Here is a 112,197-nt window from a genome sequence, read left to right on the forward strand (position 1 = left end):
CGCTGTCGATCGACAAACCCGGTGGCGCCACCTTCGTGCGCGTGCTCGCACGCGCCTACGCCGAGCACAACGAGCGCCTGCGCAAGTTCCTGTCCGACAACTACGGCCAGGCACTCAAGGCCTTCGCGGCCGCCCTCGGCGCCTGCCTGCCGCATCTGGACAAGGAAGAACTGTACTGGCGCATCGACATCATCGCCGGTGCGCTGACCTACGCGATGGCCGACTTCGGCGTCATCAAGCGCCGCGCGAGCATGAGCGAGCAGACCTACCGCGAGCGCGCCGCCGAGCACCTGATCCGCTTTGCCGCGGCCGGCCTGCGCGCCGAGTGAACACCCACGCACCCCGTTTCCGCCCGACCCGGGACGCGTCCGCGTCCCGTCCGACCGCTGTCCCTCCCCGAGGTACCACATGACCCATCCGCTTCGCATCCGCAAGGCTGCCGTGCTCGGTGCCGGCGTCATGGGCGCGCAGATCGCCGCGCACCTGACCAACGCCAACGTCGAAACCGTGCTGTTCGACCTGCCTGCCAAGGAAGGTCCCAAGAGCGGCATCGCCCTCAAGGCCATCGCCAACCTCGCCAAGCTGTCGCCGGCTCCGCTGGCCGACGGCACGCGCGCGGCGGCGATCATCCCGGCCAACTACGACGAGCATCTCGACCTGCTCGGCGAGTGCGACCTGATCATCGAGGCGATCGCCGAACGCCTCGACTGGAAGCTCGACCTCTACACGAAGATCGCGCCGCATGTCTCTGATTCTGCTTTCGTCGCGAGCAACACTTCGGGCCTGTCGATCAATGCGCTCGCCGAGGCGCTGCCGGCCGCGCTGCGCCCGCGCTTCAGCGGCATCCACTTCTTCAATCCGCCGCGTTACATGCACCTCGTCGAGCTGATCCCGGCGAAGGACACCGACGCCTCGCTGCTGGCCGGCCTCGAGGCCTTCCTGACCACGACGCTCGGCAAGGGCGTCGTCTACGCCAAGGACACGCCGAACTTCATCGGCAACCGCATCGGCGTGTTCTCGATCCTCGCCACGATGCACCACACCGAGCAGTACAAGCTCGGTTTCGACGCGGTCGACGCGATCACGGGTCCGGCGATCGGGCGTCCCAAGAGCGCGACCTACCGCACCTCGGACGTGGTCGGCCTCGACACGATGGCGCACGTCATCAAGACGATGCACGACACGCTGCCCGACGACCCCTGGCATCGCTACTTCCAGGCGCCGGCGTGGCTCAAGGCGCTCATCGACAAGGGCGCGCTCGGCCAGAAGACCGGTGCGGGCTTCTTCCGCAAGGTCGGCAAGGACATCCACGTCGTCGATCTCGCGAAACAGGACTACCGCCCCGCCACCGAAGGCGCGAGCGACGAGGTCGCGAAGATCCTCGCGATCAAGGCGCCGGCCGAGAAGTTCGCCGCACTGCGCGCCTCGCAGGATCCGCAGGCGCAGTTCCTGTGGGCGATGTTCCGCGACCTGTTCCACTACACGGCCTACCACCTGGCCGACATCGCCGACACCGCGCGCCATGTCGATTTCGCGATCCGCTGGGGCTACGGCTGGAAGCTCGGCCCGTTCGAGACCTGGCAGGCCGCGGGCTGGAAGCAGATCGCGCAGTGGATCGCCGAGGACATCGCGGCCGGCAAGGCCATGAGCGATGCGCCGCTGCCGGCTTGGGTCACCGACGGCCGCGACGGCGTGCACGGCAAGGACGGTTCGTTCTCGCCCGCGACGGGCAGCGACGTGCCGCGCTCGACGGCGCCGGTCTACGCACGCCAGTACTTCCCGGATCCGCTGCTCGGCGAGCGCTTCGACACCGGCACGACCGCGTGGGAGAACGACGGCGTGCGCCTGTGGTCGCGCGGCGGCGACATCGGCATCCTGTCGTTCAAGACCAAGATGAACACGGTCAATGATGCGGTCCTCGACGGCGTGCAGCGCGCGATCGAGGAAGCCGAGAAGACCTTCAAGGGCGTCGTGATCTGGCAGGCCGGCGAGCCGTTCTCGGCCGGCGCCGACCTCAAGGGCGCGCTCGGCCTGCTGCAGGCCGGCAAGGTCGACGCGTTCGACGCGATGGTGTCGAACTTCCAGGCCACGAGCATGCGCATCAAGTACGCGCTCGTGCCGGTCGTCGCCGCGGTGCGCGGCATGGCCTTCGGTGGCGGCTGCGAGTTCCAGATGCACGCGGCCCGCACGGTCGCCGCGCTCGAGAGCTACATCGGCCTCGTCGAGGCCGGCGTCGGCCTGCTGCCCGCGGGCGGCGGCCTCAAGGAGCTCGCGCTGCGTGCCTCGCGCAATCCGACCGGTGACGCCTTCGACGGCATCAAGAAGATGTTCGAGACGATCGCGATGGCCAAGGTTTCGGGCAGTGCGCTCGAGGCCAAGCAGCTCGGCCTGCTGCGCCCCGACGACATCGTCGTGTTCAACGCCTACGAGCTGCTGCACGTCGCGATCGGCACGGCCGCACAGCTCGCCGATGCAGGCTGGCGTCCGCCGCTGCCGGCGCGCGACATCACGGTCGCCGGCGACGTCGGCACGGCCACGCTCAAGATGATGCTCGTCAACATGCTCGAGGGCCGCTTCATCTCGCCGCACGATTTCGAGATCGCGAGCCGCATCGCCGACACCTTGTCGGGTGGCCAGGTGGAACGTGGCTCACAGGTCGACGAGCGCTGGCTGCTGGATCTGGAGCGCAAGCACTTCGTCGAGCTCGCGCAGATGGCCAAGACGCAGGACCGCATCGCGCACACGCTCACGACCGGCAAGCCGCTGAGGAACTGACGATGCGCACGACGCCGGACGCCCCTCACCTCCCCCGTTCCTTCTTCCTGACGCGCCGCGTGCCTGCCAGCATGCGCGCCGGAGATCTCGCATGACCAAGCAGCTCCAGGACGCCTACATCGTCTCCGCCGTGCGCACGCCGGTCGGCAAGGCGCCGCGTGGCGTGTTCCGCAATACACGCCCCGACGACCTTCTCGCGCACGTCGTGCGTGCGGCCGTCGCCGGTTCGCCCGGACTCGACCTCTCGCGCATCGAGGACGCCGTGATCGGCTGTGCAATGCCCGAGGCCGAGCAGGGCATGAATGTCGCGCGCATCGGCGTGCTGCTCGCCGGCCTGCCCAACACGGTCGCCGCGCAGACGATCAACCGCTTCTGCTCGTCGGGTGTGCAGGCGATCGCGCTCGCCGCCGACCGCATCCGCACCGGCGATGCCGACCTCATACTCGCCGGTGGCACCGAGAGCATGAGCATGGTGCCGATGATGGGCCATCGCATCGCGATGAACCCGGCCGCGTTCCGCGACGAGAACATCGCGATCGCCTACGGCATGGGCATCACGGCCGAGAACGTCGCCAGCGAGTGGAAGGTCAGCCGCGAGGACCAGGACGCGTTCGCGCTCGCCTCGCACCGGAAGGCGCTCGCCGCGCAGGCGGCCGGCGAGTTCAAGGACGAGATCGTCCCGTTCACGCTCGACGACCGCTACCCCGACCTGGCCAAGCGCACGATCAAGTCCGACACGCGCACGATCGACGCCGACGAAGGCCCGCGTGCCGACACCACGGCCGAAGGCCTGGCCAAGCTGCGCACGGTGTTCACGGCCGGCGGCAGCGTGACGGCCGGCAACGCCTCGCAGATGTCCGACGGTGCCGGCGCGCTGCTGCTCGCGAGCGAGAAGGCGATCAGGGAGTTCAACCTCACGCCGATCGCGCGCTACGTGTCGTTCGCGGTCGCCGGCGTGCGCCCCGAGGTCATGGGCATCGGCCCGATCGCGGCGATCCCGAAGGCACTGTCACTGGCCGGCCTGACCAAGGACCAGCTCGACTGGATCGAGCTCAACGAGGCGTTCGCCGCGCAGGCGCTCGCGGTGATCCGCGACGTCGACCTCGACGCGTCGAAGATCAACCCGCTCGGCGGTGCGATCGCGCTCGGCCACCCGCTCGGCGCGACCGGTGCGATCCGTGCCGCCACGCTGATCCACGGCCTGCGTCGCCGCAAGCAGAAGTACGGCATGGTGACGATGTGCATCGGCACCGGCATGGGCGCAGCGGGCATCTTCGAAGCGCTCTGATCCCTCCCGCCATCCTGGCCCGATGCCTGCGAGGGCATCGGGCCAGCGGCGATGGCCCGGCCGGCGTTACGCGAGCCGCGTGCCGTTCGGCACCGGGCGTTCGAGCGCGGCGAGCACGATGCCGTCGTCGGTCGGGAAACCGGTCAGCAGGAACTGCGAGCGGAACGGGCCGATCTGCTTCTCGGGGAAGTTGATCACGCCGATGACCTGCCTGCCGACGAGATCCTCGGGCGTGTAGAGGTGCGCGACCTGCGCGCTCGTCTTCTTCTCGCCGTACGGGCCGAAGTCGACCCAGACCTTGTGCGCGGGCTTGCGCGCCTCGGGGAACACCTCGGCACGCACGACCGTGCCCGCGACGAGAAGCACCTTCTCGAAGTCGCCCCACGTGATCGTGTCGACGGGAGCGCCACTCTCCGTGTTCATCGCCTGCCCTCCACCGACACAGCGCGCTCGAGGCCGACCTGGACCCAGCCCAGGTTGACACCGATGCGCGACGACGTCGGATCGGCCCAGGCGTAGACCACGACCGCACCGCTCGCATCCTCGACCACCGACAGCTTGAGCATGTCGGTGCCGCTCTCGCGGTAGGTCAGGCGCTCGAGCAGCAACGAATAGCCCGACGGCTTGCCGTCACGCCACGCCAGCGCGACGCGACCGCCCTCGTTGTCGAGGCGCAGGTCGCGCGACATGTGCCAGTCCGTGTTGTCGGCGGTCGCCTGGCGACCCGCACCGTTGACGGCGGCCCAGCCCGTGAACGCGACCACGCGTCGCGCCTCGCTGCGCGCCTCGGCGCCACGCGCCTGGTCGGCGTACAGGCGCGTGCGCAACCAGTCGCCATCGCGCTCGATCGACAAGGGCAGAAGTGCGGCTTCGGCGCCGAGGCCGGCCGCGATCGAGGCACATGCGGTCGCATCGGCATCGATGCGCAGCTTGCCGGGCTGCACGTTGCCGCGCAGTGCGCAAGCGTCGAGTGGCGTCCACTGCGCGGGATCGAAGGCCTTGCCGAGCGGTGCTCCGGCGCCTCGGTACGGGATCACGGTCACCGCGTCGCCTGCCATGTCCACGCGCAGCACGAGCGTCGACACCAGCGTGCCGGAACCCTCGAAGCGTGTCGTCCAGCCGTACCAGCCCGCGCGCGACAGCGGCACGACCTCGATGCGCACGCGCGGCGACGCCGCGGCACCGGCCTGCCAGACCTGTTCGTGGTTGTCGTACGTACCCGCGAGATCGGCAGAGCCGCCGGTCGCGGCCGTGGCGGGAACCGACGAGCGCCCCGGCATGCTCCCGCAGGCGACGAGCATGGCGGCGGAGGCGAAGAGAGCGCAGGTTCGCGGAAGCGTGGTGTCCATCACGCAAGGATAGACCGGCGCAGGGATTGGGCGATATACGGCACGGCCGCCGCACCGTGCGCCGCTATGCTGCGCGCTTCGCCACGGGGACATCGCATGGCCGACGAGATCCTGCGCGCCGACGCGCGCCTGCGCCGCACGACGATCATCGTGCTCGCCTGCGCGGCGATCCTGCTCGCCGCATCGCTCGTGGCGTTCCACCGCTGGTTCGCCGCGGCGAGCGCCACGGATGCGATCCCCATGCTGATCCTGCGTGTGCGTACCCTGACCGGCATCACGCTGACCGCCGTCGCGGTCTGTCTCGCCGCGCTCGCCTGGCACGCGGCGCGCAGCGCACGCCGCACGCGCACGACCGGACGTTGGCCACCCCTCGGTGCGCGCGTCGTACGCGACACACCCATCCTCGTCGGTGGCGACGCCGCACGCCGCGCGCGCCTGCTCGACGTCACGGCGATTCTGCTCGCGCTTCTTGCGGCAGGCGTCGCCGCACTCGGCATGCAGCTGCTCGCGCTGCTCGGCTGACGGCCTGCTACAAGGGCTGCACGCGGAACGTACGCGCCTTGATGCGCCCTGCACGCAGGCGCTTGAGCGCGGTCGCGGCGAGATCGGTGCGGATCGCCACGTAGGAGCGCGTCGGGAATACGGCGATCTTGCCGACCGCCTTGCCGTCGACGCCGGCATCGCCGGTCAACGCGCCGAGGATGTCGCCGGGGCGCAGCTTGTCCTGTCGGCCACCGTCGATGCGCAGCGTCGCCATCGAGGCGACGAGCGGACCGCCGGTCGACACCGGCAGCGGCGTCCAGCGCACCCGCGTGCCGGTGCGCGACTCGATCGCAGCCATGCGCGGCATCTCGGCCGGCGCGACGAGACTGACCGCGACGCCCTGGCGACCTGCCCGTCCGGTACGGCCGATGCGGTGCACGTGCACGTCGGGATCGGTCGAAACCTCCCAGTTGACCACGAGAGGCAGGTCGTCGATGTCGAGGCCGCGCGCGGCGACATCTGTCGCAACGAGCACGCTGCAGCTGCGGTTGGCGAAGCGCACGAGCGTCTCGTCGCGATCGCGCTGGTCGAGGTCGCCGTGCAACGCGAGCGCGGAGAAGCCCTTCGCGACGAGCCCGTCGGCGAGATCCTGCACGTCGCGGCGGGTGTTGCAGAACACGAGCGCCGACTCCGGACGTTCGGCGCCGAGCACGCGCTCGAGCGCGTCGAAGCGCCGGCGTGCGTCGACCTCGTGGAAACGCTGCTCGACATCGGCGGAGGTCTCGCCTTCGTCGAGCGTGACGCTCGCCGGATCGCGCTGCAGGCGCGCGCTGACGGTACGGATCGACTCCGGGATCGTCGCCGAGAACAGCAGCGTCTGGCGTTCGCGCGGCATCGTCACGACGAGCCCCTCGATCGCCTCGAGAAAGCCCATGTCGAGCATGCGGTCGGCCTCGTCGAGAACGAGGCAGCGCACGCCGTCGAGCGCGAGCGCGCCATGATCCACGAGTTCCTGCACGCGACCCGGCGTGCCGACGACGACGTGCGGCGGATGCGCGAGCGAGGCCAGGTGCGGACGCAGCGGGATGCCGCCGCAGAACGTCGACAGCTTGAGGTTGAGCAGGAATGCACCGAGACGGCGGATCTCGCGCGACACCTGGTCGGCGAGTTCGCGGGTCGGACACAGCACGAGGGCCTGCGGCGCCACCACGGAGAGATCCAGGCGGGCCAGCAGCGCGAGCGCGAACGCCGCGGTCTTGCCGCTGCCGGTGCGGGCCTGGGCGACGACATCGCGACCTTCGAGCATCGGCGGCAAGGCCTGGGCCTGCACGGGGGTCATCGTCGCGTAGTCGGCCGCGGCGACGGCGCGCAACAGGTCGGGAGGAAGCGGGAGCGAACTGAAATCGGTCATCCCGCATGATCGCATGCGGGGACGGCCGAGCGCTCGCCGCGCGCGAGCTGGCGCCCCGTCGGCCTCCCCCCGACGGCCGGCGAACCCGCGACCGTCCGCGTAAACGATTGCAACGTCCGGAAGCGTGTCGCAGGCGGTTTCCGCGCAGGCCCCGGCCATCCTCTTTGCGCTAGCATGACCCCCGGTTCCGGGGGAGCACCGTGGCAGCCACGAGGCGTCGCGATTCGTTTTCGATCCTGCGCGAGACGATGCGGTGGCGCGTCGCGCTCGTGCTCGGCGTGCTCATCACCGTGCTCATGGTCGCGCTCGGCACGCTCAACACGAGCCTCGGCTACACGGACACGGCCTGGCTCGCAGGCGGCATCTTCATCGCCTCGGGTGCCTGTGTCGTCGGCCTTCTGACGCTGCCGCGCCAGCTCGGCGCAACGATCTTCTTCAGCGTGATCGGTGTCGTGCTCGTCGTCGTCATCCCGTTCGGCGCGCTGCACGACAAGCCGATGCAGCACTGGGCCTACATCTTCCCGCCCCTGCTCGTATTCCTGCTCGGCAGCGGGCGGGCTCTGACGGGCATGGTCCTGTACGGGCTTTACACCTGCGCGTTCCTCGTCCAGCAGGTGGCCGCGATCGACGTCGTGCGCTTCGCGAGCGGCTACGGCCTGCTCGTGTGCTTCATCTACACCTACGCGCTGCTGCAGGAGCGCGCTGGCGCGCTGCTGCGCTTCCACTCCGACCACGATGCACTGACCAACTGCCTCAACCGGCGCACCTTCAACGAGGCCATCGACCAGCTCGCCGACAATGCCGGCCCCGCCAGCCGCTGCACGTTCCTGCTCATCGACATCGACCACTTCAAGGCGATCAACGACGAGCACGGCCATCTGGTCGGCGACCGCATCATCACCGAGACGGCTGCGGAGCTGGGCCGGATCCTCGATCCCGGCGTGGCGCTGTTCCGCTACGGCGGCGAGGAGTTCGCGGTGATCCTCTACGACAGCGGCGTGCAGCAGGGCCTCGTGCTCGCCGAGCGCCTGCGCGCCGCCGTCGCGACCGCGGATTTCCGCGACGTCATGGTCAGCGTGAGCATCGGCGTGGCGGAGTGGAACGCCTCGGCTGGCCGCATCGAAGGCGCGGTCGGCGCGGCCGACCGGGCGCTCTACGACGCCAAGCGGCAAGGCCGCAATCGCGTCGTCGCGCACGCACCGGCCTCGTCCGCGTCGCGCTGAGTCAGTAGGGTCGTTCGCCGAGATAGTTGCCGCGCGGTGCGTACTGGCAGACGTAAATCGTCCATGTGCCGCCCCACGGTCCACCGCTGGTACAGACCTGCATGGCGCAGCCGACCGACGTCGTCGATCGCCACACGATCTGCGTGTAGTGGCCGCAGGTCTCGCCGCTCGCGCAGCTGTTGCTCGCGTAGTCGTAGTCCGACGCTTCGGCCACCCACGCCAGCGCAGCCTCGCCCGGCAGACGCACGTCGCCGGTACGCGCGTAGAGGTTCTCACCGACGCCGGGGGTGCTGCTGTGCGACCACAGGCAGCGGTCGGCGGACGCCTGCGCGGTCGCGGCGACGCCGGCGTCCCAGCGCAGCGGCTCCAGTGCAGGATCGGCCGGCGGGGACACGAGTTCGCGTGCATCGTTGTGGATCGCGAGCACCTCGGACCACGTGTCGCCCGCACCGGCAGGCTCGAAGCCGTCGGCGAACACCGCATCGCCTTGCTGCGCGGACGCCGCGTCGGGCGCCATCACGGCCGCGAGCGCGAGCGCGCCGGCCATCCATCTCGTCGTGCGCGTCGGCAAGCACGCTTCCTCTCGTCGGAGCCACCCGGGGTGGCGGGGCGGCGATGCTCGCAGCGGTTTCGTTCACGAAACGTTCGCACGGCGTTGCCACTCCGTCACGCGGCACCTCGCCGCTGGCGACGTGGTGCGCCTGCGCGGACAATGCGCATTTTTCGGGGAATCCGCCTTGAGTCGACCGAGCCTGCTGCGCGATGCCTCGCCGTCCGCGATCGTCGCCGGTTTCGTCACCGTCCTCGTCGGCTTCGCGAGCTCCGCGGTGATCGTGTTCCAGGCCGCGCGCTCGCTCGGCGCCGACGACGCGACGATCGCCTCGTGGATGTGGGCGCTGGGCCTTGGCATGGGCGTCACCTGCATCGGACTGTCCCTGCGCCATCGCATGCCGGTGGTGACCGCGTGGTCGACGCCCGGCGCGGCGATGCTGATCGGCACGGCCACGGCGGTCCCGCTGGCCGAAGCGACGGGGGCGTTCCTCGCCTGCGCGATCCTCATGGCGGCCTGCGGCTTCTCGGGCGTGTTCGAGCGCGCGATGCGACGCATCCCGATCGCGCTGGCCTCGGGCATGCTCGCCGGCGTGCTGCTGCGCTTCGGGCTCGACCTGTTCGGCGCGATGCAGGCGCGCCCGGGACTCGCCCTCGCGATGTTCGCGACCTGGCTGGCGATGCGGCGGCTGTCGCCGCGCTACGCGGTGATCGCGACGCTCGCGGTCGGCGTCGCCATCACGGCGCTCGACGGCACGCTGCATGTCGAGGTCGTTCACCTCGAGCTCGCAAGCCCCGTGTTCACGCTGCCGGCGTTCTCGTGGCAAGCCATGATCGGCATCGCGCTGCCGCTGTTCGTCGTGACGATGGCCTCGCAGAACGTGCCCGGCGTCGCGGTGATCCGCGCCTCGGGCTACGCCGTGCCGGTGTCGCCGACGATCGGCTGGATCGGCGTCACCAATGCGGTGCTCGCACCGTTCGGCGCCTACGCACTCAACCTGGCCGCGATCACCGCGGCGATCTGCATGGGCCGCGAAGCTCACGAGGACCCGACGCGCCGCTACGTCGCCGCGGTCGCGGCCGGCGCGTTCTACATCGTCGTCGGCCTGTTCGGAGCGACCGTGGCCGCGCTGTTCGCGGCATTCCCGAAGGAACTCGTCATGGCCATCGCCGGCATCGCCCTGCTCGGCACGATCGGCAACAGCCTTGCCGCGGCCCTGCACGAGGAAAGCGCGCGCGAGGCCGCGCTCGTGACCTTCCTCGTGACCGCTTCGGGCCTCGTGCTGTGGGGCGTCGGCTCGGCCTTCTGGGGCCTCGTCGCGGGCGCGATCACGCTGCTCGCACTGCGCCCGCGCGCGTCAGGTGTCTGAGACCGTCGCTTATTGCGGCAGCGTGGCGTTGTGGTAGACGTCCTGGACGTCGTCGAGCTCGTCGAGCCACTCGAGCAGGTCGGCCATCGTCTCGGCGGCGTCGCCGGTCACCGCGACGCGGTTCTCGGGACGCATCACCACATCGGCCGAGACCGGCTCGATGCCTGCGTCGACCAGCGCCTTCTTGACCGCTTCGAACTGGTCAGGCGCGCACAGCACGGTGCTCTGCCCGGCCTCGGCCTGCACGTCGTCGGCGCCGGCGTCGAGCGCGAGCTCGAGCACGCGGTCCTCGGCACCTTCGGCCGAGGTGTCGACGACGATCTCGCCGACGCGCGCGAACTGGAACGCGACCGAGCCGCTGGTGCCGAGGTTGCCGCCGTGCTTGCCGAGCGCGTGGCGCACGTCGGCCACGGTGCGCACGGGATTGTCGGTCATCGTGTCGATGATCAGCGCGACGCCCGACGGGCCGTAACCCTCGTAGCGCAGCTCCTGCATGTTGTCGGCGCCGTCGGCACCCGAGCCGCGCTTGACCGCACGCTCGATCGTGTCCTTGGACATGTTCGAGGACAGCGCCTTGTCGATCGCGATGCGCAGGCGCGCGTTCGCGGACGGATCGGCGCCCTGGCGCGCGGCGACCGTGATCTCGCGGATCAGCTTGGTGAAGATCTTGCCGCGACGCGCGTCCTCGGCATTCTTGCGGCCTTCGATGCTCGGGCCTCTGCCCATGGGGATACCTGCTCGGTGTCGGTGGCGGAGCGGGCGGCACGCGCGGGCGCGCGGCCACCGGCCGGAAACGGGGCGCAAGGGTAGCCAGTCGCGGCGCGCTTCTCCAGTGCGCGCGACCGAGTCAGTCGAGGCGGACCGCGATCGGGCAATGATCCGACGGGTGCTCGGCCTCGGGCACGCCGTAGGCGAATTCCTCGAACGAACCGGCCTGCATGCGCGCCGCCGCCTGCGGATCGAGCACGATGTGGTCGATGTAGTCGGGGAAGCGCTGCTTGCAGGTGGCGCCGCGGCCACCCGCGGCATCGGTCAGCGCGCGGCCGGCCGGCATGGCCTCTCCGAGCTGCTTCCAGACCGGGTCGCCGGCCAGCGCGAGGCGACGGTTCCAGTCGCCGAGGATCGCGAAAGCGGTGCCTTCGGCCGCGCGCGCCTCGATCCAGTGCTGCAGCACGGGCACCTGGTCGAACAGCACCTCGCAGGCCTCGCCGCTGTCGCCGCGCGCACAGCCGCTCTTGAGATGCACGCCGAGCAGGCGCACCGGCTCGCCGCGCGCGATCGTCACGTCGACGCCCCAGCGCAGGTCCGGGTTGCCGACGCCGAGCGCCTCGAGGTCGGGATTGCGCGCGAACGCGATGCCCTTGCGGATCGCGAGGCCGACGCTCTGGCGGCGGATCGTCAGGCCGCCGGCATCGCCGCCGCGGCGGCACGGGCCATGACGGCCGCTGTCGGGACGTGTGGACATGACGACGACATAGCGGTCCGGCGTGAACACGCGCTCGGCCGCAGCCTGCGACTCGACCTCCTGGAACACCACGACATCGGCATCGAGCGTCGCGGTATAGGCGCGCAACGCGGCGTAGTCGGGCTCGGTGCGCGGCTTGCAGCCGGTACCGTCGGTCTCGGCGAGGTGCTCCATGTTCCAGCTCGCGATCTTGAGCGGGGCCGCAGCAGAGGATGCAGGAGGCGCGTCGCGACGCGGGGTGGTGCCGCAGGCGGCGAGGAGCAGGACGAGGCCGGCCAGCAGGCCGGCGTAGGACTTCTTCACGACAAGGTTTCCGATGAGACGGTGCGCGCGCCTGTGTAGCCGCCCCGGCGCGGAATGTCCACCCTCGGGCACGCCCGGCTTGCGCGTCGCGTACCATCTCGCCCCCTGCCAAGCCCCTGTCGCCGATGCCCACCGCACGCATGCCGCTGCTCGACACCGCACCGATTCCGGGTGGCGGCGAATTGCGACTGTTCCGTGACGGCGCGCACTTCACGATCAAGATCGCGGGTCACGGCGGCGACCTCATGTCCACGCGCATGCACGGCTCGGAGGATGCACTCGCCCACATCGGCTGCGCACCGATCGCGTCGCGCGCGGGCTCCCGCGTGCTCGTCGGCGGGCTCGGCATGGGCTTCACGCTCGCGGCCGCGCTGGGCGATCTGCGCGACGACGCCGAGGTGACGGTCGCTGAACTCGTTCCCGGCGTCGTGATGTGGAACCGCGGCGAGCTCGGCGAGCACGCCGGCCGGCCGCTGGACGATCCGCGCACGCGCGTCGTCGAAGGCGATGTCGGGCGCCTCATCCGTTCGTCCACGCGCGTATGGGACGCGATCCTGCTCGACGTCGACAACGGCCCCGAGGGACTCACGCGCCGCGACAACGACGCGATCTACTCGGCAGCAGGGCTCGCCGCCGCGCATGCCGCGCTGCGCGAGGGCGGCGTGCTCGCCGTGTGGTCGGCGCATGCCGATCCCGCGTTCACGACGCGCCTGCGCCAGGCCGGCTTCGCGGTCGACGAGGTTCCCGTGCGCGCGCATGCGGGGCGTGGCTCGCGTCACCGCGTGTGGGTCGCGACACGTGCCAGGGCCGCGACCGGCGCGACAGCTCCGCCACGTCGCCGCTGAGCGCGCGCCGAGGACGCACGTTCCGCGCGGCCTCGACCTTCACGTCAACCGAAGCCGCGCCCGAGCGTTGCCTGACGACATCCCGCCAAGGAGTCGCGCCGATGCCCCGTGTGCCGCTGTGGATCCTGCTCGTTCTCGCCACGCCGTCCGCGCACGCAGTCGAATGCCGATTCGACGACGCCCATGCGCGCTTCGCCGCGCTCGTCGCGAGCGAAGGCCTGCCCGGCGGCGGCATGCTCGTCGGCACGACACAAGGTGTGCTCGCCGAGCGCTATCTAGGCAGCTATACGCCACAGACCGTGATCGCGCTCGCGTCGGCGAGCAAGCTCGCGAGCGCGGTGCGCATCGCGCAGGTGATCGAACGCGGTGAGGCGGGCCTCGACACGCCCGTGTCGACCTACCTCCCCGCCTTCACGGGCGAGAAAGGCACGATGACGCTGCGCCGCATGTTCAGCCACACGGCCGGCTACGGCGGTGACGAAAGCGCGCCCGTGCTCGGCGACGACACGATCACGCTCGCCGAAGCCGTGCAACGCATCGCCTGCTGCCGGCCGTTCGAGAGCGGCTACACGATGGGCGGCCAGTTCGCCTACGGCGGCATCTCGATGCACGTCGCCGGGCGCGTCGCCGAAGTGGTCGGCGGCGGCGACTGGGAGCAGCGCTGGCGCAGCGAGGTCGGTGCACCGCTCGGCATCACGACGATCGACTGGCAAGGCCTCGGTCCGACCGCGAACTACCGCATCTCGGGCAGTGCGCAAAGCAGCCTGCCCGACTACGGGCGCCTGCTGCACATGCTCGCCAACCGCGGCCGCGGCGACGGCGTGCGTGTGCTGAAGCCTGCCAGCGTGCGGCTCATCGTCGAGGACCAGGTCGGCGACCGGCCGATCGCCTACGCGCCCAACAACGCGGTGGCGCCGATCCGCTACGGTCTCGGCAACTGGATCGCGCCGGGACCGCAAGGCGAGCCGACGTTCTCGCACAGCCTCGGCGCGTTCGGCTTCTTCCCGTGGTTCGACACCTCGCGCGGCCTCTACGGCGCGTTCATGATCCGCAGCGGCGCCGGCATCAACGACCAGGCCTTCCCGGTCTATCTGCAGATGGTCGCCGACATCACGGCGCGCGTCGATGCGGGTGGCTGCACGCCGATCACGCCGAGCGACGAGATCTTCGTCGAGACCGTCGACGCAGGCTGACGGCACGTGGCGGATGGCATGATGCCGGCCCGATCTTGCCGAGCCGAACCATGCCGCCGCGACCGTTCCTGCAACTCGACGTGTTCACCGACCGCGCCGGCGCCGGCAATGCGCTCGCGGTCGTGCTCGACGGCGACGGCTTCGACACGGCCACGATGCAGCGCTTCGCGGCATGGACCAACCTGTCCGAAACGACGTTCCTGCTGCCGTCGACCGATGCAGGTGCGGACTACCGCGTGCGCATCTTCACGCCGCGCCAGGAACTGCCGTTTGCCGGCCATCCCAGCGTCGGCAGCGCATTCGCGGCGCTCGACGCCGGCCTCGTCGTGCCTCGTGACGGCCGCCTCGTGCAGCAGTGCGCCGCCGGCCTGCTGCCCGTGCGCATCGACGGTGAAGGCGCCTCGCGTCGCGTCCACGTGCGCGCACCGCGCGCGAGCTGGCGCGATGCCGACGCGGCCGAGCGCGAAGGCCTGCGCATCGCGCTCGCCGGAGCGGACGTCGGCACGCCGCGCCTCGTCGACAACGGCCCGCTGTGGTGGTGCGTCGCGATGCGCGACGAAGCCGCGGTGCGCGGACTCGTACCCGATCTCGCCGCGATGGCCGCCTTCACGCTCGGCAACGCGGCGGTCGGCGTCGCCGTGTACGCCGCGACCGGCGGCGATCCGGCGGTGGTCGTACGTGCGTTCTGCCCGGCCGACGGCATTCCGGAGGATCCCGTCACCGGCAGCGCGAACGCGGCGATCGGCGCGCTGCTCACGGCCGATGGCGTGCTTGCGGACCTCGGCACCCCCTATCGCGCGAGCCAGGGCCGCGAAGTCGGCCGTGACGGTGTGGTCGAGGTCGGCATCGACGCCGATGGCGAGGTCTGGATCGGCGGCCGCTGCGTGGTCGCGATCCGCGGCACGCTGGACTGGTGATGCACGCCCGGCCGCGCCATGCGGCGCGACCGGGAGACCGCATCAGCCTCGGCGTGTCGACGCGTGTCGACGCAGCGTGAAGGCTCCTCCCGCCATCAGCAGCGTGACGAGCGCGAGCATCGCCCAGCGCGCATCGAGCGGCAGCGGCACGGCGTCGCCATCCGGACCGCCCGGTCCGCCGATGACGGCGCTCGTCACGGCGAGGCCTCGCAGCGCAGGATTGCCGCCGACCGCACCGACCGGCGTGGCCGCACCCGAGATCAGGTCGATGACGTGGAACGTCGTCGTGCCTCCGCTGGCGAGCGCCGCGTACGCGGTGTTCGTCGCCCCGTCGCTGAGGATGTCGAACCCGCCCGGCGCATCGAACGCGGCACCGAGGGCACCGATCGGCACGAGCGTGCCTGCATTGGGCGGGTTCTGCAGGACCAGCGCGTCGCTGCCGGCATCGAGCACGTACAGGCCCGTGCTCGTCGCACCGGGTGCACTGAAGGTGTAGGCCGCCCCGGCGACCTGCGGTGCCGCCGGATTGATCGAACCGTCGACGATCGCTTCGCCCGTGGCGACGTTCACGCGCAGGTTCTGCCCCGTGTTGCTCACCACACGCAGGCGGTCCACGGTGGGATTGAAATCGATCGCGAACACGCCGCCATTCGGCGCGACCGACAGCTGCGCGCCCGGCGTGGCCACGCCCGTGGCGGGATCGACCACGTAGAGGCGCCCGGACGACGCCAGCGCGTAGAGCTCGCCGGTGGCAGGACGGAAATCGATGTCGAGCAGCGAATCGCCACCCGCCAGACCCGTGACCGGAAGCACCGATCCCGCGCTCGCGGGGGATGCGGTCGGGAAACGTACGAGGCCGTTGGCCGCGTCGAGGCCGACCGCGGTACCCGACAGCGCGGGCGCGCCGGCGACCGGCGACGGGCTCGACGTCAGTCCCACGATCACCGGATTGCCGGCGAGATTGCCGACCACGGTCGCCGCGCCGTTCGCGAGATCGATCGTGTACAGCGCGGTCGTGCCGGCGACGCGCAGCACGGCGTACGCCGTGTTGCCGCCACCCACCGACAGCACGTCCAGGCCGGTACCGTCCTCGATCGTCACGCCGAGCGGACCGACCACACTGACCGTACCGTCGTTCGGCGGCGCCTGCAGCAGCAGCTGATTGCCGGCGCGATCGATGTCGTACAGCGCAGTGGTCGTCGCGCCCGCGACACTGTTCGTGTAGCCGACCGCCACCACCTGCGGGCCGGCAGGGTTGATCGATCCGTCCAGTGTCGTCGCGCCGGTGCCCACGTCGATGCGAAGGCTCTGGCCGTTGTCGCTGACCACGCGCAGACGGTCGGCGACCGGATTGAAGTCGACGCCGAACCGGATGCCGCTCGGCGCCTGCGTCAGTACCGCGACCTGGGTCGCCTGCGCGGTCGAGGGATCGATCGTGTAGAGGTTGCCCGACGAGGCCAGGCCGTACAGCACGCCCGTGGCCGGGCGGATGTCGATGCCGACGAGGTCGTCGCCGGCGGCGAGGCCTGCAATCGGCTGCGCCGACGGCGCCGATGCCGGCAACGTGGCCGAGAACCGCACCAGCACGTTGGCATCGGTGAGGCCGAGCAGCTCCTGGGCGAACGCATCGCCGCCGAACAGGAACGCGACGAGCAAGGCGCAACGGCTGCGCAGCGAAACGAGCGTGGAAACGGGTGTCGTGACGACACGGTGGATCGGCATGGCGCACTCCCTGGTGAGGACGGGCGATGACCCGCGCCCCGCGCGGGTCATCAGGGAGGCGTACGCGCCGTGCCGCGATGCGGATGCACCCCGCCCTGCGCGATCGGCAGGAACGTGACGCGCATCACACCGGGACGCGCGGGCGGTTCAGATTGCGCGGAAGACCGGGGTGGTCAAGGTGCCGATGCGGATGCGGTTCCGCGGGACTTCAACGCCTCGATGCGCGCGTCCTTGGCCGCCCACAGCGCATTGACCCAGGCCTGGAAGCGTTCGCGGAACGCCTCGTCGTTCTCGTAGTCCGCGCCGACGAACTCGGCCGGGACCGGCTGCACGTCGACGTGCACGACGACCTCGCGCACGCGACCGGCCATGAGATCGACCACGCTGGGCTGACCGTTCGGATAGACGATCGTCACGTCGACGATCGCCTCGAGCATGTCGCCCATCGCGCCGAGCACGAGACCGATGCCGCCCGCCCGTGGACGCAACAGGTGAACGTACGGCGACGCCTGCTGGTCGTGCTTGGCCGGCGTGAAGCGCGTGCCCTCGACGAAGTTCATGACCGAGACGGGTAGCTGGCGGTACTTCGCACAGGCGCGCCGCGTCGCCTCGGTGTCCTTGCCTCGCAGCTCCGGGCGCTTCTCGAGCAGCGCGCGCGAGTAGCGTTTCATGAACGGGAAATCGAGCGCCCACCACGCGAGGCCGAGGATCGGCACCCACACGAGCTCGCTCTTGAGGAAGAAGCGCAACAGCGGGATGCGGCGGTTGAACGCCTTCTGCAGTACCGGGATGTCGACCCAGCTCTGATGGTTGCAGAGCACGAGGTACCAACCGTCGTGACGCAGCCCTTCACCGCCTTCGACGCGGATGCGCGTGCCGCCGAGGCTCGCGATCAGCGCACTGTTGACAGCGATCCAGCTCTCGCCGATCGCCGCGATCGCGAGCGACAGCGTGCGCCGCACGCCGGCAATCGGCAGCAGCAGCTTGACGATCGCGAGCGCGAACAGCGGGATGCAGTGCGCGACCGTGTTGAGCACGATCAGCGTGAACGCGAGCGCGACGCGCGGGATCAGGAGCAGCTGCGGCATGGACGTCCGGATGACCTAGGGTCGCCCACAGTAGCAGCGAACCTCAGCCGCCTGCACGCGCGCGCAGGCGATCCGCCCCGAGCACGATCAGGCCGACGACCAGGAATACCCCGGCCACGGCCAGTGCATTGACGAACGCCCGGTTCGCGCCGAGCACGCCGACGTCGATGAACGGGTACGGATACGCACCGAGCCAGGCCCCGCGTGCGAGGACCAGAGCGAGGTAGGCGGCCGGCCAGGCCAGCCACCAAGCCACGTGTGCGAGGCGCAGTCCGCCGCGCGGTCGCGAGCACGCCCACCATGCGAGATACGCCAGCGGCACGACCGCGTGCAGCAAGGTGTCGGCGACATGCTGCCAGCCCGTCGGCTGCCACAGCGCGGCGAGCACCGTCACGTAGATGAGCCCGGTCACGCCGATGTAGACCGCGACCGCACCGCGCACGCCCTCGCCGAGGAGCCGCGCGGGCCGGTCGGCGACCGCGGCCGTCGTCACGACGGCGACCATGAGGTTGCTCAGGATCGTGAAGTAGCTCAGGAACTCGAGCGTGGCGAGCGCGACACCGGACGTCTCGCGCTTCGCGGCGACGAGCAGGCCGTATTGCAGGCCGAGCGCGAACGCGGCCGTCGCCGCGACGAGCGCGGCCGCAACACGCCGCAGGTGATCACCACGAGCACTCATGGCCGCTCCAGAGGCTGGGAAGCATACGCGGCGCGCACGAGCTCGAGCGCAGCCTCGTCACGCGCCAGGACGACGCCGTCGATCGCGGCGATCGCACAGGCCGGTGTCGACGAATTGCAGACGAACGCGGTCCGGAAGCCTTTCGCGTCGTCTAGCGTGATCTCGCGCGACACCACCTCGATGCCTCGCGCACGCAGTCCGCGCGTGATCACCTGCTGGGTGATGCCGTGCAGGGCCGGCGCGTTCGGCCAGACCACGCGCGCGCCGTCCCGGAAGCCGACGTTCCAGATCGAGGCCTCGGAAACCGCCCCGGCGCGCGTCGTGAACAGCACGTCGTCGGCACCGGCCAGGCGCGCTTCGCGCACGCGGTGGAACAGGTCGAACGTGCCGACGTGCTTGATATGCGGCGCGGCGCGCTCGTGCGCGACGGCACGCAGGCGCAGCGGCGCCTCGTGCGGCCCGCGAGGATCCGAGGCCGCGACGAGCACATCGGGCGCAGACGTGCGCTCGGGACGGGTTCGGTCGAACGCGCGCGAGAACACGGTCACGCGCAGGGACATGTCGGCGTCGCCGGCGATCGCCTGGCGCAGCAGCAGGCGCACCGTGTCGGGTTCGAGCGGCATGCCGAACAGTTCGCGCGTCGCTGCGTCGAGCCGCGCAAGATGCAGGTCGAGCCCGCGCACGCCGCCGTCGCGCACCTGCATCGAGGTGAAATGGCCGTAGTTGACCTGCGCGAGCCGCGCGAGCGCCGCCGCGTCGGCGACCTCGCCATTGAGTTCGATGCGGTCGATCGTCATCGGCACATGCTCCCCGTCGGCGCGCAGCATGCCAGAACACCCGAGATCCCGGATCAGGTTGAAGACCGGGGTCAGTTTCATTTTTTCTGTTGCACAAGATCCGGTATGGGGTCAGGTTCATTTTTCCCGAAGTGCCGTTCCGCTCGAACGGACATGTACGAAGAAAACGAACCTGACCCCACGCCAAGGAACGGTGCGTCGGGAAAAATGAACCTGACCCCAGCTCCGGCCCGCGGCTCTGCCGGCAAAATGAACCTGACCCCATGCCGTGCGACACTCGCGACATGAGCGAACTCGCGATCCAGGACTGGCCCCTGCCGTACGAGGCGCGCCTCGACGCGCGTGCACGCGCCACCGTCGATCTCGTCGTCATGCACTGCACGGAGCTGCCCGACCTCGCGATCGCCCGCGAGTACGGCGAGCGCGTGCGTTACGAGGTGTCGCAGACCGGCAACAGCGGGCACTACTACGTCGACCGTGACGGCAGCACGTTCCGCTTCGTCGCCGACACGCGCGTCGCCCACCACACGGCCGGCTTCAATCCGCGTTCGATCGGCATCGAGATGGTCAACCTCGGGCGCTATCCGGACTGGACCGACTCGCGCCGCCAGGCGTTCACCGAGCCTTACACCGCCGCCCAGATCGACGCCCTGCTCGCGCTGCTCGCACGTCTGCGCGCCGACCACCCGAACCTGCGCTGGATCGCCGGCCACGACGAGCTCGATCGGCGCACCGAGCCGGCCAGCGACGATCCGGCGATCCATCTGCCGCGCCGCGTCGATCCGGGTCCGCTGTTCCCGTGGCCGCGCGTGCTGGCCGAAAGCGGCCTCAGGAAGCTCGTGCCCGACAGCGGAGACTGATCTCCGCAACGGCCCGGACCGCGCCGGATCGCCCGCCTCCCGCACGAGCGCGCACGACACAGCCGCTATACTGGCCCGCCCATTCGTGCGCAGGCTCCATGGCCGTTCCCGTCGTCCGCGAACTCATCACGCTGCTGCAGCTCGAGCGGCTCGAGGACAACCTGTTCCGCGGCCAGAGCCGCGACATCGGCACGCGCTACGTGTTCGGCGGCCAGGTGCTCGGCCAGGCCTTGTCGGCCGCCCAGCAGACCGTCGACGGCGACCGCTCGGCGCACTCGCTGCACGCCTACTTCCTGCGGGCGGGCGACGTCGAGGCGCCGATCATCTATTCGGTCGAGCGCACGCGCGATGGCGGCAGCTTCTCGGCACGCCGCGTCGTCGCGGTCCAGCACGGCCAGACGATCTTCGCGATGACGGCGTCGTTCCACGTCGCCCAGCCAGGCGCCGAGCACCAGTTCCCGATGCCGCTCGTGCCGAAGCCCGAAGACCTGCCGGTCGTCGACCTGATCCCGCCCGACGACCTCGCGCGCGTGCCGGCCCAGACCAGGCGCTGGCTCAGCAACGCCGGCCCGTTCGAGTTCCGCCACGTGCACCCGCGCAACGAGGCCAACCCGACGCGCCAGCCGCCGTACCAGAACGTGTGGTTCCGCCTCGTCGACGAGGTCCCCGAGGGCGACGTGCTGCACCGCTCGCTGCTCGCCTACGCCTCGGATTTCCACCTGATCGGCACGACCACGTTCCCGCACGCGATCTCCTATCTGCAGCCGAACGTGCGCATGGCCAGCCTCGACCATGCGCTGTGGTTCCACCGGCCTTTCCGCGTCGACGAATGGCTGCTGTACAGCTGCGACAGCCCGAGCGCGCAGGACTCGCGCGGTCTCGCCCGCGGCATGATCTACACGCGCGACGGCACGCTCGTCGCCTCGACGGCGCAGGAAGGCATGATCCGCGTCACGCCCGAAGCCTGAGGACCCCACGATGCGCCAGATCTACACCTCGCCCCGCCAGGAGAACGTCAAGCGCGTGGTCGCGCTGCTCGGCGAGGCCGGCATCGAGACCTCGATCCAGAACCGAAATTCGTGGCAGGGCGGCGCCTGGAAGCGGTTCAGCTATTCCGAGCGAAAGGACGGCGAAGCCTGGCCACAGGTCTGGGTCACCCACGCCAACGATCAGGCGCGCGCCCGCGAGGTCCTTCGCGAAGCGGGTCTGGAACCTGCGACACGGTTCGCCGACGAGCTGGCGGCCGCGCGCACGCTCGACACCGTGCGCCGGCACCGGGCCAGCTCGACGCGCCTGCGCATGGTCCTGCTCGGCCTGATCGCGGGCGTGGTCGTGCTGATCGGGATTTCATATCTGTCGTCCTGATCGCAGTTGCGGGGGGCCGTGCCCTGATTAGAATCCGCCCATGCGCTCCGACGTCGTCCGCCTCTTCCAGACCCTGCCGCACCCCTGCGGCTACTTCGCCGACCGCACCGCACAGAACCTCGTCATCGATCCGAGCGTGCCGCAATTGCCGGCGCTGTACGAGCACGGCCTGCAGCGCGGTTACCGCCGCGCCGGCGGCCACGTCTACGTGCCGCATTGCATGGGCTGCCGCGCCTGCGTGGCCTGCCGCATCCCGGTGGCCACCTTCGAACCCGACCGCAGCCAGCGCCGCTGCCTGCGCCGCAATGCGGACGTCGAGGTGTCGGTCTGCGAAGCCGGCATCAACGACGAACGCTACGCGCTTTACGGGCGCTACCTGCAGGAGCGCCATCGCGACGGCGGCATGGACGACGTCCATCCCGAGGATTTCCCGCGCTTCCTGTTCACGACCTGGAGCCCGACGCGCTTCGTCGAGTTCCGCGTCGAGGGGCGCCTCGTCGGCGTCGCCGTCACCGACGTCTGCGCGAGCGGTCTGTCGGCCGTCTACACGTTCTTCGATCCCGCCGAGCACGCCCGCGGGCTCGGTACGTTCGCGATCCTGAGCCAGATCCGCCTTGCCGCCGAATGGGGCATCGAGCACGTCTACCTCGGCTTCTGGATCCGCAACCACCCGAAGATGGACTACAAGGCGCGTTTCCGCCCGCTCGAAGTGCTGCACCTCGGCAACTGGCGCAACATCGAATCGCTCGACATGGACTGAGCGCGCGCGCTCAGTCCACCGTCGCGCGCAGCTTGGAAGCCGCCCGCACGGCCTTGGCACGCGCTTCCTCGATGCTGTCGCCGCGCGCCAGCGTGACCGCGAGGCGGCGCTGGCCGCGCACTTCGGGCTTGCCGAACAGGCGCAGCGCGGTGTCGGGCTCGGCGAGGGCCTCGGCGACGCCGTCGAACACGATGCGGTCACCGTCACCCTCGACGAGCACGGCGCACGAGGCCGACGGGCCGAGCGCGCGCAGCGACGGGATCGGCAGGCCGAGGATCGCGCGCGCATGCAGCGCGAACTCGGACAGGTCCTGCGAGACCAGCGTGACCAGGCCCGTGTCGTGCGGACGCGGGCTCACCTCCGAGAACACCACCGCATCGCCCTTGACGAAGAACTCGACGCCAAACAGGCCGTAGCCGCCGAGCGCGGCCGTGACGGCCTGGGCCTGACGCTCGGCCTCGGCGAGCGCCGCGGCCGGCATCGCCTGCGGCTGCCACGATTCACGATAGTCGCCGGCGTCCTGGCGGTGGCCGATCGGCGCGCAGAACGTCGTGCCGCCGGCATGGCGCACCGTCAGCAGCGTGATCTCGTAGTCGAAGTCGACGAAGCCCTCGACGATGCAGCGGCCCTTGCCGGCACGGCCGCCCGACTGCGCGTAGTCCCACGCGGCATCGAGCTGCGAGGCCTCGCGCACGATGCTCTGGCCCTTGCCCGACGAACTCATGACCGGCTTGATCACGAAAGGGAAGCCGAGTGCCGCGACCGCCTCGGCATAGGCCTCTCGCGTGTCGACGAAGCGGTACGGCGAGGTCGGCAAGCCGAGTTCCTCGGCGGCGAGGCGGCGGATGCCCTCGCGGTTCATCGTGAGCCACGCCGCGCGCGCGGTCGGCACCACGTGCAGGCCCTCGCGCTCGAGCTCGACCAGCGTCGGCGTGTGGATCGCTTCGATCTCGGGCACGACGAGGTCGGGCTTCTCGAGCTCGACGAGACGGCGGATCTCCGCGCCATCGAGCATGTCGACGACATGGCTGCGGTGCGCGACCTGCATGGCCGGCGCATTCGCGTAGCGATCCACGGCGATGACCTCGACGGCGAAGCGCTGCAACTCGAGCGCGACCTCCTTGCCGAGCTCGCCCGAGCCGAGCAGCAGGGCGCGGATCGCGGTATCGGTATGCGGGGTGCCGAACGGTTTCATGCGCGGGTTCCGTGGACGGGGGCGCGAGTGTAGTACAGCGCGCCACGGCGGGCCGCGCACGCGACGCGCACGGCTGGCACAATCGGGATTCGCCCCCATGACACCGTCCATGTCACGCCTTCTCCTCGTCCTGCTCCTGCTCGCCCCGCTCGGGGTCCACGCCGCTCCGGCGGAAGACCAGTGGTTCACCGTGCTGCTCGACGGCCGCAAGATCGGCCGGTTCCACAACCTGCGCGAGGTGCGTGACGACCGCGTCGTCACAACCCAGCAGCTCGATCTCGAGCTCGATCGCGCCGGCACCCGGGTCGCGATGAGCAGCACCGAGACCAGCGAGGAGACGCTCGCCGGCGAGCCGATCGCGTTCACGAACGCCTCGCACCTGACCGGCAACGAAGCACGCATCGAGGGACGCGTGGCGAACGGCCGCGTGAGCGTGCGCATCCGCAACGCAGACGAATGGCAGGAGCGCGAGATGGCCTGGCCTGACGGCGCACTGCTTCCGGAGGGCCTGCGTCTGGCCGGCCTCGACACGCCGCTCACCAAGGGCGCGAGCGACCGGCAGCTGTCGTTCATGTCGTCGAGCCTGTCGGCGATCGCGATCACGAGGACGATCGGCGCGACCGAGACGGTCTCGCTCGCTTCGGGTCGCACGCGCCTGCATCGCGTCGAGCAGGCCTTCGAGTTCCCGGGGACGGGGATCGTCAGCACCGCGTGGATCGATGACGAGCGCCGCATCCGCAAGCTGTCCACGCCGATGCTCGGCGTCGAACTCGTCATGCTCGAGTGCGACGAGGCCTGCGCGAACGCGCCGAACCAGTCCTCCGACGTGTTCGAACGCACGCTCGTCCACGTGCCGCGCACGCTCGGCCGCGAGGAACTCGGACGTGGCCTGCGCTACATGCTCAAGCCCCGCGACCGCGGCGCGCCGCTCTCACTCGGTGACACCGCCGAGCAGACCGTGAAGCGGAAAGGCTCGCAGCTCGTCGTCGACGTGCACCGCGATGCGCGCGCAGGGTTCGGCAAGCCTCCGGAGGCGGCCGACCGCGCTGCCAACGACTGGCTGCAGAGCGATGCGCCCGAAGTCGTCGCGCTCGCGCGCAAGGCTACCGACGGTGTCGAGGGCGATGCCGCGCGCATGCTCGCGCTCGAGTCGTTCGTGAGGGGCTACATCACCGACAAGAGCCTCGGCGTCGGCTACGCCTCCGCGCTCGAGGTCGTGCGCGACCCGCGCGGCGACTGCACCGAGCACGCCGTGCTGCTCGCCGCCTTGGGTCGTTCGGTCGGCATCGCCACGCGTGTCGTCGACGGCCTCGCCTACACGCCCGGGTTCGCGGGACAGAAGAACGTGTTCGTGCCGCACGCCTGGGTGCAGGCCTGGACCGGCGACCGCTGGCGCAGCTACGACGCGGCCCTCGCCGGATTCGATGCCGGCCACATCGCGTTCTCGGCCGGCGACGGCGATCCGTGGCGCTTCTATCAGGCGCTCGACATGCTCGGCCGCATCGAGATCCGGCACGTCGAGGCGCTGCCCGCGGACGCGTCGCACTGAGCATGCAGCGCGCCGCAAGCCTCGTGATGACGGGTGCGCTGTGCGCCCTCGCCTTCGCACTTGCGATGCCGTCGTCGCACGCCGATTCGGCACCATCCGTACCTGAGGCCGGGACGACGGGACCGACACCCGACACGCCACAACTGGTCGGATTCGTGACCGATCCCTCGCTCGACGAGATCAGCGGACTCGCGGTTTCGCGACGTGATCCCGGGCGCTTCTGGGTGCACAACGACTGCCCACGCCCCGCCGCCCTGCGTGCCCTCGACGCGCACGGTCGTGCACTGGGCACGCTGGTCGTCGACGGCGTGCGCGCGGTCGACTGGGAGGACGTGGCCTCGTACGTGATCGACGGCGAGCCGTGGCTGCTGATCGGCGACATCGGCGACAACGGCGGCGTGCGCAAGGACGTCGAGATCATCGCCTTGCGTGAACCTCCGGTACCCGCAGCCGGCACGACGATCCACGCGCGCCCGGACTGGCGCCTGCGCTTCCGCTATCCCGACGCCCCGCACGATGCCGAAGCGTTCTCCGTCGACGTCGCCGCACGCGAGATCCTCGTCATCACCAAGCGCACGCCCGTGCCGCAGGTCTATGCCCTGCCGCTCGGACCCGGCGACGGCCGCGTGCAGGTCGCGCGACACGTCGTCGACATCACCGCGATTCCACGCCCGACCGCACAGGAGCGCCAGGCCCGTTATCCGGCCGCCCGGTACGGCGGCTGGCCGACCGGCATGGACATCGATGCCGCCGGCACGCGCGCGATCGTGCTGACCTACCGCGACGCATGGCTGTTCACGCGCACGAAAGGACAGGACTGGGCGAAGGCCTTCGCCTCGACGCCACGGCGCATCGTCCTGCCGCCGATCGCGCAGGCCGAAGCGATCGGCTTCGACGCCGACGCCACGACGTTCTACGTCAGCGGCGAACACGTGCCCGCGCCCTGGCTGCGCTTCGCGGTGCCGCGCCCCTGAGCACCGGCGCTGCGGGCAGCGCGTCCGTCACTCCCGCTTCGCCTGCGACCCTGTCGATCATCGCCCACGGCGGAATCCGCTGCGCGGGTTCCGCTTTGCCGAAGCGTCGATGCGCTTGCGCATGCATGCCGACGCATCACGGGCGGAAGCGATCGAGCATGGACCCGGGGCGATGGTCGGCGTCTGGGCGGCGCGCCGCGCCATCTTGCAAATAGATATCAATTTGATATCTTTCTTCCAGGCCGGACGGTTCCGGCCTGCGCCCCGAGCGCGCCGAACGGAGACCCTCGCCATGAATGAACGCACCGCCTTCTCGCTTCCCGGCATCCCCACGTTCCTCGCGCTGCTCGGCGGCACGGGCGCGACCGTGGCCTGGCTCGTGTCGGTCATCCGCGGCGCGCCCGGCGGCGATCCGGCACCCGGCCAGGTGATTCCGATCGTGCTGCTGCTCGCGCTGCTCGTCTTCCTGTTCAAGGGCCTGTTCGCTGTGCAACCGAACGTCGGCCGCGTCATGCAGCTGTTCGGCCGCTACGCGGGTACCGTGCGCGCGCAGGGCCTGCGCTGGACCAACCCGCTCTACACGCACAAGCCCGTGTCGCTGCGCGTGCGCAACTTCGAATCGGGCAAGCTCAAGGTCAACGACAGCGACGGCAACCCGATCGAGATCGGCGCGATCGTCGTCTGGCAGGTCGTCGACACGGCCGAAGCGGTGTTCATGGTCGACGACTACGAGAACTTCGTGCACATCCAGGCCGAATCCGCGCTGCGCCAGATGGCGACGAGCTACCCGTACGACGCGCACGACGACGGCAACATCGCGCTGCGCAGCCACGGCAAGGAGGTCAACGCACACCTGCGCGACGAGATCCAGGAACGCCTCGCCAAGGCCGGCGTGGAGGTCGTCGAGGCACGCATCAGCCATCTTGCCTATGCGCAGGAGATCGCCCAGGCGATGCTGCAGCGCCAGCAGGCCAGTGCGATCGTCGCCGCACGCACGCGCATCGTCGAAGGCGCCGTCGGCATGGTCGAGCTCGCGCTCGAGCAGCTCAACCAGCGTGGCGTGGTCGAGCTCGACAACGAGCGCCGCGCGGTGATGGTGAGCAACCTGCTCGTCGTGCTGTGCGGCGACCGTGCGACGCAACCGGTCGTCAACGCCGGCTCCTTGTACTGAGAACGAACGCGCGCCCGTGAGCGACAAGAAAGCCTACCCGCTGCGCATCAGCGCCGCCGTCATCGAGGCCATGCAACGCTGGTCCGACGACGAGCTTCGCTCGCTCAACGCGCAGATCGAGTACGTGCTGCGCGATGCGCTGCGTCGCAACGGGCGCCTCAAGCCGGCTCCGCCCGCGGAGCCGGTCGACGACGAAAGCTGACCCTGGAGACCGATCGTGTCCGACGCTTCGCGACGCTGGGATTACCGTACCGTGCGCATCAAGCCGAGCCTGCTCGGCACCTTCGACACCGAGGCGCTCGACGCGGCGCTGCAGCGCGAAGGCCGCGACGGCTGGGAGCTCGTCAACGCCCTGCAGACCGGCCCGCTGCAGCCGATCCTGCTGTTCTTCAAGCGCCCGCGCTGAGGGTGGCCCGATGAAGCGCGTCGTCCTCGTCATCGTGCTCGTCACCGCTGCGATCGGTGCGGGCGGCTGGTTCCTCATGCGTGCGCTGACACCGGCGCCGGCCAGCACCGCACCGCTCGATCCCGCGCAGGCTGCACGCGCCGAAGCCTTCCTCGACCTGCTCGACGCGGATCGCTTCGACGACGCACTCGCGATGACGACGCCGAAGATGCAGGAAGGCCTCGCCGGCAAGCTCGCGGAACTCTGGCAGTCATTACCGAAACAGCTCGGTGCGCGTGCATCGCGCAGCCCGGTGCGTGGCGAGATCGCCGGCGGGCAGCCGTTCGTGACCTCGACGCTCGCGTTCGCGATGCTCGCCCTCGATGCGCGCATGGTCTTCGAGGGCGAGACGATCGCGGGCTTCTGGCTCGTGCCCGCACAGGCGCCGGCGAAGGACTCCGTCGTCGAGACATCGACAGCGTGGCAGGAACGCGAGCTCGCCGTCGGCGAAGGCGCGACCGCCCTGCCCGCCACGCTGACGCTGCCGCGCGGTGCAGGCCCGTTCGCCGGCGTCGTGCTCGTGCACGGATCCGGTCCGCAGGATCGCGACGAGACGCTCGGCCCCAACGCGCCGTTCCGCGACCTCGCCCATGGCCTCGCCGAACGCGGCATCGCGGTGCTGCGCTACGAGAAGCGCACCAAGGCGCATCCCGAGGCCTACGTCGGCAAGGCCTTCACGCTCGACGACGAGACCGTCGACGACGCGCTCGCCGCCGTCACCACCCTGCGCGCTCAGGCCGGCATCGACGCACGCCGCGTGTTCGTCGCCGGGCACAGCCTCGGCGCGCTCGCCGCGCCACGCATCGGCCAGCGCGACGGCAACCTCGCAGGCCTCGTGCTGCTCGCCGCGCCGACGCTGCCGCTCGAGGACACGGTCGTGCGCCAGATGCGCCATATCGCGACGCTCGATGTGACGCCCGCCGGTGATATCGACGCCTCGCTCGCCGAGATCGAGCGCCAGCGCGACGCGGTCAAGTCGCTCGACGCGAGCACGCCGGCCGACACGCCGCTCATGCTCGGGCTGCCGGCCGCGTACTGGCGCGATCTCGCCGGCTACGATCCGGTCGCCGTCGCGCGCACGCTCGCGCAGCCGATGCTCGTGCTGCAGGGCGGCCGCGACTACCAGGTCACGCCGGCCGACGACTACGTGCGCTGGCGCGAAGCCTTCGCCGACGACGCACGCGTGACGCTCGTCGACTACCCGCTTCTCGGCCACACGTTCATGCCGGCAGGCGACCCGCCCGGCCCGCACGACTACCACGCCAAGGCGAACGTCGACGCGAAGGTGATCGCCGACATCGCCGGCTGGATCACTGCGCACTGACCGCGACGCATCGCACCGCGCGTCACGCCGCATGGGTGGCGCGCGCGATCGGCTAAGCTGCGCCGATGGCCGACACCGCCCCTACGCCTCCAGCCCGCTGCGACACCGACCGAAGGCGCGCGATCGTCGCCGAGGCGTTTGCGCTCGGCGTGCCCCGCGACTACGGCCGCGAGCGCGGCCTGCCGATCGTGCGCGAACCGCGCGACCTCGCCTCGATCGGCCGCGACATCCACGACCGCGAGCAGTGGCTCGCGCCGCGCGCGGCCGGCGCGTGGCGACGCATGCACGCCGCTGCCGCCGCGGACGGCATCGTGCTCGAGATCGTCTCGGCGTTCCGCTCCGCCGAGTACCAACTCGGCATCGTGCGCAGGAAACTCGAACGCGGCCAGGCCATGGACGCCATCCTGCGCGTCAGCGCCGCACCGGGCTACAGCGAGCATCACTCCGGACGCGCCCTCGACATCACGACGCCGGGCTTCGACGCCCTGGAGGAAGTATTCGAGCACTCGCCCGCGTTCGCGTGGCTCGTGCGACATGCCGCCCGCTTCGGCTACGCGCTGTCGTATCCGCGCGGGAATGCGCACGGGATTGCTTACGAGCCTTGGCATTGGTGCTGGCGGGATCGCTGAGTTCGTACGCAGCCACGTGTGGACGATCAGCGCACTCACGATGCCGGAATCGCTATTTCCCAGGCCAATAGTTCTGATCAGAGCAGTCCATGAAAATCGCCTTTGACCTGCTGCGTGCACTCATCGGCATCATTGCCGGCGTCGCCGTGATGGGAGCAGTGCCCATCTACAGTGAGCCTTTCCTTGGGTGTCAGGTTCGCGGCTTCGCCACACTGATGAAAGGCTGCAGCGTGTGGCCCGATTTCATTGCGGGATTGGCAACCGTTCTGGTGGTTACCGTGATCGGCCCGGCACGATTCCGACCTCAACTGCGGGGGTTGGTGCTCGTGGCCACGGTAGTGGTGCTTGGCGGACTCGCAGCCATCAAGTCGGGAATGCATCCGAACCTCTCTCGGCCTGCCGAGATGGTCTTCTACTGGGAAGGTGCCGGATTGGCCCTTTTTCTCGGCGGGCTGACGGGGAGCGGAATCGCCCTCTATCTCTCGCATCTGTTGAAAGCGAGAGAAAGGCGGGCTGCGACGTCGAATCAAGCCACCCACGATCGAGCACCACCAAGTCACACCTGAATCGCCAAAGGTTCGCTGGACCGCACGTCGCAGCAGCGACGGGCATGGTTACGAGCGGCAATCGATACCCGGAAGAATTCGAAACCCAAGTTGGCAAGCAGGCCATCGAGTTTCGGCCGGCACATGCCATGCCGCGTACACGACCGTGATCCCGCCCTGCGCGTCCCTCGGCTCGGACACCAGCCCCGAAACGAGGACCCGCGGCTCGTTCGCCGCGGGTCCTCCGGTTACCTTCAACGCGGCTGGAAGTTCACCACCGTGACGCCTTGCGCCAATGCCGCAGCCGCGGGCACGGGCAGCGGCTTGTACTGGTTGGTGAGCCAGCGGCCGAGCTGGCTCGCGTAGTGCGGGCTGCCGAGCACACCGCTCTGGCCGCCCGGCAGGATCTGCTGGGCGCTGATCACGGGCGTCATCTCGCCGATGAAGCGGCGTGCCGGGCCGGAGCCGAACATGAAGCTGTTGACGCCGGTGCCGCGCACGTCGTGGCTCGAGGCATCGACTGCTTCGAAACCGCCCGGGCGCGCGATGCCCGGCAGGCCGTCACCAAGGTTCGTGAAGCCGTACGGGTTCGCGCCCGGCAGGTTGAACGGCCCGCCGAGCGGATGATCGAACACGATGCGGTGCAGGCGGCCCCAGCGGTAGTCGGCCTGGTTCGTCGAACCCCCGAATGCCGGCCTGAAGGCCTCGCTCGCGAGCATCGTGAGGCCATCCGACAGTGCCTTGAGCAGCAGGGTGTCGCGCGCGGCCGCCGCATTCGGTGCGCCGTCGACCGTGAAGAAGTTCAGGCCCGAGACGCCCTTGCCGCCGAGTGCAGCGTAGTTGTCGAGCAGGAACTTGAAGCTCGCCTGCGCGTCGCGGCTGCCGGGACGGTAGTTGGCGAGGCCGACACGCGTCAGCGTGGTGTCGATCGTCGAGCGGATCGCCGCACTGCGCCACGCCGCGAAGATTGACGCCGAGATGCTCGCGTCGATCTCGGCCTGGCTGGGGTTGCCGAGCGCGAGCGGATTGTCGCCGGCGTCGTAGCCCTGCGCGATGCCGGTCGGCGCGGAGTAGTTCCACGTGCGCAGGCGACCGATCGCCTCGGTCACGCGTGCATCGGCGCCGAGTGCGGCGAGCGTGCCCCACGCGCCGGACGCACGCGCGTTGTCGTACGCGGCGAGCAGGTACGGCAGCGTGAGCTCGGCATCGAGCAGCTGCGTGTTGGCCTGCAGGCGCTGCATGTCGGCCATGCTGATCTTGTTGCCCGATGCGATCAGGCGCTGCAGCTCGCGGTCGATGCGGCCCATGCGGTACGCCGAGGCGCCGCCGACGTCGAGGTAGTAGATGCCGCCGCCGGGACGCAGCTGGTTCAGTGCGTTGTTGTCGAGCGAGAAGCCGATCGGATCGTTGTTCGCGTTGGCGAAGTAGCCGCGCTCCGGATTGATGACGTGCGGCATCTCGTTCGCGGGCAGGATCTCGAACGGCGTCGCCTGGTTGGGCTGGCGGTTCTGCACCGGCATCCAGTCGTGCAGGCCGATCGAGCCGTCGCGGATGAGCCACGGCGGACGCCCGCCGGCCGGCGCGTTCTGCGTCTGCAGGTCGCGGCGCACGGGCGCTTCGCCGGTCACGAAGTAGGCGATGTTGCCGTCGACATCGGCGTAGGCGAAGTTCTGCGAGCCGAAGTCGAAGTAGGTCAGCGCCTCCTGGAACTGCGCGAGGTTGCCGGCACGGTTGATGCGGCGGAACGATTCGATCTCGAACGTCGCGCCCCAGCCTGTATACGCGATCGACAGGCCCGTGGTGCCCGTGATGCTCGCGAGCGCACCGCCGTTGCGGCGCGGCACGATCACGCTGACGCCGCCGTTGGTGTAGCCGATCGAGTTCTCGCGCGTCACCGTGTCGGGCGTGCCGTTCATGCGGTTGACGTAGTAGTTCTGGAAGATCCACTGCACGGGTTCTTCCTGGCCGCTGTGCACGGTCGCGTACGGCAGGCCGTAGCTGTTGAGCACGAGCTTTTCCTGGAACACGTCGGTGACGTCGAGCGAGTTCGTCGTCGTGCCCCAGCACTGGCGCTGGTTGCAGCCCTGGATGATGCCCGGCGCACCCGGCACGCTGACGCCGGTCGCGTCGAGGATGCTGCCACCGCGCTGCTCGCGCGACAGCAGGTGCATCTCCATGAACACCGGAGGCACGTCGAGGCCGAGGTGCGGGTCGTTGGCCATGATCGCCTTGCCCGACACCGTATGGCGTCCCGCGACGGCCCACTCGTTGCTGCCGATCGGCGTGTCGCGGCCCTCGAGCGCGCGGCCGAGCAGCGGATGGCCTTCGAGCGACTCGCGCAGCTGGCGCGCCATGTCGATGGTCTGTGCGTCGATCGTGTCGACCGCAGGCGGCACGTCGTGCGGCGAGGTCGACTTCGCGTAGCCCGCCGTCGCCGCGGCACTCGTGCCGCCGCCCGGCTGGAAGCCCGGCACCGAGACGCGGTCGTCGGCCGGCGCGATGCGGTGCGTGTCGCCGAAGTACAGCACGCTGCCGTCGAAGCCCGCGGCGGCACCGGCCTGCTGGTATGCACCGACCTTGATGGTCGGATCGATGTCGAGATCGAACGAGAGCTGGAACGCAAGGCCCTTGCCGACGCACAGCGAATCGACCGGCGTCCACGGCTCGGCCTTGCTGAGCTGCAGCGCGGCGTACTCGGGCGGCAGCGGGTTGCTCGACAGCCAGAAATTGACGCCGTCGGCGTACGCGCGCAACCAGCCGCGCGAATCGTCGGACATCGCCGCCCAGGTCTTCACGGCGCCGCGGCGCAGGCCCAGCGTGCGCGCCTGCACGTCGTTGGCTAGCTGCGAGGTGCCGACGAGTTCGGCCAGCGTGCCGCTCACCGAGCGACGCGTGAGGTCCATCTGGAAGAAGCGGTCGCGCGCATGCGCGTAGCCCTGCAGGAACGCCGCGTCATTGTCGTTGGCGGCTTCGATCGTCGGCACGCCCTCGGCGTCCCACGAGATGCGGCCCGGAGCCGACAGGCCCGGTGCGTTGAGGCTCTGCGCGAGCGCAGGCGTGGCCATCGCGCAGGCGAGGCCGAGCGCGAGCAGGCTGCGCCGCGTCCGGGCGCGCCGTTCGGTGGTGGTGAGCATGGAATCCCCTTCTTCGTCGTGGTTCGCGTCAAACGCTTGTTCGACGGAGTATGCCAACGGGTTCAGGAAATCCTGTTGTGCGCTGCATCTACTGCGGCGCAAGAACGCGCCGCGTGACCGCGCTCAACGACGGCGTGCGAACGCGACGATCAACGCGATCCAGCCGACGAGGAACGCGACACCGCCGAACGGCGTGACGATCCCGGCCATGCGAGGCGCACCGAGCGCGAGCGCGTAGAGACTGCCCGAGAACAGCACGATGCCGACGCCGAACGCGATCGCCGCGACGCGCGAGCCACGCGAGGCGAACGGCAGCAGTGCGACCGCGAGCAACGCGAGGGCATGCCAGAACTGGTAGTCGACCGCGATCTGCCAGAGGCGCAGTGCATCGGCATCGAGACGCGCGCGCAACGCGTGCGAACCGAACGCGCCCGCGGCGACCGCGAGCGCGCCGGCGACGCTGCCGGCCACGCCGGCGACGCGCGACACCGGCATCGTCATGCGGACGATGCCGGCGCGAAGATGCGGAGGGTTCTCACGAGCCCTTGGCCGGCTTCGCCTCGAGCGGTGCGAGCATGTCCTCGAGCGACTTGTCGATGTTGGACACCTTGTGCGCCGGCAGCACGAAGACCCAGCCGTCGAACGTCGCGGCGAGTTCGGCCGCTTCCTTCTTCGCGGTCTCGAGGCGCTGCGTGCGATCCGCGGCCGGATCGGAGACCGCGAGCGGCGGCTCCGGTGCAGCCGGCGGCGGTGCGCCTTCGACCGCTTCCGCAGGCTTGATCGCGGCGTGCTCGGCCACCGCCTTCGCCTGCTCGCGTTCGACATGCGCAGCCGCGGCGGCCTCGTCGAGCGAGGCCTTCAACGCGACATGCTGCTTCTCGCCGACCGGCCACATCGCGGCCTCGACGACGAGGCCGTCGAACGTGGCGTAACGCGCCGTCAGTGCCTTGTCGGGGCGCGGCGATTCCGCGGCCGGCATGACGTCCTCGAGGCGCAGTTCGGCGAGCACCGAGGCGAGGCCGTTGGCGACGTACTCGGAACTCACCGCGCGGCCCTTCGGCACGTCGGCGACCTTGAACGGGCCGTCACCGGCCGAATCCTTCGACACGTGCAGGCGCTTGCCGTCGGCACGCGTGATCGTCACCGAGGCGATGCGATCCGAGGCGATGTTGGCGAGGTCCTTGCGCACCCAGTCGGCGGCGGTCTTGTCGGGTGACAGCGTGCCCTTGGCGAGCCAGCTCTGCTCCTCGGCCGCGCGGCGCACGAACGTGCCGCTGCCGCCCTGCCCGTCGAACAGGCCCACGACGATGCGTGCGGGTTCGGCGAGGCCGTCGATCTCGACGAGCGTGCCCTTCGCGTCGGGCGCGGTGACGTCCTCGACGCCGAGCGTCGCGTAGCGTTCCTTGTTCGCCGTCTTGCGCTCGACCAGCGTCGCGTCGGCGACGCGCAGCAGGTAGTCGCGCAGCTTGCCGAAATCGGCCGGATAGCCGCCCTTCTGCACGACCTTCCAGGTGCCGTCGGCGCGTTCGAGCGTCGCGACGGGCTGGTTGTTGGCACCGGTCAGGGTGAGCTTCTTCACGTCGTTGACGTGCTCGCGCAGGCCCGGCACGAGCAGGCCGGCCTGGGCACCGACGTCGCTCGCGGGGCGACGCGCATGGTGGATCGAGAACGCGGCGATCGCGGCGACGAGGGTGATCGCGCCGAGGCCGAGGAGGGTCTTCTGGTTCATCGTGTCGATTCTCCGTTGCGCGCTCAGGCCGCCTTGCGGCGACGCACCTGCCACACCGCGAAACCGGCCGCGATCAGTGTCACGAGCAGCGGCATCAGCACGATGTTGAGGAACTTGAGCTTCGTGCCGAGGGCTTCGATGTCGGCGTCGAGCGAGCGGCGCACATCGCGCAGCTCCTTGCGGATCTCTGCCTTGCGCGCGGTGAAGTTGTCGAGCTCGGCCTTCTGCTCGGGCGACAGGATCATCGCCTGGTCCTGCGACTTCGCGCTCTGCAGCTCGACCAGCTTGCGCTCGGTTTCCTGCAGTTCGCCCTGCAGCTCCTGCTCCTTGGCGCGGAAACGGTCGTCCGCACCGCGGCGGATCTCCTCGACCGTCGTGAACGGACGCTGCGAGGTCGCACGGCCGCGGATCGAGATCAGCGCCGACGAGCCGGTGAGGTTGTCGACCGCGTTGAGCGCGAAGTCGCCATTGTTGGCGAACGCGTTCATGAGGCGCTGGCCGAGGAAGTTCTGCACCTGCACCCACAGGCGGTCGGCGAGCAGGTCGGTGTCGGCCACGATCACGACCTGGCCCGGCGCCTTGCCTTCGGCGAGATGACCCTCGCTGCTGCGCTCGGGGAACGCGGTCTTGAACGTGCCCTCGACGCGGCCCGCGAGCACGTAGCGCTCGCCGCTCGGCGCGAAGCCCGACAGCAGCTCGCCCGGGTCGGGCAGCATGCGCAGGCGCTCGGCCGGCGCGACCATCGCGTCGCCCGAGCTCTGCATGAGCGGCACGAGCGTGTAGCCCGAATCCTTGGCCAGCGTGAAATGGCCGGCGCTCGACAGGTTGATCGACTCGAGATTCGCGGTGACGACGTCGTCGTGGTTGAGGTCGGCCGCGGTCAGGCCGAGGATGCCGGCGTGGCGCACCGGCGCTCGGCCCTGCCCCACGCTGACCGCGACGGCACGCGCGCGGTCGAGCACGATGCTCTTGGGGTCGTACTCGATGCCCCAAGCCTTGAACAGCTTCGGCAGGTCCGACGTGCGATCGGCGAACATCGCCGCCTGCGGGTTCTCGGGATCCGCACCGGCCGTGTCGAGCTCGGCGTCGGGATCGACGAACGCGAGCAGGTGGCCGCCGCGCAACACGAACTGGTCGATCGCGTACTGCGCCGCGTCCGACAGCTGCTTGGGATGCACGAGCACGAGCACGCCGATCTCGGGATCGATCGTGGTCAGGCCGCCCGCGTTGAGCTCGCGCACCTCGAACGACTGCGAGAGCTGCTGCTGCACGGCCCAGGGCTCACGCATCTGGCGCGTCTGCGGATCGAAGCCGGCACCGATCGGCAGGCTCGAGACGAGCCCGATGACGGGCTTCTTGACGGTCGCGAGCTCGTTGACGAGCTTGGCGACGTCGTACTCGAGGAACGACTCCTTGTCCGGCTGCAGGAACGGGATCACCGCGCGCCCGTTGGTCGAGTTCGTGCCGGCGAGGCCGAAGAACACGGTCTCGCCCGACGTACCGACCGGCAGCGCCTGCAGGCCATAACCCGAGGCACGGTCCTCGTCCTCCGAGAACGGCAGCGGATCGATCACCTCGAGGTTGATCTTGCCCTTGGCGCGTGCGGCCATCTCCTCGAGCAGCTCGCGCACGCGCTGCGCGTAGGTGCGCAGCTGCGGGAACCCCTGCGTGCCCTTGTCGGAGTAGAACAGGTACAGGTTCACGGGCTCGTCGATCGAGGCGAGGATCTCCTTGGTGCCCGACGACAGCGTGTAGAGGTTGTTCTGGGTGAGGTCCAGGCGCGCGCCGCGGAACAGCACGTTGACGACGAGCATCAGCGCGACGAACAGGATGATCAGCACGACGAGCGCGCCGCCGGAGAGGGTCTTGCGGTTGAAGGTCATGTCGGCGTTCCCTCAGTCGGCCTTCTTGAGATCGATGACGATCGCGCTCGCGTACAACCAGAAGCCGATCATGAGCAGGAAGTACAGCAGGTCGCGCAGGTCGATCACGCCCTTGCTGATCGACGCGAAGTGGGTCAGGAAGCTCAGGCCCGCGATCGCGTCGACGAGGCCTTGCGGCGCCCACGCGCGGAACGCGTCGAGCACGAGCGGGAAGCCCGCCATCACGAGCGCGAAGCACACGACGACCGTAAGGATGAACGCGACGACCTGGTTGCGCGTCGACGCCGAGATGCACGAGCCGATCGACAGGAACGCACCGGCCATGAGCATCGAACCGATGTAGCTCGCGACGATGACGCCGTGGTCCGGGTTGCCGAGGTAGGTCACCGTGATCCACAGCGGGAACGTCAGCGCGAGCGCGATGCCGATGAACGCCCACGCGGCGAGGAACTTGCCGACCACCGCCTGCCACATCGTGATCGGCAGCGTCAGCAGCAGCTCGATCGTGCCGCTCTTGCGCTCCTCCGACCACAGCCGCATCGACACCGCGGGTACGAGGAACAGGTACAGCCACGGGTGGAAGTTGAAGAACGGCATCAGGTCGGCCTGGCCGCGCTCGTAGAAGTTGCCGAGGTAGAACGTGAACGCACTCGACAGCACGAGGAAGATCACGATGAACACGTACGCGACGGGCGTCGCGAAGTAGCTGCGCAGCTCGCGCTTGAACACGCCGGTGATCGCGCTCATGCGGTGGCCTCCTTCGTCGTCGCGCCCTGGGTGATCGTGCGGAACACCTCGTCGAGGCGACCGCCCTCGAGCGCGAGCTCGCGCACGACGATGTTCTGCTCGCGCAGCGCGTCGCTCACCGCCGTGAAGATCTGGCGGCCGGGCTTCGGGAACGCGGTGAGGCGGCCATCCTGTGCGTCGACCTCGATCGCGGCGACGTCGGGCACGCGCGACAGCGCCTCGCGCGCGGCCATGAGGTTGCCGGCGGTCAGCGACACGGCCTGGTGGTAACGCGAGCGTGCCTCGAGTTCGGCCGGCGTCGCGTCGGCGAGGATGCGGCCGCGCGCGATGATGATCGCGCGGTTGCACACGGCGTGGACTTCCTCGAGCACGTGCGTGGACACGATGATGGTCTTGTCGCGCGACATCGCGTTGATGAGCGTGCGCACCTCGTGCTTCTGGTTCGGATCGAGGCCGTCGGTCGGCTCGTCGAGGATCAGCACCTTCGGATCGTGCACGATCGCCTGGGCGAGGCCGACGCGGCGCTTGAAGCCTTTCGACAAGGTATCGATCGGCTGCTCGAGCACGGCCTCGAGCTGCAGGCGGCCGATCGCGTCGTCGAGGCGGCGGTCGCGCACGCCCTTGTCCACGCCACGCATGTCGGCGATGAAATCGAGGAACTGCCGCACGCTCATCTCGCCGTAGCTCGGCGCTCCCTCGGGCAGGTAACCGAGCACGCGCTTGGCCTCGAGCGCCTGCGAGGCGATGTCGAAGCCGCAGACCTTCGCCGTGCCGGACGTCGGCGCGAGGAAGCCCGCGATCATCTTCATCGTGGTCGACTTGCCGGCACCGTTCGGTCCGAGGAAGCCGAGCACCTGCCCGGGCTCGACCTTGAACGTGATGCCGTCGACGGCGGTGAACTCGCCGTAGCGTTTTCCGAGTGCGTGGGTTTCGATCATCGGCTCACCCTGATCCTGATGTGGCATGTGGAAAGATCGCGCCGGGGACGCGACGCGAGGCGCACCGTCGGCACGGCCGTGCCGTGGCTCCGATGGGTCGGGAACCAGGCGCGGGACGCCGAGGGGGTGCGCGAGCGCTGCGCAATGTACAGCAAAGGCTGCGGAAAGTTCCCCGCGGGATCAGGCCGATTCGTGTTGCGGCGCGGGATAGAGGCGCCCTTCGCGCAACGGCCGGAAGCACGGGGTTTCGTCGTAGAACGCGGCCTCGCCACCGCGGGCATGCCATCCCGGCACGCCCGCGAGCGGCAGCGGGCGCAGGTGTTGCGGATCGTCGAGCAGGGCTCCGGCTGCGATCGCCGCCGCGACGCGCGCGTCGAGGACGTCGCGTGCCTGCGCGGATGAGCACGCGGGCACGTCGCCATGCGGCACGCGCAGCACGACGGCCTTGGCCACGGCCGGCATGTCGCGGCACAGCGCATGCTCGAGCAGTGCATGGCCGAACACGTGCACGGCGATGCGCGGGCCCCAGGCGTCACGACGCGCGTGGAACAGGCCTTTCCAGTCATGCGCGTCCCAGAGTGCGAGCAGGTCGTCCTCGTCGCAGAGCACGATCGCGCCGGCTTCGTCGAAATGCGTCAGCGCGCACTGCGCGCGTGTGCGCTCGCGCGTGCCGACCGCGGCGATGCCGGCAACCTGCCCGGCGTTGAGCGCACGCTTGATGCGCGGGAAACGCAGCCAGACCAGCGCATTGAAGAGGTCGTGCCAGCTGGCCTCGCGCGTTGCGAGAATCCCCGAAGCGATGCGCTGCTCGTAATGCAGGCCGTCGTCGAGCAGGGCGCGATCCTGCGCGACGATGCGTGGGCGCGCGATGCCGTCGCGTCGCTGGGCCGCCGCGCGCGCGGCGTCGAGCACCTCGATCGACGGCCAGTGCGGCCGCGGCAGCCACGGGCCGAACGCGTCCGCCCAGTCGTCGAGCGGCGCTCGCGTCCAGACGGCGTCGGCGACCGCGTCGGGTGGCGGGGCGACGAAGCGCACCGTCGCGCGGCGCTCAGCGCGTCGAGACGATCGGCGGCAGGCGCGCGTCGGTCTTCGGCGCGATGCGCGCGAACAGGTCGTGGTCGTCCGCGGTGACCACGTCGACGTCGACGAACTGGCCGGGCTTGAGCGTGCCGCCGTCCTCGATGTGGACGACACCGTCGATCTCGGGCGCATCGGCCATCGAACGCGCGACCGCGAGACCGTCGTGGACGGCGTCGACGAGCACGCGCTGGCGTGTGCCGATCTTGCGGCCGAGGCGCACCGCCGAGATCTCGGCCTGCACCTCCATGAAGCGCTCGAGGCGTTCCTGCTTGACCTCCTCGGGCACCGGATCCGGCAGGTCGTTGGCCTTCGCGCCGTCGACGGGCGAGTACGCGAACGCGCCGACGCGATCGAGCTCGGCTTCGCGCAGGAAGTCGAGCAGCTCCTCGAACTCGGCCTCGGTCTCGCCCGGAAAGCCGACGATGAAGGTGCTGCGGATCGTCAGTTCCGGGCACATCGCACGCCAGTTGCGCACGCGTGCGAGCACCTTGTCGACCGCGCCCGGGCGCTTCATGAGGCGCAGGATGCGCGGGCTCGCGTGCTGGAACGGGATGTCGAGGTACGGCAGCAGCTTGCCCTCGGCCATCAGCGGGATCACGTCGTCGACGTGCGGGTACGGGTAGACGTAGTGCAGGCGCGCCCACACGCCGAGCTCGGACAGGCCTTCGCAGAGCGCCTTCATGCGCGTCTGGTAGGGCTTGCCGCGCCAGGTGCGCTCGGCGTACTTCACGTCGACACCGTAGGCGCTGGTGTCCTGCGAGATCACGAGCAGTTCCTTGACGCCGCCGCGCACGAGACGCTCGGCCTCACCGAGCACCTCGTCGACCGGACGCGACACGAGATCACCGCGCATCGACGGGATGATGCAGAACGTGCAGCGGTGGTTGCAGCCCTCGGAAATCTTGAGGTAGGCGTAGTGCTTGGGCGTGAGCTTGAGGCCGGCCGGCGGCACGAGATCGAGGAACGGCTCGTGCTTCGGCGGCAGGATCTCGTGCACCGCGCCGACCACGCTCGCGTAGTCCTGCGGGCCCGTGATCGCGAGCACGTCGGGATGGGTCTCGCGGATCAGGTCCGCGCGCTTGCCGAGGCAGCCCGTCACGATGACCTTGCCGTTCTCGGCGAGCGCCTCGCCGATCGCATCGAGCGACTCCTCGACCGCGGCCTCGATGAAGCCGCAGGTGTTGACGACCACCACGTCGGCGTCGTCGTACTGCGGGACGATCGTGTAGCCTTCCACCCGCAACTGGGTGAGGATGCGTTCGGAATCGACCAGCGCCTTCGGACAACCGAGACTGACGAAGCCGACCTTGGGTGCGCGACGTGACATGCGTGCCTGCCGATCTGCGGATGAATCAGCCCGCCAGTCTACCCGCCCGCGCCCGCGCGCGATACTTCCGCCCCGAGGAGGCCCGCATGGGACAGACGCTCCGCCTCACCACCTCCCGCATGCAGTGCATCGGGGCCTACCGCGCCGATCCGGACGGCACGCCGATCGGCGGCATCGTCGTCGCGCAGGAGATCTTCGGCGTCAACGCGCACATCCGCAGCCTCGTCGACCGCTTCGCACGCGCCGGTTACGTCGCCATCGCACCGGCGTTCTTCGACCACCTCGAGGAAGGCGTCGAACTCGGCTACGACGAGGCCGGCATCGTGCGCGGCCGTGCGCTGATCACCGAGCTCGGCCTCGAGCGCGCCGTCGAGGATGTCGGCAGCGCCGCCGAAGCGATCGCCTCGGCGGGCCGCGTCGGCGTGGTCGGCTATTGCTGGGGCGGCACGGTCGCGCTGCTCGCGGCGACCCGGCTCGGCCTGCCTGCGGTGAGCTTCTACGGCGCGCGCAACGTGCAGTTCCTCGACGAACCCGCGCGTGCACCGCTGCAGTTCCACTTCGGCGAGCGCGATGCCTCGATTCCGCCCGAAGCGGTGCAGCGTCATCGCGACACGCTGCCCGACGCCGAGCTGTACACCTACCCGGCCGGGCACGGCTTCCACTGCGATGTGCGTGCCGACCACGACCCGGCGAGCGCGATGCTGGCGTGGGAGCGCACGCTCGCGTTCTTCGCGCGGCACCTCGACGGTGCGGCATGAGCGGCGTGTTCACGCTCGATGCGCGCCTCGCCGGTGACACCCACGCGGTCGCCGAGCTGCCGCTGAGCCGGCTGCTGCTCATGGACGATGCACGCTTCGCCTGGCTCATCCTCGTGCCGCGCGTGGCCGATGCGCGCGACCTGACCGATCTGCCCGCCGACGTGCAGCGGCGCCTGCTCGACGAGATCAACCATGCCGCCGCGGCACTGCGCGCGGTCGCACCGGGCGACAAGCTCAACGTCGCCACGCTCGGCAACGTCGTCGCGCAGCTGCACGTGCACGTGATCCAGCGCCGCATCGGCGACGCCGCCTGGCCCGCGCCGGTATGGGGCCACGGCACGCGCGAGGCGTACACGCCGGCCGATGCCGCGGCACGCGTCGCCGCGCTGCGCGCCGCGCTCGGCGCGCCCTGATCCGCGCGTGGCGATCACGGTGCCCGCGATCGAGCCACTCGGCGAGAGTGTGCTCGTGCTGCGTTTCGACGAGCGCGTCGACCTCGCGCTCAATGCCCGTGTCCACGCCATGGCCGCCGCGCTGCGCGACGCGGCGCTGCCGGGCGTACGCGACCTCGTGCCGGCTTACGCGTCGCTCGCGATCCATTACGACCCGCTCGCGTGGATCACGACGACGGCGTGGCGCACGCACGACGACGAGGTCGACCCGGCCTCGTCGCGGCTCGCCGCACGCGTGCGCGGGATCGTCGAGCGCGTGACGACGATCGACGAGGACGACGGACGCCTCATCGAGGTGCCCGTGCACTACGGTGGCGACGACGGCCCCGATCTGGCCGAGCTGGCCGCGAACGCCGGACTCACGGTCGACGACGCGATCGCGCGCCACGCCGCGGTGACCTACCGCGTCGCGATGCTCGGCTTCGCCCCCGGCTTCCCTTACCTGCTCGGCCTCGATCCGATGCTTCATGCGCCGCGTCTCGCCTCGCCGCGCACGCGCGTGCCGGCCGGGTCGGTCGCGATCGGCGGCGCGCAGACCGGCATCTACCCGAGCCCACTGCCCGGCGGCTGGCGCCTCGTCGGACGCACGCCGCTCGTGCTGTTCGACACCTCGCGTCCCTCGCCGGCGCTGATGCGTGCGGGCGACCGCGTGCGCTTCGTGCCCGCATGAGCATCACGATCGTCCGCGCAGGCGTGCTCACGAGCGTGCAGGACGGCGGCCGCGTCGGCCACGCGGGCGCCGGCATCGGCCGTGCCGGCGCGATGGACACCGAAGCGCTCGAACTGGCCAATGCGCTCGTCGGCAACGCAGCGGATGCGCCCGCACTCGAGATCACGCTGGTCGGGCCGCGCCTGCGTTTCTCGCGCGCGGCATCGATCGCGGTCTGCGGTGCCGACGTGGATCTGCGCATCGACGGTGTCGCGCAGCCGGCGTGGCGTCGCCTGCGCGTCGAGGCCGGCAGTCTCGTCGACGCCTCGCGCCTGCGCCACGGCGCGCGTGCCGTGCTCGCGATCACCGGCGGTATCGATGTGCCGCGTGTGCTCGGCAGTGCTTCGTCGGATCTCAACGCAGGGCTTGGCCCGGCTGCGCTGCGCGACGGCGACACGCTTGCGCTCGGCGACGCCGCCGATCCGCCGCCCGGCGCGGAATGGGGACTCGACCCCGCGCCATGGTTCGATGCCGACCCGCGCATGCCGATCGCGCTCGTGCCCGGCGCACACGCCGACGCACTCGATGCGCGATCGCGCGAGGCCTTGTTCGGCGAGGCGTTCCGCATCGGCAACGACTCCAACCGCGTCGGCTACCGCCTCGAGGGCGTGCCGCTCAGGCTCGCCACGCCGATCGAACTCGTGTCCGGTCCCGTCACGCGCGGTACGCTGCAGCTGCCGCCCGGCGGCACGCCGATCGTGCTCATGGCCGAGCATCCGGTGACCGGCGGCTACCCGCGGATCGGCCAGGTCGCCGCGGTCGACGCGGGTCGTCTCGCCCAGCGACGGCCCGGCGACGGCGTGCGCTTCGTCGCGACGACCGCGGCGCAGGCCCAATCGCGCTACATTGCGCGACGCCTGCAACTCGACGCGCTGCTGCGCGCGATCCGCGAACGACGCCCATGACCCTCGACCTCAACTGCGACCTCGGCGAATCGTTCGGCGCGTGGCGCATGGGCGACGACCTCGGCGTGCTGCCGCACGTGACCTCGGCCAACATCGCCTGCGGCTTCCACGCAGGCGATCCGGCGACGATGCGCAAGACCGTGGCTGCGGCCGTCGCGCACGGCGTCGCGATCGGTGCGCACCCGTCGCTGCCGGACCTGCAGGGCTTCGGCCGCCGCGAGATGCGCATCGGTACCGAGGAGGCCTATGCCCTCGTCGTCTACCAGGTCGGCGCGCTCGCCGCGTTCGCACGCGCCGCCGGCACGCGACTCGTCCACGTCAAACCGCATGGCGCGCTTTACAACATGGCTGCACGCGACCGCACGCTGGCCGAAGCGATCGCCACGGCCGTGTGCGACGTGGACGCCAGGCTCGTGCTCGTAGGACTCGCCGCGAGCGAGCTCACCTCGGCCGGTACGCGCGCCGGGCTGCGCGTGGCACATGAAGCGTTCGCAGACAGGCGCTACCGTGCCGACGGCAGCCTTGCCGCACGCGGCACGCCCGGCGCCGTGATCGACGACGTCGACGACGCGGTCGCGCAGGCGATCGCGATCGCGACGGGCGTGCCGATCGCGACCGTTGACGGCACATCGATCACACTGGCCGCGGACACCTTGTGCGTGCACGGCGATCGCGCCGATGCCGCAACGTTCGCGCGGTCCCTGCGTGAGGGGCTCGTCGCGGCCGGCGTGACGATCGCACCGCTCGCTTCGCCGACATCGGGCTGAGCGCGTCGCGAAACCCTGCGCGATCCGTCGACATCATCCTCCGCGACTGCGCCGTCATGCGGCACGGCCGTACGATGCCCTCAGTCGAACCCGCTCGCGAACAGCCGGTCGCCGATGCGTACGACACGCACGATGAAGCCCTCGGCCGTCGCCGACGTGACATCGATGCGCACGACCCCGTTCGGTGACTGCCATGACTCGCCGACCTTGAACATCGAGCCCTCGTTGTCGGCGACGTTTGCGGGCGGCACGTCGGCATCGATGCTCCACGCGGGTTCGGGCCGGTCGGCGATCACGCGGTGCAGGATCACCGCGCTGCCGGCGAGGTTGCCTTCGTAGACGCCGGTACGCTGGCGCGCCTCGATCGTGATCGTCGGCGCACCGGGCGCGTCGGATTCGGTCACGCTGATCATCTGCAGGCGCGTCGAGCCGTGCAGGCTCGCGCGATCGAGCTGCAGGCCGGAATGGACGCCGTCGGCCGTGATCGCGAGCTTGCGAGCGGGAGCGATCCAGCCGAGCCGCTCGCGGTGCCAGATCGACAGGTGCTTGGCGAGGATGCCGTAGGTGGTATCGAACGTCGCATTCGACCACGCGCCACTCATGACGTCCCAGGGGTTGTCGTAGGGGTCGCCGTCGCCGTCGGAGTTGTTGGCGTGCGGCAGGCCGTAACCGTGGCCCATCTCGTGGCCGAGCGGCGCGAGGTTCTGGAACGACCACGGCGGGTTCCACGTCGAGCTCCAGCACCGGAAGATGCCGTCGAGTTCGCCGCACAGACCGCCGCCCCAGGCGTAGCCGTCGAGGTCGCCGTTGAACATGAGGTTGATGCCTTGCACGCCACCGTTCGCGGCGTAGTCGACGTCGGCATCGGCGGCCGCGGTGCAGTCGTGCCACAGCGCATCGAGGTCCGCGCTCGTGTCGGACACGTAGTGCGAGCGCGGATGCGGCAGCACGTACCAGCCCTTCGCCATGCTGCCCGCGAGGTTGATCATGTCGTAGGACACGTCGCGCCAGAAATGGCCGAGTTGCCCGGGGTTCTCGCCGTACTGGCCCGCGAAGAACGAGAGCGGCTGCTGCTCGTCGGCGATGTCGGCGAACCTGCACATGATCGTCACCCACACCGTCGTGCCGGTAATCGCGGGACGCAGGGTGTCGCGTCCGCCGTCGGCCGCGACGATCGCGGTCGCGGCGAGCCCGCGTGCTCCCTGCCCTTCGCCATCGACAACGACGCGCCTCCCGAACAAGGCGTGCAGGTCCGCCGCTGCGGCGAGCGCGCGATCGGCGTCCAGACGCGTGGCCGTGCCGTCGTCGCCACGCAGCACGACGTCGAATCGCGGTGCCGCACCACGTGCCTCGGCCGGATCACCCCAGCGCAACTCGAGCGAGCCTTCGAGCGTCGCCGCGGACGCGGGCACGGCGAACAGCGCGGCGAGCGCGCAGCAACGGATCGAACGCATGACGCCGGAACTCCCCTTCGTGATCGGTACAACCTAGCCCGTCGGCGCGCTCCGGCGCAATGTGCCGACCGCGCCGAGCCTCTCCAGCGCGGCCACACCGAGACCCAGCCATGTGCCGGCGAGCAGGAAGCCACCGACGATGTCGCTCGGATGATGCACCTGCAGCACCACGCGGCTCGTACCGATCGCGAGCACGAGCACGCCACCGGTGACCGCGACGATCCACGCCGTGCGTGGCGATGCGTGGCGCGCGAGCATCCACGCGAGCAGGCCGTACACCGCGAGCGCGCCCGCGGCATGACCGCTCGGGAAACTCCACCCCGTCTCGACGAGCCAGCCGTGCTCGTGGATCGGACGCTCGCGCGTGAACGCATGCTTGAACGCACGGATCGCGAAGCCGTTCGCGAGCGTCACGAAAAGCCACGCGCCGAGCAGCAGGCCGGCACGGCGCCAGGCGAGCACGCAGGCGACCGCGAACGCGAACGGCATCACGAACACGGTGTCGCCGAGCCGCGTGACCGCGAGCGCGAACGCGAGATCGCCCGGTCCAAGGCGCTCGCCGAGGCCGCGATGGACGGCGTCGTCCCAGCCCGGGATGCGCTCGCCCGCATGGATCGCGAACGCGAGTGCGGCGAAGCCTGCCGCGCACGCCACGGCCACGATGATCGCGATGCGCGACGCGGGCGGCGCCTCGACTATAGGGCGCCGCTGGCGCACACGCGCGAACACGACGAGCGCGAGGCCGACCACGACGAGCAGCCAGAGTCCCGCGTACCCGTCGACGATGGCGCGCGCGGCGTGCTGCACGTCAGGCCGCCACGGCGCGGTCGGGCGTCATGCGCACGGCGTGCACGCAGGCGAATGCGCCGGTCGACGCATCGTGATCCCAGCGTTCGAGGTCGCAGCCTCCGCCGAGCGCCGCATCATGGCGCAGTACGTTGACCGAATTCGGGATGCCGCCGCGCGTGCGCTGCGACACTGCGGTGCCGGCCTGCACGGTCCACACGTCGCGCGGCAGGTCGGCGAAGCGCTCGCGCAACGGACGCACATAGGGCAGATGGATGTGTCCGCCGAGGATCAGGTCGGCACCCGCGTCGGCCCACGTGCGGACGGCATACTCGTGGCCGTGCACGACGTTGGCCTCGTCGTCCGGCGTGATCGCGTGCACGGGATGGTGCAGGGCGACGACGCGCACGCACGACGCAGATACCTTGCGCAATGCCGCGGCGACGCGCTCGACTTCCGCTGTATCGAGGTGGCCATCCTTGTGGCGTGCGGGATCGGTGGAGTCCACGCCGATGACGTGGAAATCCTTGCCCGCCCGCGCCGGCGCGAGGTCGTGCCCGAACGCCCGCGCGTAGCCTGCGTACGGCTGGAACAGACGCGCCGGCAGGTTGAACAGCGGCATGTCGTGGTTGCCTGGCACCGCGAGCACCGGGGCGCGCAGGCGCGCGAGGAACGCCGTCGCGGCGGCGAACTGGGCACGCCGCGCACGCTGGGTGACGTCGCCGGTGAGGACGACCAGCCACGGCGCGAGGCGGCGTTCGAGATCGACCAGCGCTTCGACGACCTCGGGCTGCTCGGTACCGAAATGCGGATCCGAGATGTGCAGCAGCACGCTCATCCTGGATCCGCGTGGCGACCCGGCGGGGCGACGAGGCGCAGCGGGCGCGGATGCACCTCGAACACGAGTGGAAAGTGCGTCCAGGTGATCTCGCCGTCGAGCGCGAGCTTGACGCGACGTTTCTGCGCGCCGTGACGCGGACGCGCCACGAGTTTGCGGAAGGTGTGCGTGAGCACGTCATCGGCTTCGCCGAGGCGCCCCATCGCACCGCCGAAGATGAGCCCGAGCATGCGCCACTTGCCGATCGGGCGCAGACTGATGGCGACGAGCCGGCCATCGCGAACCGCATCGGCCTCGGTGATGCCGATGCGCTCGAGCTGCAACGCGTTGTTGCCGACCACCAGCGTAGGCGTGCGCAAGGGTTTGGCGCCGTCGCCGTCGTCGACGACCATCGTGACCGGCCGGTGCTCGCGCAGCATCGTCACGAGACCCGACCACAGCGCGACGATCCGGCGCCTGCCGAGACGCTGCTTCCATGCCTCGCGATCCTCGAGGACCTCGGGATAGAGGCCGAGGCTCGCGTTGACGAGGAACACATGGCCGTTGACGCGCCCGACCTGGGCGGGGCGCTCGGGCGAGGTCAGCAGCAGGTCGAGTGCCGCGTCGAGATCGGAAGGAATGCCGTGCGCACGGCCGAAGAAATTGAACGTACCCTGCGGCAACACGCCGAAACGCACGCTGGCCTCGAGCGCGGCGGCGCTGACCGCGCTGATCGTGCCGTCGCCACCCGAAGCGACGAGCGTCGCATCGCGTTCGGCCGCCTGGCGCGCCGCGGATGCAGCGACCTCCGCGAGCTTCGAGGCATCCTCGATGAGTTCGAAGCGGTGCGCGATGCCGGCCTCGCGGAAGCGCGCGTCGATGCGCTCGCGGGCGAGCGTGGCGTCGTCGCGCCCCGACCCCGCGTTCATGACGATGATGAAGCGCGGCGATCGGGCATCGGTCGACATCGGGCTTCGGCTCGCGGGGGCGGGATCCGTATGGAAGCGTTCACGCGATGAACCGGATCGTAACCGCGGCCACCATGATGCGCATCGTCTCGCGGCAGGCACCGACAAACCCGCGTTGCCACGGTACGCAGCCCCACGTCCGGCAGTGGGCATGCAGGCTCTCGGCCGGCTACGATGCGCGATCTCCCGAGGCGGACGCTCGATGGCCGAACCGATTTCGTACTGGCCTCTGCTCGGCGTCGGCGTCGTCGTCGCGGGCTTCGCGCTTCGACGCAATCCGGTGCTCGTCGTGGTCACGGCAGGCGTCGTCAGCGGGCTCGCCTCGGGCAAGCCGATACCGGAACTGCTCGCGCTGCTCGGCGGGGCCTTCATCGAGAACCGCCTGCTGCTGTTGCTGCTGCTGACGTTCCCGGTGATCGGCCTGCTCGAGCGCCATGGCCTGCGCGAGCGTGCACGTACGTGGATCGGCGGTTTCCGAGGCCTCACGCTCGCGCGCTTCCTGACCACCTACCTCGGCCTGCGCCAGCTGCTCGGCATGGTCGGCCTGACCCAGGTCGCCGGCCACGTGCAGACCGTGCGTCCGCTCGTCGCGCCGATGAGCGAAGCCGCTGCCGCGCGCAGCCTCGCCGGCGACACGGACGAAGCGCCCAGCCTGCGCGACGACGAGAAGCACGACGTGCGCGCGATGGCGGCGGCCACCGACAACGTCGGCCTGTTCTTCGGCGAGGACGTCTTCATCGCCTTCGGCGCGGTACTGCTGATCCAGGGGTTCTATGCGCGCAACGGCATCGAGCTCGAGCCGCTTTCGATCGCGCTGTGGGCGCTGCCGACCGCGATCTTCGCGTTCGCGATCCACGCGACGCGCCTGTGGCTCATGCAGCGCCGCATGCGGCGCGCGCGTGCCGCGACGGAGGTGACGCGTGCTGAAGGTTGAGCACCTCTACCTCGTCGTCGGCGCCTTCCTGCTCGCCACGGCGTGGATGAACCTGCGCGCGCGGCGCGCCTCGATGGCGGCGTTCTGGGCGATCCTCTCCCTGCCCTTCCTCGCCGGCGACGCGATCCTCGCCGCGCTCGCGGCGGGCCGTGCGTGGCCGGCGCAGGCGATGGGCGTCGGCGTACTCGCGCTCGGCGTGCTCGCCGCACGCAATCCGCTGCGCCCGTCGACCGAATCCGCCGAGGCCGCGACGGCACGCGAGCATTCGGCGGCGACACTCGGCAACCGGCTGTTCCTGCCCGCGCTCGCGATCCCGGCACTGACGCTGGTGCTGTACTTCGGCGGCCGCCACGTGGTGGTCGGTGGCGCGACGCTGCTCGATGCCAAGGCGGTCACGCTGACCGCGCTCGGCCTCGCGAGCCTCGTCGCGCTCGCGATCGCGTTGCGGACCACGCGCGCGACGCCGCTGACGGCGATCGGCGAAGGCCGTCGTCTGCTCGACGCGCTCGGCTGGGCGGTCATGCTGCCGATGGTGCTCGCCACGCTCGGCAGCGTGTTCGCGGCGACCGGCGTCGGCGATGCGATCGCCGCGATCGCGTCGGCGGTGATCCCGGTCGACAACCGCATCGCCTGCCTGCTCGCGTTCGCGTTCGGCATGGTCGGCTTCACGATGATCATGGGCAACGCGTTCGCGGCGTTCCCGGTCATGATGGCCGGCATCGGCCTGCCGCTGCTCGTGCAGCGCCACGGCGCCGATCCCGCGATCCTCGGTGCGATCGGCATGCTGACCGGCTACTGCGGCACGCTCCTGACGCCGATGGCGGCGAACTTCAACATCGTTCCGGCCGTGCTGCTCGAACTGCCCGATCCCTACGGCGTGATCCGCAAGCAGGTCGCCACGGCGCTCGCGCTGATCGTCGTCAATGTCGGGCTCATGGCCGTGCTGGTGTTCCGATGACGCCGACCGTCCTGCTCACCGGCTTCGAGGCGTTCGGCGGCGATGCGTCGAACCCGTCGCTCGAGATCGTGCGGCGTCTCGACGGCGAGCGGATCGCCGGGCATCGCGTCGCCGGTGCGATCCTGCCGGTCTCGTTCGCGGACGCGCCGGCCGCGCTCGAGGCGGCGATCGACGCACACGCACCGTCCCTCGTCGTCGCACTCGGCCAGGCCGGCGGACGCGAGGGCATCACGCTCGAACGCGTCGCGGTCAACCTCGTCGACGCGCGCATCGCCGACAATCTCGGTGACCAGCCGATCGATGTCGAGGTGGTCGCGGGTGGCCCTCCCGCGTACTTCACGACACTGCCGGTCAAGGCGATGCTCGCTCGGGTGCAGACGCTCGGCATCCCGTCGTCGCTGTCGCTGACTGCGGGCAGCTATGTCTGCAACCAGGTCGCCTACGCGCTCGCGCACCGCCTCGCACGCGACGGCGGCAGCGTGCGTGGAGGCTTCATCCACGTGCCGTGGTCGTCCGAACAGGCGATCTGCCATCCCGGCCAGCCGTGCCTGCCGGTCGATGCGATGGTGATCGCGATACGCGCGGCGATCGAGACGGCGATCGTCACGCACGTGGATCTCGTCGTCGCCGGTGGTGCGACGCACTGACGTGCGCCGCGCGAACGTCAGCAGCCGCTGCCCTTGTCGTTTTCCTTGACGAGCTCGACCACGAGCTGCCCGGTGTCGACGTAGGGAAGCTTCACCGTGACCGGATCGGTGGAGTAGTAGAAGCCCGCACGCGTGGGCGCCTTGATCTTGTCGCGCGCCTTCGAATCGTAGGTCTTGCCGATGTCCTCGGGCGTCGTCGCGACCGCGAAGCGGCGTACCTTCTCGAGCGAGATGCAGGCGAGCAGGCGGGTCGGCTTGAACGGACGGATGTCGAGATAGAGCGGCTCGACGGGCTTGGCGTCGCGCACCTGCCCTTCGTCGTCAAGCACGTAGAGGATCGGCTTGAACACGGTGTTGCCGCGGCCCTTGCGTGCCTTCTCGGCGACGACCTGGATGCGCACGGCGACGTTGTCGAACTCGCGCTGCAGCTCGACCTCGCGGAAGCGGCTGCGGCCCTGCGGGAAATCACGCTGCTCGGACTCCGGACCGACCTTGAAACGCTCCGGGCGCTCGAGGCCGAGGACGACGGGACCGTCGTCCGGGGCCTGCTTGACGTCGGGCGCCGACGGCTTCGCGCCGAACAGGCGCTCCTTCCATTCGACGAAGAAGTTGTCGGCATGCGCGGGCTGAGATGCAGCGGCGAGCGCGGCGAGGACGACGAGGCGGAGGGGAATCGACATGCGGTGGGCCCGGGTGCGCTGGACCATGCGTGGCGCGGACCCCGACGCGCCGCGCATGGCGGAAATGGAAGACTATTGTGCCGCGATCGGCACGAGCTCCTTGCCTTCGAGCACGAACGCCTCGATCTGCAGGCCCTTGCCGACGCTGCCGATCACGCGCTTCTGCTCGTCGCTGGCCTTCTTGCCGTTCTTGAGCACGATGCCGGTGATCTTCTTGGTGTCCTTCAGATCGCTGATGTAGCCGAACAGTTCGGCCTTGCCGAACGTGAAGCCGTCGATCGAGTAGCGATCGTCCTTGGCCGGCGTGACCATCGCGCGGCCGTCCTTGACGTCGGCCGCCTGCACGGCGCCGGCGAGGAAGAGCGCGGCGAGCAGTGCGCCGAGGGCGAGACGCATCGTCTTGAAGCGGGTGATCATGGCGCGTGTCTCCGTCATTCGGACTTGGTGGTGGCCTGGATGCGGCTGATGCCGTCCTTCTCCTGCACGTACGCCGTGAACTTCATCTCGACCGCGATGCGGGCGAGCGCCACGACGTGCGAATCCTTGACCTTCTGCTTCTCGCCGCGCTTGAGCAGGACGGTCTGCATCGGCAGCGCCTGCTCCTGGCGGTAGCGCAACGCCGCGCGCAGGTCCTCGACCGTCAGCGGCGCCTCGAGGTAGTCGAACTGGTCGTCCTTCTCGGCGACGAGCACGACGTCGAACTGGCCCGGCACGTCGCCCGCCGCCACGGCGTCCGGCTTCGCGCCCTTGCCACCGCAGGCCGTGAGCAGGGCCAGCAGCGAGGCGACGATGACGAGGCGCAGGGAACGGTTGCGGGTGACCAACGGCATGGGCGACTCTCCTGGCGACGTCTCGTGGGGCGGCAAGGTTACCACCGTACGCCGTGCGCCGCGTGGCGGCACGATGGCCGCGCGATGGCCTCGGCCGGGCGACGCATCAGGTACGCGGCAGCGTCACGCCCTGCTGGCCCATGTATTTGCCGCCGCGATCCTTGTAGCTCGTCTCGCAGTCCTCGTCGGACTCGAGGAACAGCATCTGGGCCACGCCCTCGTTGGCGTAGATGCGCGCCGGCAGCGGCGTCGTGTTCGAGAACTCGAGCGTGACGTGGCCTTCCCATTCGGGTTCGAGCGGCGTCACGTTGACGATGATGCCGCAGCGTGCATAGGTCGACTTGCCGAGGCAGATCGTGAGCACGCGGCGCGGGATGCGGAAGTACTCGACCGTGCGCGCGAGCGCGAAGGAATTCGGAGGGATGATGCAGACGTCGCCCGTGAAGTCGACGAAATTGCGCGAGTCGAACGCCTTCGGATCGACGATGGTGGAGTTGATGTTGGTGAAGATCTTGAATTCGTTCGCGCAGCGCACGTCGTAGCCGTAGCTCGAGGTGCCGTAGGAGATCAGCCTCGATCCGTCACCGCCGAGCTTGACCTGGCCCGGCTCGAACGGCTCGATCATGCGCTCGCCTTCGGCCATGCGGCGGATCCAACGGTCGGACTTGATGCTCATGCGCGGTTCGTCGAGGCGGGCGTGGCGGGGCCGGCACGGTACCACGCCGCGAACCGCCGGGCGATCACGCGCGGAGCCGGCATACCGCGGGCCGCGTGCTGCACTAGCATGGTGCCCCCGATCCTGCGGAGCCCTGCATGTCCGACGCCACCACCGAATTCGAGGCCGCGGCGTTCCGCCGCCTGCTCGCCCACCTCGGCCGCCGCAGCGACGTCCAGAACATCGACCTCATGACGCTGGCCGGTTTCTGCCGCAACTGCCTGGCCGACTGGTATCGCGAAGCCGCAGCCGAACGCGGCGTCGCGATCGACAAGGATGCCGCACGCGAGCGCGTCTACGGCGAACCGTTCGCGGCCTGGAAGGCCCGGCACCAGCGCGAGGCCACGCCGGAGCAGCTCGCGGCGTTCGAGGCGGCGCAGAAGCGCCATCCGCCGCACGGTTGAGCGGCCGCATGCGTCGGCGCGATGTCCTCCGGCCAGGGGTGCGCGCGGGTGCCGCCGTCAGGCACGCACCGACGACCACGGTTCCGACAGGCTCGATGCGATGCATGATCGAGTCCATCGCTCCTCCACCACGCCAGGGAACGCCTTTTCCATGATCGTCAGGTTGCTGCAGGTCGCCGCCGTCTCGATGGTGCTCGCGGGTTGCGGCATGTCCGCGGACACCGACGAGGCATGGAAGAACGTCGTGATCGCGTCCGGGGACGATTGCCCCGACATCGCTGGCACCTACGTGGTGCTCGACGATCCTGCCTACGTCATGCTCGGCGGTCCGCCCGCGGGACCCGACACGTCGTGGCAGACGATCACCCTGGCCGGCGATGCCGCACGCGCGATCGAGGTGACGGTCCACGACGCATGGACCGGACGGACCAACGCGACGCCGATCAGGCGCATCCGCGGTACCGACTACACCTGCAGCGACGGCTGGCTGCAGGCCGAATGGCCTTATGGCCGATTCCCGTTCGACCGGGCGGCGGATGGCGTTCCTCAGGGCGCCGACGCGGAAAAGTCCATGAGCATCGCCAGGAACACGCTCGGCGAGCTCGTCGTACGCACGAACATCCGCACGTGGGAGAGCTTCTCCGTATGGTGCGGTGACGGTTGCGCGTCCATCCCTCTCCCGTTCACCGGCAGCACGCGCCACCAATGGTCGCGCTGGCCGGCCAGCCCCCGGGACCCGTCTCCACTGTCCGCAGGAGCGTCGCTTGCCGATGACGGCACGCCTGAAGGCGCGGCTGCGCGTCGCCTCGCGCCGCTGTTGCCGCCGCACATCAGGCTGGTCCGCATCGTGAGCATGGGTGACAACCAGTGGAACGCCAGCTTGCAGGGCGGCGGCGGAAGCGTGCCCGCGCTGCAGGGTGCCCTGCAGACCTCGGGCGACCTGCTGGTCGACAACCTCCGGATCGACGCGGCGTCTCCGCTGAAGGCGTTCGTGGTCACGTTCCGCTTCGCGCCGACTGCGGAGGAGAATGCAGCCAGGAAGGCGCAGGAAGCGACAAGGCGGGAACACGCCCTGCAACGCGAGGCCGAAGTGAGCGCGCTCGTGAAGCGGCTCCTGCCGAGCTTTCCCAGGGGCATGACCACCACGGGCTATCGCCTCGAGGCGGACGGTTTCCTCGTGGAACTCCGACACCGCGACGAGCGCGCGTTCGAGGAACTGCTGACTCGCGCCGTTGCGTCGGGAGAGTTCTCGTCGGCCGACATCAAGGCGCGCAAGTCACCCGATCCCGAACGGAATCAGGTCGTGGAGGTGCTGCTCGTGCCGACCACGCCTATCCGTCCGGCGCCGAAGCTCGAGCCGCTGCCGCCGACCGCGCAATGAAGGGTGGCTAGGTCACGCGCGTCGAGCGCACGCTGATCCACGCACCGAGCACGAGCAGAACGACCGCGACGGCCTGCGCCGGATGCGCCTCGACGCGGCCGCTCGCGAGCAACAGCAACGTGGACAACAGCGGCGCGGCGTACGAGAGCGTACCGAGCAAGGCGAGATTGCCGCGCTTGGTCCCCGAATCCCACAGCCAGAATGCGGCACCGCCCGGACCGAGACCCATCAGCACGAGCATGCCCCACTGCCCGGGCGTCGGGGCGACCGTGGCTTCGAAAGCGAGATGCGTCGCGAGGGCGAGCACGGCGACGACCAGGCACGGCGCAACACCGCGGCGCTCGGCACGTCGCGGTAGCGACGATTCAGGACCGAATACGCCGCCCACGTCAGTGCTGCCGCGAACGCGGCGAGGTAGCCTGCCCGATGCGCGGGATCGAGCGCGAGCGATTGCCCGCGCGTCAGCATCACGACGACACCGGCGAGGCCGATCAGCGTGCCCGCCACGGCGCCCGCACGCAGGCGCTCGCCCGGCAGCAGCGCCGCGAACACGACGATCAGCAGCGGCCACAGGTAGTTGACGAGATTGGCCTCGAGCGCCGGCGCATGGCGGAACGCGACGAAGTACAGCGCGTGGTAGCCGTAGAGCGCCACGGTCGCGAGCGCGAACGCGCCGACCGGCTGGCGCAGGACCGCGAGCCCGGCCCTTCCCTTCGTGACGAGCGCGAGCATGCCGGCCATGCCGGCGATGCCGAAACTCGTCGCGAGCACCTGGAACGGCGGCAGCACGGCCGTGCCGAGTGCGAGCACGGCCAGCGACGACCACAGCACGATCGCGGCGATGCCGTGCAGTGTCGCGGAGGCAGCGGGAGGCGTTTCGCGGGTCGCGGTCATGAAGGTTCGTGGCGGGACGACGCGGCGCAGTCTAGACGGCCAAGGCGCCCGCGCAAGCATCCGCGTGGTGCATGCCCTCGTCGAGGATCGCGGCTCTCGTGCGCGACGGGCTGCGTGCTTCACGCTTCGTGCCCGATCTGCGAGACTGCCGCGTTGCCACGCTGCCGCCGCTTCTGCCATGCCCTACACGCCCATCGTCGCCACGCTCGGCTACGTGCTCTCGCCGGACCGCACGAAGGTGCTCATGATCCACCGCAACACGCGTCCCGACGATCATCACCTCGGCAAGTACAACGGCCTCGGCGGCAAGATGGATCCGGACGAGGACGTCGTCGCCTGCATGCGCCGCGAGATTCTCGAGGAAGCCGGCATCCACTGCACGGCGATGCGCCTGCGCGGCACGATCAGCTGGCCGGGCTTCGGCAAGCACGGCGAGGACTGGCTGGGTTTCGTATTCGTGATCGACGCGTTCGATGGCGTCGCCGCCGAGAGCAATCCCGAAGGCACGCTCGAGTGGGTCGAACTCGATCGACTCATGGACCTGCCGATGTGGGACGGCGACCGCCATTTCCTGCCGCTCGTGTTCGACGACGATCCGCGCGCGTTCCACGGCGTGATGCCCTACCGCGACGGCATGCCCGTGTCGTGGAGCCTCTCGCGCATCTGAGCGCGACAGGGGACCCGCGCGCGTACTCCGCAGCCGCGCACCCGCTCCGTGGACACACCGCTCTTCTGTGCGCGCATTCCCTTCACGCAAAAAAAAGCAGCACCCCTCGCGGGGTGCTGCATCAAATGACGCCGACATCGCGTCCGTGGGAGAGTTCGTTGGTGTGGTGCAGCCCGCGCGCTTACCAGTAGAACTGCGCGCGCGCCTCGACGATGCTCGGATCGTCGTCGACACCGCGGCGCGTGCTGGTCGCCTTGACGTAGTTGACAGCGAACTTGAAGTTCGAACGCCAGTACCAGTTCACGCCGGCGGTCACGTTGTGGCCTTCGCCACCGAGGATCGCGCCGTCGTCGAGGTTGGTCTTGTCGTAGCGCAAGCCGAGCTGCCACATGCCGGTCTCGGGATTCTCGGGCAGCGGCGTGGACGGCAGACCGCCCTTGTAGCTCCAGGTCTCGCCGGTCAGGTTCCACACGCCGTACAGGTACCAGCTGTCGCCTTCGAAATCCGGCGCGGTGGTGTTGTCCGTGCGCTTCGTGCGACCACGCATGTACTCTGCCTGGACCTTGAACGGACCGCCGACCCAGAGGCCTTCGAGGCCGTAGGTGCGGTTGCGGTCGGCATTGAGGATGTTGCCCGTGTCGAGCAGGCGGACCGTGGCGAGGTCCGCATCCGGGCGCACGCGCCAGCGCTGCGTGTCGGCGTCGGTGTCGTAATCGACGGCCGAGATGCCGAAATGCAGGATGTTGCCGTTCTCGCGCATCGGCGCGTAGTAGAAGCGGCCACCGAAACCCTGGCCCTGCGCGAGGTTCGGCGTGAGTTCGCGACCGAAGTAGCTGATCGCGTAACCCCAGTCGCCGGCGTCGTCGCTGTAGCCGATACCGGTACGGCGCGCGATGCCGAACAGGTTCGTCACCATCGCCTTGGAGATGAAGTCGTTGTGGCGCGTGCTGGTCAGCTCCTCGAGGCTGTTCGGCTGCTTGAACTGGCCGAAGGTCAGCGCATTCGTGCCGAGCTTCCACTTGACGTTGACGTCGAGGAACTTGTCGGCCTTGCCGTCGTAGCCGAGCGTCCAGTCGAACGTCGTGCCCTTGCCCTTGAGGATGACCTCGGAGCGGCGCATTTCGAACTCGGTGTCGTCGCCGTTGATGCCGACGCCGTTGAGGTCGGCGACGTCGTTGTGGAACCAGTTGCCGTCGGCCTGCATGAGGCCTTCGAGGCTGACTTCGCTGCCGAAGATCACGTCGAGGGCGATTTCCGCGTGCGCCGGCGCGGCGATGGCGGCGGCGACAGCCAGGACCAGGAGCCGTGGAGTGAAGCGGTTCATTGTTGGATTCTCGTTAACGGGGGAGGCGGCGCGCAGTCTCTGCCCGTCCTGTTGCATCTGCATTGCGCGATTGCGACGGTTCGATGACAGTCGATATCCGCATTTGGCGCAGTGCAGCGCGACATATTCCCGTTCGCTTCATGCTCATGCCGCCACGATCGACCGGTCGACGCGACGCCACGTGCGGCGTCGACCCAGCGGACGGGTCCGCTCCCCACACGCAACGGAGAGTCTTCAAATGTCCAACCATGTCAAACCCCTCGGCGTCGCGCTCGGCACGGCCCTGCTCGGTTCGATCTCGCTCGGCCAGCTCGCGGTCGCGAGCGATGGCTTCAAGGCCGCCGACCTCGGCTCCGGCTATGCCGTGGCGATGGCCGGCGACAAGGCGAAGGAAGGCAAGTGCGGCGAAGGCAAGTGCGGCTTCTCCAAGCTCGACACCAACGGCGACGGCACCATCTCGGCCGCCGAGTGGACCGCCGCGAAGCCCGACAAGGCCGACAAGTGGGCCAAGCTCGACGCGGACGGCGACGGCAAGGTCACCCAGGCCGAGTGGGACGCCGCGCACAAGGGCAAGGAAGGCAAGTGCGGCGAAGGCAAGTGCGGCTCGAAGAAGTCCTGACGACCGCCGATGCAGCGTCTGCGTGACGTGATCGACGGCGCAGGCCTCGGACTGCGACGGGCCCTGATCGGCCCGTTGCAGTCGCGTCCCGATGCGGCCGTCGACTTCCTCGAGATCGCACCCGAGAACTGGATCGGGGTCGGCGGGCGGCTCGGTCGCCAGTTGCGCGAACTCACCGAGCGCCATGCGTTCGCCTGCCATGGATTGTCGCTGTCGCTGGGTGGCCCTGCCCCGCTCGACCAGACCCTGCTGGTGCGGATCCGGCGCTTCCTCGACGCGCACGGCATCAAGGTCTACTCCGAACACCTCTCGTGGTGCGCGGACGACGGCCACCTCTACGACTTGCTGCCGATCCCGTTCACCGAAGAGGCGATCGGACACGTGTCGGAGCGCATCCGCCGCGCACAGGACATCCTCGGCCGGCGCATCGCGGTCGAGAACGCCTCGTACTACGCCGCGCCGGGCGCGCGCATGGGCGAGATCGAATTCGTGACCACGATCCTCGAGCGCGCCGACTGCGACCTGCTGCTCGACGTCAACAACGTCTACGTCAACAGCATCAATCACGGCTACGACGCCGACGCGTTCATCGCCGCGATGCCGGCCGAGCGCGTCGCCTACCTGCACGTCGCGGGACATTACGAGAAAGCGCCCGATCTGCTCGTCGACACCCACGGCGCCGATGTCTGCGCGGAGGTCTGGGCACTGCTGGAACGCACGTACGCGCGGCTTGGCCCGCTCCCCACGCTGGTCGAGCGGGACTTCAACCTGCCTCCGCTCGACGAACTGCTCGGCGAAGTCGCGCGCGTGCGTTCGCTGCAGTCCCGTCACGACGCCCCGCCCCGTGTCGACGCCGTTGCCCACCGCGCCTGAGGCAGGTTCCACGGCCGCGCTGCAGGTCGCGTTCGCGGCGCACTTGCGCGACCCCGACCGTGTCGCCGCGCCTGACGGACTCGACGACCGGCGCGTCGCCGTGTATCGCGAGCTCGTCTTCAACACGATCGAGGACCTGCTGGCAAGCAACTTCCCCGTGCTGCGCAGCCTGCATGACACGCCGGCATGGCTCGTGCTCGTGCGTGCGTTCCTGCGCGATCACCGCAGCCACACGCCGTTGTTCACCGAGGTCGCACGCGAGTTCATCCGATTCCTCGAGACACGTGCCGTCGCCGCTGCCGGCGATCCCGAGTGGTTCGTCGAACTCGCCCACTACGAATGGAGCGAGCTCGCGCTCATGCTCGACACCGCGCGTGCCGACGAGGTCGCGCACGATCCCGAAGGCGACGTCGTGGACGGTGTTCCGGTGGTGTCGCCGCTCGCACGCCTGCTCGCCTACCGCTTCCCCGTTCACGCGATCGGCCCGGCGTTCCGCCCCTCCGGCGTGCCCGACGCGCCGACGCTGATCGTGCTGTCGCGCGACGGCGGCGACGAAGTTCGCTTCCTCGAAGTCGAGCCGCTCACGGCGATGCTGTTCGAGCGACTCGTCGCGAACACCGAGCTCGCCGGTGGTGCCTGCCTGGACAGGCTTCTCGACGAACTCGGCCGTGACGACGAAGCCTTGCGTGCTGCGGGTCGCGACATGCTGCGGGGCCTCGCCGCGCGCGGCGTCGTGATCGGCACGCGCCCCGCGACGCAGCGCCACGGCGTGCCCTGACGCACCTCGTCGATCGGCCCGATCCGCTATGCTCGGCGGATGCCTGCTTCCGATTCCCCCCGCATCGCCGAGCGTTTCCGCGGTTTCCTGCCCGTCGTCGTCGACGTCGAGACCGGCGGTTTCGATTCCGAGCGCGACGCGCTGCTCGAGATCGCCGTCTGCGTCGTCACGATGGACGCCCAAGGCTTCGTGCACCCGGCGCCGATCGTGTCGACGCATGTCGTGCCGTTCCCGGGCGCCAACCTCGACCCGCGCGCACTCGAGATCACCGGCATCGATCCGGACCATCCGTTCCGCAACGCGCTCGAGGAGCGCGCCGCCCTCGAACATGTCTTCGCGCCCGTGCGCAAGGCCGTGCGCGAGGCGGAGTGCCAGCGCGCGATCCTGGTCGGCCACAACGCCGCGTTCGATCTCGGCTTCCTCAATGCGGCGCTGCGCCGCACGGGCTACAAGCGCAGCCCGTTCCACCCGTTCAGCAACTTCGACACGGTGACGCTGGCCGGGCTCGCCTACGGGCAGACCGTCCTCGGCCGGGCCGTCGCCGCGGCCGGACTCGACTGGGACGGAAGCCAGGCGCATTCGGCGGTCTACGACACCGAACGCACGGCCGAACTGTTCTGCCGCATCGTCAACCGCTGGAAGCAGCTCGAGGACGCCGCCGCGCCGCCCGCCTCGGTCGAGGCCTGGCTGCCCGCCGAGTCGGCTTGAAGCCGCCCGCCGGCTGCCCCACCCTCATCCCATGCCGATCTACGCCTATGCCCCGCTGGCCCAAGGTTGCCCCGCGTGTCGCGACGGGATCGAGGTCCTGCAGCGCCTCGCCGACGCGCCACTGACACATTGCGAGGCCTGCGGGGGGCCAATCGGGCGTGTCCTGGGAGCGCCGAGCGTGGTCATGGGCGGTGCCCACCGGCTCAAGGAAGGCCACGTCGCCAAGCACGGCTACACCCAGTATCGCCGTGCCGGCAAAGGGGTTTACGAGAAGACCGCCGGCAAGGGCCCGGACATCATCACGGGCGACTGACGCCGGCACGCGGCGTGACGGCTGTAACACGACTGAAATATTACAATCATGGTTCTGCAACCCGGGACGACTACAAAGGCGGCGTTTCCTCCGCCCCATTCCGTCATCCAAGGAGTTGCCGCGTGTCCTTCCCGACCTCCCTGCGCGTCCTCGCGTTCGGCCTCGCCACCGTCATCGGCGCCAGCAACGCGAACGCTGCCGACGTCACCGGCGCCGGCGCCTCGTTCGTGTTCCCCCTCATGTCCAAGTGGTCGGCCGACTACAGCGCCGCCAAGGGCCACAAGGTCAACTACCAGTCGATCGGCTCGAGCGGCGGCATCGCCCAGATCAAGGGCGGCACCGTCGACTTCGGCTCGTCCGATGCCCCGCTGAAGCCGGAAGACCTCGCTTCGGCCGGCCTCGTGCAGTTCCCGTCGACGATCGGCGGCGTGGTGCCGGTGATCAACGTCGCCGGCGTCGAGCCGGGCAAGCTCAAGCTCAGCGGCCCGGTCCTCGCCGACATCTTCCTCGGCAAGGTCACCAAGTGGAACGACGCCTCGATCGTCGCGCTCAACGACGGCGCGACCCTGCCGGACACCAAGATCACGATCGTCCACCGCTCGGACGGTTCGGGCACGACGTTCAACTTCGTCAACTTCCTCTCCAAGGTCAGCCCGGAGTGGAAGAGCTCCGTCGGTGAAGGCACCTCGGTGCAGTGGCCGGCCGGCCTCGGCGGCAAGGGCAACGAAGGCGTCGCCGCCTACGTCAAGCAGGTCAAGAACTCGATCGGCTACGTCGAGCTGTCGTACGCGCTGCAGAACAAGATGACGTACACGCAGATGCAGAACGCCGCCGGCAAGTTCGTCTCGCCGAGCGCCGAGTCGTTCGCGGCCGCCGCGGCCAGCGCCGACTGGGCCAACGCGACCGACTTCAGCCTCGTCATCACGAACGCTCCGGGCGACGAAGCGTGGCCGATCACGGCGACCAACTTCATCCTCATGCACGCACAGCCGAAGAACGCCGAGCGCTCGAAGTCGGCCCTCGAGTTCTTCTCGTGGGCGTACGAGAGCGGCAAGTCGCAGGCCACCGCGCTCGACTACGTGCCGCTGCCGGACGCACTCGTCACGCAGGTCAAGGCCTACTGGGCCGCGAAGATCAAGCAGTAAGACCGCACCATCGGCGCCGCCGTCCCGCGAGGACGGCGGCGCTTTCGCACACCCGTCCGCTCCTTCCGCCTCTCCTTCACCCAGGCCTGCCCCGGCCGCGGATGCCATGACGACGACAGCCGCTCCTGCCCTACCGATCCACGCCCGCGCCAAGCGCGACGAATCCCAGGACCGCGGCTTCCGCTGGATCCTCGCCATCACCGCCTTCCTCGTCCTGATCGCGCTGGCCGGCGCCGCACTGTCGATGCTGTGGGGAGGCCGCGAGGTGCTCGCCCTGGAAGGTTGGCGCTTCTTCTTCTCGACCGAATGGAATCCGGTCGAAAACCGCTACGGCGCGCTCGTGCCGATCTACGGCACGCTCGTGACCGCGCTCGTGGCGATGATCATCGCGGTGCCGATCAGCTTCGGCATCGCGCTCTACCTGACCGAGGTCGCCCCGGCCTGGCTGCGCGGACCGGTCGGCTCCGCGATCGAACTGCTCGCCGGTATCCCGTCGATCATCTACGGCATGTGGGGCCTGTTCGTGCTCGTGCCGGTCATGACCGAATACGTGACGCCGTGGCTCAACGACCACATCGGCACGCTGCCGGTGATCGGCGCCCTGTTCCAGGGCCCGCCGCTCGGCATCGGCATGCTCACCGCGGGCTTCGTGCTCGCGATCATGGTGATCCCGTTCATCTCGTCGGTCATGCGCGAGGTGTTCCTGACCGTGCCGACGCGCCTCAAGGAGTCGGCCTACGCGCTCGGCGCGACCAAGTGGGAAGTGGTCTGGGATGTCGTGCTCCCTTACACGCGCTCGGCGGTCATCGGCGGCGTGTTCCTCGGCCTCGGCCGTGCGCTCGGCGAGACCATGGCCGTCGCGTTCGTGATCGGCAACACGGTGCGCTTCTCGCCGTCGCTGCTCGAGCCCGGCACGACGATCGCGGCGCTGATCGCCAACGACTTCGCCGAAGCCACCGATACCTACCGCTCGGCGCTGCTGCTGCTCGGCTTCGTCCTGTTCATCGTGACGTTCATCGTGCTCGCCGCGGCCCGCCTCATGCTGCTCCAGATGTCCCGCAGGGAGGGTGCGCGATGAGCGCCGTACCGTCGATCGTCGATTCACCCGTCGCGCGCCGTCTCTACCGCCGCCGCGCGATCGTCAACCGCGTCGCCCTCGTGCTGTCGTGCACGGCTGCGCTGTTCGGCCTGTTCTTCCTGACCTGGATCCTGTGGACCACGATCAGCAAGGGCATGGGCGGCATCAGCCTCGCGCTGTTCACGCAGACGACGCCGCCGCCGATGGAAGAAGGCGGCCTCGCGAATGCGTTCTTCGGCAGCGCGGTCATGTGCCTGCTCGCCATCCTGATCGGCACGCCGCTCGGCATCGCCGCTGGCACCTGGCTCGCCGAGTACGCCGGCGCGCGCAAGATCGGCACGGTGATCCGCTTCGTCAACGACATCCTGCTGTCGGCGCCGTCGATCGTGCTCGGCCTGTTCGTCTACACGATCGTGGTCGCACAGATGGGCGGCAGCTTCTCGGCGCTCGCGGGCTCGATCGCGCTGGCCTTCATCGTGCTGCCGGTGGTCGTGCGCACGACCGACGAGATGCTGCGCCTGGTGCCTTCGCAGATGCGCGAGGCCGCGCTGTCGCTCGGCATCCCGCAGTGGAAGGTCATCGTGCAGGTGCTCTACCGCGGCGCCTCGGCCGGCATCGTCACCGGCATCCTGCTCGCGCTGGCCCGCATCAGCGGCGAGACCGCGCCGCTGCTCTTCACCGCCTTCGGCAACCAGTACTGGAGCATGGACCTGACGCGGCCGATGGCCAGCGTACCGGTGGTCATGAACCAGTTCGCCGGGAGCCCATACGAATCGTGGCAGACGCTCGCATGGGCCGGTGCGCTCGTGCTCACCGTGTTCGTCCTGCTGCTGAGCCTTCTCGCGCGCGCCATCCTCCTCAGGAACAAGATCAGCCATGACTAGCCAACTCGCCCTCTCGACCCCGGTCGTCGGCTCGGCGTCGCGTCCCGCCGATGCGGCTGCGGCGCCCAAGATGTCGGCGCGCAACCTCAACTTCTACTACGACGGCTTCCACGCGCTCAAGGACGTCAACCTCGACATCGCCGAGAAGCGCGTCACCGCGCTGATCGGCCCGTCGGGCTGCGGCAAGTCGACGCTGCTGCGCATCTTCAACCGCATCTACGCGATCTACCCGAAGCTCGAGGCACGCGGCGAGGTCATGCTCGACGGCGAGAACATCCTCGACGCGAAGTACCCGCTCAACCGCCTGCGCAGCAAGGTCGGCATGGTGTTCCAGAAGCCGGTGCCGTTCCCGATGTCGATCTACGAGAACATCGCCTACGCGATCCGCCATTACGAGAAGCTTTCGAAGGCCGAGATGGACGTGCGCGTCGAGCAGGCGCTGCACCAGGGCGCGCTGTGGAACGAGGTCAAGGACAAGCTCAAGCAGAGCGCGCTCGGCCTCTCCGGCGGCCAGCAGCAGCGCCTGTGCATCGCGCGCGCCGTCGCCCTCAAGCCCGACGTGCTGCTGCTCGACGAGCCGACCTCGGCGCTCGACCCGATCGCCACCGGCAAGATCGAACAGCTCGTCGCCGAGCTCAAGGACCACTACACGATCGCGATCGTGACCCACAACATGCAGCAGGCGGCACGCTGCTCGGATTACACGGCTTTCATGTACCTCGGCGAGCTCGTCGAATTCGGCGAGACCGAGAAGCTCTTCACCAAGCCCGTGAAGCAGCAGACCGAGGACTACATCACCGGCCGCTTCGGCTGAGGACGACATCATCATGACCACCGCAACCGGCGACCACATCGTGAAGAGCTACGACGAGGAACTGCAGCGCCTTACCGGCGAGATCCAGCGCATGGGCGACCTCGCGCTGACCGAACTCGAAGCCGCGATCGCGGCCGTGATCGAGCGCGACACCGAATCCGCCGAGCGCATCGTCAAGAGCGATGCCGAAGTCGACGCGCTCGAGCTCGAGGTCAGCCACGACGTCATCCGCCTGCTCGCACTGCGCCAGCCGATGGCGCGCGACCTGCGCGAGGTCATGGCAGCGCTGCGCATCGCCTCGGACATCGAGCGCATCGGCGACTACGCCGCCAACGTGGCCAAGCGTGCGATCGCGCTCAACCAGGTCGCACCCGTGCGTCCCGTCTACGCGCTGCCGCGCCTGGCCGAGATCGCCGCCGACCTGATCCGCGAGGTGCTCGCGGCGTACCACGATCGCGATGCCGATCGCGCCCTGCTGGCCTGGGCACGCGACGAGGAACTCGACGTGCTCTACACGAGCATGTTCCGCGAGCTCCTCACGTACATGATGGAAGACCCGCGCAACATCACGCCGTGCACGCACCTGCTGTTCATGGCCAAGAACATCGAGCGCATCGGCGACCACGCGACCAACATCGCCGAGAACATCTACTTCCTCGTGCACGGCACGCAGATCGGCCTGTCGCGCCGCAAGGGCGACCAGTCCGCCAGCGTCACGATGACCGCACCCTGAGCCACGCGGCCCCGCCCGCGGGCGGGGCCTTGCGGACTCGCGTATCATCGCCGTCGTTTGGACGGCTGTCCGTGGAGTTCGCCATCACTACCCTGCCTTACGACAGCGCACGCCTCGCCGTGTGCGCCCGCACGATCGCCGAAACCGGCCGCGAGCTCGCCGAGCGCGGCTGGACGCCCGCGACCAGCAGCAACTTCTCGATGCGCCTCGACGATCGCCATGCCGCGGTCACCGTATCCGGACGCGACAAGGGCCGCCTCGGCGAGACCGATGTGATGGTCGTCGACTTCGACAACGCACCCGTCGCCACCTCCGCGCGCCCGTCCGCCGAGACCGCGCTGCACACGCAGATCTACCGCCGCTTCCCCGCCATCGGCGCCGTGCTGCACACGCACTCGCGCGCGCAGAGCGTCGCCTCGCGCCTGTACGCGCGCGAAGGCGTCGTGCGCTTCGAAGGCTGGGAGCTGCAGAAGGCCATCTCGGGCTACACGACCCACGAGAGCGTGCTCGACCTGCCCGTGTTCCCGAACACGCAGGACATGGACGTGCTCGTCGCGCAGGTCGACGCCTGGCTCGATGCGGGCAAGCCGCTGCACGGCTACCTCATCGACGGCCACGGCATCTACGCCTGGGGCGTTGATATGGCGGAAACCAAACGCCATATCGAGGCGTTCGAGTTTCTGCTGAACTGCGAGCTTGACCTGAGGAGGTTGTCCCCATGAGCCGGCTGAGCATCTTCGAGCACGACAAGGGCGATGCGCCCGTCGCCACCTTCACCGGGCTCGCCGACATCGCGCGCGAACTCGGCCAGGTCGGCGTGCGTTTCGAGCAGTGGGAGGCCTCGCAGCCGGTCGCCCCGGGCGCGAGCCAGGACGAGGTCATCGCGGCCTACCGCGCCGACATCGATCGCCTCATGCAGGAAGAAGGCTACAAGACCGTCGACGTGGTCAGCCTCACGCCCGACCACCCGGACCGCGCCGCGTTCCGCCAGAAGTTCCTCAGCGAGCACACGCACGCGGAAGACGAGGTGCGCTTCTTCGTCGCGGGCGCGGGCCAGTTCACGCTGCACATCGGCGAGCGCGTCTACGACATCCTGTGCGAGAAGGGCGACCTGATCGGCGTGCCGGACGGTACCCGCCACTGGTTCGACATGAGCGAATCGCCGTACTTCGTCGCGATCCGCCTGTTCAACAATCCGGCCGGCTGGGTCGCGGAGTTCACCGGCGACGACATCGCGCAGCGCTTCCCGCGCATGACGCCTCACGCTTCCGCGCAGTCCGCCGGGACGAAAGCGGCCGCCTAGTCGACGACGGCGGCGATATCGGGAAAAAGCCGGAACACGCCACGCGCCCTTTCGCGAGTAGGGGCGCATGACGTGTCCCTTCCCGGCCGTGCTTGGGGTCACGGCCTGAGCCCAGCGGGACGTCTCCGTATCCCGTCTTCCATCGACATGCCCTTAGACGCGCGGCGGTGCCGACAGCGGACACGTCCCGCATCGTGCCTGCCTGCTAACCTTGCCATCCGTTCGTTACAGGTTCGCCGACATGCCTGATATCCGCGCCATCGTCACCGACATCGAGGGCACGACGAGCTCGCTGAGCTTCGTCAAGGAGGTGCTGTTTCCGTTCGCGCGCGAACGCCTGCCTGCATTCGTCGTCACGCATGCCGACACGCCCGAGGTGCAGCACTGGCTGCACGAGGCCGCGCGCGAAGCCGGGCTCGTCTCGGCAAGCGAACAGGAGATCATCGACCTGCTCATCGGCTGGATCGACGCCGACCGCAAGTCGACCGCACTCAAGGCACTGCAAGGCCTGATCTGGGAAGAGGGCTACACGGCCGGTGCGTTCCGCGGCCATGTCTACGAGGACGCCGCGCGACGCCTGCGCGAATGGCATGCGCTCGGCGTGTCGCTGTACGTCTACTCCTCGGGTTCGGTGCCCGCGCAGAAGCTGCTGTTCGCGCACACGGAGCAAGGTGATCTCACGCCGCTGTTCTCGGGCTACTTCGACACGACCACCGGTGCGAAGCGTGATGCGGCCTCGTACGCGCGCATCGCCGAGGCGATCGGCGTCGAGGCGTCGTCGATCCTTTTCCTGTCCGACATCGTCGAGGAACTCGACGCGGCCCGCGCCAGCGGCCTGCGTACGACGCTGCTGGCCCGCACGCCGTCGACATGCCCGGCCGTGGCCGCACATTCCTGCGTGCCCGATTTCGACGCCGTGTCGCTGACCCACTGAACGTGCGCAACACCCTCGCCGGCATCCGCGACGGCCTGCGCGCGACGCTGCTGCTGCGTCCGCGGGGTACCGCGTCGACGCAGCGCGCGACGCTGTTCCTCGGCGCGACCCTCGCCTACCTCGTCGTATCGATCGCGACCTCGTGGCTGGATACCGATGCGCCGCGCACGTTCCTGCCCTACGGCATCGTCACGACGCTCGCCGATGCGCTCGTGACGCTTGCGGCAGCGTGGGTGCTCGTGCGCGTCGCAAGGCGCGAGTCACTGCTCGTCGGCGTCGCCGGCATCACGCTCGTCGCGACGATCGGCACCTCGCTGTTCGTGCATTGGCCGCTGGGTCACGCGACGTCGTGGCTGTACGCCAACGACCATGTCGCCGGCGCCATCATCGCGGAGCTGCTTTCACGCGCGTGGTGGCTGTTCGTGCTGTTCACGCTCGCGCGCTGGCTGCTGGGGCGAGGCGTGGGGCGTGCGCTGGCCGCGGCACTGCTTGCCTATGCGGTCTCGGCCGCGGTCTGGTGGTGGTTGCCTGGCGCGCCGATGTTCGTCGAGACACCCGGGGGCCGGTCCGGCTCCAACGTCGGGAGCGATGTCGTCGCGCGCACGGGCTTCGACGGCGAAGCCGCCGAGGAAGGTCCGGCTTTCGATCCCGAATACGTCATGTACGACCAGCCGCGCCTCCTCGAGGAGGCGATCGCCGCGCTCGCGCCGCGGACCGCCGGGCGTGCCAATCTCTACGTGGTCACCTTCGCGGGTGACGGCAGCGAGAACGTGTTCCGCAACGAAAGCGAGTATGTCGAGCGACTGTTCGGCACGCGTTTCGGAGCCGCCGGCCACACGATCGTGCTGCAGAACAGTCCCGCCACGGTGCGGACCCGCCCGCTCGCGACGCTGACCAACCTGCGCTGGACGCTCGAATCGCTGGCCGGCGCGATGGATCCGGCCGAGGACATCCTGTTCGTCTACCTGACGAGCCACGGCTCGGCCGACCACGAACTGCACGTCGGGCTCGGACCGCTCGCGCTGAATCCGGTCTCGCCCGACGATCTCGCCGATGCACTGCGCACGGTGCCGGCCATCCGCTGGAAGGTCGTGGTCGTCAACGCGTGCTACTCGGGCGGCTTCGTCGACGCGCTGCGCGACGACTCCACGCTCGTGATCGCCGCGGCACGACCGGACCGCACCTCGTTCGGATGCGGATCGGCCTCGGACATCACGTTCTTCGGCAAGGCTTTCCTCGCCGAGGCGCTCAACACGACCACCTCGTTCACCGAAGCCTTCGCCCGCGCGCGCGAATCGGTCGCGACGTGGGAAGCCGAAGCCAAGCTCGAGCCGCCTTCCGAGCCGCAGATCGCGACCACGACGAGCATCGAGGGCAAGCTCGAGCGCTGGCGCCGCACGCTGCCCGAAGCTCCCGCCGTGCCGTTCGCGCCAGCCTCCAACACTCCAGACGACGCCGGCCTGCCGCCGGCCGACAGCGACGACTCCGAACCATGATCACGTTCCGCTCGGTCTCCAAGACCTACGGTGAAGGCGCCGCGCGCACGACCGCGCTGCACCCGCTCGACCTCGACATCGCCGCCGGCGAGGTGTTCGGCATCATCGGCCATTCCGGCGCCGGCAAGTCGACGCTGATCCGCCTGATCAACGGCATCGAGCGTGCGAGCGGCGGCTCGCTCGTCGTCGACGACGAGGACGTGACCACACTCGACGACGACCGCCTGCGTGCCCTGCGCCGCCGCATCGGCATGATCTTCCAGCACTTCAACCTGCTGTCGTCGAAGACGGTCGCCGCGAATGTCGCGTTCCCGCTCAGGCTCGCCGGCGGCCTCGACCGTGCCGCGATCGACGCACGCGTCGCGGCGCTGCTCGAGCGCGTCGGCCTTTCCGCGCACGCCGGCAAGTACCCGTCGCAGCTGTCGGGTGGCCAGAAGCAGCGCGTCGGCATCGCGCGCGCACTGGCCTGCGAGCCGAAGGTGCTGCTCTGCGACGAAGCCACCAGCGCACTCGATCCGCAGACCACGGCCTCGGTGCTGCACCTGCTGGCCGAGCTCAATCGCGAACTCGGCCTCACCATCGTGCTGATCACGCACGAGATGGACGTGGTGCGCCGCGTCTGCGACCGCGTCGCCGTGCTCGATGCCGGCCGTCTGGTCGAGACCGGCGCAGTCGCCGACGTGTTCCTGCATCCGCGGCACGCGACCACGCGGCGCTTCGTGCTCGAGTCCGAGCACGTCGACGAAGGCGAGCGCGGCGAGGACCTCGCCCGCGCCGACGGGCGCATCGTGCGCCTGACCTTCCGCGGCGAGGCCACCTACGCACCGCTGCTCGGTCGCGTCGCACGCGCGAGCGGCGTCGATTTCAACATCCTGTCCGGACGCATCGACCGCATCAAGGACACGCCGTACGGCCAGCTCACGCTCGCCTTCAGTGGCGGCGATGTCGATGCCGCGCTGCGCGAGCTCGGCGCAGCCGATGTCACCGTGGAGGTCGTGCGCTGATGGACGAGACCTTGTTCGCCAACATCGACTGGCAGGAGATCGCGCAGGCGACGCTCGACACCCTGCTCATGCTCGGCGGCTCGCTCGCCGCGAGCGTGCTGCTCGGCCTGCCGCTCGGCGTGCTGCTGTTCCTGACCGGCCGGCGCCAGCTGCTCGAGCAACGCGCGGTGCACCTGACGCTGTCGTTCCTCGTCAACGTGCTGCGCTCGGTGCCGTTCATCATCCTGCTGATCGTGATGATCCCGTTCACGGTGACGCTGGTCGGCACGTCGCTCGGCGTGGCCGGGGCGATCCCGCCGCTCGTCATCGGCACCGCGCCGTTCTTCGCGCGCCTCGTCGAGACCTCGTTGCGCGAGGTCGACCGCGGCATCCTCGAGGCCTGCCAGGCGATGGGCGCGACGACGCGCCAGGTCGTCACCGGTGCCCTGCTGCCGGAAGCCCTGCCCGGCATCGTCGCCGGCATCACGGTGACCGCGATCGCACTGGTCTCCTACACGGCGATGGCCGGCGTGATCGGCGCGGGCGGCCTCGGCGACCTCGCGGTGCGCTTCGGCTACCAGCGCTTCCAGACCGACGTCATGGTGGTCACGGTGGCGCTGTTGCTCGTGCTCGTACAGGTGCTGCAGATGGTCGGCGACCGCATCGTGGCTAGGGTCAGCCGCCGCTGAGCATGTGAGCGGCGGTCATATGCTGCTGGCGACACGGAATAGCCGCCCCTGCCGATCGGTGCGACCATCCGCGCCCTCCGAATCGCTGGAATCCCGATGAAGCTGTCGACCGCCCTGCTCGCGCTGGCCTTGCCGTTCTCGGCGCACGCCGCCGAAACCCTCAACGTCGCCGCAACGGCCGTGCCGCATGCGGAGATCCTCGCGTTCGTGAAACCCGCGCTCGCCGCGGAAGGCGTCGACCTGCGCGTCAAGGTGTTCACCGACTACGTGCAGCCGAACATCCAGGTCGCCGAGAAGCGCCTCGACGCGAACTACTTCCAGACCAAGCCCTACCTCGACGAATTCAACAAGGGCAAGGGCACCGATCTCGTCACCGTCACCGGCGTGCACATCGAGCCGTTCGGCGCCTACTCGTCGAAGCACAAGGCGCTGGCCGACCTGCCCGAAGGCGCGACCGTCGCGATCCCGAACGAGGCCAGCAACGGAGGCCGCGCGCTGCTGCTGCTCGACAAGGCCGGCGTCATCACGCTCAAGGACAAGAGCAACCCGCTGTCGACGCTGCGCGACATCGCCGCGAACCCGAAGAAGCTCACGTTCCGTGAGCTCGAGGCCGCGACGCTGCCGCGCATCCTCGGCCAGGTCGACCTCGCCCTCATCAACACGAACTACGCGCTCGACGCCAAGCTCGATCCGACGCGCGACGCGCTCGCGATCGAGAGCGCCGATTCGCCGTACGTGAACTACCTGGTCGCACGCTCCGACAACGCGACCTCGCCGGCGGTGGCCAAGCTCGCCAAGGCGCTGACCAGCCCCGAGGTGAAGGCCTTCATCGAGCGCACCTACAAGGGTGCGGTCCTGCCGGCGTTCTGATCCGCCCTCCCGCCGCGCTCAGCCGAGCGCGGCGGCGATGTCGTCGGCGAGCGCCTCGGGCTTGTCGGTCGGCGCGTAGCGGCGCAGCACCTTGCCGTCGCGGCCGACCAGGAACTTGGTGAAGTTCCACTTGATCGCGCCGATGCCCAGCAGGCCCGACTTTTCCTTCTTGAGCCACTGGTAGAGCGGGTGCGCGCCGGCACCGTTGACGTCGACCTTCGAGAACATCGGGAAGCTCACGTCGTAGGTCAGCGAGCAGAAGTTGCGGATCTCCGCCTCGTCGCCGGGTTCCTGGTGGCCGAACTGGTCGCACGGGAAGCCGAGCACGTTGAAGCCCTGCGCGTGGAAGCGCTTCTGCAGCGCCTCGAGCCCCGTGTACTGCGGCGTGAACCCGCACTTCGAGGCGACGTTGACGACGAGCAGCGCGTCGCCCTGGAAATCGGCGAGCGGCCTGTCGTTGCCGTCGATGTCGCGCGCGGTGAAATCGTAAGCCGTCGTCATCGTCCACCCTCCTCGTCAAAGCGCGTAGCGTACCCGATCGGCGCGTTCGGTCCCGGTTAATCGCGGCGGCCCAGAATCGCGGTGTTTTCCCGCCCCTCGGAGCCCCCGATGAAACCGACCCTCGGCATCCTCGCCGCCGCCCTTGCATTCGCCTGCACCATGGCGCACGCACAAACCGGCGCGCCGCCGCGCGAAGCGCGCTTCCAGCAGCAGAACGGCGATCTCATCGTCCGCTACGGCGAGACCGGCTACAAGCCGTCGGGCCCGGCGCCCGCGTTCGAACAGCTCGATACCGACGGCAACGGCTCGATCAGCGAATCCGAGGCCGCCGGGTACGCGCTGCTCGCCAACGACTTCATCAAGGCCGATGCGAACCGCGACGGGCGGGTATCGAAGCGCGAGTACGAACGCTGGACGGCCAATCCCTGATCGGCGCTACTCGCCGGCCTCGAGGCCCGCATCGAAGATGCGGTCCATCGGGCCGGCCTCGCCGGCCACCGTCGCGACGTTCATGCGCATGATCGCGCCGCCGATCGCCTGCGCGTGTGCACCGAGGTTGGCCGGCGTGTCGGTCGTGCGGTGGTAGTGCACGTAGCTCTGCCAGTTGCCGTGGATGCTCAGAACGGCCGGGACGCCGGCCTGCGCATAGGGGATGTGGTCCGAGCAGCATGCGATCGTGCTGACCACGGGCGTGAGGCCCGGCACGTAGGTCAGCGCGGCATCGGCGAATCGGTTGCGCGTCGCGACGAACGGCGACAGCGTGTCGAGGTCCGCCGACAGGCTGGCAGACGACGACCAGCCGATCATGTCGAGGGTCGCCACGAGCTTGATCTTGCCGAGATCGCCCGAGGCCGTGAGCGCCTGCACATGCGCCTTGCTGCCGAACAGGTTCTGCTCCTCGCCGGCGTAGCACATGAAGATCATCGTCGCCGCGGGCCGTGCGCGCGTGAAGAGCCGCGCGAGTTCGAGTACGGCCGAGCAGCCCGAGGCGTTGTCGTCCGCACCGGGCGCGTTCGCGGGATTCATGATGTCCTGCTGGCGCGAATCGTAGTGGCCGCCGACGATGACCCAGTCGTCGGGCCGCTGCAGGCCACGCACGACGCCCATGACGTTGTTCGCCGTACGCGTGCCCTGATAGGTGAACGTGAAAGCCGGCTCGCTGACCTCGAGTCCCAGCGACGTGAAGCGCGCGGCGATCCACTGCCGCGCCGCGACGAGTTCGGTCGAGAACGTCGAGCGGCTCCAGCCCGCGAGCGTCTCGACGTCGGCGAACCAGCGCGTGGTATCGACGCGCGCGACCAGCGGCGTGATGCGCTCGTCGGCCGGCAGCGCGACCGGCCGCTCGAAGCGGTACTGCCGCGCCACGACCATGCCGGGCGTGACGTCGATCCATTCGTCCAGGCCTTCGGCCTCGGCATGCGTGAGCGTGGCGCGGCGCGCGGCGTCCGGGCGCACGAGCAGGTCATAGCGCCCGCCCGTGTGCACGAGCAGGTCGGCCGGCGTCACGTCGACCGCGCAGCCGCGCAGGTGCAGGACGAGATCGTCGACCGCGTAGGCGCCGATGTCGCGCATGGCCAGGCCGAGACCGGTCGACTGCGCGATGCGTGTGGTGTCGCCGGTGAGCAGCAGTTCGCGCCCGAGTTCGACCCAGCTCTCGACACCCGGCGCATCACGCCAGGCCTCGACCTGCTCCGTGCTGGCGTTCTCGATGTCGACGATCACCGCCCGCGATGGCGCGGCCACGCACGGGGCCGCGACGACGATCGCGAGTGCGGCGACCGCCCAGTGTGCCCGAGCCAGGTTTCTCACTCCGGTGTGGTCCAACCCGCGACGCGACCGTCACGATCGAACTCGACGCTACCGCCGTCGAGGTCGGGGTAGTACCAGACCTCCGACATCGTGCCGACGCGGCGCTTGCCGGCCTTGCCGAGCACACGCGTGACCTGCGACTTGCCCATGCCGATGCGCAGCTCGTCCCACGCCGCAGCGGACGGCATCGCCGGTGCGACAGGCGCCACGGCAGCAGGTGCCGCCACCGGAGCGACGGCGGCAGGCGGCGCCGGCGTACCTGGGACGGCAGGTGCCACCGGTGCGACCGGCGCGACGGCCGGGGTCGCCGCAACCGGTGCGGCAGCCTTCTCTTCCAGCCGCTTCTCGAGTTCGAGCACGCGCGCTTCGAGTGCCTTGAGGCGCTTCTCGACCACCGGATCCATGCCTTGCGCACCCGCGATCGTGCCGTGCACGACCAGAAACGCGACGACCACCCACCCGAAGACCTGACGCATACGCCCTCCCGAACGGTTGCCCTGCCGCGCAGCGTAGCAGGATCGCGACGGCGCCTTGATGCGCCGCCGCACGCTACGGTTCGAGTTCCTGCCAGCGCGCGTAGGCGGTATCGAGTTCGGCCTGCACGGCTGCGAGGTTCGCGTTCGCGGCGACGATCGCAGCGGCATCCTGGCGGAAGAACGCCGGCTCGCCCATCGCCGCGGTGAGCTCGGCGACGCGCGCCTCGAGCGCCTCGATGCGCGCAGGCAGCTGGTCGAGCTCGCGCTGCTCCTTGAAACCGAGCTTGCGTCTCGCGGGTGCGGCAGCCTCGGCAGCCGGCGCGGCCTTGGCAGGCGCGGGCGTCCCGGCGGTTTCAGGGGCTCGCGCCTTCACCACGGCCGGGCGCTGGCGCAGGCTGTCGGTGTAGCCGCCGACGTACTCGCCGATGCGGCCCTCACCCTCGAGCACGAGCGTGCTCGTGACCACGTTGTCGATGAACTCGCGGTCGTGCGAGACCAGCAGCAGCGTGCCCGCGTAGTCGCCGACGAGTTCCTCGAGCAGTTCGAGGGTCTCGACATCGAGGTCGTTGGTGGGCTCGTCCATGACCAGCAGGTTCGACGGCGTCGCGAACAGCCTGGCCAGCAGCAGGCGGTTGCGTTCGCCGCCCGACAGCGCCGAGATCGGCGCACGCGCGCGTTCGGGCGTGAACAGGAAATCCTGCAGGTAGCCGAGCGCATGCTTGCGCGAGCCGCCGATCTCGATGAACTCGCGGCCGTCGGCGACGTTGTCGAGCGCACTGAGGTCTTCGCGCAGCTGCGTGCGGTGCTGGTCGAAGTAGGCGACCTGCAGCTGCGTGCCGACCTGCACCTCGCCGTGCTGCGGCACGAGTTCGCCGAGGAGGATGCGCAGCAGCGTGGTCTTGCCCGCACCGTTCGGCCCGATGATGCCGATGCGGTCGCCACGCATGATCGTGGTCGTGAAATCCTCGATCAGCGTGCGTCCGCCGTAGGCCTGGCCGACGCCGCGCGTCTCGATGACCTTGCGCCCGGACGCCTGCGCCGAGGCGACCTGCATGCGCACGTTGCCGGACAGTTCGCGGCGGTCACGGCGCTCGACGCGCATCGCCTCGAGGCGACGCACGCGCCCCTCGTCGCGCACGCGGCGTGCCTTGATGCCCTGGCGGATCCAGACCTCTTCCTGGGCGAGCTTCTTGTCGAACAAGGCGTTCGCCTGCGCCTCGGCGTGCAGGCGCTCCTCGCGGCGGCGCAGGTAGTTGGCGTAGTCGCCGGGCCAGCTGGTCAGCTGGCCGCGGTCGATCTCGACGATGCGCGTCGCGAGCGCGCGCAGGAAGCTGCGGTCATGGGTGATGAACACGACGCTGCCGGCGAAACCGCGCAGGAACTCCTCGAGCCAGGCGATCGCCTCGATGTCAAGGTGATTGGTCGGCTCGTCGAGCAGCAGCACGTCGGGCGACAGCACGAGCGCACGCGCGAGCAGCACCCGGCGCTTCATGCCGCCCGACAGCGACGCGAATTCCACGTCGCCGGGCAGTTCCAGGCGCGTGAGCACGAGCTCGACGCGACGGTCGAGGTCCCAGCCATGGGCCGCCTCGATGCGCGCCTGCACGTCGGCGAGCGCACGCGTGTCGCCGTCGGCGCCGAGGCCGTGGCTGAGGCGGTGGAATTCGGCCAGCAGCGCGCCGGTCTCGCCGAGCGCGCCGGCAACGACGTCGAACACGCTGCCGTCGGTGTCGCGCGGCACTTCCTGGGCCAGCCGCGCGACGACCACGCCGGGCGCGACGCGCAGTTCGCCGTCGTCGGGACGCAGGTCGCCCGACAGCAGCTTGAGCAGTGTGGACTTGCCGGCGCCGTTGCGCCCGACGACGCACACGCGTTCGCGCGGCTCGAGGGAGAAGTCGACCGCGTCGAGCAGCAGGGGGCCGCCGACGCTGTAGTCGAGCTTGCGGAGGTCGATGAGGGCCATGGGTCTCGCGGAATCGGGGGAAACGGGACGGCACGCGGGGTGCCGGAGGTGGGCAGGACGGATGGCACTGTGGCGACGCGCGGGCGCGACGGATGCTGCGCCGACGCGACCGGAGCCGTGCCTCCGGCGCGAACGGGAGGGAGCCACCATGCCGATCAGTCGACGTGATCTTATCAAGCTCGGCGCACTCGCCGGCGCCACGGGCCTCGCCCTGTCGTCGGGCGCCACCTTCGCCGCCCCTGCGGCCAAGCGCCCGCTGCGCATCCTGATCCTCGGCGGCACCGGCTTCATAGGGCCGTATCAGGTGCGCTACGCGGTGTCACGCGGGCACCAGGTCACCGTGTTCAACCGCGGCCAGCGCCAGGCCGAGCTGCCCGACGGCGTCGAGCACCTGACCGGCGACCGCGACAAGGGCGACCTCGCCGCACTCAAGGGCCGCGAGTGGGACGTGTGCATCGACAACCCGACCAGCCTCCCCTCATGGGTGCGCGACGCGGGCAAGGTGCTCAAGGGCAAGGTCGGCCAGTACGTCTTCGTCTCGACGATCTCGGTGTACGAGAAGAACGACACCGCGGGCGCCAACGAGGATGCCGCGACGCAGCGCTACGCCGGCAAGGACATGATGAAGGAGACGCGCGACACGCTGCGCGCCGACATGGGCCTGTACGGCCCGCTCAAGGCCGAAAGCGAGCGCGAGGCACTCAAGCGCTTCCCGGGCATCGCGACGATCGTGCGCCCGGGCCTCATCGTCGGCCCGGGCGATCCGACCGATCGCTTCACCTACTGGCCGGTGCGCCTGGACCGCGGCGGCGACGTCGTCGCGCCGGGCGACGGCAGCGATCCCGTGCAGGTGGTCGATGCACGCGACCTCGGCGAATGGATCGTGCGCCTCACCGAATCGCGCACGTTCGGCACGTTCAACGCGACCGGCCCGGACTACACGCTGTCGATGGCGGCGATGCTGCACGGCATCCGCGCGACCACGACCGCCGGCGCGCGCCTGCACTGGATCCCGACCGACGCCCTCGCCGCGCAGGACGTCGCTCCGTGGCGCGACATGCCGGCGTGGATCCCGTCGCAAGGCGACACCGCCGGCTTCGGCCAGCGCGACGTCTCGCGCGCGGTCACGGCCGGCCTCACGTTCCGCCCGCTCGCGACCACCGCGTCCGACACGCTGACGTGGTTCCGCACGCTGCCGGCCGACCGCCAGGCCAAGCTCGGCGCGGGCCTCGATGCCGAGCGCGAGGCGAAGGTGCTCGCGGCGTGGCGGGCCAAGGGAACCGAGGCGAAGGCACAGACGTAGCCGCCGATCTTCGCCTCCCCGGCAGAATCCCGTGGCCACGCTTGGTATGCGGTGGCCAAGCTGCGAGTCCGTGCCGTACTCGCTGCCGCGCAACCCAACGGAAACGCGCAGGCCTTTTCCCTTCTCCCTCCGGGAGAAGATGGCCCGAAGGGCCGGATGAGGGTTCGGTGGAACGACGAACATCCGTCTACTAGCGCTGCTGCAAGACCGTGACGACATGCGCTCATCACACGTCCGGACCTCGTCACCATCCCGCCCCCTCTCCCCAACCCCTCTCCCGCGAGGGGAGAGGGGCTCGAAAGCGCGTGCTCCGCTCCTGACTGCTCATCCGTGAGATCGCGCTCGCCTCCCCTCTCCCCTCGCGGGAGAGGGACCGGGGGAGAGGGGGCGGATGCGTGACGGCCTCACGCGCACACCATCAGAAGTCGACGTCAGGTGCAGCGACAAGACGCTCGGCCGGTTCACCTCTCCGCCCCCTCTCCCGGAGGGAGATGAGCTCGAAAGTGCGTGCTCCGCTCTTGGCTGCTCATCCGTGAGATCGCGCTCGCCTCCCCTCTCCCGGAGGGAGAGGAGCTCGAAAGCGCGTGCTCCGCTCTTGGCTGCTCATCCGTGAGATCGCGCTCGCCTCCCCTCTCCCCTTGCGGGAGAGGGGCCGGGGGAGAGGGGGCGGATGCGTGACGGCCTCGCACGCATGCCGCGCCGCGACACGCCCCCAGCTCGCCGCGCATGGGATCATCGCGCCCTTTCCTGCCACGAGGACGCGCGATGACGAGCACCCCGTTCGACCTGCACGGCAAGGTCGCCCTGGTCAGCGGCGCGAGCCGCGGCATCGGCGCGTCGGTGGCAGTACTGCTCGCCGCGCATGGTGCGCACGTCATCGCGTCGAGCCGCAAGGCGGAATCCTGCCAGGCTACGGTCGATGCCATCCGCACCGCCGGCGGCTCGGCGCAGGCGCTGGCCTGCCACATCGGCGAGATGGCGCAGATCGAGGCGACGTTCGCCGCGATCGCGGCCGAGCACGGACGCCTCGACATCCTCGTCAACAACGCTGCGGCCAATCCCTACTTCGGCCCGATCGTCGACACCGATCCCGGCGCCTTCCAGAAGACCGTCGACGTCAACGTGCGTGGCTACTTCTTCATGTCGTCACACGCCGCGCGTCTCATGGCGCGCCACGGCGGCGGCGCGATCGTCAACGTCGCGTCGGTCAATGCGGTCGTGCCCGGCGAGGGCCAGGGCATCTACTCGATCACCAAGGCCGCGATAGTCGGCATGACGAAGGCGTTCGCGCGTGAATGCGCCCCGCAGAACGTGCGAGTCAACGCGATCCTGCCCGGCCTCACCGACACCAGGTTCGCCGCGCCGCTCGTGCACGATCCGGCCATCCTGTCGCGTGCGCTCGCCCACATCCCGATGGGCCGCGTCGCCGCGCCCGACGAGATCGCCGCGGCGGTGCTCTACCTCGCCTCGCCCGGCGCGAGCTACACCACCGGCACCTGCCTCGGCGTCGACGGCGGCTACCTCGTCGCCTGAGTTCGGCCGCATCGTCGCACCCGACTTCCGGCATACGGGCCGCGGCTGAACTTTCACGCATACTCGCCAGTCCGACGATCTTCGCGCCGGACGTCTCCCGCCCTTCGCCAGAGACACGCCCCCGGGGACCTCGAGGGGCCCCGCCGCGATGTACGCGCCAGCGCCATGGCGACGTGCGACCCAAACGACGATACACACCACCGAATGCCCGGCGCGAGCCGGAACGGGAGCTTCGATGACACCTGCCTCGCCCGCGCGCCGCCTGCGCCCCTTCATCGCCCTCGTGGTCGCCGTGGCGCTCGTCGCCGGCGCAATCGTGGCGTGGCAGAAGCTGCGTCCCGCGCCCGCAGCCGAAGCGCAGCGCCCGTGGCGCGGCGGCGGCTCGGCCCCGGTGCCGGTGCGCGTGGCCACCGCCGTGCGCGAGAAGCTCGACGTGCGCGTCAAGGCGCTCGGCACGGTCACGCCGCTCAACACGGTGACGATCCGCAGCCGCGTCGACGGCGAGCTCGTGCGCGTCGCGTTCGAGGAAGGCCAGCACGTCAAGGCCGGCGACCTGCTCGCCGAGATCGATCCGCGCTCCTACGAGGTCGCGCTGTCGCGCGCGCAGGGCACGCAGAAGCAGAACCTCGCCGAGCTCGCCAACGCGCAGGCCGACCTGCAGCGCTACCGTGACCTCCAAGGCAAGGGCTACGTCTCGGCGCAGCAGCTGTCGAACCAGGAAGCGCTCGCGCGCCAGTACGAGGCGCGCCGCCAGACCGACCAGGCCGCCGTCGACGAGGCGCGCCTGCAGCTCACCTACACGCGCATCGTCGCGCCGATCGACGGCCGCATGGGCCTGCGCGCGGTCGACGTCGGCAACCTCGTCCGCTCGGGCGACACCGACGGCCTCGCCACGATCACGCAGATGGCGCCGATCAGCGTCATGTTCACGATCCCCGAGACCGAGCTGGCCAACGTGCGCGCCGCCACGCGCGCCAACGCCGCGCTGCCGGTCGAGGCCTGGGACCGCGACGACCGCAAGCCGCTCGCGACCGGCACGCTGGCCAGCCTCGACAACCGCATCGACACCGCGACCGGCACGCTGCGCCTGCGCGCGGGCTTCACCAACGAGAGCGAAGAGCTGTTCCCGAACCAGTTCGTCAACGTGCGCCTGCTGGTCAGCAGCGAGGAGGCCGTAGTCATCCCGAACGCGGCGATCCAGTTCGGCGCCAAGGGCAACTTCGTCTACGTGGTCGGCGCGGAGGAGAAGGTCACGATCCGCACGATCACGCTCGGCCCGGCCGACGGCGAGCGCATCGCCGTGACCGACGGCCTCGCCGCGGGCGAGCGCGTCGTGCTCGAAGGCCTCGACCGCCTGCGTGAAGGCTCGACCGCCGAGATCATCCCGGACGCCGCCGCGACGCCCGCGAGCGGCACATGAACCTCTCGCGCCCGTTCATCCTGCGCCCCGTCGCGACCACGCTGCTGATGGTCGCGCTGCTGCTGTCGGGCGTGCTCGCCTACCGCCTGCTGCCGGTCGCCGCGTTGCCGCAGGTCGACTACCCGACCATCCAGGTGCTCACGCTGTACCCGGGCGCGAGCCCCGGCGTGACCACGAGCGCGGTCACCGCGCCGCTCGAACGCCGCCTCGGCCAGATCCCGGGCCTCAAGCAGATGTCGTCGACGAGTTCGGGCGGCGCCTCGGTGATCACGCTGCAGTTCTCGCTCGAGGTCTCGCTCGCGGTCGCCGAGCAGGAAGTCCAGGCCGCGATCAACGCGGCGTCGAGCTTCCTGCCCAACGACCTGCCGGTGCCGCCGGTGTACCGCAAGGTCAATCCGGCCGACACGCCGATCCTCACGCTCGCCGTGAGCGCGCGCGCGATGGCCTTGCCGGCCGTCTACGACCTCGTCGACACGCGCATGTCGCAGCGCCTCTCGCAGCTGCCCGGCGTCGGCCTCGTCAGCCTCGCCGGCGGCCAGCGCCCGGCCGTGCGCGTGCAGGTCAATCCGGTCGCGCTCGCCGCCAACGGGCTCAGCGTCGCCGACATCCGCGAGGCGATCGGCGCGGCCAACGTCAACACGCCCAAGGGCAGCTTCGACGGCCCGGTGCGCGCGATCATGCTCGACGCGAACGACCAGATGCGCTCGGTCGAGGAGTACCGCGGCCTCGTGCTGGCCTACCGCAACGGCGCGCCGCTGCGCCTCGGCGACGTCGCCACGGTCGAGGACGGCGCCGAGAACCGCCACCTCGCCGCATGGTCGGGCACGGTGCCGGCGATCCTCGTGAACATCCAGCGCCAGCCCGGCGCCAACGTGATCGACGTGGTCGACCGCGTGCGCGCGCTGCTGCCGCAGCTCTCGGCGTCGATGCCGGCCGGCGTCGACGTGGCCGTGCTGAGCGACCGCACCGAATCGATCCGCGCCTCGATCAAGGGCGTGCAGCACGAGCTGCTGCTCGCGATCGGCCTCGTGGTCATGGTCACGTTCGTGTTCCTGCGCAACATCCCGGCCACGATCATCCCGAGCATCGCGGTGCCGCTCTCGCTGGTCGGCACGTTCGGCGTCATGCTGCTCGCGGGCTTCTCGCTCAACAACCTCACGCTGATGGCGCTGACCATCGCGACCGGCTTCGTCGTCGACGACGCGATCGTCATGCTCGAGAACATCGCGCGCCACCTCGAGCGCGGCGAGAAGCCGCTCGACGCGGCGCTCAAGGGCGCGCGGCAGATCGGCTTCACGCTGATCTCGCTGACCCTGTCGCTGATCGCGGTGCTGATCCCGCTGCTGTTCATGGCCGACGTGGTCGGGCGCCTGTTCCACGAGTTCGCGATCACGCTCGCGGTCGCGATCGCGATCTCGCTGGTCGTCTCGCTGACGCTGACGCCGATGATGTGCGCGCTGTTCCTCAAGGGCGGCCACGCGACGCGTCGCGACGACGCCGTCGCCGCGGCCGACCACGACACGAGCCACCAGCACGGCGACGTGTTCGACCGTGTCATCCAGGGCTACGACCGCTGGCTCGGCTGGGTGCTGCGCCACCAGCCGCTCATGCTCGTGGCGACCGTGGCGACGCTGGTGCTGACCGCCCTGCTCTACCTCGCCGTGCCGAAGGGCTTCTTCCCGATCCAGGACGCCGGCCTCATCCAGGGCATCAGCGAAGCGCCACAGTCGGTGTCGTTCTCGGCGATGTCGCAGCGCCAGCAGGCGCTCGCCGAGCGCATCCTCGAGGATCCCGCGGTCGCGAGCCTGTCGTCGTTCATCGGCGTCGACGGCAGCAACGCCACGCTCAACACGGGCCGCTTCCTGATCGAGCTCGTGCCGCATGCCGAGCGCGACGCCGGTGCGCTCGACATCATCCAGCGCCTGCGCGAACGCGTCGCCGACGTGCCCGGCATCGGCCTGTACCTGCAGCCCGTGCAGGAACTCGGCATCGAGGACCGCATCAGCCGCACGCAGTACCAGTTCAGCCTGACCACACCCGACGTGCGCGAGCTGCAGACCTGGGTGCCGCGCCTGCTCGAAAGCCTGCAGCAGGCCGCGCCGCTCGCCGACGTGGCCAGCGACCTGCAGGACCAGGGCCTGCAGGCCTACGTCGCGATCGACCGCAACGCTGCCGCACGCCTCGGCATCTCGGTCGCGGCGATCTCCGACGCGCTCTACGACGCGTTCGGCCAGCGCCAGATCTCGACGATCTTCACCCAGGCCAACCAGTACCGCGTCGTGCTCGAGGCACGCCAGGATTTCCAGTTCGGCCCCGAGGCGATCGAGCGCATCCGCGTCGCCACCGCCGACGGCGCGCAGGTGCCGCTGTCGGGCATCGCGACACTCGAGGAGCGCCCCGCCTCGCTGCTGGTCAACCACATCGGCCAGTTCCCGGCCGCGACGGTGTCGTTCAACCTCGCCCCCGGCGCGTCGCTCGGCGAAGCGGTCGCGGCGATCGAGGCCGCACAGCACGACCTCGCGATGCCGGCCAGCATCGATCTGCGCTTCCAGGGCGCGGCCGACGCGTTCCGCAGTTCGCTGTCGAGCACGCTGTGGCTCGTGCTCGCCGCGGTGCTGGTCATGTACATCGTGCTCGGCGTGCTCTACGAGAGCTACATCCACCCGATCACGATCCTGTCGACGCTGCCGTCGGCGACCGTCGGCGCGCTGCTCGCGCTGCTGATCAGCGGCGACAGCCTCGATCTGATCGCGGTCATCGGCATCATCCTGCTGATCGGCCTGGTCAAGAAGAACGCGATCATGATGATCGACTTCGCGCTCGAGGCCGAGCGCGAACAAGGCATGTCGCCGCGCGAGGCGATCCACCAGGCCGCGCTGCTGCGCTTCCGGCCGATCCTCATGACCACGCTGGCCGCGCTGTTCGGCGCGATCCCGCTCATGCTCGCGACCGGCTCGGGTGCCGAGCTGCGCGCGCCGCTCGGCCTCGTCATGGTCGGCGGCCTCATCGTGAGCCAGGTGCTGACGCTGTTCACGACGCCGGTGATCTACCTGTTCTTCGACCGCTTCACGCGCCGCAAGCCGCGTGCGGGCGATGCGCTCGCGCAGCCGGCGTGACGCGCCGATGAACCTCTCGCGCGTCTTCATCGAGCGTCCCGTCGCGACCGTGCTGCTCGCGGTCGCGGTCGTGCTCGCCGGCCTGCTCGCGTTCCGTCTGCTGCCGGTCGCGCCGCTGCCGCAGGTCGACTACCCGACCATCAACGTCACCGCGACGCTGCCTGGCGCGAGCCCGGAGTCGATGGCCGCGACCGTGGCGACGCCGCTCGAGCGCGCGCTCGGCACGATCCCTGGCGTGATCGAGCTCGAATCGAGCAGTTCGCAGGGTTCGACCACGGTCGAGATGCGCTTCGACCTCTCGCGCGACATCGACGACGCCGCACGCGACGTGCAGGCCGCGATCAACGCCTCGCGCGCGCAGCTGCCGAGCGGCATGCCCGGCATGCCGCAGTACCGCAAGGTCAATCCGTCGCAGGCGCCGGTCATGGCGCTCGCACTGACCTCGTCGCAGCTGTCGCCGGGCCAGGTCTATGACGTCGCCTCGACGATCATCGCGCAGAAGCTTGCGCAGATCCCCGGCGTCGGCGAGGTGCAGGTCGGCGGCAGCTCGCTGCCGGCCGTGCGCGTGTCGCTGGATCCGAACGCGCTCAACCAGTACCGCATCGCGCTCGACGAGGTCGCGAACGCGATCCGCTCGGCCAACGCGCTCAAGCCGCTCGGCAACGTCGCCACCGAAGCGCGCAACTGGCAGATCGAGGCCAGCCTGCAGCTGCGCACGGCCGAACAGTACCGGCCCCTCGTGGTCGCCTACCGCGACCAGCGCCCGGTCCGGCTCGGCGACGTCGCCACGGTCACCGAAGGCGTCGAGGACCGCTACGCGAGCGGCTTCCACAACGACCGCGACGCCGTGCTGCTCGTCATCAGCCGCCAGCCCAACGCGAACATCATCGAGACCGTCGACGCGATCCACGCGCAGATGGAGACCTTGCGCGCATTGCTGCCCGAGAGCGTGGACATGGTCGTCGCGATGGACCGCTCGCCGGTCATCCGCGCCTCGCTCGCCGAGGCCCAGCTCACCCTGCTGCTCGCGATCGCGCTGGTCGTGCTCGTGGTGCTCGCGTTCCTCGGCAACTGGCGCGCGGCGATGCTGCCGACGCTGGCGATCCCGGTGTCGCTGTTCGGTGCGCTCGCGATCATCTGGCTGTGCGGGTTCTCGCTCAACAACCTGTCGCTGATGGCGCTGATCGTCGCCGCGGTGCTGGTCGTCGACGACGCGATCGTCGTGCTCGAGAACATCTCGCGCCACATCGAGGAAGGCGCCTCGCCGTTCGAGGCCGCGATGCGTGGCGCCGGCGAAATCGGCGCGACGCTGCTGTCGATGAACATCGCGCTGGCCGTCGTGTTCGTGTCGATCCTGTTCCTCGACGATTTCGTCGAGCGCCTGTTCCGCGAGTTCTCGCTGACCCTGGTCGCCGCGATGGCAGTGTCGCTCGTGGTGTCGCTGAGCCTCACGCCGACGCTGTGCGCGCGCCTGCTGCGACGCCGCGGCGACGCCGTGCCGGGCCGTCTCGCGCGCACCGGCAGCGCGCTGCTCGAGCGCACGCGCAACGGCTACGCGCGCAGCCTCGACAGTGCACTCGGCCACGTCCCCGTGGTCATCACGCTTTTCCTCGTCGTGGTCGGCTTCAACGTCTGGCTGTTCACGATGGTGCCCAAGGGCATCGTGCCCAAGCAGGACACCGGCCAGATGCGCGGCTTCGCGCGCGGCGACGACGGCCTCTCGTTCCAGGCCATGCAGCCCAAGATCGAGGCCTACCGCCGCGTGCTGCGCGAGGATCCCGCGATCGAGGACATCATCGGCTACATCGGTGGCCGCACCGGCGTGAACAACGCCTTCATCATGATCAAGGTCAAGCCGCTGTCGGAGCGCAAGGCCTCGAGCGACGAGGTCATCGCACGCCTGCGCACCAAGCTGCCGAAGATCCCGGGCGGCGTGATGTGGCTGTGGGTCGACCAGGACATCCGCATCGAGGGCGGCTCGAGCGACGGCAACTACGAATACCAGCTGCTCTCGGGCGATCTCGAGCCGCTGCGCGAATGGACCCCGCGCGTCAACGACGCGCTCGCCGCGCTGCCCGAACTCGTCGACGTCGAATCCAACGGCGCCGAAGGCATGCGCCAGGTCCAGCTGCACGTCGACCGCGAGGCCGGCGCGCGCCTCGGCATCGACATGCGCACGATCGCCTCGGTGCTCAACAACTCGTTCAGCCAACGCCAGGTCGCGACGCTCTACGACAGCCTCAACCAGTACCGCGTGGTCATGGAACTCGACCCACGCTACACGCAGAGCCCGGACACGCTCGACCAGATCTACGCGATCGGCGGCGACGGCCAGCGCGTGCCGCTGTCGGCGTTCGCGAGCTACAGCTACGGCATGGCCCCCGACCGCGTGCAGCACAAGAGCCAGTTCGCCTCGTCCCGCGTGAGTTTCGCGCTCGCCCCGGGCGTGACGCTGAGCCAGGGCGTCGCCGCGATCGAGAAGGCCGTCGCCGGCATCATGCTGCCGACCGAGGTGCACGGCTCGCTCGGCGGCGAAGCCGGTGCGTTCGAGCAGATCCGCGAACGCCAGCTGTGGCTGATCCTCGGCGCGATGATCGCGGTCTACCTCGTCCTCGGCGTGCTCTACGAGAGCACGATCCAGCCGCTCGCGATCCTGTCGACGCTGCCGGCCGCGGGCGTCGGCGCGCTGCTCGCGCTGTTCGTGCTCGGCAACGAGCTCAACCTGATCTCGCTGCTCGGCCTGTTCCTGCTGGTCGGCATCGTCATGAAGAACACCATCCTCATGATCGACTTCGCGATCGCCGCCGAACGCGACCAGGGTCTGTCGCCGCGCGACGCGATCGCGGCCGCCGCGCGCCTGCGCTTCCGTCCGATCCTCATGACTTCGGTCGCGGCGATCCTCGGCACGCTGCCGCTGATCCTCGGCGGCGGCGAAGGCTGGGAGATGCGCCAGCCGCTCGGCATCGCGATCGTCGGCGGCCTGCTCGTGAGCCAGGTGCTCACGCTGTACACGACGCCGGTGTTCTACCTCGCGCTGTCGCGCTTTGCACGCACGCGGCGCCGGCCCGCACCCGAGGCGGTACCCGCGGAAGGTTGAGTCCGCGCCCGCCGAGGCGGATCATCGGCGCGGGGCACGCCGACGCGTGCCGGAGGACGTCGCGATGGCACGCTCGTCGTTTCCGATCCACGCGGTACTCGCCGCCACGCTGGCGGCCGGCCTGTGCGTCGCGCCAAGCGCACTCGGCATCGGTGAAGCGCAGCAACCCGTGAGCGGCATGTGGGAGGCGCTGCGCGACCAGTGGTACGCCGATACGCGCATCGACATCGCCGGCGATGCGTTCATGCGGCTCGAGGTGCCCGCGAACACGCCCGATCCCGCGGCCACGCCGCTCGGCATCCGCTTCGGCCCCGATGCGATCGGCCACGTGCGCCAGCTGCGCATCGTCGTCGACAACAACCCCGCCCCGCTCGTCGCGACCGTCGCACTGCGCGAGGGCACGCCGGTCGAGACGCTGGACCTGCGCGTGCGCGTGGACCGCTACACCTCGGTACGCGCGATCGCCGAGACCGACGACGGCCGCGTGCTCATGCGCAGCACCTGGGTCAAGGCCAGCGGCGGCTGCTCCGCACCGCCGAGCCCGGCCGCCGGCGGCACGCCCGGCGAGATCCGCCTGCGCGGCGCGGACGATGCGCGCGCGCTGCTCGTCAGCGTGCGCCATCCCAACCATTCCGGCTTCCAGATCGACCCGCGCAGCGGCGAGGCGATCCCGCCCTACTACGTCTCGTCGATCGTGCTCGACGAGGGCGGTACGCCGCTCGTCGATGCGCAGACCACGATCTCGATGAGCGAGAACCCCAGCCTGCGCATCGGCTTCGCGAAGGCGCTGCCGAAGCCGATCGAGGTGCGCGTCGCCGACTCGGCCGACGGGCACTTCAAGGCCGCGTGGACCGGTGGCGGAAGCGATGCCACCACACCGTGAGGGCCGCGCCGTCACGGCGCTTGCACTCTTCTTCGCCACCACGGTCGCCATCGCGGTATCGGCACCGAAGGCACTCCCCGTCGACGAACTCGCGCCGGGGGTGTTCGTGCACGTCGGCGCGCACAAGGCGCTCGATGCCCAAGGCCACGACGACATCGCGAACCTCGGCTTCGTGGTCGGTACGCGCTGCGTCGCGGTCATCGACACGGGCGGCTCGGTGCGCACGGGGCGTGCGCTGCTCGCCGCCGTGCGCGTGCGAACGGCGCTGCCGGTCTGCCACGTGATCAGCACGCACGGGCATGTCGACCACGTGCTCGGCAACGCGGCGTTCCGCGGCGAAGGCACGACGTTCACGGGGCATGCGAACCTTGCCGCGTCGCTCGAACGCAGCCGCGAGCTGTTCGCGCGCGACTACGCCGACGATCTCGAACCGGCCGGCGACGCCTCGGCGATCGTCGCACCGACGAACGCCGTCACGGGCACGCAGCAGCTCGACCTCGGCGGCCGCACGCTGACGCTGCGCGCGTGGCCGCTGTCGCACACCGACGCCGACCTCAGCGTGTTCGACGACGCGAGCGGCACGCTGTGGACGGGTGACCTGCTGTTCCGCGAGCGCCTGCCCGCGATCGAAGGCAGCGCGACCGGCTGGCTCGCTGTCGACGCCGAACTGGCGCGCCTTCCCGGCGTTCGCCACGTCGTGCCGGGCCACGGCGCGACCACCGCCGACCTCGCCGGCGCACTCGCGCGGCAGGACGCCTACCTGCGCGCGCTCGTCGACGACATTCGTGCGGCGTTGAAGCGCGGCGACGCGATGCAGGATGTGATCGTGAAGGCCGGCCACGCGCAACGTCGCGACTGGCAGCTCTGGGACGAGACCCATCCACGCAACGTCGCCCGTGTCTACCAGGCGCTCGAATGGGAGTGAGCCTGCGAACCCTCGCGCTGGCCGGGCTCGCCCTCGCGTCGGGAAGCGTTCCCGCCCCGGCCGCGCCGCCCGACGCGCGCGTGCTCGCCGTGCACTGCCACACCTGCCACGGCGTGGCCGGCGACGAGGCGATGATTCCCGCGCTCGAAGGACGTGACGAAGGCGAGCTGCTCGAACGCCTGCGCGCGTTCCGCGACGGCCGCGCCGACGCGACGGTCATGACGCGCATCGCGCGCGGCTATTCCGACGACGAGCTCGTGCGCATCGCCGCGTGGTTCGCCGCTGCTCCTGCGATGAAGGCGCCGCGGTGACGCTGTCACGCCGACGCATCCTCGGCCTGCTCGCCGGCACCGCGCTGATGCCGCTCGCACGGGCACGCGACGCGGCCGCCAAGGCACGCGTGGTCGTCGTGGGCGGCGGCTTCGCGGGCGCGAGCTGTGCACGCCACCTCAAGGCCTTCGCGCCCACGCTCGACGTCGTGCTCGTCGATCCGTCGACACGGCACGTGAGCTGCCCTATGAGCAACGCCGTGATCGCCGGCCTGCGTCCGATGCATTCGCTGCGCATCGGCCACGACGGCTTGCGTGCGGCCGGCGTGCGCGTCGTCGTCGACGAGGTCGTCGGCCTCGATGCCGACGCGCGCCGCGCGAGACTGCGCGGCGGCGGATCGCTGCCGTGGGATCGCCTCGTGTTCGCGGGCGGCATGCGCGTGCGCGAGGACGCAATCGACGGCTGGGACGACGAGGCACGTCGACGCATGCCGCATGCCTGGCTAGCCGGCGAGCAGACGCTGCGGCTCGCGCGCCAGCTGCGCGCGATGCGCGACGGCGGTCGCGTCGCGATCTGCGTGCCGCCCACTCCGTTCCGCTGCCCGCCCGGGCCTTACGAACGCGCGAGCCTCATCGCGCACTGGCTCGCACGGCACAAGCCGCGCTCCAAGCTCATCGTGTTCGATGCCAACAACCGCTTCTCGAAGCAGGCCTTGTTCACCGAGGCGTGGACGGAACGCTACGGCGACCGCATCACCTGGGTCCCGTCGACGCAAGGCGGTACGCTCGAGCGCGTCGACGCGCGACGCATGACCCTGCATCTCGCCGGCGGTGCCGAGCGCGTCGACGTCGCCAACGTGATTCCCGCGCAGGCCGCACCGACCCTCGCCGTCACGAGCGGTCTCGCCGCGGCGAAAGGATGGTGTCCCGTCGATGCAGCGACGTTCGCCTCCGAGCACCTGCCCGGCGTGCACGTGATCGGCGATGCCTGCATCGCCGGCGCGATGCCGAAATCGGCCTCGGCCGCGAACAGCCAGGCCAAGCAGTGCGCGTTCGCGATCCTCGCCTCGCTGCGCGGCGAGCCGGCGCCCGACGGCGTGCTGCACAACACCTGCTACAGCCTCGTCGCACCGGACCACGGCATCTCGATCAGCGGCATCTACCGCGTCACCGACGGCCAGTGGCACGACGTGCCCGGCGCGGGCGGCATGAGCCCCGAGCACGCGCCGGCCGCATTCCGCGCACGCGAGGCCGGACTCGCCGAAGGCTGGTACCGCAGCATCGTCGCCGATGCGTTCGGCGAGCGCGTGCGCGGCTGAGGCTTGTGCGCCCACCGCGTGATCCCCATCTCGCGGCGATCCCTTCGAAGCGAGTCCACGCCATGAGCACCGCCGCCGTTCCGCTGCGCATCGACATCGTCTCCGACGTCGCCTGTCCGTGGTGCGCGGTCGGGCTGGCCTCGCTCGAGCGCGCGATCGCCAAGCTCGGTGGCGACGTGGCGATCGACCTGCATTTCCAGCCTTTCGAGCTCAATCCGCAGATGGCCCGCGAAGGCGAGGCGATCGGCGAACACCTCGCGCGCAAGTACGGCATGACGGCGGAGCAGCTCGAACAGAGCCAGGCCGCGTTGCGCGCGCGTGGTGCCGAGGTCGGCGTCGTGTTCGGCGAACGCGAACGCATCCGCAACACGTTCGATGCACACCGCCTGTTGCACTGGGCAGGCACGCTCGGCAGCGACCGCCAGCTCGTGCTCAAGCGCGCGCTGCTGCAGGCCTACTTCACCGACGGCGCCGACGTATCGGATCCCGAGGTGCTCGTGCGCGTCGCCGCGGCGAGCGGGCTCGACGCCGACGAGGCGCGCGCGATCCTCGCGGGCGACCGCCACGCCGACGACGTGCGTCGCGAGGAACGCCGCTGGCTCGACCTCGGCATCCGTTCGGTCCCCGCGGTCGTGATCGAGCAGCGCCACCTCGTCTCGGGCGGCCAGCCCGTCGAGGTGTTCGAACAGGCGCTGCGCCAGATCGCCGGCGCGAAGCGCGAGGCGCAGGCCTGAGTACGATGGTCAGCGTGCCGCCACGCTGCGCGTGACGACTGCAGGCGCGACACGACCGACATGTCGCGCTTCCGTCCCGATGCGGCGCTACACTCCGCGCCCGCATGGACACCCCGCCCTCCTCCGCCCGCACCGCGACGATCGCGTTCATCCTCGTCGTCGCGGCGCTCGACATCGTCGCGATGGGCATCGTCATCCCGGTGCTGCCGCCGCTGATCGAATCGTTCACGGGATCGAACGCGCGGGCCGGCTTCATCAACGGCGTGTTCGTGGCGCTGTGGGCGCTCATGCAGTTCGTCGCCTCGCCGATCATCGGCACCTTGTCGGACCAGGTCGGACGTCGCCCCGTGATCCTGATCTCGGCCGCGGGTCTCGCCGCCGACTACGTGCTCATGGCGCTCGCACCGGACCTGTGGTGGCTCGCACTCGGGCGCATCGTCGCCGGTGTGACCTCGGCGAGCTTCTCGACCGTTTACGCCTACATGGCCGACATCACCGCACCCGAACACCGCGCCCGCGCCTACGGCCTCGTCGGTGCGGCGTTCAGCGCGGGCTTCGTGGCCGGACCGCTGCTCGGCGGCGCGCTCGGCGCGATCTCGCCGCGCGCGCCGTTCTGGTTCGCGGCCGCGCTGAGCACGCTCACGTTCGCCTACGGCCTGTTCGTGCTGCCCGAGTCGTTGCCACGCGAACGCCGCATGCGCTTTTCGTGGGCCCGCGCGAATCCCGTCGGCGCGCTCGTGCTGCTGCGCTCGCACGCCGAACTCGCCGGACTCGCCGTCGTCAACTTCCTGCTGCACTTCGCCCACCACGTGTTCTCGGCCGTGTTCGTGCTCTACGCGGGCTACCGCTACGGCTGGCACGCGTGGGAGGTTGGCCTCGTGCTCGCCTTCGTCGGCGCCCTCGACATGCTCGTGCAAGGCGTGCTGGTCGGCCGCGTCGTGAAGCGCGTCGGCGATCGCACGACTATGATCGTCGGCCTGTTCGGCGGTGCCTTCGGCATCGCCTGCATGGGCCTCGCACCGGACGGCGTGACGTTCACGCTCGCGATGCTGCCGAACGCGCTGTGGGGCCTCGCGATGCCGACGCTGCAGTCGCTCATGACGCAGCGCGTGTCGGAGTCCGAGCAAGGCCAGCTGCAGGGCGCGAACATGAGCGTCGCGAGCATCGCCGGCGTGCTGTCGCCGCTGTTCTTCGGCGCGGTCTACGCGGCTTCGGTCGGCGACAAGCCGCTGCTCCCGACGCCGGGCGCCGCGCTGCTGATCGCCTCCGTCGTGCTGCTCGGTGCCGCCGTGATCGGCTGGCGTACGGCCCGACGCGCGGGGCGTGACGACGCCGCCCCATCGACGACGCCGCCCGACACCTGAACGCACACCCTCGCTTTCGGGCACATCCGACGGAGCGGCACGCATCGCACGCTAGGATGCCTCCGACACCACTGCGAGGAGTCCGGATGCGCCGCTCGAGGCAACACATCGTCGAACGCCTGCGCCTGCGCCTGTCGCGCGACGGCTGGCCACGCCTGCAGATGAGTTTCATGGTCGCGATCACGGCCGGCGCGGGCTTCCTCGCGTCGTGGATCTTCCTTCATGCAGGGCTGCGGTCGATGCCGATGCGCTACGCGCTCGCGACCGCCGTCGCGTACGGCGTGTTCCTCATGTTGCTGTGGTTCTGGCTGCGCACGCGCGGAAGCGACTGGCTCGATGCACACGACCCGGGCATCCCGACCGGAGGTCGCAGCAAGAACGATCCGCAGGACGGTGGCGACACGAGCTCCAGCTACGACATCCACGACGTTTCGCTGCCCGATATCGGGCGCGGCGGCAGCGGTGGCGGCGGAAGCGGCGGCGGCACGTTCGATTCGCTCGACTTCGGCGATGCCGACGCGTTCACGATCCCGATCGTCGTGATCGTGATCGTCGCGGCGGTCGTGGTCTCGTCGTTCATGGTGGTCTGGAGCGCGCCGGTGCTGTTCGCCGAGCTGCTCGTCGACGGCATCCTCGCTGCAGGACTGTACCGCCGCCTCAAGCACATCGAGACGAGCCACTGGCTCACGACGGCGATCAAGCGCACCTTCTGGCCGTTCGCGGCGACCGCGGCGATCGCCGCGACGGTGGGCTGGGCCGTGCAGTCGGCGCAACCGCGCGCCGTGACGGTCGGCGAGATCGTGACCGAGACGCGCTGAGGCACGATTCCGGAGTTCGATCCATCGCGCGATCGGATCTTTCCCTTCTCCCTCCGGGAGAAGGTGGCCCGAAGGGCCGGATGAGGGTCCGGTATCACGAAACGATCCAGCGTGGCCGCGATCCCGCACCCTCTCCCGGAGGGAGAGGGAGCTCAAGCGCAACGCCCGTTCGGAAGGACGCGTCGAGCCTGCGCCGTGCGTGACGGCAAGCGCCAGAAGACATCATGTGGCAGCTCAACCGACGACGTGAGCTGACCCACTGATCGTCCACGGACACGTCTGGAATGCCGGTGGAACCGCGGCGGAGCCTTGCACCCCGCCGCGCCGATCATGCTCGACGCCAACGCCCCACGCGGGAGCGTCGGCATCGCAGGCTCGTCAGTCGACGAGCGCCGTGTTGAGGTTCCACTGCACCTCGTCGTGCGCCTTGCCGGCGAACGACGGGTACCAGTCGTCCTTGCTCGAGACTTCGTAGCGCTGCAGGCACAGGCGGTCGCCGCCGACCGCACCGGATTCGGGACAGGTCGCAACGACGGTCAGCTCATCGGCCAGGCCGCTCGCCGTGGCTGCCTTGAACACGAGACCGGCGCCGATCACGTCACGCTCGGGCTGGGGACGGATCACGTTGAAGCGGCCACCCTTGAACTCGCCGTCGGTGCTGAACGCGATGAGGTCGGTGGTCGGCCTGGCGACGCCGTCGGCACCCGTCGTCGACGAATCGGCGAGGATCCAGACATGGTCCTTGAACACCTGCACGTCGCGGATCGCCGTGAAGTGCCAGGCCGAGTTCGGGAACACGATGCTGCCGCGGCCGGCATCGGTCCAGGTGCCGTCCTTCGCCCAGGCGACACGCTTGCCCGAGGCGTCGTAGCGCTCGACGGCAACGTTGTTGGCGGCCGACTGGCCCGCCGCGGCGACGAGGCTGACGACGACGACGTCGCCGTCCAGCTGGACGACCTTGCGCGCGGCGCCGGCACGGGCGGAATCGACGGTGGACGCGGCAACCGCTGCACCCGAGACGGTGGCGAGGCCGATGGCCAGGGCGATGAGAGTCTTGCGGATCATGGGAACATTCCTCGGAGGTTGAACGGAAGCGGTCGCGGGCAGCGGCGCAGGGGTGTCGACGTCCGGAACGGTTTCCTCGCGCTCATGCTGCATTGCGTCAACCACAGGATGCGGACTTCGTTTCGGCCGTACAAGCGGCCGAAACGTAATGAGCTGATAAATTGCTGCAATGCATCGAGAATGATGCTGCGCGATGTCTGCGCGATCGACGTCATCCTGGAGGCGGCACTCCTCGGCGCATGCTCCGCATCCATCTGAAGAAGAATCCGCAAGATGATGAAATGCAAGGGAAAATCGATGGAATTTCGCATCTTCTCGAGCATGGGCATGCCGATGCACCGCCATGTCGACGTGGTGCAGCGGCGCGGCGCCGCTGGCCGTAACGGACGCCCGCACGGACCACGCCTGCGTCAATCTGCCGGGGATCGCGACGCCATGACGACGCCTGGAGCCACACCTTGAACGCGGTCGTGTGGGTCGCACTCGGCGGCGCGCTCGGCTCGGTCGCGCGCTACGGCCTCGCAGGATGGGTCATGGGATTCGCCGGCCCTGCCCGCTTTCCGTGGGGCACTTTTGCCGTCAATGTGGTCGGCTGCCTCGTCGTCGGCGTCATGGCCGGCCTCGCCGACAAGCACGACCTGATCTCCCCGACCGCGCGGCTGTTCCTGTTCACGGGGCTCGCCGGAGGCTTCACGACGTTCTCGGCCTTCGGCCTCGAGACCTTCGGCCTGCTCAAGCGCGGCGAGACGCTCGTCGCGATCGGCTACGTCGTATCGAGCGTGCTGGTCGGCGTGCTCGTGCTCGCCGCGGGTTACCTCGCGGTGCCGAAACCGGCCTGACGTCGATCGGATACTTTCGCTCCCGCGGAAGCGCACCGACGCACCGCGCGGCAACGCGGCGGAATCCGCTGCGCGGGTTCCGCCCTACGAAAGCAACGGCGCTTCGAGCTCATGGGTAGGGCGGAGCCGCCGCAGGCGATTCCGCCGTGCAAGGTGTTGCCGCCTCGATACCGTCGAAGCCGCTTGCGCATCGACCGCGCGCGGCAACGCGGCGGAATCCGCTGCGCGGGTTCTACCCTACGAAAGCAACCGCGCCTTGAAATGATGGGCAGGATGGAACCGCCGCAGGCGATTCCGCCGTGCAAGATGTCACCGCCCCGTCACGGTCGCGGCAGTTGCGCTTCCGTCACCCATACAACGCGCCGCGATCACGCCTCAGCAGCAGCGTCCGCCACCCGCCTTGTAGCGCGCCGCCTGGCGTTCGGCGAAGAACGCCTCGTAGCTCATCGGCGTGCGTTCGGGATGGTTGCGGCGGACGTGCGCGACGTAGGTGTCGTAATCGGGCACGCCGATGATCAGCCGGCCCATCTGCACCGCGCTGCGCCAGAATGCGCGCAGCGCGAGGCGCAGGCGGACGGAGACGGGCGTGATGCCCGTCTCCGTCGATGTTGCCGTGGCGTTCGCGTCGGTCACGCGCGGACCGAGTCGAGCGACACGTACGGGGTTTCCTGCGCGGTCGGCTCGGCGCTGCGACGCGCCTTGATCGCCGTGCGCAGGCCGAACACGACCACGATCACGACGATCGTCATGAACAGGCCGGCCAGCGTCGCGTTGACGTAGTTGTTGGTGATGATGCGGCCCATCTCGTCGACGGTCTTGGCCGGCGCGAGGACTTCACCGCGACCGAGCGCGTCGGAGTAGCGCTTGACCGTGGCGAGGAAGCCGATGCGCGGATCCTCGTGGAAGATCTTCTGCCAGCCCGCCGTGAGCGTGCAAATCAGCAGCCACACGGTCGGCAGCGCCGGGATCCACACGTAGCGGTCGCGCTTCATCTTGATCAGGCACACGCAGCAGATCGTCAGCGCGATCGCGGCGAGCATCTGGTTGGCGATGCCGAACAGCGGCCACAGCGTGTTGATGCCGCCGAGCGGATCGACCACGCCCTGGTAGAGGAAGTAACCCCAGCACGCCACGCACACGGCGGTCGCGATGAGGTTGCCCGCCCACGACTCGGTCTTCTTGAGCGCGGGCACGGCGATGCCGGCGAGGTCCTGGATCATGAAGCGGCCCGCGCGCGTGCCGGCGTCGACCGTGGTCAGGATGAACAGCGCCTCGAACAGGATCGCGTAGTGGTACCAGAACGCCATCATGCCTTCACCGGAAATGACCTGATGGAGGATGTGCGCCATGCCGACCGCGAGCGTCGGTGCACCGCCGGTGCGCGACAGGATCGTGTTCTCGCCGACGTCCTTGGCCGTCTGCGCGAGGATCTCCGGCGTGATGACGAAGCCGAGGTTGTTGATCGCGGCGGCGGCCGACTCGACCGTCGTGCCGAGCAGCGCGGTCGGCGCGTTCATCGCGAAGTACACGCCCGGATCGAGCACGCACGCGGCGATCAGCGCCATGATCGCGACGAACGCTTCCATGAGCATGCCGCCGTAGCCGATGTAGCGCGCCTCGGTCTCGTTGTTGAGCAGCTTCGGCGTCGTGCCCGACGAGATCAGCGAGTGCCAGCCCGAGACGGCGCCGCAGGCGATCGTGATGAACAGGAACGGGAACAGGCCGCCCGCGAACACCGGGCCGGTGCCGTCGACGAACTTGGTCAGCGCCGGCATGCGCAGCTCGGGCATTGCGATGAGGATGCCGATCGCGAGCATGACGACCGTGCCGATCTTGAGGAACGTCGAGAGGTAGTCGCGCGGCGCGAGCAGCAGCCACACCGGGATCACCGAGGCGACGAAGCCGTAGGCGATCAGCATCCAGGCGAGCTGGCGGCCGTTGAAGTGGAACGCCTCGGCCCACTCGGGGTTGTGCGAGACGACGCCGCCGGCCCAGATGGACAGCATGAGGAGGACGAGGCCGATGACCGAGACCTCCATGACCTTGCCCGGGCGCAGGTAGCGCAGGTAGATGCCCATGAACAGCGCGATCGGGATCGTCATCGCGACCGTGAACGTGCCCCACGGGCTCTCGGCCAGCGCCTTGACCACGACCAGCGCGAGTACGGCGAGGATGATGAACATGATCATCGTCACGCCGATCATCGCGACGGTGCCGGCCCCCTTGCCGAGCTCGGCACGCGCCATGTCGCCGAGCGACTTGCCGTCGCGGCGCGTCGAGAAGAACAGCACCATGAAGTCCTGCACCGCGCCGGCGAAGATCACGCCGACGAGGATCCACAGCGTGCCCGGCAGGTAACCCATCTGCGCGGCGAGCACGGGGCCGACCAGCGGACCGGCGCCGGCGATCGCGGCGAAGTGGTGGCCGAACACGACGTGCTTGTCGGTCGGCACATAATCGAGGCCGTCATTTCGGCGCCAGGCCGGCGTCGCGCGCGTCGCGTCGGGGCGCAGCGCCTTCTCGTCGATGAACTTGCTGTAGAAGCGGTAGCCGATGAACAGGATCGACACGGCGGCCGTGACCAGCCATACCGCGTTGATGGTTTCGCCGCGGTGCAACGCGACGGTGCCGAGGCAGAATGCCCCGAGTAGAGCCAGGGCGATCCAGCCCAGCTTGCTGACGATCGAGTTCACAACGCCTCCGCAACGACGGGATAACAAACACGGGAAGCGTGTTCCCGCAGCGCACAAGGGTCAAGGCGCGGCGCATTAGCCTTTGGTCGTATGGACGGCCGCGACCGGCCCGCCGGCACGGGTCCCCGTTCATGCGGCGACGGGTGCACAGGCATGACGATCGGGTCTAGACTTCGGCCGTTGCCGGGGGATGCCGCATGGATGAAGTCGCCGCGGTCGCCGATACGTCGGCCGACGCGCTGTTCACGCAGGTCTACGATCGCCTCAAGGCGATGGCCGGTCGTCGCCTCGCGCGCGGGTCGCGCGGCACGCTCGACACGACTGCCCTCGTCCACGAGCTCTACCTGCGCGTAGGCAAACGCGAGGGGCTCTCGTTCGCGCACCCCGAGCAATTCTTCGCCTATGCGGCGCAGGCGATGCGCCACCTGCTCGCCGATCGTGCGCGCGATCGCATGCGCCAGCACGCCGGCGGGGACTGGCAGCGCGTCACGATGACCGGCAGCGACATCCGGCTCGTGCTCGCGAGCGCCGAGGAGGCGCTCGCGATCGATGCCGCCCTGCGCAAGCTCGAAGCGGTCGACGAACGCGCGGCGCGCGTCGTCGAACTGATGTGGTTCGCCGGGCTCGGCCAGGACCAGGCCGCCGCGGCGCTCGGCGTCGCCGTGCGCACGGTGGCGCGCGACTGGCGCTTCGCGCGGGCGTTCCTCAAGACCGAGCTGGGCTGATGGCCGATCCTGGCGCCGGACGGCGTTGTGCGATCGCGCCATGACCACACCCCCTTCCCTGCGCGAACTCTTCGACGCCGTCGTCGACCTCGACCCGACCGCGCGTCGCCGCCATCTCGACGCCTGCTGCCCGCCCGGTCTGCGTGCCGAGCTCGAAGCCATGCTGGCGGCCGATGCCGAAGCGCACGACGGTCCCACCTCGTCGCGCATCGGTGAGCTCGCCGCAGGCCTGAGCGACGATGTGCCCGTGCTTCCGCCGACCGCCGGTACGCGCATCGGTCCGTTCGAGGTCCTCGGCCTGCTCGGCGAAGGCGGCTACTCGACCGTGCTGCACGCGGCCCGCGACGTCGGCGGCGCGCGCCAGGAGGTCGCGCTCAAGCTGCTGAGCCGCAGCCTGCACAGCCCCGAGGCGCAACGCCAGTTCCGCCGCGAGCAGCAGGCCCTGCTCGCGCTTCGGCACCCCAACATCGCGCGCCTCATCGAAGGCGGCGTCACCGACACCGGCCAGCCGTACATCGCGCTCGAGCTCGTGCAAGGCCGCGACATCGTCGAACACGCGAGTGCGCACGCCCTCGACCTGCGCGCCCGCCTGCGCCTGTTCGTGGTCGCCTGCCGTGCCGTGGACGCCGCGCATCGCGCGCTGATCGTGCACCGCGACCTCAAGCCATCCAACGTGTTCGTTGCCGACGACGGCGAGGTCAAGCTGCTCGACTTCGGCATCGCCAAGCTGCTCGAGGCCGACGAGGATGTCACCCATACGATGCTGCCCGCATTCACGCCGGCGTACGCGGCGCCCGAACAACGCGACGGCGGCGCGATCACGACAGCGACCGACGTCTACGCGCTCGGCGTGCTGCTCGGCGAGCTGCTGACCGGCGAGCGCGTCAACGACGGCACCGGCCGCACGCCGTCGAGCCGCATCAGTGCGACCGGCGGTGACGGCAGTCCGACGCCGGTCACGCGCCGCCAGTTGCGCGGCGACCTCGACACGATCGTCATGAAGGCGCTTGCCGAGGAACCCGAGCGCCGCTACGCCTCGGCCGGCACGTTCGCCGACGACATCGAGCGCCTGCTCGCGGGACAACCCGTCGTCGCACATCCGCCGTCGCGCTGGTATCGCACCCGCAAGTTCGTCTCGCGGCACAAGGGCGGCGTCATCACGACCGCCGCGCTGCTGCTCGCCGTGTTCGCCTCCCTCGGCGCTGCGTTGTGGCAGGCCGGGGTCGCGCAACGCGAGGCCGCGCGAGCACGCGCCGAGAACCGCTTCATCGCCGGATTGTTCTCCCCCCTGCGAACCGGCGTGCAGGAAGGCGAGATGCCCACGGTGCGCCAGCTTCTCGACGCCGGGGTGGCACAGCTCAACACGGAATTCGCCGATGACGATGCCGCCATAGCCGACCTCGCGACGCTGTTCTCGCGCGTGCATATCGAGATCGGCGCGAAGGATGTCGCCCTCGATCTCGCGACGCGCGCCTACGACCATGCGCGCGCCGCATGGGGCGAGCGCGATGCGCGCACCTGGATGGCCCTCGCGCGCCGCGGCGAGGCCGCCTATTTCCTCGATCGCTTCGGCGATGCCGTCGCCGACCTCGAGCGCGCGACCGCGGGCATGCGTGCCGCGCGATCGCTCGACGATTCGTACGCGTTCGCCCTCTCCTACCTCGGCCTCGCCTACTCGAAGACCGGTCGCGCACCGGAAGCCGTGGACGCGCTCCTGAAGGCGCACGCGATGCTGGAAGCCTCGGGACGCGACGAGGTCGCCACCGTGATGAACCATCTCGGTGGCGCCTACATGGCCGACGGCGACGCCGGGCGCTCGCTCGAATGGCGGCAACGTGCCTACGACTGGCATGTCGCACGCGGCGCCGGCGAGAACCGCTCGGCGCTGACCGTCCTCGGCAACATCGCGCGCGTCAAGTACGGCATGGGGCGCTGGCGCGAAGCCGGTGCCGATCTCGATCGACTGATCCCGCTGCGCGACAAGGTGGTCGGGGGCAGCCTCGGTACCTGGTCGTTCTCGACGCAGGCCTGCTCCGTCGCGTTCTGGCGGTGGCAGCTCGACAAGGCGCAGGCCTGGTGCGACCGCGCGATGGCCGAAGCCGAACGCGAAGCCGGATCGGTGCGTCCACGCGCGATCGTGCTGGGCTTCCGAGCGTCGCTGCGCGCACGCCAGGGCGATTACGCGCAGGCGCGTGCCGACCAGGCGGAATCACGACGCCTGCTGTCCACGATCGAAGGCAATTACAAGGACGCGCTGCAGTCGATGGGCGTCGACGAATCGGAGATGGTACGGATCGAGGGTACGCCGTCTGCCTTCATCGACGTGTCGGCATCGTTGCTGCCGGCACCCGACGACGAAGCGAAGAGCGTCGCCGGCTCCACGCTGCTGCTGGCCCGTTTCGCGCTCGCCTGCGCACAGGTCGAGACGGCTCCGGAAGCTTGCGGGAACGATGCCGCGGTACGCGCCGAACGCCTGCTCACCCAGCTTCGCGCGGAACATCCGTACCGCCTGCCTGCCATCACCGCTCTCGTACTGCGTGCGCTGCACCTCGGTGCCACACCCGATGCGGTCGAGAGGATGCAGACCGCGATCGACGCGTCACGCGCCGAGCTCGACGACGACCATCCGTGGATCGCGGAAGCGCAGTCGGCGCTCGCGACCGCAGCCGATGCAAACGGCGACGACGCCCTGGCGCGGGAAGCTCGCGCGGAAAGCTTGCGCATCGCACAGCGCCTGCCGCCCTCCCATCCGCTGCGGGCCTATCTGACACGCAGCGGCTGACGACATGGCCGACACCCGCACATCGAGACCGGCTGTCACACACGCGGAACGGATGCGCACATGACACGGAATCGTTCCAACCGGCGTTCCACGCAGAAGCCACCATGACGCCCCACGACCCCGCCCTGCTGCGCACCTTGTTCGATGCCGTCGTCGACCTCGACGCCGTCGAACGCCGACATCATCTCGACGTGCACTGTCCGCCTTCGCTGCGTGATGACGTCGAGGCGATGCTCGACGCCGACGCCGAAGCGCACGACGGTCCGTCGTCAATGCGCATCGGCCAGATCGCCGCAGGCCTGAGCGATGCGCCCGTGCTGCCGCCGGGCGCCGGCACGCGCATCGGCCCGTTCGAGGTCGTCGGCCTGCTCGGCGAAGGCGGCTACTCGACCGTGCTGCATGCGCGGCGCGATGTCGCCGGCGCACGCCAGGACGTTGCCCTCAAGCTGCTCCGGCGCAGCCTGCACAGCCCCGAGGCGCAGCGCCAGTTCCGCCGCGAGCAGCAGGCCCTGCTCGCGCTTCGGCACCCCAACATCGCGCGCCTCATCGAAGGCGGCGTCACGCCCGAGGGCCAGCCCTACATCGCGCTCGAGCTCGTGCAGGGCCGCGATATCGTCGAATACGCGAAGATCCACGCTCTCGACCTGCGCGCGCGCCTGCGCCTGTTCGTGGTCGCCTGCCGTGCCGTGGACGCCGCGCATCGCGCGCTCATCGTGCACCGCGACCTCAAGCCATCCAACGTGTTCGTTGCCGACGACGGCGAGGTCAAGCTGCTCGACTTCGGCATCGCCAAGCTGCTCGAGGCCGACGAGGATGTCACCCATACGATGCTGCCCGCATTCACGCCGGCGTACGCGGCGCCCGAACAACGCGACGGCGGCGCGATCACGACAGCGACCGACGTCTACGCGCTCGGCGTGCTGCTCGGCGAGCTGCTGACCGGCGAGCGCGTCAACGACGGCACCGGCCGCACGCCGTCGAGCCGCATCAGTGCGACCGGCGGTGACGGCAGTCCGACGCCGGTCACGCGCCGCCAGCTGCGTGGCGATCTCGACACGATCGTCATGAAGGCGCTCGCCGACGAGCCCGAGCGCCGCTACGCCTCGGCCGGCACGTTCGCCGACGACATCGAGCGCCTGCTCGCGGGACAACCCGTCGTCGCGCACCCGCCGTCGCGCTGGTACCGCACGCGCAAGTTCGTCGCACGCCACAAGGGTGGCGTCGCGACGACGCTCGCGTTCCTGCTCGCGATCCTCGCCTCGCTGGGCCTCGCGCTGTGGCAGGCGCATGTCGCCCGCGAGCAGGCCCGCCTCGCGCACGCACACGCCGCACGCGCCGAGACCGTGCGCCAGTTCCTCGTCGGTGTGTTCGAGCAGGCCAGCCCGGACAGCTCGGGCGGCAAGCCGATCAGCGCACGCGACCTGCTCGCCAAGGGCGAGCAGCAGGCCGCGACCGCGCTGCGCGGCGAACCCGAGCTAGAGGCCGACGTGCTTGCATTGCTCGGCCAGCTCCATATCGAGATCGGCGATTTCAAGGTCGCCCGCGATCTCCTGCAGCGCGCGCTCGACATGAGCGAAGCACCCGCCTTCGCGAGCGACGTGCGCGTGCGCACGCTGACCGGCATGGCGCGCATCGACGGCGAGACCGGCGCGCACGACGAGGCGATCGCGCATGCGCGCGAAGCACTCGCGCTGATCAACGAGAACGATTCGCCGGCGGCAGCCGACATCGCCAACGCGCACGAGATGATCGCGAACGCGTTGATCTCCAAGGGCGAGCTGACCGGTGTCGAGGCCATGCTGCGCACCAACCTCGCCCGCGACGAGGCCGCGCTCGGCAGACGCCACGAGTACGTCGCGGACCAATGGCTGCTGCTCGGCGCGATGCTCGGCGAACAAGGCCGCTTCGACGAATCCGAGGAAGCGTTCGCCCACGCGATCGACGGCTTCCGCGAGGGCTTCGGCGAGAACAGCAATCGACTCGCGCACGCGCTGAACGAGTACAGCAACATGCTCGTCGACAAGGGCGATCTCGCGAAAGCCGAAGGCATCCTCCAGCGTTCGCTGGCGATCCGCGTCGCGACGGTCGGCCCCGATCACCACGATGCCCTGACGGTCGAGGCCAACCTCATCTACATCGCGGAGATGCAGGGCCGCTTCGCCGAGGCGCTGCCTCGCCGCAAGGCCAACCTCGAGCGCGGCCTCCGCGCGGGTGCGCTGCACGACCGCAACATCGTCACGTTGTGGAACGCGATCGGCCGCGACCATCGCGAACTGGGACAGTTCGAGGAGGCTTTCACCGCGCTGGAAAAGGCCATCGAGATCTCGACGCGCTCGCAGGGTCCGCGCAACAGCTGGCTCATCAACTCGTACTCGATCCTCGGCCCCGCGCAGATGCTCGGCGGGCGACTCGACGATGCCGAGCACACCGCCCGCGAAGGCCTGTCGATCAGCCTGGCGTCGCAGCCCGAGGGATCGGCGACGACCGCCGTGCTGCGCGCCCTGCTCGGAACCGTGCTGCTGCGCCAGCATCGCATCGAGGAGGCCCGCGCCGAACTCGAACTCGCCTCGGCACCCTTCCTCGTCGCGCCGGGGTCCGCGAGCACGCTGGCACCCACGACCTTGTCGGCACTGAGCGAAGTCCAGTCGGCGGGTGGCGACAGTGCCGGGGCGCTCGCTACCGCCGAGATCGCCGTGGCGGCGGGGCGCAAAGTGTTTGCGCCCGGCCAGCCTCAGCTCGGCGCGACCTTGTTCGCGCTCGGACGCGCACAGCTCGGTTCCGGCGATGCCGCTGCCGCCGTGACGAGCCTGCGCGAAGCCCTCGCGGTGCGCAGTCCACCGTATCCGCCAGCCGATCCACGCGTACTCGAAGCCAAGGTGCTCCTCGCAGCAGCGCTCAGGCGCGCAGGCCATGCGGACGAGGCACGCGACCTGACCGCGTCGATCCGCGCGCAGGTCGATGCCTCGCCATCCGCGTACGCGCGGGAGCTCGAACGCGAATTCGAAGAATGAGTGCGACCTCGCGCGACGGCGTGCCTGCGGCGCGAGCGACAGCGCATCGTGAAGCGCGCGGCCGGATCCACGCAGCCGCATCCTCGCGGAGAGCCGATCACGCGATCGTCTCTCGTCCGATGCCATCCGGTCGATGGCCTGCCCTTCAACGGTGACCCGGAGCGATGCCATGACGACGATGGATCCGGCCAGGCTGCGCGCCCTGTTCGACGCGGCCGTCGATCTCGACGCGGCCGCGCGTCGCGTCCACCTCGATGCGCACTGCCCTCCGGAGCTGCGCGCCGAGCTCGAAGCCATGCTCGCCGCCGACGCCGAGACGCACGACGGACCTTCGCCGGCGCGCATCGACCGGCTCGCCGACTTCCTCTCCGACACCCATATGCCGACGCCCGCCGCCGGCACGCGCATCGGTCCGTTCGAGATCGTCGGCCCGCTCGGCGAAGGCGGCTTCGCGATGGTCCTGCACGCCCGTCGCGATATCGGTGGCGCGCGCCAGGAGGTCGCCCTCAAGCTGCTGCGGCGAAGCCTGCACAGCCCCGAGGCACAGCGCCAGTTCCGCCGCGAGCAGCAGGCCCTGCTCGCCCTGCAGCATCCCAACATCGCACGCCTCATCGAAGGTGGCGTGACCAACGCAGGCCAGCCGTACCTCGCACTCGAGCTCGTGCATGGCAGCGACATCGTCGAGCACGCGAAGGCGCGTGCACTCGACCTGCGCGCCCGCCTGCGCCTGTTCGTCGTGACCTGCCGCGCGGTCGATGCCGCACACCGGGCATTGATTGTGCATCGCGACCTCAAGCCTTCCAACGTGTTCGTCGCCGACGACGGCGAGGTCAAGCTGCTCGATTTCGGCATCGCCAAGCTGCTCGAGGCCGACGAGGATGTCACCCGCACCCTTCTTCCCGCGTTCACCACCGCGTATGCCGCTCCCGAGCAACGCCGCAACGGCGTGATCACGACCGCGACCGACGTCTACGCGCTCGGCGTCGTGCTCGGCGAGCTGCTGACCGGCGAGCGCGTCAACGACGGAAGCGGCCGCACGCCGTCGAGCCGCGTGAGTGCGACGGGTGGTGACGGCAGCCCCACGCCGGTCACGCGCCGCCAGCTGCGCGGCGACCTCGACACGATCGTCATGAAGGCGCTCGCTGACGAGCCCGAGCGTCGCTACGCCTCGGCCGGTGCGTTCTCCGACGATGTCGACCGCCTGCTCGCGGGGCAACCCGTCGTCGCGCACCCGCCGTCGCGCTGGTACCGCACGCGCAAGTTCGTCACGCGCCACAAGGGTGGCGTCGCGACGACGGCCGCGTTCCTGCTCGCGATCCTCGCCTCGCTCGGCCTCGCGCTGTGGCAGGCCCGCGTAGCCCGCGAGGAGGCCCAACGCGCCAACCAGCAGACACAGCGCGCCGAGGCCGTGCGCGATTTCATGGTCGGCCTGTTCGATGCCGCCCAGCCCGAAGTCCCGCGCGAGAAGCGTCCGGGCATCGAGGAGATCGTCGACGAAGCCTCCGACCGCATGCTCGCCGACGCCAGGCTTCCGCCCGCGACGCGGCTCGACCTGCTGCTCGCCCTCGCGCGCGTGACGCAGTCGCTCGGATCGGCGCCGCGGACGCACGCGCTGCTGGATCGCGCGCAAGCGGATGTCGACACGCTGAAGCTCCCCGCCGACTCGGATCCCGCACGCCGACTCGGCGTGTTGCGCGCGGAAGCGTGGCTGGCCGAATCGAACCCCGCCGCCGTACGCGAACGGCTCGGAGCGTCCCGCACGGCAATCGCGTCACACGGCGACATGCTCGCCGTCGCCACGTTGAGCGCGCTGGCGAGCGCCGAAGCCGGCGACAACGACATCGAGGCGGCACGCCGCACCTATGCCGACGCGAGGAACATCGCCGCGACACTGGGCGAGGACGCCGTACGAGGCGTCGACATCGCCGAGGCCGAAAGCCTCGCCCTGTCGCAGCGGTTCGGCGAAGCACTCGCGCTCGCGAACACGACACGCGAGCGCTGGACGGCCGCCGGCGCACCACCCGATCGCGGCATGATCGGCCTGCTGCTGACGACCGCGAACGCGTCCTCGGCCACGGGCAACGTCGAGCAGGCCGATGCCGCCTACCGCGAGGCGATCGCGCTCGCCGAGCGTGTTTACGCACGCCCGCATCCGGAAACCGCCTGGGCGGTCGGGGTCTACGGCAGCTTCCTCGTCTCCAAGGCCCATTACGGCGAGGCCGAGCCCTACATCGAGCGCGCGCTCGCGATGCGGCGCAGCCTGCTCGGCGAGACGCACCCGGACACGCTCAACGCGTTCGCTGCACTCGGCCGCCTGCGCGCGGGACAACGACGCCACGCCGAGGCGCGCCGCGCCTTCGAGGAGGGCATCGCGAACTGCGAGACCGGTGGCGTTCGCCACCCCGTATGCCCGCGCCTGCTCGGCTCGCTCTCGCAGATCCTCATGGACGCCGGCGAAGTCGAACAGGCGCAAGCGTTCGCCACGCGCGCCGTCGAGGAACAGGAGAAGCTGTCCGGCGACGACGGCCCGCAACTCGTCTCGCCGCTGCAGTTCCTCGCCCGCGTCGAGATCCGCCGCGATCGCCACGACGACGTCCTGCGCACGACCGACCGCATCCTCGCGATCGCGGCGAAGAACGGCAGCCTCGCCTCGAAGGACGTGCGCAGTGCGCGCTTCTACCGCGCGACGGCACTCGATGCGGTCGGTCGCCACGACGAGGCGCTCGCGCTGATCCTCGAGGTCGTCGCCGAACAGCGCGCGAAGACGCCGGACGAGAAGACGACACTGTTCTCGATGCTCGCCCTGCAGGCGCGCGCGCTCGCCCGTGCGGGACGCATCGACGAGGCCAAAGCCGCCGCCGACGAAGCCCTCGCGATCGACCCGAGGCCATCCGGCGTTGCCCCGGCCACGCTCGTCGAGCTGCAGCGCCTCGCCGGGCGTGTCGGCGACGGCTGAACCACGAGTCCCGACAGGACGCATCCGACTCGCCTCCGGCGGCGTCCGCTGCCGGGCGTTCACGCAAGGTCATCGCATGCCGGCTGTCCATCACGACCAGCCGTGACGAGGGCCTCGATGTCCGCGACGCGCCCGTTCCCGCCGATGGCAGCGTCAGCCACCGGACGGCGTTTCTCTCGGCTGAGCCACTGCCGAGAGGATTCCATGGACACGCCGACCGCCCGCCGGAAGCCGTTCATCACGCACCCGGCCATCGCCTTTTCCGTTGCCTGCGCACTCCACGGCGCACCCGCCTTCGCCGCCACGTACATCGTCGGAACCGGCAGCGGCTGCACCCATTCCACGCTGGCGTCCGCGATCACCGCTGCCGAATCCAGCCCCGGCCCCGATACGATCCGCCTCACGCGCAGCATCGCGTACACGCAGGTCGCCGCGACGATCACGACGTCCCAGCAGCTCGACCTCGTCGGCGGGTTCGCGACCTGTGCGCAGGCCGAACCCGACGGGCCGCTCACCGTGCTCGATGGCGCCGGAGGCGCGACCGAACCGGTGCTGCGCATCACGGGCAACACGGGCGCGGTCGTGCGGCTGGCCTCGCTGACGATCCGCGGCGGCGACGAGGACGGCACCGGCTACGGCGGCGGCATCTACTTCCGCGGCGACGGCACGCTCGAGGTCCAGCACACGGCGATCGCCCAGAACACCGCGGGTTACGGCGGCGGCATCTACGCCGAGGGACTGGGCCCCGACGCGAGGCTCGTGATCGGGGCCGACGTGAGCATCGCCTCGAACACGGCGCGCTACAGCGGCGGCGGTGTCTATGTCGAAGGCATGCGCATGAGCATGACCGAACCCGGCAGCGTGATGTTGCTCAACAGGGCGATGGGCACCACCGTCGGAGGCGTGCTGGCGGGCGGCTACGGCGGTGGACTGATGGTGCTGAGCGGAACGCACCCTGCCGTCGCGACGCTGGGCTCCACGGGACCCGGTCATATCGGCGTGCTCTACGAGAACGAGGCCGTCTACGGCGGTGGAGCCGCCGTGGTCGTCGCGGACGACGACCATGCAGAAGCGCGTATCGTGATCGGCGGCAACGATCCGGACCATGGGGTGGGCATCGTCCGGAACACCGCGTCACTCGGCGGCGGACTCTACGCCCGGCCTTACTGCACCACCGTCGGAGGATGCGTCAGCGCGCTTGTCAATGCGCGGAACTTCGCCATCTCCGAGAACACGGCTGCCGACGGCGCTGCCATCTACCTCGCCGAGGACGAGGCCACGATCGGAAGCCGCGGCGCATGGATGTTCTCGGTGACGTCGCAAGGATTGGGCATCTGTCCGGCCGGGCGTCCCTGCGGCGAGATCAACCGCAACGAGGCATCCGCCAGTGGCGCCGTCATCCGCATGCGCGGCAAGACATGGCTGGTCCTCGGCGAGGTCGCGGTCGGCGCCCAGGTGAGGTGGGGCACCGTCATGAAGGGCAACCGTGGCCAGCGGCTGCTCTACGCGAGCGACAACGATACGCGACTGAAGCTCGACAACATCCTGATCGCCGACAACGTGGTCGGCCAGGAGCTGATTCGCCATGCCGGCGAAGACGCGTCCGAGTTCATCCTGCGCAGCGTCACGATCGCCGGCAACCAGATCGGCGCGGGACATGTGCTCGCCAAGCACGAGCGCACGACGATCGGAGCGTCCCTGATCTGGCAGCCGGGCAAGACGACGCTGCAGTCCAACGGCGGGTCGCTCGATGTCGCCCAGGTCATCGCCTCCGAGGTCGCCAGCCTCGCCGCGGGACCCGAGGCGGTCGTGGCCGAGCCGCGATTCACCGATCCCGCACGCGGCGACTACACGTTGCGGGCCGCATCCCCGGCCGTGGATGCCGCGATACCGACGACAGACATCGTGCGTGACGCGCTCGGCAATCCCCGTGACGTCGACCTGCCGGTCAAGCTCAACTCGCGTGGCTCGCGCGACATCGGTGCGTTCGAGCGGCAGGCGCTATATCCGCTCGTGCTCAACGGCGACTTCGACGCCGACATGAACCTGTGGACCGAGGTCTTCAGCGGCGTGTCGTCGTGGACGAACGAGCAGAACACGGTCGGCGCGACCGGTTCGGGATCGATCAAGGTCAGCCAGACCAACGTCGCCTACGGCCAGGCGATCCGCGGTCGCCGGCAGTGTATCCACCTGCCCGGCCCCGGCCTCTACGCGCTCAACGGCTACGGCCGCGGCACCGGCAACTTCACGGTGCCGGGCGACATCGCACAGCTGAACTGGGAATACCGGCGCAACGGCGGCGAAGCCTGCAACCAGGGCGCGCCGACGAGCAGCGGCACGCTCGTGCTGTCGAGCAGCGGGAGCTGGTCGCGCGCGTTCGCGCCGGCGCGCATCGCCGTCACGCCGGCGGAGTGGATGTACGTGAGCTCGATCAGCGTCGAGCTCGTCGGCGTCGAGAGCGGCGTCTCGGGCAGTCCACGCACGACGAACACCTGGTTCGACGGCATCACGCTCGAGATCGAGGGTTCGGACACGCTGTTCAGGACCGGCTTCGATCCCTGAGTGAACCCGCGTGGCAGGTTTTCGTACCGGACGGCGTTGACCCCTCCGGTACACACCTTGCCCCGGAGGTTCCGATGTCGTCCGACCGAGTCCGCGCCGCATTGATCCGTGTCCTTCCCCTGGTATTCGCCGGCGCCCTGCTCGTTCCGGACGAGGCACGCTCGGCCACCTACGTGGTAGGTACCGGCACCGGCTGCACGCACCCGAGCCTCACGGCAGCGCTCGCCACGGTCGCCGCGACACCGGGTTCCCACGTGATCCGCGTGACCCGATCCATCGCGCACCTGCAGATGGCCGTGTCGCTGACGACCGGTCAGACGCTCGACATCATGGGCGGATTCGAGACCTGCGCGCAGACCGCACCGGACACGACGCCGACCATCCTCGACGGTGCGGGCGGCGCCACGGATCCGGTCATGCGGATCACGGTCAACACGGGCGGCATCGTGCGCCTAGATCGGCTCACGATCAGGAACGGCGACGAAGACGGAAACGGCTACGGCGGCGGCATCTACTTCCGTGGCGACGGCGTGCTCGAGATCCAGCGCAGCAACATCACGAACAACACCGCTGGCTACGGCGGTGGCATCTACGCCGAAGGCCTGGGTGAGTCCGCGCTGCTCAGGATCGGCGCCGACGTCTACATCGGGTCCAACACCGCGCGGCTGAGCGGTGGCGGCATCTACGTCGAAGCCATGAAGATGGAGATGCGCTCGCCGCGCAGCATGCTCGCCGTGAACAAGGCGCTCGGCAGCGGCACCCAGGGCGGCTACGGTGGCGGCCTCATGCTCCTGTCCGGCTCACGACTCACCGAGGCCCGCATCGATACGACCGGGCAAGGCAACATCGGGGCGATCTTCGACAACGAGGCGCGTTACGGCGGAGGCGTCGCCGTGTTCGCGAGAGAGAGCGGTGACGCAGACGTCCAGTTGGTCGTCGGCAGCACCGACCCGTCGTTCGCGGCCGGGATTCGCGGAAACCTCGCGTCGAGGGCGGGCGGAGGCCTCTACGTGAAGTCGAACGGCAGTGGGTTCTCGTCCGTGACACTGGCTGAGGCCTATCTCCGGAATGTCGCCCTCGTGGAGAACGTGGCACCTGACGGCGCGGCTGCCTATCTGGACGAAGAAGGTGACTGGGGCGGACGCCTCAGTCTGAATACCAACAGTTTCGCGAGCGGCTCCCACGGATCCTGCACGGTGGGAAGACCGTGCGGAGAGGTCTCGAGGAACAGTACCCATGACGGCGTCAATCCGACGAGCGGCGCGATCATCCGTCTGACGGAAAGAGCATCCGTCAACGTCAACGGACGCTATATCAACCTCGTCAACAGTGGACTGCTCATGCAGGACAACCAGGGAGGCCGACTGATCTACGCGAGCGATGCCAATGGCGGCATCTTCCTGCGCAATGTGGTCGTCAGCGGAAACCAGATGAGCCAGGAACTCATCCGGTCGGCCGGGGAAAGCGAATCCAGCGTCTACATGAACGCCGTCACGATCGCGGGCAATGCCATCGGCGCCGGGCACGTTCTCGCCAAGTACGACACGGCAATACTCGACAGCACGATCGTGTGGCAACCCGGCAAGACCACGCTCCAGGACAACGGGGGATCACTGGTCGTGCGATCCGTACTCGCCTCCGAAGTCGGCAGC

At 69.7% G+C, this 112,197-nt stretch carries 107 protein-coding genes and 1 pseudogene (2 of these 108 cut by a window edge); 70 read left to right on the forward strand and 38 right to left on the reverse strand.

Features of this window, described 5'->3' with window-relative positions; all coding sequences use genetic code 11:
• The 3 genes from ACQQ2N_RS18435 to ACQQ2N_RS18445 form a co-directional block, all read left to right on the forward strand.
• On the forward strand, positions 1–329 hold the 3' portion of the coding sequence (locus ACQQ2N_RS18435) for a TetR/AcrR family transcriptional regulator (protein WP_440223032.1). Its footprint begins 292 nt before the window's first position; 329 of the gene's 621 nt are visible here — the last part of the coding sequence; its start codon lies beyond the left edge, outside the window; its stop codon occupies positions 327–329.
• Positions 330–408: 79 nt separating this feature from the next.
• Complete coding sequence (locus tag ACQQ2N_RS18440) at positions 409–2,775, forward strand: 3-hydroxyacyl-CoA dehydrogenase/enoyl-CoA hydratase family protein (RefSeq protein WP_440223033.1); 2,367 nt, start codon at positions 409–411, stop codon at positions 2,773–2,775.
• Positions 2,776–2,866: 91 nt separating this feature from the next.
• Positions 2,867–4,063, forward strand: a complete 1,197-nt coding sequence (locus ACQQ2N_RS18445; RefSeq protein WP_440223034.1) for an acetyl-CoA C-acyltransferase — start codon at positions 2,867–2,869, stop codon at positions 4,061–4,063.
• 66 nt (positions 4,064–4,129) lie between these two features.
• On the opposite strand, the gene ACQQ2N_RS18450 is transcribed toward ACQQ2N_RS18445, so the two are convergent.
• Both ACQQ2N_RS18450 and ACQQ2N_RS18455 read right to left on the reverse strand, forming a co-directional pair.
• Positions 4,130–4,486 carry a tRNA-binding protein gene (locus tag ACQQ2N_RS18450; RefSeq protein WP_440223035.1) on the reverse strand — a complete coding sequence of 119 codons (357 nt, stop codon included), beginning with the start codon at positions 4,484–4,486 and terminating at the stop codon, positions 4,130–4,132.
• Positions 4,483–5,343: a hypothetical protein gene (locus ACQQ2N_RS18455; protein WP_440223036.1), complete on the reverse strand. Its 861-nt coding sequence runs from the start codon at positions 5,341–5,343 to the stop codon at positions 4,483–4,485. Before ACQQ2N_RS18455 ends, ACQQ2N_RS18450 begins: the two co-directional genes overlap by 4 nt.
• Positions 5,344–5,508: 165 nt before the next feature.
• On the opposite strand from ACQQ2N_RS18455, the gene ACQQ2N_RS18460 reads away from it, so the two are divergent.
• A complete protein-coding gene (locus ACQQ2N_RS18460) occupies positions 5,509–5,934 on the forward strand; it encodes a hypothetical protein (protein ID WP_440223037.1) in 426 nt (141 codons plus the stop codon).
• A gap of 7 nt (positions 5,935–5,941) precedes the next feature.
• Here ACQQ2N_RS18460 and dbpA read toward each other — a convergent pair whose 3' ends face one another.
• The gene (gene dbpA / locus ACQQ2N_RS18465) at positions 5,942–7,306 is read right to left on the reverse strand and encodes an ATP-dependent RNA helicase DbpA (protein ID WP_440223038.1); all 1,365 of its coding nucleotides are present in this window, start codon (positions 7,304–7,306) and stop codon (positions 5,942–5,944) included.
• A 200-nt stretch (positions 7,307–7,506) separates the two neighbouring features.
• Between dbpA and ACQQ2N_RS18470 the strand changes: the two genes are divergently transcribed.
• Positions 7,507–8,529: a diguanylate cyclase gene (locus ACQQ2N_RS18470; RefSeq protein ID WP_440223039.1), complete on the forward strand. Its 1,023-nt coding sequence runs from the start codon at positions 7,507–7,509 to the stop codon at positions 8,527–8,529.
• Position 8,530: 1 nt separating this feature from the next.
• Here the strand turns inward: ACQQ2N_RS18470 and ACQQ2N_RS18475 are convergent, their stop codons facing one another.
• Positions 8,531–9,076: a CAP domain-containing protein gene (locus ACQQ2N_RS18475; RefSeq protein ID WP_440223040.1), complete on the reverse strand. Its 546-nt coding sequence runs from the start codon at positions 9,074–9,076 to the stop codon at positions 8,531–8,533.
• A gap of 190 nt (positions 9,077–9,266) precedes the next feature.
• Between ACQQ2N_RS18475 and ACQQ2N_RS18480 the strand changes: the two genes are divergently transcribed.
• A complete protein-coding gene (locus ACQQ2N_RS18480) occupies positions 9,267–10,448 on the forward strand; it encodes a benzoate/H(+) symporter BenE family transporter (protein ID WP_440223041.1) in 1,182 nt (393 codons plus the stop codon).
• Between the two features lie 9 nt (positions 10,449–10,457).
• On the opposite strand, the gene ACQQ2N_RS18485 is transcribed toward ACQQ2N_RS18480, so the two are convergent.
• Both ACQQ2N_RS18485 and ACQQ2N_RS18490 read right to left on the reverse strand, forming a co-directional pair.
• Positions 10,458–11,174 (reverse strand): YebC/PmpR family DNA-binding transcriptional regulator, encoded by a 717-nt coding sequence (locus ACQQ2N_RS18485; RefSeq protein ID WP_440223042.1) that lies wholly within the window; start codon positions 11,172–11,174, stop codon positions 10,458–10,460.
• Between the two features lie 121 nt (positions 11,175–11,295).
• Positions 11,296–12,216, reverse strand: coding sequence for an endonuclease/exonuclease/phosphatase family protein (locus tag ACQQ2N_RS18490; RefSeq protein ID WP_440223043.1), 921 nt, complete (start codon positions 12,214–12,216; stop codon positions 11,296–11,298).
• 125 nt (positions 12,217–12,341) lie between these two features.
• On the opposite strand from ACQQ2N_RS18490, the gene ACQQ2N_RS18495 reads away from it, so the two are divergent.
• The 3 genes from ACQQ2N_RS18495 (at position 12,342) to ACQQ2N_RS18505 (ending at position 15,171) form a co-directional block, all read left to right on the forward strand.
• Positions 12,342–13,061: a hypothetical protein gene (locus ACQQ2N_RS18495; RefSeq protein WP_440223044.1), complete on the forward strand. Its 720-nt coding sequence runs from the start codon at positions 12,342–12,344 to the stop codon at positions 13,059–13,061.
• Positions 13,062–13,162: 101 nt separating this feature from the next.
• Complete coding sequence (locus tag ACQQ2N_RS18500; RefSeq protein WP_440223045.1) at positions 13,163–14,254, forward strand: serine hydrolase domain-containing protein; 1,092 nt, start codon at positions 13,163–13,165, stop codon at positions 14,252–14,254.
• Positions 14,255–14,304: 50 nt separating this feature from the next.
• Positions 14,305–15,171: a PhzF family phenazine biosynthesis protein gene (locus ACQQ2N_RS18505; RefSeq protein ID WP_440223046.1), complete on the forward strand. Its 867-nt coding sequence runs from the start codon at positions 14,305–14,307 to the stop codon at positions 15,169–15,171.
• Positions 15,172–15,213: 42 nt separating this feature from the next.
• Here the strand turns inward: ACQQ2N_RS18505 and ACQQ2N_RS18510 are convergent, their stop codons facing one another.
• The 4 genes from ACQQ2N_RS18510 to ACQQ2N_RS18525 all read right to left on the reverse strand — a co-directional run bounded on the left by ACQQ2N_RS18510 (position 15,214) and on the right by ACQQ2N_RS18525 (position 19,487).
• The gene (locus tag ACQQ2N_RS18510; RefSeq protein WP_440223047.1) at positions 15,214–16,893 is read right to left on the reverse strand and encodes a DUF4394 domain-containing protein; all 1,680 of its coding nucleotides are present in this window, start codon (positions 16,891–16,893) and stop codon (positions 15,214–15,216) included.
• 173 nt (positions 16,894–17,066) lie between these two features.
• Positions 17,067–17,981: an acyltransferase gene (locus ACQQ2N_RS18515; RefSeq protein ID WP_440223048.1), complete on the reverse strand. Its 915-nt coding sequence runs from the start codon at positions 17,979–17,981 to the stop codon at positions 17,067–17,069.
• A 43-nt stretch (positions 17,982–18,024) separates the two neighbouring features.
• Positions 18,025–18,660, reverse strand: a complete 636-nt coding sequence (locus tag ACQQ2N_RS18520) for a Pr6Pr family membrane protein (protein WP_440223049.1) — start codon at positions 18,658–18,660, stop codon at positions 18,025–18,027.
• Positions 18,657–19,487 (reverse strand): aminotransferase class IV, encoded by an 831-nt coding sequence (locus ACQQ2N_RS18525; protein ID WP_440223050.1) that lies wholly within the window; start codon positions 19,485–19,487, stop codon positions 18,657–18,659. Before ACQQ2N_RS18525 ends, ACQQ2N_RS18520 begins: the two co-directional genes overlap by 4 nt.
• A 233-nt stretch (positions 19,488–19,720) precedes the next feature.
• Here ACQQ2N_RS18525 and ACQQ2N_RS18530 point away from each other — a divergent pair, with 233 nt between their 5' ends.
• The 4 genes from ACQQ2N_RS18530 to ACQQ2N_RS18545 all read left to right on the forward strand — a co-directional run bounded on the left by ACQQ2N_RS18530 (position 19,721) and on the right by ACQQ2N_RS18545 (position 22,442).
• Positions 19,721–20,317, forward strand: a complete 597-nt coding sequence (locus ACQQ2N_RS18530) for an N-acetylmuramoyl-L-alanine amidase (RefSeq protein ID WP_440223051.1) — start codon at positions 19,721–19,723, stop codon at positions 20,315–20,317.
• 98 nt (positions 20,318–20,415) lie between these two features.
• Positions 20,416–21,285, forward strand: a complete 870-nt coding sequence (locus tag ACQQ2N_RS18535; RefSeq protein ID WP_440223052.1) for an acyl-CoA thioesterase — start codon at positions 20,416–20,418, stop codon at positions 21,283–21,285.
• Positions 21,286–21,295: 10 nt separating this feature from the next.
• Complete coding sequence (locus ACQQ2N_RS18540; RefSeq protein WP_440223053.1) at positions 21,296–21,682, forward strand: putative signal transducing protein; 387 nt, start codon at positions 21,296–21,298, stop codon at positions 21,680–21,682.
• 40 nt (positions 21,683–21,722) lie between these two features.
• Complete coding sequence (locus tag ACQQ2N_RS18545; RefSeq protein WP_440223054.1) at positions 21,723–22,442, forward strand: arginyltransferase; 720 nt, start codon at positions 21,723–21,725, stop codon at positions 22,440–22,442.
• 10 nt (positions 22,443–22,452) lie between these two features.
• Here the strand turns inward: ACQQ2N_RS18545 and purT are convergent, their stop codons facing one another.
• Positions 22,453–23,637, reverse strand: a complete 1,185-nt coding sequence (gene purT, locus ACQQ2N_RS18550) for a formate-dependent phosphoribosylglycinamide formyltransferase (RefSeq protein WP_440223055.1) — start codon at positions 23,635–23,637, stop codon at positions 22,453–22,455.
• 109 nt (positions 23,638–23,746) lie between these two features.
• Here purT and ACQQ2N_RS18555 point away from each other — a divergent pair, with 109 nt between their 5' ends.
• From ACQQ2N_RS18555 to ACQQ2N_RS18590, 8 genes are all read left to right on the forward strand, one after another.
• Positions 23,747–25,186 (forward strand): transglutaminase-like domain-containing protein, encoded by a 1,440-nt coding sequence (locus ACQQ2N_RS18555; protein WP_440223056.1) that lies wholly within the window; start codon positions 23,747–23,749, stop codon positions 25,184–25,186.
• A gap of 155 nt (positions 25,187–25,341) precedes the next feature.
• Positions 25,342–26,160, forward strand: coding sequence for a hypothetical protein (locus ACQQ2N_RS18560; RefSeq protein ID WP_440223057.1), 819 nt, complete (start codon positions 25,342–25,344; stop codon positions 26,158–26,160).
• A 292-nt stretch (positions 26,161–26,452) separates the two neighbouring features.
• Positions 26,453–27,331, forward strand: coding sequence for an SPFH domain-containing protein (locus tag ACQQ2N_RS18565; RefSeq protein ID WP_440223058.1), 879 nt, complete (start codon positions 26,453–26,455; stop codon positions 27,329–27,331).
• A gap of 16 nt (positions 27,332–27,347) precedes the next feature.
• Positions 27,348–27,533 carry an Arc family DNA binding domain-containing protein gene (locus tag ACQQ2N_RS18570; protein ID WP_440223059.1) on the forward strand — a complete coding sequence of 62 codons (186 nt, stop codon included), beginning with the start codon at positions 27,348–27,350 and terminating at the stop codon, positions 27,531–27,533.
• A gap of 15 nt (positions 27,534–27,548) precedes the next feature.
• Positions 27,549–27,737, forward strand: coding sequence for a DUF4177 domain-containing protein (locus ACQQ2N_RS18575; RefSeq protein ID WP_440223060.1), 189 nt, complete (start codon positions 27,549–27,551; stop codon positions 27,735–27,737).
• 10 nt (positions 27,738–27,747) lie between these two features.
• Positions 27,748–29,100, forward strand: coding sequence for an alpha/beta fold hydrolase (locus ACQQ2N_RS18580; protein ID WP_440223061.1), 1,353 nt, complete (start codon positions 27,748–27,750; stop codon positions 29,098–29,100).
• Positions 29,101–29,165: 65 nt separating this feature from the next.
• Positions 29,166–29,729: a M15 family metallopeptidase gene (locus ACQQ2N_RS18585; protein WP_440223062.1), complete on the forward strand. Its 564-nt coding sequence runs from the start codon at positions 29,166–29,168 to the stop codon at positions 29,727–29,729.
• Between the two features lie 89 nt (positions 29,730–29,818).
• Positions 29,819–30,295: a hypothetical protein gene (locus ACQQ2N_RS18590; protein ID WP_440223063.1), complete on the forward strand. Its 477-nt coding sequence runs from the start codon at positions 29,819–29,821 to the stop codon at positions 30,293–30,295.
• A gap of 233 nt (positions 30,296–30,528) precedes the next feature.
• Here ACQQ2N_RS18590 and ACQQ2N_RS18595 read toward each other — a convergent pair whose 3' ends face one another.
• From ACQQ2N_RS18595 to rimO, 8 genes are all read right to left on the reverse strand, one after another.
• Entirely contained in the window at positions 30,529–33,408 is a 2,880-nt protein-coding gene (locus ACQQ2N_RS18595; protein ID WP_440223064.1) for a penicillin acylase family protein, read from the reverse strand.
• Positions 33,409–33,531: 123 nt separating this feature from the next.
• Positions 33,532–33,909, reverse strand: coding sequence for a DUF423 domain-containing protein (locus tag ACQQ2N_RS18600; RefSeq protein ID WP_440223065.1), 378 nt, complete (start codon positions 33,907–33,909; stop codon positions 33,532–33,534).
• Positions 33,910–33,943: 34 nt separating this feature from the next.
• The gene (locus tag ACQQ2N_RS18605) at positions 33,944–35,137 is read right to left on the reverse strand and encodes a DUF4340 domain-containing protein (protein ID WP_440223066.1); all 1,194 of its coding nucleotides are present in this window, start codon (positions 35,135–35,137) and stop codon (positions 33,944–33,946) included.
• Between the two features lie 23 nt (positions 35,138–35,160).
• Complete coding sequence (locus ACQQ2N_RS18610; RefSeq protein ID WP_440223067.1) at positions 35,161–37,020, reverse strand: GldG family protein; 1,860 nt, start codon at positions 37,018–37,020, stop codon at positions 35,161–35,163.
• A 12-nt stretch (positions 37,021–37,032) separates the two neighbouring features.
• Entirely contained in the window at positions 37,033–37,767 is a 735-nt protein-coding gene (locus tag ACQQ2N_RS18615; protein WP_440223068.1) for an ABC transporter permease subunit, read from the reverse strand.
• A complete protein-coding gene (locus tag ACQQ2N_RS18620) occupies positions 37,764–38,705 on the reverse strand; it encodes an ABC transporter ATP-binding protein (protein ID WP_440223069.1) in 942 nt (313 codons plus the stop codon). The genes ACQQ2N_RS18615 and ACQQ2N_RS18620 overlap by 4 nt, the downstream gene beginning before the upstream one ends.
• Positions 38,706–38,885: 180 nt before the next feature.
• Positions 38,886–39,740: a DUF3025 domain-containing protein gene (locus tag ACQQ2N_RS18625; RefSeq protein ID WP_440223070.1), complete on the reverse strand. Its 855-nt coding sequence runs from the start codon at positions 39,738–39,740 to the stop codon at positions 38,886–38,888.
• 13 nt (positions 39,741–39,753) lie between these two features.
• On the reverse strand, positions 39,754–41,112 hold the full coding sequence (gene rimO / locus ACQQ2N_RS18630) for a 30S ribosomal protein S12 methylthiotransferase RimO (protein ID WP_440223071.1): 1,359 nt from the start codon (positions 41,110–41,112) through the stop codon (positions 39,754–39,756).
• 86 nt (positions 41,113–41,198) lie between these two features.
• Here rimO and ACQQ2N_RS18635 point away from each other — a divergent pair, with 86 nt between their 5' ends.
• From ACQQ2N_RS18635 to ACQQ2N_RS18655, 5 genes are read left to right on the forward strand one after another with little or no spacing between them, the layout of a single operon-like run.
• A complete protein-coding gene (locus ACQQ2N_RS18635; RefSeq protein WP_440223072.1) occupies positions 41,199–41,870 on the forward strand; it encodes a dienelactone hydrolase family protein in 672 nt (223 codons plus the stop codon).
• On the forward strand, positions 41,867–42,283 hold the full coding sequence (locus tag ACQQ2N_RS18640) for an HIT domain-containing protein (RefSeq protein WP_440223073.1): 417 nt from the start codon (positions 41,867–41,869) through the stop codon (positions 42,281–42,283). Before ACQQ2N_RS18635 ends, ACQQ2N_RS18640 begins: the two co-directional genes overlap by 4 nt.
• A gap of 7 nt (positions 42,284–42,290) precedes the next feature.
• Complete coding sequence (gene pxpB, locus ACQQ2N_RS18645; RefSeq protein ID WP_440223074.1) at positions 42,291–42,992, forward strand: 5-oxoprolinase subunit PxpB; 702 nt, start codon at positions 42,291–42,293, stop codon at positions 42,990–42,992.
• Positions 42,989–43,936, forward strand: a complete 948-nt coding sequence (locus tag ACQQ2N_RS18650; protein ID WP_440223075.1) for a biotin-dependent carboxyltransferase family protein — start codon at positions 42,989–42,991, stop codon at positions 43,934–43,936. The genes pxpB and ACQQ2N_RS18650 overlap by 4 nt, the downstream gene beginning before the upstream one ends.
• Positions 43,933–44,703, forward strand: a complete 771-nt coding sequence (locus ACQQ2N_RS18655; RefSeq protein WP_440223076.1) for a LamB/YcsF family protein — start codon at positions 43,933–43,935, stop codon at positions 44,701–44,703. Before ACQQ2N_RS18650 ends, ACQQ2N_RS18655 begins: the two co-directional genes overlap by 4 nt.
• Before the next feature lie 80 nt (positions 44,704–44,783).
• Here the strand turns inward: ACQQ2N_RS18655 and ACQQ2N_RS18660 are convergent, their stop codons facing one another.
• The 4 genes from ACQQ2N_RS18660 to ACQQ2N_RS18675 are packed head-to-tail and all read right to left on the reverse strand — an operon-like array spanning position 44,784 to position 48,728.
• Entirely contained in the window at positions 44,784–46,157 is a 1,374-nt protein-coding gene (locus tag ACQQ2N_RS18660) for a hypothetical protein (RefSeq protein ID WP_440223077.1), read from the reverse strand.
• 33 nt (positions 46,158–46,190) lie between these two features.
• Positions 46,191–46,964, reverse strand: coding sequence for a phosphatase PAP2 family protein (locus ACQQ2N_RS18665; protein ID WP_440223078.1), 774 nt, complete (start codon positions 46,962–46,964; stop codon positions 46,191–46,193).
• 1 nt (position 46,965) lies between these two features.
• Positions 46,966–47,781, reverse strand: coding sequence for a metallophosphoesterase family protein (locus ACQQ2N_RS18670; RefSeq protein WP_440223079.1), 816 nt, complete (start codon positions 47,779–47,781; stop codon positions 46,966–46,968).
• The gene (locus ACQQ2N_RS18675; RefSeq protein WP_440223080.1) at positions 47,778–48,728 is read right to left on the reverse strand and encodes a diacylglycerol/lipid kinase family protein; all 951 of its coding nucleotides are present in this window, start codon (positions 48,726–48,728) and stop codon (positions 47,778–47,780) included. Before ACQQ2N_RS18675 ends, ACQQ2N_RS18670 begins: the two co-directional genes overlap by 4 nt.
• A gap of 202 nt (positions 48,729–48,930) precedes the next feature.
• Here ACQQ2N_RS18675 and ACQQ2N_RS18680 point away from each other — a divergent pair, with 202 nt between their 5' ends.
• The 3 genes from ACQQ2N_RS18680 to pcp are packed head-to-tail and all read left to right on the forward strand — an operon-like array spanning position 48,931 to position 51,267.
• Positions 48,931–49,662: a DUF969 domain-containing protein gene (locus tag ACQQ2N_RS18680; RefSeq protein ID WP_440223081.1), complete on the forward strand. Its 732-nt coding sequence runs from the start codon at positions 48,931–48,933 to the stop codon at positions 49,660–49,662.
• Positions 49,649–50,620, forward strand: coding sequence for a DUF979 domain-containing protein (locus ACQQ2N_RS18685; protein WP_440223082.1), 972 nt, complete (start codon positions 49,649–49,651; stop codon positions 50,618–50,620). The genes ACQQ2N_RS18680 and ACQQ2N_RS18685 overlap by 14 nt, the downstream gene beginning before the upstream one ends.
• Positions 50,617–51,267 carry a pyroglutamyl-peptidase I gene (gene pcp, locus ACQQ2N_RS18690; RefSeq protein WP_440223083.1) on the forward strand — a complete coding sequence of 217 codons (651 nt, stop codon included), beginning with the start codon at positions 50,617–50,619 and terminating at the stop codon, positions 51,265–51,267. The genes ACQQ2N_RS18685 and pcp overlap by 4 nt, the downstream gene beginning before the upstream one ends.
• 17 nt (positions 51,268–51,284) lie before the next feature.
• On the opposite strand, the gene ACQQ2N_RS18695 is transcribed toward pcp, so the two are convergent.
• The 4 genes from ACQQ2N_RS18695 to dcd all read right to left on the reverse strand — a co-directional run bounded on the left by ACQQ2N_RS18695 (position 51,285) and on the right by dcd (position 53,453).
• Positions 51,285–51,947 carry a hypothetical protein gene (locus tag ACQQ2N_RS18695; protein ID WP_440223084.1) on the reverse strand — a complete coding sequence of 221 codons (663 nt, stop codon included), beginning with the start codon at positions 51,945–51,947 and terminating at the stop codon, positions 51,285–51,287.
• A 72-nt stretch (positions 51,948–52,019) separates the two neighbouring features.
• Positions 52,020–52,364: a hypothetical protein gene (locus tag ACQQ2N_RS18700; protein ID WP_440223085.1), complete on the reverse strand. Its 345-nt coding sequence runs from the start codon at positions 52,362–52,364 to the stop codon at positions 52,020–52,022.
• Between the two features lie 14 nt (positions 52,365–52,378).
• Positions 52,379–52,777, reverse strand: a complete 399-nt coding sequence (locus ACQQ2N_RS18705; RefSeq protein ID WP_440223086.1) for a hypothetical protein — start codon at positions 52,775–52,777, stop codon at positions 52,379–52,381.
• A gap of 106 nt (positions 52,778–52,883) precedes the next feature.
• The gene (gene dcd / locus ACQQ2N_RS18710) at positions 52,884–53,453 is read right to left on the reverse strand and encodes a dCTP deaminase (protein WP_440223087.1); all 570 of its coding nucleotides are present in this window, start codon (positions 53,451–53,453) and stop codon (positions 52,884–52,886) included.
• A gap of 137 nt (positions 53,454–53,590) precedes the next feature.
• On the opposite strand from dcd, the gene ACQQ2N_RS18715 reads away from it, so the two are divergent.
• Positions 53,591–53,896 carry a DUF1244 domain-containing protein gene (locus ACQQ2N_RS18715; RefSeq protein WP_440223088.1) on the forward strand — a complete coding sequence of 102 codons (306 nt, stop codon included), beginning with the start codon at positions 53,591–53,593 and terminating at the stop codon, positions 53,894–53,896.
• Positions 53,897–53,996: 100 nt separating this feature from the next.
• The gene (locus ACQQ2N_RS18720; protein WP_440223089.1) at positions 53,997–55,277 is read left to right on the forward strand and encodes a hypothetical protein; all 1,281 of its coding nucleotides are present in this window, start codon (positions 53,997–53,999) and stop codon (positions 55,275–55,277) included.
• A 7-nt stretch (positions 55,278–55,284) separates the two neighbouring features.
• Here the strand turns inward: ACQQ2N_RS18720 and ACQQ2N_RS18725 are convergent, their stop codons facing one another.
• Positions 55,285–55,584, reverse strand: a complete 300-nt coding sequence (locus ACQQ2N_RS18725) for an EamA family transporter (protein ID WP_440223090.1) — start codon at positions 55,582–55,584, stop codon at positions 55,285–55,287.
• Entirely contained in the window at positions 55,506–56,171 is a 666-nt protein-coding gene (locus tag ACQQ2N_RS18730) for a DMT family transporter (RefSeq protein ID WP_440223091.1), read from the reverse strand. Before ACQQ2N_RS18730 ends, ACQQ2N_RS18725 begins: the two co-directional genes overlap by 79 nt.
• A gap of 178 nt (positions 56,172–56,349) precedes the next feature.
• On the opposite strand from ACQQ2N_RS18730, the gene ACQQ2N_RS18735 reads away from it, so the two are divergent.
• Positions 56,350–56,838, forward strand: a complete 489-nt coding sequence (locus tag ACQQ2N_RS18735; protein ID WP_440223092.1) for an NUDIX hydrolase — start codon at positions 56,350–56,352, stop codon at positions 56,836–56,838.
• 181 nt (positions 56,839–57,019) lie between these two features.
• On the opposite strand, the gene ACQQ2N_RS18740 is transcribed toward ACQQ2N_RS18735, so the two are convergent.
• On the reverse strand, positions 57,020–58,162 hold the full coding sequence (locus ACQQ2N_RS18740) for an OprO/OprP family phosphate-selective porin (protein WP_440223093.1): 1,143 nt from the start codon (positions 58,160–58,162) through the stop codon (positions 57,020–57,022).
• A gap of 238 nt (positions 58,163–58,400) precedes the next feature.
• Between ACQQ2N_RS18740 and ACQQ2N_RS18745 the strand changes: the two genes are divergently transcribed.
• The 18 genes and pseudogenes from ACQQ2N_RS18745 to ACQQ2N_RS18830 all read left to right on the forward strand — a co-directional run bounded on the left by ACQQ2N_RS18745 (position 58,401) and on the right by ACQQ2N_RS18830 (position 72,382).
• A complete protein-coding gene (locus ACQQ2N_RS18745) occupies positions 58,401–58,781 on the forward strand; it encodes an HvfA family oxazolone/thioamide-modified RiPP metallophore (protein WP_440223094.1) in 381 nt (126 codons plus the stop codon).
• A 9-nt stretch (positions 58,782–58,790) separates the two neighbouring features.
• Positions 58,791–59,654, forward strand: coding sequence for an HvfB family MNIO-type RiPP peptide maturase (locus ACQQ2N_RS18750; RefSeq protein ID WP_440223095.1), 864 nt, complete (start codon positions 58,791–58,793; stop codon positions 59,652–59,654).
• Positions 59,638–60,432, forward strand: a complete 795-nt coding sequence (locus ACQQ2N_RS18755) for an HvfC family RiPP maturation protein (RefSeq protein WP_440223096.1) — start codon at positions 59,638–59,640, stop codon at positions 60,430–60,432. The genes ACQQ2N_RS18750 and ACQQ2N_RS18755 overlap by 17 nt, the downstream gene beginning before the upstream one ends.
• A gap of 39 nt (positions 60,433–60,471) precedes the next feature.
• Positions 60,472–61,140 (forward strand): ribonuclease T, encoded by a 669-nt coding sequence (gene rnt / locus ACQQ2N_RS18760; RefSeq protein WP_440223097.1) that lies wholly within the window; start codon positions 60,472–60,474, stop codon positions 61,138–61,140.
• Positions 61,141–61,171: 31 nt separating this feature from the next.
• Positions 61,172–61,318, forward strand: a pseudogene (locus ACQQ2N_RS18765) (FmdB family zinc ribbon protein); the annotation flags it as partial.
• Between the two features lie 6 nt (positions 61,319–61,324).
• Complete coding sequence (locus ACQQ2N_RS18770; protein WP_440225826.1) at positions 61,325–61,453, forward strand: hypothetical protein; 129 nt, start codon at positions 61,325–61,327, stop codon at positions 61,451–61,453.
• A gap of 173 nt (positions 61,454–61,626) precedes the next feature.
• The gene (gene pstS, locus ACQQ2N_RS18775; protein ID WP_440225800.1) at positions 61,627–62,598 is read left to right on the forward strand and encodes a phosphate ABC transporter substrate-binding protein PstS; all 972 of its coding nucleotides are present in this window, start codon (positions 61,627–61,629) and stop codon (positions 62,596–62,598) included.
• Positions 62,599–62,704: 106 nt separating this feature from the next.
• Positions 62,705–63,676, forward strand: coding sequence for a phosphate ABC transporter permease subunit PstC (gene pstC, locus ACQQ2N_RS18780; RefSeq protein WP_440223098.1), 972 nt, complete (start codon positions 62,705–62,707; stop codon positions 63,674–63,676).
• A complete protein-coding gene (gene pstA / locus ACQQ2N_RS18785; RefSeq protein WP_440223099.1) occupies positions 63,673–64,560 on the forward strand; it encodes a phosphate ABC transporter permease PstA in 888 nt (295 codons plus the stop codon). Before pstC ends, pstA begins: the two co-directional genes overlap by 4 nt.
• Positions 64,553–65,374 carry a phosphate ABC transporter ATP-binding protein PstB gene (gene pstB / locus ACQQ2N_RS18790; RefSeq protein WP_440223100.1) on the forward strand — a complete coding sequence of 274 codons (822 nt, stop codon included), beginning with the start codon at positions 64,553–64,555 and terminating at the stop codon, positions 65,372–65,374. The genes pstA and pstB overlap by 8 nt, the downstream gene beginning before the upstream one ends.
• Positions 65,375–65,387: 13 nt before the next feature.
• Positions 65,388–66,107, forward strand: a complete 720-nt coding sequence (gene phoU / locus ACQQ2N_RS18795) for a phosphate signaling complex protein PhoU (RefSeq protein WP_440223101.1) — start codon at positions 65,388–65,390, stop codon at positions 66,105–66,107.
• An 83-nt stretch (positions 66,108–66,190) separates the two neighbouring features.
• Complete coding sequence (locus tag ACQQ2N_RS18800) at positions 66,191–66,829, forward strand: methylthioribulose 1-phosphate dehydratase (RefSeq protein WP_440225801.1); 639 nt, start codon at positions 66,191–66,193, stop codon at positions 66,827–66,829.
• Positions 66,826–67,410: a 1,2-dihydroxy-3-keto-5-methylthiopentene dioxygenase gene (locus ACQQ2N_RS18805; RefSeq protein ID WP_440223102.1), complete on the forward strand. Its 585-nt coding sequence runs from the start codon at positions 66,826–66,828 to the stop codon at positions 67,408–67,410. Before ACQQ2N_RS18800 ends, ACQQ2N_RS18805 begins: the two co-directional genes overlap by 4 nt.
• Before the next feature lie 241 nt (positions 67,411–67,651).
• The gene (gene mtnC, locus ACQQ2N_RS18810; RefSeq protein WP_440223103.1) at positions 67,652–68,344 is read left to right on the forward strand and encodes an acireductone synthase; all 693 of its coding nucleotides are present in this window, start codon (positions 67,652–67,654) and stop codon (positions 68,342–68,344) included.
• Positions 68,345–68,346: 2 nt separating this feature from the next.
• Positions 68,347–69,840, forward strand: coding sequence for a C13 family peptidase (locus ACQQ2N_RS18815; protein ID WP_440223104.1), 1,494 nt, complete (start codon positions 68,347–68,349; stop codon positions 69,838–69,840).
• Positions 69,837–70,844 carry a methionine ABC transporter ATP-binding protein gene (locus tag ACQQ2N_RS18820; RefSeq protein ID WP_440223105.1) on the forward strand — a complete coding sequence of 336 codons (1,008 nt, stop codon included), beginning with the start codon at positions 69,837–69,839 and terminating at the stop codon, positions 70,842–70,844. The genes ACQQ2N_RS18815 and ACQQ2N_RS18820 overlap by 4 nt, the downstream gene beginning before the upstream one ends.
• A complete protein-coding gene (locus ACQQ2N_RS18825) occupies positions 70,844–71,512 on the forward strand; it encodes a methionine ABC transporter permease (protein ID WP_440223106.1) in 669 nt (222 codons plus the stop codon). The genes ACQQ2N_RS18820 and ACQQ2N_RS18825 overlap by 1 nt, the downstream gene beginning before the upstream one ends.
• Positions 71,513–71,608: 96 nt before the next feature.
• Positions 71,609–72,382 (forward strand): MetQ/NlpA family ABC transporter substrate-binding protein, encoded by a 774-nt coding sequence (locus ACQQ2N_RS18830; protein WP_440223107.1) that lies wholly within the window; start codon positions 71,609–71,611, stop codon positions 72,380–72,382.
• A gap of 18 nt (positions 72,383–72,400) precedes the next feature.
• Here ACQQ2N_RS18830 and ACQQ2N_RS18835 read toward each other — a convergent pair whose 3' ends face one another.
• The gene (locus ACQQ2N_RS18835) at positions 72,401–72,883 is read right to left on the reverse strand and encodes a glutathione peroxidase (RefSeq protein WP_440223108.1); all 483 of its coding nucleotides are present in this window, start codon (positions 72,881–72,883) and stop codon (positions 72,401–72,403) included.
• Positions 72,884–72,991: 108 nt separating this feature from the next.
• On the opposite strand from ACQQ2N_RS18835, the gene ACQQ2N_RS18840 reads away from it, so the two are divergent.
• Positions 72,992–73,312, forward strand: coding sequence for a hypothetical protein (locus ACQQ2N_RS18840; protein ID WP_440223109.1), 321 nt, complete (start codon positions 72,992–72,994; stop codon positions 73,310–73,312).
• A gap of 6 nt (positions 73,313–73,318) precedes the next feature.
• Here ACQQ2N_RS18840 and ACQQ2N_RS18845 read toward each other — a convergent pair whose 3' ends face one another.
• From ACQQ2N_RS18845 to ACQQ2N_RS18855, 3 genes are all read right to left on the reverse strand, one after another.
• Entirely contained in the window at positions 73,319–74,692 is a 1,374-nt protein-coding gene (locus tag ACQQ2N_RS18845) for a M28 family metallopeptidase (protein WP_440223110.1), read from the reverse strand.
• Entirely contained in the window at positions 74,689–75,168 is a 480-nt protein-coding gene (locus ACQQ2N_RS18850) for a hypothetical protein (RefSeq protein ID WP_440223112.1), read from the reverse strand. The genes ACQQ2N_RS18845 and ACQQ2N_RS18850 overlap by 4 nt, the downstream gene beginning before the upstream one ends.
• Positions 75,169–75,241: 73 nt before the next feature.
• A complete protein-coding gene (locus tag ACQQ2N_RS18855) occupies positions 75,242–77,131 on the reverse strand; it encodes an ATP-binding cassette domain-containing protein (protein ID WP_440223114.1) in 1,890 nt (629 codons plus the stop codon).
• Between the two features lie 148 nt (positions 77,132–77,279).
• On the opposite strand from ACQQ2N_RS18855, the gene ACQQ2N_RS18860 reads away from it, so the two are divergent.
• From ACQQ2N_RS18860 to ACQQ2N_RS18915, 12 genes are all read left to right on the forward strand, one after another.
• Positions 77,280–78,434 (forward strand): NAD-dependent epimerase/dehydratase family protein, encoded by a 1,155-nt coding sequence (locus ACQQ2N_RS18860; RefSeq protein ID WP_440223115.1) that lies wholly within the window; start codon positions 77,280–77,282, stop codon positions 78,432–78,434.
• A 765-nt stretch (positions 78,435–79,199) separates the two neighbouring features.
• Positions 79,200–79,967, forward strand: coding sequence for an SDR family oxidoreductase (locus tag ACQQ2N_RS18865; RefSeq protein ID WP_440223116.1), 768 nt, complete (start codon positions 79,200–79,202; stop codon positions 79,965–79,967).
• A gap of 235 nt (positions 79,968–80,202) precedes the next feature.
• Entirely contained in the window at positions 80,203–81,387 is a 1,185-nt protein-coding gene (locus ACQQ2N_RS18870) for an MdtA/MuxA family multidrug efflux RND transporter periplasmic adaptor subunit (protein WP_440223117.1), read from the forward strand.
• The gene (locus tag ACQQ2N_RS18875) at positions 81,384–84,503 is read left to right on the forward strand and encodes an MdtB/MuxB family multidrug efflux RND transporter permease subunit (RefSeq protein ID WP_440223118.1); all 3,120 of its coding nucleotides are present in this window, start codon (positions 81,384–81,386) and stop codon (positions 84,501–84,503) included. The genes ACQQ2N_RS18870 and ACQQ2N_RS18875 overlap by 4 nt, the downstream gene beginning before the upstream one ends.
• 7 nt (positions 84,504–84,510) lie before the next feature.
• Positions 84,511–87,600 carry an efflux RND transporter permease subunit gene (locus ACQQ2N_RS18880; protein ID WP_440223119.1) on the forward strand — a complete coding sequence of 1,030 codons (3,090 nt, stop codon included), beginning with the start codon at positions 84,511–84,513 and terminating at the stop codon, positions 87,598–87,600.
• Between the two features lie 64 nt (positions 87,601–87,664).
• The gene (locus ACQQ2N_RS18885; protein WP_440223120.1) at positions 87,665–88,483 is read left to right on the forward strand and encodes a quinoprotein dehydrogenase-associated SoxYZ-like carrier; all 819 of its coding nucleotides are present in this window, start codon (positions 87,665–87,667) and stop codon (positions 88,481–88,483) included.
• Positions 88,467–89,408: a quinoprotein relay system zinc metallohydrolase 2 gene (locus ACQQ2N_RS18890; RefSeq protein ID WP_440223121.1), complete on the forward strand. Its 942-nt coding sequence runs from the start codon at positions 88,467–88,469 to the stop codon at positions 89,406–89,408. The genes ACQQ2N_RS18885 and ACQQ2N_RS18890 overlap by 17 nt, the downstream gene beginning before the upstream one ends.
• On the forward strand, positions 89,405–89,719 hold the full coding sequence (locus ACQQ2N_RS18895) for a c-type cytochrome (protein WP_440223122.1): 315 nt from the start codon (positions 89,405–89,407) through the stop codon (positions 89,717–89,719). Before ACQQ2N_RS18890 ends, ACQQ2N_RS18895 begins: the two co-directional genes overlap by 4 nt.
• Positions 89,716–90,996, forward strand: a complete 1,281-nt coding sequence (locus tag ACQQ2N_RS18900; RefSeq protein ID WP_440223123.1) for an FCSD flavin-binding domain-containing protein — start codon at positions 89,716–89,718, stop codon at positions 90,994–90,996. Before ACQQ2N_RS18895 ends, ACQQ2N_RS18900 begins: the two co-directional genes overlap by 4 nt.
• 62 nt (positions 90,997–91,058) lie before the next feature.
• Complete coding sequence (locus ACQQ2N_RS18905; protein ID WP_440223124.1) at positions 91,059–91,730, forward strand: DsbA family oxidoreductase; 672 nt, start codon at positions 91,059–91,061, stop codon at positions 91,728–91,730.
• Positions 91,731–91,834: 104 nt separating this feature from the next.
• Positions 91,835–93,094, forward strand: a complete 1,260-nt coding sequence (locus ACQQ2N_RS18910) for a TCR/Tet family MFS transporter (protein ID WP_440223125.1) — start codon at positions 91,835–91,837, stop codon at positions 93,092–93,094.
• Positions 93,095–93,180: 86 nt separating this feature from the next.
• Entirely contained in the window at positions 93,181–93,912 is a 732-nt protein-coding gene (locus ACQQ2N_RS18915; RefSeq protein ID WP_440223126.1) for a hypothetical protein, read from the forward strand.
• A gap of 378 nt (positions 93,913–94,290) precedes the next feature.
• Here ACQQ2N_RS18915 and ACQQ2N_RS18920 read toward each other — a convergent pair whose 3' ends face one another.
• A complete protein-coding gene (locus ACQQ2N_RS18920) occupies positions 94,291–94,977 on the reverse strand; it encodes a hypothetical protein (RefSeq protein WP_440223127.1) in 687 nt (228 codons plus the stop codon).
• On the reverse strand, positions 94,974–95,306 hold the full coding sequence (locus ACQQ2N_RS18925; protein ID WP_440223128.1) for a hypothetical protein: 333 nt from the start codon (positions 95,304–95,306) through the stop codon (positions 94,974–94,976). The genes ACQQ2N_RS18920 and ACQQ2N_RS18925 overlap by 4 nt, the downstream gene beginning before the upstream one ends.
• A gap of 129 nt (positions 95,307–95,435) precedes the next feature.
• Here ACQQ2N_RS18925 and crcB point away from each other — a divergent pair, with 129 nt between their 5' ends.
• Complete coding sequence (gene crcB, locus ACQQ2N_RS18930) at positions 95,436–95,816, forward strand: fluoride efflux transporter CrcB (RefSeq protein ID WP_440223129.1); 381 nt, start codon at positions 95,436–95,438, stop codon at positions 95,814–95,816.
• Between the two features lie 375 nt (positions 95,817–96,191).
• Here the strand turns inward: crcB and ACQQ2N_RS18935 are convergent, their stop codons facing one another.
• Together ACQQ2N_RS18935 and ACQQ2N_RS18940 are read right to left on the reverse strand one after the other, a co-directional pair.
• Positions 96,192–96,449, reverse strand: coding sequence for a YbdD/YjiX family protein (locus ACQQ2N_RS18935; RefSeq protein ID WP_440223130.1), 258 nt, complete (start codon positions 96,447–96,449; stop codon positions 96,192–96,194).
• Positions 96,446–98,509 (reverse strand): carbon starvation CstA family protein, encoded by a 2,064-nt coding sequence (locus ACQQ2N_RS18940; RefSeq protein ID WP_440223131.1) that lies wholly within the window; start codon positions 98,507–98,509, stop codon positions 96,446–96,448. The genes ACQQ2N_RS18935 and ACQQ2N_RS18940 overlap by 4 nt, the downstream gene beginning before the upstream one ends.
• A 197-nt stretch (positions 98,510–98,706) precedes the next feature.
• On the opposite strand from ACQQ2N_RS18940, the gene ACQQ2N_RS18945 reads away from it, so the two are divergent.
• The 6 genes from ACQQ2N_RS18945 to ACQQ2N_RS18970 all read left to right on the forward strand — a co-directional run.
• Positions 98,707–99,234: an ECF-type sigma factor gene (locus tag ACQQ2N_RS18945; RefSeq protein ID WP_440223132.1), complete on the forward strand. Its 528-nt coding sequence runs from the start codon at positions 98,707–98,709 to the stop codon at positions 99,232–99,234.
• A 40-nt stretch (positions 99,235–99,274) separates the two neighbouring features.
• Complete coding sequence (locus tag ACQQ2N_RS18950; protein WP_440223134.1) at positions 99,275–102,016, forward strand: protein kinase domain-containing protein; 2,742 nt, start codon at positions 99,275–99,277, stop codon at positions 102,014–102,016.
• 104 nt (positions 102,017–102,120) lie between these two features.
• Complete coding sequence (locus tag ACQQ2N_RS18955; protein ID WP_440223135.1) at positions 102,121–105,027, forward strand: tetratricopeptide repeat protein; 2,907 nt, start codon at positions 102,121–102,123, stop codon at positions 105,025–105,027.
• Between the two features lie 169 nt (positions 105,028–105,196).
• Positions 105,197–107,983, forward strand: a complete 2,787-nt coding sequence (locus tag ACQQ2N_RS18960; protein ID WP_440223136.1) for a protein kinase domain-containing protein — start codon at positions 105,197–105,199, stop codon at positions 107,981–107,983.
• Between the two features lie 204 nt (positions 107,984–108,187).
• A complete protein-coding gene (locus tag ACQQ2N_RS18965) occupies positions 108,188–110,545 on the forward strand; it encodes a hypothetical protein (RefSeq protein ID WP_440223137.1) in 2,358 nt (785 codons plus the stop codon).
• Positions 110,546–110,619: 74 nt separating this feature from the next.
• On the forward strand, positions 110,620–112,197 hold the 5' portion of the coding sequence (locus tag ACQQ2N_RS18970; protein ID WP_440223138.1) for a hypothetical protein. 771 nt of this gene lie beyond the right edge of the window; the window shows 1,578 of its 2,349 coding nt (coding positions 1–1,578); the start codon lies at positions 110,620–110,622; the stop codon falls past the right edge of the window.

Source organism: Dokdonella aquatica (genome assembly GCF_051987395.1).
Classification (GTDB): domain Bacteria; phylum Pseudomonadota; class Gammaproteobacteria; order Xanthomonadales; family Rhodanobacteraceae; genus Dokdonella.

What these genes read in the sequence shown, in the direction of transcription:
- ACQQ2N_RS18650 (WP_440223075.1), top strand. Translation starts at nt 42,989, where the DNA reads ATGAGCATCACGATCGTCCGCGCAGGCGTGCTCACGAGCGTGCAGGAC.
- ACQQ2N_RS18515 (WP_440223048.1), bottom strand. Translation starts at nt 17,981, where the DNA reads ATGCCGCAGCTGCTCCTGATCCCGCGCGTCGCGCTCGCGTTCACGCTG.
- ACQQ2N_RS18915 (WP_440223126.1), top strand. Translation starts at nt 93,181, where the DNA reads ATGCGCCGCTCGAGGCAACACATCGTCGAACGCCTGCGCCTGCGCCTG.
- ACQQ2N_RS18820 (WP_440223105.1), top strand. Translation starts at nt 69,837, where the DNA reads ATGATCACGTTCCGCTCGGTCTCCAAGACCTACGGTGAAGGCGCCGCG.
- ACQQ2N_RS18705 (WP_440223086.1), bottom strand. Translation starts at nt 52,777, where the DNA reads ATGCCGTTGGTCACCCGCAACCGTTCCCTGCGCCTCGTCATCGTCGCC.
- ACQQ2N_RS18965 (WP_440223137.1), top strand. Translation starts at nt 108,188, where the DNA reads ATGGACACGCCGACCGCCCGCCGGAAGCCGTTCATCACGCACCCGGCC.
- ACQQ2N_RS18600 (WP_440223065.1), bottom strand. Translation starts at nt 33,909, where the DNA reads ATGACGATGCCGGTGTCGCGCGTCGCCGGCGTGGCCGGCAGCGTCGCC.
- ACQQ2N_RS18870 (WP_440223117.1), top strand. Translation starts at nt 80,203, where the DNA reads ATGACACCTGCCTCGCCCGCGCGCCGCCTGCGCCCCTTCATCGCCCTC.
- phoU (WP_440223101.1), top strand. Translation starts at nt 65,388, where the DNA reads ATGACCACCGCAACCGGCGACCACATCGTGAAGAGCTACGACGAGGAA.
- ACQQ2N_RS18615 (WP_440223068.1), bottom strand. Translation starts at nt 37,767, where the DNA reads ATGAGCGCGATCACCGGCGTGTTCAAGCGCGAGCTGCGCAGCTACTTC.
- pstC (WP_440223098.1), top strand. Translation starts at nt 62,705, where the DNA reads ATGACGACGACAGCCGCTCCTGCCCTACCGATCCACGCCCGCGCCAAG.
- ACQQ2N_RS18740 (WP_440223093.1), bottom strand. Translation starts at nt 58,162, where the DNA reads ATGAACCGCTTCACTCCACGGCTCCTGGTCCTGGCTGTCGCCGCCGCC.
- ACQQ2N_RS18880 (WP_440223119.1), top strand. Translation starts at nt 84,511, where the DNA reads ATGAACCTCTCGCGCGTCTTCATCGAGCGTCCCGTCGCGACCGTGCTG.
- ACQQ2N_RS18960 (WP_440223136.1), top strand. Translation starts at nt 105,197, where the DNA reads ATGACGACGATGGATCCGGCCAGGCTGCGCGCCCTGTTCGACGCGGCC.
- pstA (WP_440223099.1), top strand. Translation starts at nt 63,673, where the DNA reads ATGAGCGCCGTACCGTCGATCGTCGATTCACCCGTCGCGCGCCGTCTC.
- ACQQ2N_RS18890 (WP_440223121.1), top strand. Translation starts at nt 88,467, where the DNA reads ATGCCACCACACCGTGAGGGCCGCGCCGTCACGGCGCTTGCACTCTTC.
- ACQQ2N_RS18640 (WP_440223073.1), top strand. Translation starts at nt 41,867, where the DNA reads ATGAGCGGCGTGTTCACGCTCGATGCGCGCCTCGCCGGTGACACCCAC.
- ACQQ2N_RS18460 (WP_440223037.1), top strand. Translation starts at nt 5,509, where the DNA reads ATGGCCGACGAGATCCTGCGCGCCGACGCGCGCCTGCGCCGCACGACG.
- ACQQ2N_RS18865 (WP_440223116.1), top strand. Translation starts at nt 79,200, where the DNA reads ATGACGAGCACCCCGTTCGACCTGCACGGCAAGGTCGCCCTGGTCAGC.
- ACQQ2N_RS18610 (WP_440223067.1), bottom strand. Translation starts at nt 37,020, where the DNA reads ATGACCTTCAACCGCAAGACCCTCTCCGGCGGCGCGCTCGTCGTGCTG.
- ACQQ2N_RS18910 (WP_440223125.1), top strand. Translation starts at nt 91,835, where the DNA reads ATGGACACCCCGCCCTCCTCCGCCCGCACCGCGACGATCGCGTTCATC.
- ACQQ2N_RS18825 (WP_440223106.1), top strand. Translation starts at nt 70,844, where the DNA reads ATGGACGAGACCTTGTTCGCCAACATCGACTGGCAGGAGATCGCGCAG.
- ACQQ2N_RS18715 (WP_440223088.1), top strand. Translation starts at nt 53,591, where the DNA reads ATGTCCGACGCCACCACCGAATTCGAGGCCGCGGCGTTCCGCCGCCTG.
- ACQQ2N_RS18885 (WP_440223120.1), top strand. Translation starts at nt 87,665, where the DNA reads ATGGCACGCTCGTCGTTTCCGATCCACGCGGTACTCGCCGCCACGCTG.
- ACQQ2N_RS18835 (WP_440223108.1), bottom strand. Translation starts at nt 72,883, where the DNA reads ATGACGACGGCTTACGATTTCACCGCGCGCGACATCGACGGCAACGAC.
- ACQQ2N_RS18675 (WP_440223080.1), bottom strand. Translation starts at nt 48,728, where the DNA reads ATGTCGACCGATGCCCGATCGCCGCGCTTCATCATCGTCATGAACGCG.
- ACQQ2N_RS18830 (WP_440223107.1), top strand. Translation starts at nt 71,609, where the DNA reads ATGAAGCTGTCGACCGCCCTGCTCGCGCTGGCCTTGCCGTTCTCGGCG.
- ACQQ2N_RS18595 (WP_440223064.1), bottom strand. Translation starts at nt 33,408, where the DNA reads ATGCTCACCACCACCGAACGGCGCGCCCGGACGCGGCGCAGCCTGCTC.
- ACQQ2N_RS18805 (WP_440223102.1), top strand. Translation starts at nt 66,826, where the DNA reads ATGAGCCGGCTGAGCATCTTCGAGCACGACAAGGGCGATGCGCCCGTC.
- ACQQ2N_RS18635 (WP_440223072.1), top strand. Translation starts at nt 41,199, where the DNA reads ATGGGACAGACGCTCCGCCTCACCACCTCCCGCATGCAGTGCATCGGG.
- mtnC (WP_440223103.1), top strand. Translation starts at nt 67,652, where the DNA reads ATGCCTGATATCCGCGCCATCGTCACCGACATCGAGGGCACGACGAGC.
- ACQQ2N_RS18450 (WP_440223035.1), bottom strand. Translation starts at nt 4,486, where the DNA reads ATGAACACGGAGAGTGGCGCTCCCGTCGACACGATCACGTGGGGCGAC.
- ACQQ2N_RS18580 (WP_440223061.1), top strand. Translation starts at nt 27,748, where the DNA reads ATGAAGCGCGTCGTCCTCGTCATCGTGCTCGTCACCGCTGCGATCGGT.
- ACQQ2N_RS18745 (WP_440223094.1), top strand. Translation starts at nt 58,401, where the DNA reads ATGTCCAACCATGTCAAACCCCTCGGCGTCGCGCTCGGCACGGCCCTG.
- ACQQ2N_RS18730 (WP_440223091.1), bottom strand. Translation starts at nt 56,171, where the DNA reads ATGACCGCGACCCGCGAAACGCCTCCCGCTGCCTCCGCGACACTGCAC.
- ACQQ2N_RS18695 (WP_440223084.1), bottom strand. Translation starts at nt 51,947, where the DNA reads ATGTCGATTCCCCTCCGCCTCGTCGTCCTCGCCGCGCTCGCCGCTGCA.
- ACQQ2N_RS18590 (WP_440223063.1), top strand. Translation starts at nt 29,819, where the DNA reads ATGAAAATCGCCTTTGACCTGCTGCGTGCACTCATCGGCATCATTGCC.
- rimO (WP_440223071.1), bottom strand. Translation starts at nt 41,112, where the DNA reads ATGTCACGTCGCGCACCCAAGGTCGGCTTCGTCAGTCTCGGTTGTCCG.
- ACQQ2N_RS18485 (WP_440223042.1), bottom strand. Translation starts at nt 11,174, where the DNA reads ATGGGCAGAGGCCCGAGCATCGAAGGCCGCAAGAATGCCGAGGACGCG.
- ACQQ2N_RS18925 (WP_440223128.1), bottom strand. Translation starts at nt 95,306, where the DNA reads ATGCCCATGCTCGAGAAGATGCGAAATTCCATCGATTTTCCCTTGCAT.
- ACQQ2N_RS18855 (WP_440223114.1), bottom strand. Translation starts at nt 77,131, where the DNA reads ATGGCCCTCATCGACCTCCGCAAGCTCGACTACAGCGTCGGCGGCCCC.
- ACQQ2N_RS18850 (WP_440223112.1), bottom strand. Translation starts at nt 75,168, where the DNA reads ATGCGTCAGGTCTTCGGGTGGGTGGTCGTCGCGTTTCTGGTCGTGCAC.
- ACQQ2N_RS18475 (WP_440223040.1), bottom strand. Translation starts at nt 9,076, where the DNA reads ATGGCCGGCGCGCTCGCGCTCGCGGCCGTGATGGCGCCCGACGCGGCG.
- ACQQ2N_RS18700 (WP_440223085.1), bottom strand. Translation starts at nt 52,364, where the DNA reads ATGATCACCCGCTTCAAGACGATGCGTCTCGCCCTCGGCGCACTGCTC.
- ACQQ2N_RS18945 (WP_440223132.1), top strand. Translation starts at nt 98,707, where the DNA reads ATGGATGAAGTCGCCGCGGTCGCCGATACGTCGGCCGACGCGCTGTTC.
- ACQQ2N_RS18455 (WP_440223036.1), bottom strand. Translation starts at nt 5,343, where the DNA reads ATGCCGGGGCGCTCGTCGGTTCCCGCCACGGCCGCGACCGGCGGCTCT.
- ACQQ2N_RS18525 (WP_440223050.1), bottom strand. Translation starts at nt 19,487, where the DNA reads ATGCTGCGCGCCGACGGGGAGCATGTGCCGATGACGATCGACCGCATC.
- ACQQ2N_RS18535 (WP_440223052.1), top strand. Translation starts at nt 20,416, where the DNA reads ATGGCCGTTCCCGTCGTCCGCGAACTCATCACGCTGCTGCAGCTCGAG.
- ACQQ2N_RS18670 (WP_440223079.1), bottom strand. Translation starts at nt 47,781, where the DNA reads ATGAGCGTGCTGCTGCACATCTCGGATCCGCATTTCGGTACCGAGCAG.
- ACQQ2N_RS18585 (WP_440223062.1), top strand. Translation starts at nt 29,166, where the DNA reads ATGGCCGACACCGCCCCTACGCCTCCAGCCCGCTGCGACACCGACCGA.
- pstB (WP_440223100.1), top strand. Translation starts at nt 64,553, where the DNA reads ATGACTAGCCAACTCGCCCTCTCGACCCCGGTCGTCGGCTCGGCGTCG.
- ACQQ2N_RS18605 (WP_440223066.1), bottom strand. Translation starts at nt 35,137, where the DNA reads ATGAACCAGAAGACCCTCCTCGGCCTCGGCGCGATCACCCTCGTCGCC.
- ACQQ2N_RS18510 (WP_440223047.1), bottom strand. Translation starts at nt 16,893, where the DNA reads ATGCCGATCCACCGTGTCGTCACGACACCCGTTTCCACGCTCGTTTCG.
- ACQQ2N_RS18860 (WP_440223115.1), top strand. Translation starts at nt 77,280, where the DNA reads ATGCCGATCAGTCGACGTGATCTTATCAAGCTCGGCGCACTCGCCGGC.
- ACQQ2N_RS18770 (WP_440225826.1), top strand. Translation starts at nt 61,325, where the DNA reads ATGGGCGGTGCCCACCGGCTCAAGGAAGGCCACGTCGCCAAGCACGGC.
- ACQQ2N_RS18950 (WP_440223134.1), top strand. Translation starts at nt 99,275, where the DNA reads ATGACCACACCCCCTTCCCTGCGCGAACTCTTCGACGCCGTCGTCGAC.
- ACQQ2N_RS18445 (WP_440223034.1), top strand. Translation starts at nt 2,867, where the DNA reads ATGACCAAGCAGCTCCAGGACGCCTACATCGTCTCCGCCGTGCGCACG.
- ACQQ2N_RS18540 (WP_440223053.1), top strand. Translation starts at nt 21,296, where the DNA reads ATGCGCCAGATCTACACCTCGCCCCGCCAGGAGAACGTCAAGCGCGTG.
- ACQQ2N_RS18735 (WP_440223092.1), top strand. Translation starts at nt 56,350, where the DNA reads ATGCCCTACACGCCCATCGTCGCCACGCTCGGCTACGTGCTCTCGCCG.
- ACQQ2N_RS18920 (WP_440223127.1), bottom strand. Translation starts at nt 94,977, where the DNA reads ATGATCCGCAAGACTCTCATCGCCCTGGCCATCGGCCTCGCCACCGTC.
- purT (WP_440223055.1), bottom strand. Translation starts at nt 23,637, where the DNA reads ATGAAACCGTTCGGCACCCCGCATACCGATACCGCGATCCGCGCCCTG.
- dbpA (WP_440223038.1), bottom strand. Translation starts at nt 7,306, where the DNA reads ATGACCGATTTCAGTTCGCTCCCGCTTCCTCCCGACCTGTTGCGCGCC.
- ACQQ2N_RS18750 (WP_440223095.1), top strand. Translation starts at nt 58,791, where the DNA reads ATGCAGCGTCTGCGTGACGTGATCGACGGCGCAGGCCTCGGACTGCGA.
- pcp (WP_440223083.1), top strand. Translation starts at nt 50,617, where the DNA reads ATGACGCCGACCGTCCTGCTCACCGGCTTCGAGGCGTTCGGCGGCGAT.
- ACQQ2N_RS18620 (WP_440223069.1), bottom strand. Translation starts at nt 38,705, where the DNA reads ATGATCGAAACCCACGCACTCGGAAAACGCTACGGCGAGTTCACCGCC.
- ACQQ2N_RS18955 (WP_440223135.1), top strand. Translation starts at nt 102,121, where the DNA reads ATGACGCCCCACGACCCCGCCCTGCTGCGCACCTTGTTCGATGCCGTC.
- ACQQ2N_RS18530 (WP_440223051.1), top strand. Translation starts at nt 19,721, where the DNA reads ATGCCGTGCGACACTCGCGACATGAGCGAACTCGCGATCCAGGACTGG.
- ACQQ2N_RS18840 (WP_440223109.1), top strand. Translation starts at nt 72,992, where the DNA reads ATGAAACCGACCCTCGGCATCCTCGCCGCCGCCCTTGCATTCGCCTGC.
- ACQQ2N_RS18520 (WP_440223049.1), bottom strand. Translation starts at nt 18,660, where the DNA reads ATGAGTGCTCGTGGTGATCACCTGCGGCGTGTTGCGGCCGCGCTCGTC.
- ACQQ2N_RS18660 (WP_440223077.1), bottom strand. Translation starts at nt 46,157, where the DNA reads ATGCGTTCGATCCGTTGCTGCGCGCTCGCCGCGCTGTTCGCCGTGCCC.
- ACQQ2N_RS18500 (WP_440223045.1), top strand. Translation starts at nt 13,163, where the DNA reads ATGCCCCGTGTGCCGCTGTGGATCCTGCTCGTTCTCGCCACGCCGTCC.
- ACQQ2N_RS18505 (WP_440223046.1), top strand. Translation starts at nt 14,305, where the DNA reads ATGCCGCCGCGACCGTTCCTGCAACTCGACGTGTTCACCGACCGCGCC.
- ACQQ2N_RS18875 (WP_440223118.1), top strand. Translation starts at nt 81,384, where the DNA reads ATGAACCTCTCGCGCCCGTTCATCCTGCGCCCCGTCGCGACCACGCTG.
- ACQQ2N_RS18720 (WP_440223089.1), top strand. Translation starts at nt 53,997, where the DNA reads ATGCATGATCGAGTCCATCGCTCCTCCACCACGCCAGGGAACGCCTTT.
- rnt (WP_440223097.1), top strand. Translation starts at nt 60,472, where the DNA reads ATGCCTGCTTCCGATTCCCCCCGCATCGCCGAGCGTTTCCGCGGTTTC.
- ACQQ2N_RS18495 (WP_440223044.1), top strand. Translation starts at nt 12,342, where the DNA reads ATGCCCACCGCACGCATGCCGCTGCTCGACACCGCACCGATTCCGGGT.
- ACQQ2N_RS18440 (WP_440223033.1), top strand. Translation starts at nt 409, where the DNA reads ATGACCCATCCGCTTCGCATCCGCAAGGCTGCCGTGCTCGGTGCCGGC.
- ACQQ2N_RS18565 (WP_440223058.1), top strand. Translation starts at nt 26,453, where the DNA reads ATGAATGAACGCACCGCCTTCTCGCTTCCCGGCATCCCCACGTTCCTC.
- ACQQ2N_RS18655 (WP_440223076.1), top strand. Translation starts at nt 43,933, where the DNA reads ATGACCCTCGACCTCAACTGCGACCTCGGCGAATCGTTCGGCGCGTGG.
- ACQQ2N_RS18905 (WP_440223124.1), top strand. Translation starts at nt 91,059, where the DNA reads ATGAGCACCGCCGCCGTTCCGCTGCGCATCGACATCGTCTCCGACGTC.
- dcd (WP_440223087.1), bottom strand. Translation starts at nt 53,453, where the DNA reads ATGAGCATCAAGTCCGACCGTTGGATCCGCCGCATGGCCGAAGGCGAG.
- ACQQ2N_RS18555 (WP_440223056.1), top strand. Translation starts at nt 23,747, where the DNA reads ATGTCACGCCTTCTCCTCGTCCTGCTCCTGCTCGCCCCGCTCGGGGTC.
- ACQQ2N_RS18545 (WP_440223054.1), top strand. Translation starts at nt 21,723, where the DNA reads ATGCGCTCCGACGTCGTCCGCCTCTTCCAGACCCTGCCGCACCCCTGC.
- ACQQ2N_RS18680 (WP_440223081.1), top strand. Translation starts at nt 48,931, where the DNA reads ATGGCCGAACCGATTTCGTACTGGCCTCTGCTCGGCGTCGGCGTCGTC.